The organism is Micromonospora sp. BRA006-A (assembly GCF_033433935.1).
Lineage (GTDB): Bacteria > Actinomycetota > Actinomycetes > Mycobacteriales > Micromonosporaceae > Micromonospora > Micromonospora aurantiaca.
The window spans coordinates 859,444-973,669 of the sequence record NZ_JANCLW010000001.1; the positions used below are offsets into that span (position 1 = coordinate 859,444).

At 72.3% G+C, this 114,226-nt stretch carries 105 protein-coding genes, 1 tRNA gene and 1 pseudogene (1 of these 107 cut by a window edge); 62 read left to right on the plus strand and 45 right to left on the minus strand.

The features are described 5' to 3' along the window. Nucleotides 1–108: 108 nt before the first annotated feature. A complete protein-coding gene (locus NMK34_RS04315; RefSeq protein WP_114919828.1) occupies nucleotides 109–1,521 on the plus strand; it encodes a helix-turn-helix domain-containing protein in 1,413 nt (470 codons plus the stop codon). A gap of 3 nt (nucleotides 1,522–1,524) precedes the next feature. Here NMK34_RS04315 and NMK34_RS04320 read toward each other — a convergent pair whose 3' ends face one another. Next, nucleotides 1,525–2,091 (minus strand): NUDIX hydrolase, encoded by a 567-nt coding sequence (locus NMK34_RS04320; protein WP_318332301.1) that lies wholly within the window; start codon nucleotides 2,089–2,091, stop codon nucleotides 1,525–1,527. Between the two features lie 179 nt (nucleotides 2,092–2,270). Between NMK34_RS04320 and NMK34_RS04325 the strand changes: the two genes are divergently transcribed. Continuing rightward, complete coding sequence (locus NMK34_RS04325; protein ID WP_318332302.1) at nucleotides 2,271–2,579, plus strand: hypothetical protein; 309 nt, start codon at nucleotides 2,271–2,273, stop codon at nucleotides 2,577–2,579. A 162-nt stretch (nucleotides 2,580–2,741) separates the two neighbouring features. Here NMK34_RS04325 and NMK34_RS04330 read toward each other — a convergent pair whose 3' ends face one another. After that, nucleotides 2,742–3,383 carry a phosphotransferase gene (locus NMK34_RS04330; RefSeq protein ID WP_412098848.1) on the minus strand — a complete coding sequence of 214 codons (642 nt, stop codon included), beginning with the start codon at nucleotides 3,381–3,383 and terminating at the stop codon, nucleotides 2,742–2,744. Nucleotides 3,384–3,408: 25 nt separating this feature from the next. On the opposite strand from NMK34_RS04330, the gene NMK34_RS04335 reads away from it, so the two are divergent. From NMK34_RS04335 to NMK34_RS04360, 6 genes are all read left to right on the plus strand, one after another. After that, the gene (locus tag NMK34_RS04335) at nucleotides 3,409–4,317 is read left to right on the plus strand and encodes an IS5 family transposase (RefSeq protein ID WP_318332304.1); all 909 of its coding nucleotides are present in this window, start codon (nucleotides 3,409–3,411) and stop codon (nucleotides 4,315–4,317) included. A 103-nt stretch (nucleotides 4,318–4,420) separates the two neighbouring features. Further along, nucleotides 4,421–5,290 (plus strand): 16S rRNA (adenine(1518)-N(6)/adenine(1519)-N(6))-dimethyltransferase RsmA, encoded by an 870-nt coding sequence (gene rsmA / locus NMK34_RS04340; protein ID WP_318332305.1) that lies wholly within the window; start codon nucleotides 4,421–4,423, stop codon nucleotides 5,288–5,290. A gap of 86 nt (nucleotides 5,291–5,376) precedes the next feature. Beyond that, the gene (locus NMK34_RS04345; protein WP_318332306.1) at nucleotides 5,377–6,330 is read left to right on the plus strand and encodes a 4-(cytidine 5'-diphospho)-2-C-methyl-D-erythritol kinase; all 954 of its coding nucleotides are present in this window, start codon (nucleotides 5,377–5,379) and stop codon (nucleotides 6,328–6,330) included. Nucleotides 6,331–6,394: 64 nt separating this feature from the next. Further along, on the plus strand, nucleotides 6,395–8,194 hold the full coding sequence (locus NMK34_RS04350) for an ABC-F family ATP-binding cassette domain-containing protein (protein ID WP_318332307.1): 1,800 nt from the start codon (nucleotides 6,395–6,397) through the stop codon (nucleotides 8,192–8,194). A gap of 97 nt (nucleotides 8,195–8,291) precedes the next feature. After that, the gene (locus NMK34_RS04355) at nucleotides 8,292–8,747 is read left to right on the plus strand and encodes a DUF4383 domain-containing protein (RefSeq protein WP_318332308.1); all 456 of its coding nucleotides are present in this window, start codon (nucleotides 8,292–8,294) and stop codon (nucleotides 8,745–8,747) included. 116 nt (nucleotides 8,748–8,863) lie between these two features. After that, nucleotides 8,864–9,331, plus strand: a complete 468-nt coding sequence (locus tag NMK34_RS04360; protein ID WP_262012617.1) for a DUF4383 domain-containing protein — start codon at nucleotides 8,864–8,866, stop codon at nucleotides 9,329–9,331. A gap of 29 nt (nucleotides 9,332–9,360) precedes the next feature. Here NMK34_RS04360 and NMK34_RS04365 read toward each other — a convergent pair whose 3' ends face one another. Next, complete coding sequence (locus NMK34_RS04365; protein ID WP_013473950.1) at nucleotides 9,361–10,029, minus strand: TetR/AcrR family transcriptional regulator; 669 nt, start codon at nucleotides 10,027–10,029, stop codon at nucleotides 9,361–9,363. A 72-nt stretch (nucleotides 10,030–10,101) separates the two neighbouring features. Between NMK34_RS04365 and NMK34_RS04370 the strand changes: the two genes are divergently transcribed. The 9 genes and pseudogenes from NMK34_RS04370 (at nucleotide 10,102) to NMK34_RS04410 (ending at nucleotide 18,456) form a co-directional block, all read left to right on the plus strand. Next, nucleotides 10,102–10,842: a resolvase gene (locus NMK34_RS04370; protein WP_318332309.1), complete on the plus strand. Its 741-nt coding sequence runs from the start codon at nucleotides 10,102–10,104 to the stop codon at nucleotides 10,840–10,842. 47 nt (nucleotides 10,843–10,889) lie between these two features. Next, nucleotides 10,890–10,960 (plus strand) — tRNA-Gln (locus NMK34_RS04375). A 73-nt stretch (nucleotides 10,961–11,033) separates the two neighbouring features. After that, a pseudogene (glmU, locus tag NMK34_RS04380) lies at nucleotides 11,034–12,557 on the plus strand (bifunctional UDP-N-acetylglucosamine diphosphorylase/glucosamine-1-phosphate N-acetyltransferase GlmU); the annotation flags it as partial. 56 nt (nucleotides 12,558–12,613) lie between these two features. Further along, nucleotides 12,614–13,594 carry a ribose-phosphate diphosphokinase gene (locus tag NMK34_RS04385; RefSeq protein ID WP_013283956.1) on the plus strand — a complete coding sequence of 327 codons (981 nt, stop codon included), beginning with the start codon at nucleotides 12,614–12,616 and terminating at the stop codon, nucleotides 13,592–13,594. A gap of 284 nt (nucleotides 13,595–13,878) precedes the next feature. Then, nucleotides 13,879–14,574, plus strand: a complete 696-nt coding sequence (locus NMK34_RS04390; RefSeq protein WP_013283957.1) for a 50S ribosomal protein L25/general stress protein Ctc — start codon at nucleotides 13,879–13,881, stop codon at nucleotides 14,572–14,574. Nucleotides 14,575–14,674: 100 nt separating this feature from the next. Beyond that, entirely contained in the window at nucleotides 14,675–15,265 is a 591-nt protein-coding gene (pth, locus tag NMK34_RS04395) for an aminoacyl-tRNA hydrolase (RefSeq protein ID WP_318332311.1), read from the plus strand. Between the two features lie 65 nt (nucleotides 15,266–15,330). After that, nucleotides 15,331–16,164, plus strand: coding sequence for an inositol monophosphatase family protein (locus tag NMK34_RS04400; RefSeq protein ID WP_318332312.1), 834 nt, complete (start codon nucleotides 15,331–15,333; stop codon nucleotides 16,162–16,164). Between the two features lie 79 nt (nucleotides 16,165–16,243). Beyond that, nucleotides 16,244–17,155, plus strand: coding sequence for a sulfate adenylyltransferase subunit CysD (gene cysD, locus NMK34_RS04405; RefSeq protein ID WP_013283960.1), 912 nt, complete (start codon nucleotides 16,244–16,246; stop codon nucleotides 17,153–17,155). Continuing rightward, the gene (locus NMK34_RS04410) at nucleotides 17,155–18,456 is read left to right on the plus strand and encodes a sulfate adenylyltransferase subunit 1 (RefSeq protein WP_318332313.1); all 1,302 of its coding nucleotides are present in this window, start codon (nucleotides 17,155–17,157) and stop codon (nucleotides 18,454–18,456) included. The genes cysD and NMK34_RS04410 overlap by 1 nt, the downstream gene beginning before the upstream one ends. A gap of 99 nt (nucleotides 18,457–18,555) precedes the next feature. Here NMK34_RS04410 and galK read toward each other — a convergent pair whose 3' ends face one another. Together galK and galE are read right to left on the minus strand one after the other, a co-directional pair. Then, nucleotides 18,556–19,710, minus strand: coding sequence for a galactokinase (gene galK / locus NMK34_RS04415; protein ID WP_318332314.1), 1,155 nt, complete (start codon nucleotides 19,708–19,710; stop codon nucleotides 18,556–18,558). 58 nt (nucleotides 19,711–19,768) lie between these two features. Next, nucleotides 19,769–20,755, minus strand: coding sequence for a UDP-glucose 4-epimerase GalE (galE, locus tag NMK34_RS04420; RefSeq protein ID WP_412098849.1), 987 nt, complete (start codon nucleotides 20,753–20,755; stop codon nucleotides 19,769–19,771). 177 nt (nucleotides 20,756–20,932) lie between these two features. Between galE and NMK34_RS04425 the strand changes: the two genes are divergently transcribed. From NMK34_RS04425 to NMK34_RS04450, 6 genes are all read left to right on the plus strand, one after another. Continuing rightward, on the plus strand, nucleotides 20,933–21,949 hold the full coding sequence (locus tag NMK34_RS04425; RefSeq protein WP_318332315.1) for a hemolysin family protein: 1,017 nt from the start codon (nucleotides 20,933–20,935) through the stop codon (nucleotides 21,947–21,949). Nucleotides 21,950–21,982: 33 nt separating this feature from the next. Continuing rightward, nucleotides 21,983–23,008 (plus strand): tryptophan--tRNA ligase, encoded by a 1,026-nt coding sequence (trpS, locus tag NMK34_RS04430; protein WP_318332316.1) that lies wholly within the window; start codon nucleotides 21,983–21,985, stop codon nucleotides 23,006–23,008. 22 nt (nucleotides 23,009–23,030) lie between these two features. Then, a complete protein-coding gene (locus NMK34_RS04435; protein ID WP_412098850.1) occupies nucleotides 23,031–23,618 on the plus strand; it encodes a 2'-5' RNA ligase family protein in 588 nt (195 codons plus the stop codon). Nucleotides 23,619–23,674: 56 nt separating this feature from the next. Continuing rightward, nucleotides 23,675–24,616, plus strand: coding sequence for a YhjD/YihY/BrkB family envelope integrity protein (locus NMK34_RS04440; protein ID WP_318332317.1), 942 nt, complete (start codon nucleotides 23,675–23,677; stop codon nucleotides 24,614–24,616). After that, nucleotides 24,613–24,987, plus strand: coding sequence for a GntR family transcriptional regulator (locus tag NMK34_RS04445; protein ID WP_318332318.1), 375 nt, complete (start codon nucleotides 24,613–24,615; stop codon nucleotides 24,985–24,987). The genes NMK34_RS04440 and NMK34_RS04445 overlap by 4 nt, the downstream gene beginning before the upstream one ends. Nucleotides 24,988–25,060: 73 nt before the next feature. Beyond that, nucleotides 25,061–25,504: a hypothetical protein gene (locus NMK34_RS04450; protein WP_194798657.1), complete on the plus strand. Its 444-nt coding sequence runs from the start codon at nucleotides 25,061–25,063 to the stop codon at nucleotides 25,502–25,504. A gap of 153 nt (nucleotides 25,505–25,657) precedes the next feature. Here the strand turns inward: NMK34_RS04450 and NMK34_RS04455 are convergent, their stop codons facing one another. After that, nucleotides 25,658–27,292, minus strand: coding sequence for a glycoside hydrolase family 13 protein (locus NMK34_RS04455; RefSeq protein ID WP_318332319.1), 1,635 nt, complete (start codon nucleotides 27,290–27,292; stop codon nucleotides 25,658–25,660). Between the two features lie 306 nt (nucleotides 27,293–27,598). After that, a complete protein-coding gene (locus NMK34_RS04460; RefSeq protein WP_318332320.1) occupies nucleotides 27,599–28,666 on the minus strand; it encodes a LacI family DNA-binding transcriptional regulator in 1,068 nt (355 codons plus the stop codon). A 198-nt stretch (nucleotides 28,667–28,864) separates the two neighbouring features. Here NMK34_RS04460 and NMK34_RS04465 point away from each other — a divergent pair, with 198 nt between their 5' ends. From NMK34_RS04465 to NMK34_RS04480, 4 genes are all read left to right on the plus strand, one after another. Then, nucleotides 28,865–30,118, plus strand: coding sequence for a maltose ABC transporter substrate-binding protein (locus NMK34_RS04465; RefSeq protein ID WP_318332321.1), 1,254 nt, complete (start codon nucleotides 28,865–28,867; stop codon nucleotides 30,116–30,118). After that, nucleotides 30,118–31,761, plus strand: a complete 1,644-nt coding sequence (locus NMK34_RS04470) for an ABC transporter permease subunit (RefSeq protein ID WP_318332322.1) — start codon at nucleotides 30,118–30,120, stop codon at nucleotides 31,759–31,761. The genes NMK34_RS04465 and NMK34_RS04470 overlap by 1 nt, the downstream gene beginning before the upstream one ends. Next, nucleotides 31,758–32,657, plus strand: coding sequence for a sugar ABC transporter permease (locus NMK34_RS04475; RefSeq protein WP_318332323.1), 900 nt, complete (start codon nucleotides 31,758–31,760; stop codon nucleotides 32,655–32,657). Before NMK34_RS04470 ends, NMK34_RS04475 begins: the two co-directional genes overlap by 4 nt. A gap of 142 nt (nucleotides 32,658–32,799) precedes the next feature. Next, a complete protein-coding gene (locus NMK34_RS04480) occupies nucleotides 32,800–34,611 on the plus strand; it encodes a glycoside hydrolase family 13 protein (protein WP_318332324.1) in 1,812 nt (603 codons plus the stop codon). A gap of 71 nt (nucleotides 34,612–34,682) precedes the next feature. On the opposite strand, the gene NMK34_RS04485 is transcribed toward NMK34_RS04480, so the two are convergent. The 3 genes from NMK34_RS04485 to NMK34_RS04495 form a co-directional block, all read right to left on the minus strand. Beyond that, entirely contained in the window at nucleotides 34,683–36,068 is a 1,386-nt protein-coding gene (locus NMK34_RS04485) for a VCBS repeat-containing protein (protein WP_318332325.1), read from the minus strand. Nucleotides 36,069–36,130: 62 nt separating this feature from the next. Then, nucleotides 36,131–36,400, minus strand: coding sequence for a hypothetical protein (locus NMK34_RS04490; protein WP_318332326.1), 270 nt, complete (start codon nucleotides 36,398–36,400; stop codon nucleotides 36,131–36,133). Beyond that, a complete protein-coding gene (locus NMK34_RS04495) occupies nucleotides 36,397–36,600 on the minus strand; it encodes a hypothetical protein (RefSeq protein ID WP_318332327.1) in 204 nt (67 codons plus the stop codon). The genes NMK34_RS04490 and NMK34_RS04495 overlap by 4 nt, the downstream gene beginning before the upstream one ends. Before the next feature lie 229 nt (nucleotides 36,601–36,829). Between NMK34_RS04495 and NMK34_RS04500 the strand changes: the two genes are divergently transcribed. From NMK34_RS04500 to NMK34_RS04540, 9 genes are all read left to right on the plus strand, one after another. Further along, complete coding sequence (locus tag NMK34_RS04500; protein ID WP_318332328.1) at nucleotides 36,830–37,801, plus strand: LuxR C-terminal-related transcriptional regulator; 972 nt, start codon at nucleotides 36,830–36,832, stop codon at nucleotides 37,799–37,801. Nucleotides 37,802–37,930: 129 nt separating this feature from the next. Next, nucleotides 37,931–38,272 (plus strand): hypothetical protein, encoded by a 342-nt coding sequence (locus NMK34_RS04505; RefSeq protein ID WP_128136717.1) that lies wholly within the window; start codon nucleotides 37,931–37,933, stop codon nucleotides 38,270–38,272. 276 nt (nucleotides 38,273–38,548) lie between these two features. After that, on the plus strand, nucleotides 38,549–39,619 hold the full coding sequence (locus NMK34_RS04510; protein ID WP_194798958.1) for a BMP family lipoprotein: 1,071 nt from the start codon (nucleotides 38,549–38,551) through the stop codon (nucleotides 39,617–39,619). Between the two features lie 122 nt (nucleotides 39,620–39,741). Continuing rightward, a complete protein-coding gene (locus tag NMK34_RS04515) occupies nucleotides 39,742–41,397 on the plus strand; it encodes an ABC transporter ATP-binding protein (protein WP_318332329.1) in 1,656 nt (551 codons plus the stop codon). Nucleotides 41,398–41,570: 173 nt separating this feature from the next. Beyond that, nucleotides 41,571–42,758, plus strand: coding sequence for an ABC transporter permease (locus tag NMK34_RS04520; RefSeq protein WP_396880391.1), 1,188 nt, complete (start codon nucleotides 41,571–41,573; stop codon nucleotides 42,756–42,758). Between the two features lie 2 nt (nucleotides 42,759–42,760). After that, nucleotides 42,761–44,041 carry an ABC transporter permease gene (locus NMK34_RS04525; RefSeq protein WP_135243268.1) on the plus strand — a complete coding sequence of 427 codons (1,281 nt, stop codon included), beginning with the start codon at nucleotides 42,761–42,763 and terminating at the stop codon, nucleotides 44,039–44,041. A 104-nt stretch (nucleotides 44,042–44,145) separates the two neighbouring features. Next, on the plus strand, nucleotides 44,146–44,847 hold the full coding sequence (locus NMK34_RS04530; protein WP_194798649.1) for a cytidine deaminase: 702 nt from the start codon (nucleotides 44,146–44,148) through the stop codon (nucleotides 44,845–44,847). 144 nt (nucleotides 44,848–44,991) lie between these two features. After that, nucleotides 44,992–46,272, plus strand: a complete 1,281-nt coding sequence (locus NMK34_RS04535) for a thymidine phosphorylase (protein WP_318332331.1) — start codon at nucleotides 44,992–44,994, stop codon at nucleotides 46,270–46,272. A 101-nt stretch (nucleotides 46,273–46,373) separates the two neighbouring features. Next, a complete protein-coding gene (locus tag NMK34_RS04540; protein ID WP_318332332.1) occupies nucleotides 46,374–47,054 on the plus strand; it encodes a DUF4272 domain-containing protein in 681 nt (226 codons plus the stop codon). A gap of 6 nt (nucleotides 47,055–47,060) precedes the next feature. Here the strand turns inward: NMK34_RS04540 and NMK34_RS04545 are convergent, their stop codons facing one another. Both NMK34_RS04545 and NMK34_RS04550 read right to left on the minus strand, forming a co-directional pair. Continuing rightward, complete coding sequence (locus tag NMK34_RS04545; RefSeq protein ID WP_318332333.1) at nucleotides 47,061–47,912, minus strand: putative RNA methyltransferase; 852 nt, start codon at nucleotides 47,910–47,912, stop codon at nucleotides 47,061–47,063. A 3-nt stretch (nucleotides 47,913–47,915) separates the two neighbouring features. Next, nucleotides 47,916–48,401 (minus strand): MarR family winged helix-turn-helix transcriptional regulator, encoded by a 486-nt coding sequence (locus NMK34_RS04550; protein WP_135243273.1) that lies wholly within the window; start codon nucleotides 48,399–48,401, stop codon nucleotides 47,916–47,918. Between the two features lie 57 nt (nucleotides 48,402–48,458). On the opposite strand from NMK34_RS04550, the gene NMK34_RS04555 reads away from it, so the two are divergent. From NMK34_RS04555 to NMK34_RS04570, 4 genes are read left to right on the plus strand one after another with little or no spacing between them, the layout of a single operon-like run. After that, nucleotides 48,459–49,079, plus strand: coding sequence for a hypothetical protein (locus tag NMK34_RS04555; RefSeq protein ID WP_318332334.1), 621 nt, complete (start codon nucleotides 48,459–48,461; stop codon nucleotides 49,077–49,079). Beyond that, a complete protein-coding gene (locus NMK34_RS04560) occupies nucleotides 49,067–49,636 on the plus strand; it encodes an NAD(P)H-dependent oxidoreductase (protein WP_318332335.1) in 570 nt (189 codons plus the stop codon). The genes NMK34_RS04555 and NMK34_RS04560 overlap by 13 nt, the downstream gene beginning before the upstream one ends. Further along, nucleotides 49,633–50,046 carry a PPOX class F420-dependent oxidoreductase gene (locus NMK34_RS04565; protein ID WP_318332336.1) on the plus strand — a complete coding sequence of 138 codons (414 nt, stop codon included), beginning with the start codon at nucleotides 49,633–49,635 and terminating at the stop codon, nucleotides 50,044–50,046. Before NMK34_RS04560 ends, NMK34_RS04565 begins: the two co-directional genes overlap by 4 nt. 51 nt (nucleotides 50,047–50,097) lie before the next feature. Beyond that, nucleotides 50,098–51,174 (plus strand): adenosine deaminase, encoded by a 1,077-nt coding sequence (locus tag NMK34_RS04570; protein WP_013473969.1) that lies wholly within the window; start codon nucleotides 50,098–50,100, stop codon nucleotides 51,172–51,174. On the opposite strand, the gene NMK34_RS04575 is transcribed toward NMK34_RS04570, so the two are convergent. Beyond that, nucleotides 51,175–51,441, minus strand: a complete 267-nt coding sequence (locus tag NMK34_RS04575; RefSeq protein WP_228531240.1) for a hypothetical protein — start codon at nucleotides 51,439–51,441, stop codon at nucleotides 51,175–51,177. Nucleotides 51,442–51,973: 532 nt separating this feature from the next. Between NMK34_RS04575 and NMK34_RS04580 the strand changes: the two genes are divergently transcribed. From NMK34_RS04580 to NMK34_RS04595, 4 genes are all read left to right on the plus strand, one after another. Continuing rightward, the gene (locus tag NMK34_RS04580; protein WP_318332337.1) at nucleotides 51,974–55,603 is read left to right on the plus strand and encodes a nitrate- and nitrite sensing domain-containing protein; all 3,630 of its coding nucleotides are present in this window, start codon (nucleotides 51,974–51,976) and stop codon (nucleotides 55,601–55,603) included. Further along, complete coding sequence (locus tag NMK34_RS04585; protein ID WP_013283992.1) at nucleotides 55,600–56,004, plus strand: roadblock/LC7 domain-containing protein; 405 nt, start codon at nucleotides 55,600–55,602, stop codon at nucleotides 56,002–56,004. The genes NMK34_RS04580 and NMK34_RS04585 overlap by 4 nt, the downstream gene beginning before the upstream one ends. Nucleotides 56,005–56,104: 100 nt before the next feature. Further along, on the plus strand, nucleotides 56,105–56,479 hold the full coding sequence (locus NMK34_RS04590) for a DUF742 domain-containing protein (protein ID WP_073827018.1): 375 nt from the start codon (nucleotides 56,105–56,107) through the stop codon (nucleotides 56,477–56,479). 1 nt (nucleotide 56,480) lies between these two features. Further along, nucleotides 56,481–57,074, plus strand: coding sequence for a GTP-binding protein (locus NMK34_RS04595; RefSeq protein ID WP_030501201.1), 594 nt, complete (start codon nucleotides 56,481–56,483; stop codon nucleotides 57,072–57,074). A 124-nt stretch (nucleotides 57,075–57,198) separates the two neighbouring features. Here NMK34_RS04595 and NMK34_RS04600 read toward each other — a convergent pair whose 3' ends face one another. The 3 genes from NMK34_RS04600 to NMK34_RS04610 all read right to left on the minus strand — a co-directional run bounded on the left by NMK34_RS04600 (nucleotide 57,199) and on the right by NMK34_RS04610 (nucleotide 61,928). Further along, complete coding sequence (locus NMK34_RS04600; protein ID WP_318332338.1) at nucleotides 57,199–58,419, minus strand: ABC transporter substrate-binding protein; 1,221 nt, start codon at nucleotides 58,417–58,419, stop codon at nucleotides 57,199–57,201. Nucleotides 58,420–58,540: 121 nt separating this feature from the next. Next, entirely contained in the window at nucleotides 58,541–60,937 is a 2,397-nt protein-coding gene (locus NMK34_RS04605; RefSeq protein ID WP_318332339.1) for a transposase, read from the minus strand. A gap of 40 nt (nucleotides 60,938–60,977) precedes the next feature. Continuing rightward, the gene (locus tag NMK34_RS04610; RefSeq protein WP_318332340.1) at nucleotides 60,978–61,928 is read right to left on the minus strand and encodes a DNA primase; all 951 of its coding nucleotides are present in this window, start codon (nucleotides 61,926–61,928) and stop codon (nucleotides 60,978–60,980) included. 145 nt (nucleotides 61,929–62,073) lie between these two features. Here NMK34_RS04610 and NMK34_RS04615 point away from each other — a divergent pair, with 145 nt between their 5' ends. After that, nucleotides 62,074–62,415 (plus strand): PadR family transcriptional regulator, encoded by a 342-nt coding sequence (locus tag NMK34_RS04615; protein ID WP_318332341.1) that lies wholly within the window; start codon nucleotides 62,074–62,076, stop codon nucleotides 62,413–62,415. A 23-nt stretch (nucleotides 62,416–62,438) separates the two neighbouring features. On the opposite strand, the gene NMK34_RS04620 is transcribed toward NMK34_RS04615, so the two are convergent. The 10 genes from NMK34_RS04620 to deoC form a co-directional block, all read right to left on the minus strand. Then, entirely contained in the window at nucleotides 62,439–63,119 is a 681-nt protein-coding gene (locus NMK34_RS04620) for a permease prefix domain 1-containing protein (RefSeq protein ID WP_318332342.1), read from the minus strand. Nucleotides 63,120–63,180: 61 nt separating this feature from the next. Then, a complete protein-coding gene (gene cydC / locus NMK34_RS04625; protein WP_412098851.1) occupies nucleotides 63,181–64,920 on the minus strand; it encodes a thiol reductant ABC exporter subunit CydC in 1,740 nt (579 codons plus the stop codon). Further along, a complete protein-coding gene (gene cydD, locus NMK34_RS04630; protein ID WP_318332343.1) occupies nucleotides 64,917–66,596 on the minus strand; it encodes a thiol reductant ABC exporter subunit CydD in 1,680 nt (559 codons plus the stop codon). Before cydD ends, cydC begins: the two co-directional genes overlap by 4 nt. Then, nucleotides 66,593–67,600, minus strand: a complete 1,008-nt coding sequence (locus NMK34_RS04635; protein ID WP_318332344.1) for a cytochrome d ubiquinol oxidase subunit II — start codon at nucleotides 67,598–67,600, stop codon at nucleotides 66,593–66,595. Before NMK34_RS04635 ends, cydD begins: the two co-directional genes overlap by 4 nt. A gap of 11 nt (nucleotides 67,601–67,611) precedes the next feature. Then, nucleotides 67,612–68,859: a cytochrome ubiquinol oxidase subunit I gene (locus NMK34_RS04640; RefSeq protein ID WP_318332345.1), complete on the minus strand. Its 1,248-nt coding sequence runs from the start codon at nucleotides 68,857–68,859 to the stop codon at nucleotides 67,612–67,614. Between the two features lie 105 nt (nucleotides 68,860–68,964). Next, entirely contained in the window at nucleotides 68,965–69,870 is a 906-nt protein-coding gene (locus NMK34_RS04645) for a M56 family metallopeptidase (RefSeq protein WP_318332346.1), read from the minus strand. 10 nt (nucleotides 69,871–69,880) lie between these two features. Then, nucleotides 69,881–70,327: a BlaI/MecI/CopY family transcriptional regulator gene (locus tag NMK34_RS04650; protein ID WP_026268060.1), complete on the minus strand. Its 447-nt coding sequence runs from the start codon at nucleotides 70,325–70,327 to the stop codon at nucleotides 69,881–69,883. Nucleotides 70,328–70,695: 368 nt separating this feature from the next. Beyond that, nucleotides 70,696–71,520 (minus strand): aldehyde dehydrogenase family protein, encoded by an 825-nt coding sequence (locus NMK34_RS04655; protein WP_318332347.1) that lies wholly within the window; start codon nucleotides 71,518–71,520, stop codon nucleotides 70,696–70,698. After that, the gene (locus tag NMK34_RS04660; protein ID WP_318332348.1) at nucleotides 71,513–72,943 is read right to left on the minus strand and encodes an aldehyde dehydrogenase family protein; all 1,431 of its coding nucleotides are present in this window, start codon (nucleotides 72,941–72,943) and stop codon (nucleotides 71,513–71,515) included. Before NMK34_RS04660 ends, NMK34_RS04655 begins: the two co-directional genes overlap by 8 nt. A 5-nt stretch (nucleotides 72,944–72,948) precedes the next feature. After that, nucleotides 72,949–73,908, minus strand: a complete 960-nt coding sequence (deoC, locus tag NMK34_RS04665; RefSeq protein WP_318332349.1) for a deoxyribose-phosphate aldolase — start codon at nucleotides 73,906–73,908, stop codon at nucleotides 72,949–72,951. A gap of 126 nt (nucleotides 73,909–74,034) precedes the next feature. On the opposite strand from deoC, the gene upp reads away from it, so the two are divergent. Both upp and NMK34_RS04675 read left to right on the plus strand, forming a co-directional pair. Continuing rightward, entirely contained in the window at nucleotides 74,035–74,667 is a 633-nt protein-coding gene (gene upp / locus NMK34_RS04670) for a uracil phosphoribosyltransferase (RefSeq protein ID WP_013284009.1), read from the plus strand. A 98-nt stretch (nucleotides 74,668–74,765) separates the two neighbouring features. Beyond that, nucleotides 74,766–75,440: a GOLPH3/VPS74 family protein gene (locus tag NMK34_RS04675; RefSeq protein ID WP_013284010.1), complete on the plus strand. Its 675-nt coding sequence runs from the start codon at nucleotides 74,766–74,768 to the stop codon at nucleotides 75,438–75,440. A gap of 88 nt (nucleotides 75,441–75,528) precedes the next feature. On the opposite strand, the gene NMK34_RS04680 is transcribed toward NMK34_RS04675, so the two are convergent. Both NMK34_RS04680 and NMK34_RS04685 read right to left on the minus strand, forming a co-directional pair. Continuing rightward, the gene (locus tag NMK34_RS04680; protein WP_318332350.1) at nucleotides 75,529–77,193 is read right to left on the minus strand and encodes a phospho-sugar mutase; all 1,665 of its coding nucleotides are present in this window, start codon (nucleotides 77,191–77,193) and stop codon (nucleotides 75,529–75,531) included. Between the two features lie 49 nt (nucleotides 77,194–77,242). Then, the gene (locus NMK34_RS04685) at nucleotides 77,243–79,255 is read right to left on the minus strand and encodes a serine/threonine-protein kinase (RefSeq protein ID WP_318332351.1); all 2,013 of its coding nucleotides are present in this window, start codon (nucleotides 79,253–79,255) and stop codon (nucleotides 77,243–77,245) included. A 203-nt stretch (nucleotides 79,256–79,458) separates the two neighbouring features. Here NMK34_RS04685 and NMK34_RS04690 point away from each other — a divergent pair, with 203 nt between their 5' ends. Further along, nucleotides 79,459–81,042, plus strand: coding sequence for a methylmalonyl-CoA mutase (locus NMK34_RS04690; protein WP_318332352.1), 1,584 nt, complete (start codon nucleotides 79,459–79,461; stop codon nucleotides 81,040–81,042). A 470-nt stretch (nucleotides 81,043–81,512) separates the two neighbouring features. Next, nucleotides 81,513–82,772: an amidohydrolase gene (locus tag NMK34_RS04695; protein ID WP_318332353.1), complete on the plus strand. Its 1,260-nt coding sequence runs from the start codon at nucleotides 81,513–81,515 to the stop codon at nucleotides 82,770–82,772. Here NMK34_RS04695 and NMK34_RS04700 read toward each other — a convergent pair. Continuing rightward, nucleotides 82,729–83,748, minus strand: a complete 1,020-nt coding sequence (locus NMK34_RS04700) for a DUF4349 domain-containing protein (protein WP_318332354.1) — start codon at nucleotides 83,746–83,748, stop codon at nucleotides 82,729–82,731. The genes NMK34_RS04695 and NMK34_RS04700 overlap by 44 nt on opposite strands. 124 nt (nucleotides 83,749–83,872) lie before the next feature. On the opposite strand from NMK34_RS04700, the gene NMK34_RS04705 reads away from it, so the two are divergent. The 4 genes from NMK34_RS04705 to NMK34_RS04720 are packed head-to-tail and all read left to right on the plus strand — an operon-like array spanning nucleotide 83,873 to nucleotide 87,214. Then, nucleotides 83,873–84,502 (plus strand): MBL fold metallo-hydrolase, encoded by a 630-nt coding sequence (locus NMK34_RS04705; protein WP_318332355.1) that lies wholly within the window; start codon nucleotides 83,873–83,875, stop codon nucleotides 84,500–84,502. 2 nt (nucleotides 84,503–84,504) lie between these two features. Continuing rightward, entirely contained in the window at nucleotides 84,505–85,431 is a 927-nt protein-coding gene (locus tag NMK34_RS04710; protein WP_318332356.1) for a hypothetical protein, read from the plus strand. Between the two features lie 37 nt (nucleotides 85,432–85,468). Next, entirely contained in the window at nucleotides 85,469–86,209 is a 741-nt protein-coding gene (locus NMK34_RS04715) for an SCO6745 family protein (protein WP_318332357.1), read from the plus strand. Between the two features lie 42 nt (nucleotides 86,210–86,251). Next, nucleotides 86,252–87,214, plus strand: coding sequence for a GNAT family N-acetyltransferase (locus NMK34_RS04720; RefSeq protein ID WP_318332358.1), 963 nt, complete (start codon nucleotides 86,252–86,254; stop codon nucleotides 87,212–87,214). A 75-nt stretch (nucleotides 87,215–87,289) separates the two neighbouring features. On the opposite strand, the gene NMK34_RS04725 is transcribed toward NMK34_RS04720, so the two are convergent. Continuing rightward, on the minus strand, nucleotides 87,290–87,745 hold the full coding sequence (locus tag NMK34_RS04725; protein ID WP_135243301.1) for a gamma-glutamylcyclotransferase: 456 nt from the start codon (nucleotides 87,743–87,745) through the stop codon (nucleotides 87,290–87,292). A gap of 165 nt (nucleotides 87,746–87,910) precedes the next feature. Between NMK34_RS04725 and NMK34_RS04730 the strand changes: the two genes are divergently transcribed. After that, a complete protein-coding gene (locus NMK34_RS04730; protein WP_013284021.1) occupies nucleotides 87,911–89,314 on the plus strand; it encodes an NAD(P)H-quinone dehydrogenase in 1,404 nt (467 codons plus the stop codon). A gap of 44 nt (nucleotides 89,315–89,358) precedes the next feature. On the opposite strand, the gene NMK34_RS04735 is transcribed toward NMK34_RS04730, so the two are convergent. Continuing rightward, nucleotides 89,359–90,012 carry a DUF998 domain-containing protein gene (locus tag NMK34_RS04735; RefSeq protein WP_318332359.1) on the minus strand — a complete coding sequence of 218 codons (654 nt, stop codon included), beginning with the start codon at nucleotides 90,010–90,012 and terminating at the stop codon, nucleotides 89,359–89,361. A 96-nt stretch (nucleotides 90,013–90,108) separates the two neighbouring features. Then, the gene (locus tag NMK34_RS04740; protein ID WP_318332360.1) at nucleotides 90,109–90,732 is read right to left on the minus strand and encodes a DedA family protein; all 624 of its coding nucleotides are present in this window, start codon (nucleotides 90,730–90,732) and stop codon (nucleotides 90,109–90,111) included. A gap of 502 nt (nucleotides 90,733–91,234) precedes the next feature. Between NMK34_RS04740 and thrS the strand changes: the two genes are divergently transcribed. Then, entirely contained in the window at nucleotides 91,235–92,449 is a 1,215-nt protein-coding gene (gene thrS / locus NMK34_RS04745; RefSeq protein ID WP_318332361.1) for a threonine--tRNA ligase, read from the plus strand. A 70-nt stretch (nucleotides 92,450–92,519) separates the two neighbouring features. Here thrS and NMK34_RS04750 read toward each other — a convergent pair whose 3' ends face one another. From NMK34_RS04750 to NMK34_RS04765, 4 genes are all read right to left on the minus strand, one after another. Next, the gene (locus NMK34_RS04750) at nucleotides 92,520–94,475 is read right to left on the minus strand and encodes an ABC transporter ATP-binding protein (protein WP_412098943.1); all 1,956 of its coding nucleotides are present in this window, start codon (nucleotides 94,473–94,475) and stop codon (nucleotides 92,520–92,522) included. A gap of 110 nt (nucleotides 94,476–94,585) precedes the next feature. Further along, nucleotides 94,586–96,319 (minus strand): ABC transporter ATP-binding protein, encoded by a 1,734-nt coding sequence (locus NMK34_RS04755; RefSeq protein WP_318332362.1) that lies wholly within the window; start codon nucleotides 96,317–96,319, stop codon nucleotides 94,586–94,588. Further along, nucleotides 96,313–96,831 carry a MarR family winged helix-turn-helix transcriptional regulator gene (locus NMK34_RS04760; protein WP_135243310.1) on the minus strand — a complete coding sequence of 173 codons (519 nt, stop codon included), beginning with the start codon at nucleotides 96,829–96,831 and terminating at the stop codon, nucleotides 96,313–96,315. Before NMK34_RS04760 ends, NMK34_RS04755 begins: the two co-directional genes overlap by 7 nt. 61 nt (nucleotides 96,832–96,892) lie before the next feature. After that, on the minus strand, nucleotides 96,893–97,408 hold the full coding sequence (locus tag NMK34_RS04765) for a MarR family winged helix-turn-helix transcriptional regulator (RefSeq protein WP_318332363.1): 516 nt from the start codon (nucleotides 97,406–97,408) through the stop codon (nucleotides 96,893–96,895). 56 nt (nucleotides 97,409–97,464) lie between these two features. Here NMK34_RS04765 and NMK34_RS04770 point away from each other — a divergent pair, with 56 nt between their 5' ends. Beyond that, nucleotides 97,465–99,087, plus strand: coding sequence for a DHA2 family efflux MFS transporter permease subunit (locus tag NMK34_RS04770; protein ID WP_318332364.1), 1,623 nt, complete (start codon nucleotides 97,465–97,467; stop codon nucleotides 99,085–99,087). Between the two features lie 41 nt (nucleotides 99,088–99,128). Here NMK34_RS04770 and NMK34_RS04775 read toward each other — a convergent pair whose 3' ends face one another. Continuing rightward, nucleotides 99,129–99,572, minus strand: a complete 444-nt coding sequence (locus NMK34_RS04775; protein WP_318332365.1) for a DoxX family membrane protein — start codon at nucleotides 99,570–99,572, stop codon at nucleotides 99,129–99,131. Nucleotides 99,573–99,657: 85 nt separating this feature from the next. Here NMK34_RS04775 and NMK34_RS04780 point away from each other — a divergent pair, with 85 nt between their 5' ends. After that, entirely contained in the window at nucleotides 99,658–100,197 is a 540-nt protein-coding gene (locus NMK34_RS04780; protein WP_318332366.1) for a TetR/AcrR family transcriptional regulator, read from the plus strand. Between the two features lie 12 nt (nucleotides 100,198–100,209). Here NMK34_RS04780 and NMK34_RS04785 read toward each other — a convergent pair whose 3' ends face one another. Beyond that, nucleotides 100,210–101,649, minus strand: a complete 1,440-nt coding sequence (locus tag NMK34_RS04785; RefSeq protein ID WP_318332367.1) for a GuaB1 family IMP dehydrogenase-related protein — start codon at nucleotides 101,647–101,649, stop codon at nucleotides 100,210–100,212. 126 nt (nucleotides 101,650–101,775) lie between these two features. Continuing rightward, nucleotides 101,776–103,527, minus strand: a complete 1,752-nt coding sequence (locus tag NMK34_RS04790) for an acetyl/propionyl/methylcrotonyl-CoA carboxylase subunit alpha (protein WP_318332368.1) — start codon at nucleotides 103,525–103,527, stop codon at nucleotides 101,776–101,778. 132 nt (nucleotides 103,528–103,659) lie between these two features. Between NMK34_RS04790 and NMK34_RS04795 the strand changes: the two genes are divergently transcribed. The 4 genes from NMK34_RS04795 (at nucleotide 103,660) to NMK34_RS04810 (ending at nucleotide 107,480) form a co-directional block, all read left to right on the plus strand. Then, the gene (locus NMK34_RS04795) at nucleotides 103,660–104,250 is read left to right on the plus strand and encodes a PadR family transcriptional regulator (RefSeq protein ID WP_318336272.1); all 591 of its coding nucleotides are present in this window, start codon (nucleotides 103,660–103,662) and stop codon (nucleotides 104,248–104,250) included. Nucleotides 104,251–104,377: 127 nt separating this feature from the next. Further along, nucleotides 104,378–105,337, plus strand: a complete 960-nt coding sequence (locus tag NMK34_RS04800; RefSeq protein WP_318332369.1) for an ATP-binding cassette domain-containing protein — start codon at nucleotides 104,378–104,380, stop codon at nucleotides 105,335–105,337. Between the two features lie 17 nt (nucleotides 105,338–105,354). Further along, nucleotides 105,355–106,110 (plus strand): ABC transporter permease, encoded by a 756-nt coding sequence (locus NMK34_RS04805; RefSeq protein WP_013284036.1) that lies wholly within the window; start codon nucleotides 105,355–105,357, stop codon nucleotides 106,108–106,110. Between the two features lie 62 nt (nucleotides 106,111–106,172). Beyond that, complete coding sequence (locus NMK34_RS04810; protein ID WP_318332370.1) at nucleotides 106,173–107,480, plus strand: MFS transporter; 1,308 nt, start codon at nucleotides 106,173–106,175, stop codon at nucleotides 107,478–107,480. Nucleotides 107,481–107,556: 76 nt separating this feature from the next. Here the strand turns inward: NMK34_RS04810 and NMK34_RS04815 are convergent, their stop codons facing one another. The 6 genes from NMK34_RS04815 to NMK34_RS04840 form a co-directional block, all read right to left on the minus strand. Next, nucleotides 107,557–108,210, minus strand: coding sequence for an O-methyltransferase (locus tag NMK34_RS04815; RefSeq protein ID WP_091330207.1), 654 nt, complete (start codon nucleotides 108,208–108,210; stop codon nucleotides 107,557–107,559). Between the two features lie 9 nt (nucleotides 108,211–108,219). Further along, on the minus strand, nucleotides 108,220–108,876 hold the full coding sequence (locus NMK34_RS04820; RefSeq protein ID WP_318332371.1) for a Maf family protein: 657 nt from the start codon (nucleotides 108,874–108,876) through the stop codon (nucleotides 108,220–108,222). A 10-nt stretch (nucleotides 108,877–108,886) separates the two neighbouring features. Beyond that, nucleotides 108,887–109,891 carry a S8 family serine peptidase gene (locus tag NMK34_RS04825; RefSeq protein WP_318332372.1) on the minus strand — a complete coding sequence of 335 codons (1,005 nt, stop codon included), beginning with the start codon at nucleotides 109,889–109,891 and terminating at the stop codon, nucleotides 108,887–108,889. 137 nt (nucleotides 109,892–110,028) lie between these two features. Beyond that, nucleotides 110,029–111,414, minus strand: coding sequence for a hypothetical protein (locus NMK34_RS04830; protein ID WP_318332373.1), 1,386 nt, complete (start codon nucleotides 111,412–111,414; stop codon nucleotides 110,029–110,031). Further along, nucleotides 111,411–111,863, minus strand: coding sequence for a hypothetical protein (locus tag NMK34_RS04835; protein WP_121684324.1), 453 nt, complete (start codon nucleotides 111,861–111,863; stop codon nucleotides 111,411–111,413). Before NMK34_RS04835 ends, NMK34_RS04830 begins: the two co-directional genes overlap by 4 nt. Before the next feature lie 101 nt (nucleotides 111,864–111,964). Then, entirely contained in the window at nucleotides 111,965–112,177 is a 213-nt protein-coding gene (locus tag NMK34_RS04840) for an acyl-CoA carboxylase subunit epsilon (RefSeq protein ID WP_318332374.1), read from the minus strand. A 91-nt stretch (nucleotides 112,178–112,268) separates the two neighbouring features. Between NMK34_RS04840 and NMK34_RS04845 the strand changes: the two genes are divergently transcribed. Continuing rightward, nucleotides 112,269–114,226: the 5' portion of a serine/threonine-protein kinase gene (locus NMK34_RS04845; protein WP_318332375.1), read on the plus strand. 19 nt of this gene lie beyond the right edge of the window; 1,958 of the gene's 1,977 nt are visible here — the first part of the coding sequence; it begins with the start codon at nucleotides 112,269–112,271; its stop codon lies beyond the right edge, outside the window.

Below are 114,226 nucleotides of genomic sequence, written 5' to 3' on the forward strand. Positions count from 1 at the left end.
AGCGGTCATGTCACGGTGACATGGGACGGCTCGACCAGCGGGAACGAGTCGCCATAGGCTGTCGGCCGGAACACCTTGAGTAGTCGGAACGCGACGCTGGGAGCTGCCGTGCTGCTCGATCCGCTGCGGATACCGGAGGATGCGTGGTCGCATGGCGAGGTGCTGACCGTCCTGGCAGCCCGCGACATCGGCAGGCTGTTCCGCTGGATCACCCGTCTCACCGGGGCGAGTCAGAGCCGGATCGGGGCCGCCGTGGGGCTGGAACAGGGCTACGTCAGCCGGATCATGGCCGGACGCAAGGTCACCTCGATCGATGTGCTGGAGCGGATCGCCGACGGCTGCCGGATGCCCGACCAGGCGCGGATCACGATGGGCCTGGCACCCCGGCAGGCCGCGCCGCCGGCCGCTCCTGAACAACGCATCCCCTGCGAGCCGCCGGCCAAGCGGACCTGGCAAGACGACGTACGCAGTGCCGCAGAGCTTTGGCGAGGTGACGTGAACCGTCGAGACGTATTCCGGCAGATGGCTTTCAGCTCCGCCGGCTACACTCTGCCGGCGCTGCGCTGGCTCACCGCCCCCGATCCGGCCCCGGTCACCCAACGCGGACGCAACACCGTGGGTCAACCCGAGATTGACACCATCCGCGCCATGACCGCGACCTACCGCCAGTTGGACAACCAGTACGGCGGCGGGCACGCCCGCGACACCGTCGCCCGCTACCTCCACCAGGAGGTGACCCCGCTGCTCACCGACGGCCGGTACAACCACCCCACCGGTCAACGGCTGCTCAGCGCCGCCGCCGAACTGGCCCAGCTCGCCGGATGGCAGGCATACGACACCGCCGAACACGGCATCGCCCAGCGGTACCTCACCCTCGCCCTGGACTTCGCCCACGCCGCCGGAGACGATGGCCTCGGCGCGGAGATCCTCGCGGCGATGAGCCACCAGGCCACCTACCTCGGCCATACCGCCACCGGCCTCGACCTCGCCCGCGCCGCCGGCCGAACCGCCCGCCGCGCCGGAATCCCCGTCCTGACCGCCGAAGCCCACGTCATGGAAGCCCACGCCCTGGCCAAAGCTAACGACGAACGAGCCTGCGCCACCGCCCTGCATCAGGCCGAACAAGCCCTCGACCGCGCCGACCGCAGCACCGACCCGCAATGGCTCAGCTACTTCGACGAGGCGTACCTGTCAGCCAAGTTCGGACACTGCTTCCACGCCCTCGGCCACACCACCCACGCCGAACGCTTCGCCGCCCGATCCCTGCGCATGGACAACCGCTACGTACGCGGCCGAGCCTTCAACCTCGCCCTACTCGCCAGCGTCCACGCCCACCAGGGACAACCCGACCGGGCCTGCGCCATCGGCGCAGAAGCCCTGACCCTGACCAGCCAGCTACGGTCCGCCAGAGCCGTCCGCTACCTGCGCGACCTGCAATCCCAACTCGCTCCACACCGGCGACTACCCGCCGTCCGGCACTTCAGCGGCCGCATCGACGCCACCCTCGGCCCCCGACGCTGACCCCTACAGCTCCCCGCGGGCCTTGCGCGCGACCAGCTCCAGCACTGCAATCACCGTGCCGGCACCAACGATCTCACCCCGGGACACCAGCCCGTACGCCTCGTCGAGCGGAATCCAGGCGACCTGCTCAGCCTCGTTGACGTCCACGGGTGTGCCGATGTGCTCGGCCTGCCGGGCGAGGAAGAGCAGATTCTCGGTGTCGGCAGTGCCGACCCACGGTTGGAAGGACAGCAACGGCTCCACCGCCTGGGGCCGCCAGCCGGTCTCCTCCTCGACCTCCCGCACCGCGCACTGCGCCGGGTGCTCCTCGTCATCGACATAGCCGCCGGGCAACTCCCACACCCACCGGTCGAACACGAAGCGGTGCCGCCGCATCAACAGCAAGCGCTCCCGGTCGTCCAGTACGGCGACCATGGCCGACCGGGGAGCCCGGATCACGTACTGCTCGAAACGCACCCCGTCCGGCAACTCCACCTCGGCGATACTCAGCCGCGCCCGCCGGGTGTCGTCCACGACCCGCTCGCCGTGGATGGTCCACCGGGTCAACTCCGTCGCCTGCTTCTCCACCACCTCGCCAGTATCCGCGCCGACCCCATCACCTGCGCGACAGGCGGCATCTGCTGGTCGCACCACCCCGGCGTTCGACCCCTCGCTTGTAGTTCCGGGCGCGTCATCCGGCGGCGTCCCGGACCGTCGCCTCGATCGACCGTCCGTGTTACACCGACCCCGGCCGGGTCCATCCAGGCCCGTTGCTGTCACGGCTGCTGTCGACGCCGCCATGCCTCGAACAGCTCGATGGCCGGCCAATGTCCATTAGCTCGGGCGTAGTCCAAGGGCGTGCGGCCTTCCCGATCGACGACGTCGAGCCTCGCACCTCGGATCAGCAGCAGGACAGTCACCTCCACGTGGAGAGGCCCACCTCTCTGGAGGGCACCATCACCCTCTACATCCACGGCATGATGCAGCAGAGTTATGCCGTGCTCGTCCGGGTCCTCGACGTCGGCTCCATCGTCCAGGAGCTGCGCAGCCGGGGCAGGTCTTCCATCTCAACGGCGTGATGAGTCGGGGTCACCCGCAAATCCTAGGCACCCGCGCTGCGCTGGTGCTCAGACGTTGAAGCAGAACATAGACGGGCGCTCGCATGACCGGCGGCGACCCAGTCGGCAGGCTTGTCACGCCACATCTTGGGCTTACGCTGTTAGTGGCTGGTTGCCGACGTTTCACGCTGTCTTGTGCCCCCTGTGTGCCCCCGAAGGCTCTTTGGCCGCCAAGCGGCCGAGCCATCGATGCGCATTCTCCAGGCCCACTTCGTTGTCGGCTGCGCTCGTGATTCCGGTCAGATCGTCGGTAACGACGCGACGGGCGAAGTAGTCAGCCTGCACCGCCCACCGAAACCGGAGCATGGCCAGCAAGCCGTGTTCCACCTCGGCGCGCGTCATCGTCTTGCTCTCTAGGTATGCCTCCACCAGGTAGTCCGCGTTATCGATGCCTCCGACATACATCACTGCCGACGCGAGGTCGTACAGCAGCGGACCGCTCATCGCGATACTCCAGTCGATCAGTCCGCACTCTCCCGTCTTGCGGTCGAGCCGGAATGCCTCTGGAGCCGGATCGGTGTGTAGCAGGCCCCACGACAAAGACCCGACATCAAGCGCCTCGTACCCCGCAAGGGCGGCCGCCACTGAGGGTCGAACCCAAGGACGAACTGCCAAATGTGGTGCCCGCGCATCGACCCAGTCAAACCGATCGGCATCCTTGATCGTCACGCTTCTAAGTGAGCGTTTGAGAAGTGGTGGGGTTGGGCGGCGTGTCGTGTTGGAGGTGAGGGAAGGCCCTCGGTAGGTCCGGTGGTGTCGAGCCAACCGTTTCCGTGCCGAGGGCCTTCTGATGTCGTTGTACCCGATCGTCGATGCGCAGTCCGCTTCGCCCCGCCGTTATCCGCCGCAGCGGGTTCGGCGGGAGCGGGAACGGGCGGCGCGGCGGCGGTATCCCGGTGATCTGACCGATGCGCAATGGGCGTTGATCGCGCCGCTGGTCACGCCGCCGGTAGGGGGTCGTCGGGGCAGGCCACCGGCGCATCCGATGCGGGCGATCGTCGCGGCGATTCTGTATGTGACCTGCACTGGCTGCCCGTGGCGGGCCCTGCCGCGAGAGTTCCCGCCACCAGGCACGGTGTACTGGTGGTTCGCCCGGTGGCGCGATGATCACACGTTGATGCGCCTGCACGACCGGCTGCGGGAGCAGTGCCGCACCGCCGCCGGACGACACCGGCATCCCACCGCCGGCGCGATCGACTCCCAATCGGTGCGCGCCGCGGACACCGTGCCCCGACGCAGCCGCGGGTTCGACGTCGCGAAGAAGGTCAACGGCCGTAAACGCCACATCGTCGTGGACACCATGGGCCTGCTACTGGCCGTCATGGTCACCGGCGCGCACGTCAATGACCGCAGCATCGCCCGGGACCTGCTCTGGCGCACCCGACTGTTCCACCCCGGCCTGCGCCTGATCTGGGCAGACGGCGGCTACATCGGCACCCTGAGCACCTGGGCCCGACACGCCCTCGACCTCACCGTGCACCTGGTCCGCAAACTCCCCGGACAACACACCTTCGTCGTGCTGCCCCGCCGCTGGGTCGTCGAACGCACCTTCGCCTGGATCAGCAAGAAACGCCGCTGCGTCCGCGACTACGAACACCTACCCGCCAGCCACGCCGCCTTCGTCACCTGGGCCATGATCCACGTCATGGTCACCCGCCTGGCCCGCAACACGAAACCGGCCCAGGCAACCAGCACCTGAACCGGCTTCTCAAACGCTCACTAAGAAGGGGCCCTTCCATATCGCGAGGCGTTAACAAGGGGCCCTTCCTTCCCCGCGGGCGGGGGCGCTTACGCTACGTGGCGTGACCGGACTCCTCGGCCCGGCGGAGATCCGGGAACTCGCCGCGCGCCTCGGCGTCACGCCGACCAAGAAGCTCGGCCAGAACTTCGTGCACGACCCCAACACCGTGCGCCGGATCGTCACCACCGCCGGGCTGACCCCCGACGACGTGGCACTGGAGGTCGGCCCCGGCCTCGGCTCGCTCACGCTCGCCCTGCTCCCGGTCGCCGCGCACGTACACGCTGTGGAACTCGACCCGGCGCTCGCCGCCGCGCTGCCGGAGACCGCCGCCCGCTTCGCCGGGTCGGCCGCCGAGCGGCTCACCGTCCACCCGGCCGACGCGCTGCGGGTCACCGCAGCCGACCTGGGCGGCCCGGCGCCGACCGCGCTGGTGGCGAACCTGCCCTACAACGTCGCCGTGCCGGTCGTGCTGCACCTGCTCGCCGAACTGCCCACGCTGCGCCACGGCCTGGTGATGGTGCAGAAGGAGGTCGCCGACCGGCTCGTCGCCGGTCCCGGCTCCAAGGTGTACGGCATCCCGTCGGTCAAACTCGCCTGGTACGCCCGCTCCCGGGCCGCCGGCAAGGTCCCGCCGAACGTGTTCTGGCCGGTGCCGAACGTCGACTCCGGTCTGGTCGCCTTCACCCGGCGCGAGCCGCCCCGGCCGGACGTACCCCGGAAAGCCGTCTTCGCCGTCGTCGACGCCGCGTTCGCGCAGCGCCGCAAGACACTGCGCGCCGCCCTGGCCGGCTGGGCCGGTGGCGCCGACCGAGCAGCCGCGGCGCTCACCGCTGCCGGCGTGGACCCGTCCGCGCGGGGCGAATCGCTCACCGTCGAGCAGTTCGCCGCCATCGCCGCGTCGGCCCCGGACGCCCCCGGCGGCGAGCAGTAGGCTGGCGCCGTTGCCCGACCCCTCGCCGAGGAGCTGACCGTGCCGAAGCCGTTCGACATCCGCCCACGTCCGGTGGAGTCCAGCCGGTGACCGAGGCATGGCGACCGGGGGACGAGGACGGGCAGCGGCGCGGGGCCAACGGCCCGGTCAAGGTGCGGGTGCCCGCCAAGGTCAACCTGCACCTTGGGGTCGGACCGCTGCGGCGTGACGGCTACCACGAGCTGAACACCGTCTACCACGCGATCTCCATCTACGACGAGCTGACCGCCCGTCGCGGCGACACGCTCACCCTCACCATGGAGGGTGAGGGCGCCGGCGAGCTGGCGCTGGACGACACCAATCTGGCGCTGCGCGCCGCGCACGCGCTCGCCGGTTACGCGGGCGTCGCCCCGCACGCCCGGCTGCACCTGCGCAAGCAGATCCCGCTCGCCGGCGGGCTGGCCGGTGGCAGCGCCGACGCCGCCGCCGCACTGGTCGCCTGCGACACGCTCTGGGGCACCGGGCTGTCCCGCGACGAGCTGGCCGGCATCGCCGCCGACCTCGGCTCCGACGTGCCGTTCCTGATCCACGGCGGCACCGCGCTCGGCACCGGCCGGGGCGAGGCGGTCAGCCCGGTGCTGGCCCGCCCGACGTCCTGGCACTGGGTGGTGGCGATCGCCGACGGCGGCCTGTCCACCCCGGCCGCGTACCGGGAACTGGACCGGCTGCGCGACGCCGGAGCCGCCGGCACGCCGCTGGGCAGCACCGACGCGCTGCTCGCCGCGCTGCGTCAGCGCGACCCGCGGGTGCTCGCCGCCACGCTCGGCAACGACCTCCAGGACGCCGCGCTGACCATGCGCCCGTCGCTGGCCGAGACGCTCAAGGCGGGCGAGGCCGCGGGCGCGCTCGCCGGCATCGTCTCCGGCTCCGGGCCCACCTGTGTCTTCCTCGCCACCGGTGAGGCAGACGCGGTCCGGATCGCCGCCGAGATCACCGCCGCCGGGGTGTGCCGGGAGGTCCGTGTCGCGCACGGCCCGGTCGCCGGCGCCCGCGTGGTCTGACGCCCCGTACCCTTGACTCAGGCGTCCCGGGCCCCGGGACGCCTGAGTCATGAAGGGTGGGTCAGTGGCCAACATCGTCAACCTGGACCGGGTGTCCAAGGGGTACGGCGCCGCGGGGCCGCTGCTCACCGATGTCTCGCTCGGCCTCGACGACGCCGACCGGGTCGGTGTGGTCGGTCTCAACGGCGCCGGCAAGTCGACGCTGCTGCGGCTGCTGACCCGTACCGAGGAACCCGACGACGGCCGCGTCACGCACCGCCGCGACCTGCGGGTGGCCTGGCTGCCGCAGCGCCTGGACCTGGCCCCCGAGCTGACCGTGCGGGACGTCGTGCTCGGCACCGCCTGGCTCGGCGAGAGCATGGGCGCCGAGCACGAGTGGGCCGGCGACGCGGGCGTGCGCGCCATCCTCGACGGCCTCGGCATGCCCCACCTCGGCCTGGACACGCCGGTCGGCCCGATGTCCGGCGGGGAACGCCGCCGGGTCGCGCTCGCCGCGCTGCTGGTCCGCGACGCCGACCTGCTCGTCCTCGACGAGCCCACCAACCACCTCGACGTCGGCGGCGTCGACTGGCTGGCCCGGCACCTCGTCACCCGCAAGGGCGCGCTCGTCGTGGTCACCCACGACCGCTGGTTCCTCGACGCCGTCTGCACCACCACCTGGGAGGTCGCCGACCAGACCGTCCGGGCGTACGAGGGCGGCTTCGCCGCGTGGACGCTCGCCCGCGTCGAGCGGCAACGCGTCGCCGCCGCCACCGAGGCCCGCCGGCAGAACCTGCTCCGCAAGGAGATCGCCTGGCTGCGCCGGGGCGCTCCCGCACGCACCTCCAAGCCCAAGTTCCGCATCGACGCCGCGAACGCGCTCATCGCCGACGTGCCGGAACCCCGCGACACAATGTCGCTGCAACGGCTCGCCACCGCCCGGCTCGGCAAGCAGGTGTACGACCTCGAACACGTCCGGCTGCACGCCGGCCCGAAGGAGATCCTGCACGACACCACCTGGCAGGTCGGTCCCGGCGACCGGGTCGCCATCCTCGGCCGCAACGGTGCCGGCAAGACCACGCTGCTGCGGATGCTCGCCGGGGTGACCGGCCCCGACGGTGGGCGCTTCGCCGCCGGGCAGACCGTCCGGCCCGCGTTCCTGTCCCAGGAACTCGCCGAACTCCCCGGCCACCTGCGCGTGCTGGAAGCCGTCGAGGAGGTGGCCCGGCGTGTGCAGTTCGGCGACCGGGAGATCAGCGCCGCCCAGCTCGCCGAGATCTTCGGCTTCGACGACAAGCGGCTCTGGACCCCGGTGGGCGACCTGTCCGGCGGTGAGCGCCGCCGCCTCCAGATGCTGCGGCTGCTCGCCGGGGAACCCAACGTGCTGCTGCTCGACGAGCCCACGAACGACCTGGACACCGACACGCTCGCCGCGCTGGAGGATCTGCTCGACTCGTGGCCCGGCACGATCGTCGTGGCCAGCCACGACCGCTACCTGATCGAGCGGGTCACCGACGTCGCGTACGGCATGTTCGGTGACGGCCGGCTGGTGCACCTGCCCGGCGGCGTCGACGAATACCTCGCGCGCGCCGCCGCGGCCGGCGGCCCGGCGCCCGCCGACCTCACCCCGGCCACGGCGGCGCCGGCGCGCGAGGGCATGTCAGCGGCCGAGGTACGCGTCGCGAAGAAGGAACTGAACCGGCTGGAACGGCAGATCGCCAAGCTCGAACAGAAGGAGGCGGGCCTGCACGAGCAGCTCGCCGCGAACGCCACCGACTACGCCCGGGTCGCCGAGCTGGACGCCCAGCTCAAGGAGGTACGGGCCGAGCGGGACCGCACCGAGGAGACCTGGCTGGCCCTCGCCGAGGAGCTCCCGGGCGGCTGACCTGCCGCCGGGGTGGGGGGTGTGCGGCGTCACTGACCGGCGTACGGGACAATCACCCGTGGAACCCTCGTCCGAACGGTCTTTTGGAGACGCAGAGATGGCCCACACCCCCGTCAACCACCCCGCGCGGCCGATCTACCGGGCGATCGGCGGGCTCGTTGGTCTGTACTTCGTCGTCTTCGGCGGCCTCGGCGTCATCGCCAGCGCCGGCAACGACTTCCTCGCCCAGGACGACACGAAGGTCCTCGGCCAGGGCACCAACATGGCGTTCTCGCTGCTGTCGGTGCTGTTCGGCGTCGTGATCCTGGCCGGCACCGCGATCGGCCGTAACCTCGACGTGGCGATCAACCAGTGGCTGGCCTACACGCTGATGGTGATCGGCCTGGCCGCGCTGGCGTTCCTGCAGACCGACGCCAACATCTTCAACTTCTCGATCATGACCGACGTCGTGGTCCTGACGCTGTCGCTGGTGCTCCTGATGGTCGGCATGTACGGCAAGGTCGGCTCCGACGACGAGCACGAGGCCTGGCAGAAAGCCCGCCTGGTGCTCTGATCCCGTCTCGTACCCGAAGGCCCGGCGCGCTGCGCCGGGCCTTCGGTGTTCTCCGGACGCCGACGGACATTCCAAGCGACAATTGCCCCGAATCAGTCACACGGCTGGAGGGCATCATGGCGCACTTCCCGGTGAACCACCCCGCGCGGCCGCTCTACCGGGTGCTGTCCGGGCTCATCGGCCTCTACATCCTGGTCTTCGGCGTCTTCGGCGTCTTCCAGACCTGGGGCGAAGGGCTGTTCGGCCGGGACAGCGACTGGGCGCTCGGCCTGCGCACCAACCTGGCCTTCTCGCTGGTCTCCGTGGTGTTCGGCGCGGTCCTGCTGGTCGGGGCGTCCCGCCGCGACAACCTCGGCCACTACATGAACCTCACCGCCGGCGTGGTCTTCCTGGTCACCGGCATCCTCATGATGTCGGTGCTGCAGACCTCGGCAAACTTCCTGAACTTCTCCATGTCGACGGTCATCGTGTCGCTGCTGTTCGGGCTGGTCCTGCTCGCCACCGGCCTCTACGACAAGGTCGGCACCGCCGAGCACGCCGAGGAGGAGCGGCAGCGCCGGTACCACCCGATCGGTGAACGCTGAGCCGGCTGCCGTCGTGTGCTGAAGCGGCGTCAGCCCCGGGGGATGGGGCCCGGCTTCGACTCCAGGTGCGACAACCCGTTCCAGGCCAGGTTCACCAGGTGCGCCGCCACCGTCTCCTTGCGCGGCTTGCGCACCTCCAGCCACCAGCGGCCGGTCAGCGCCACCATGCCCACCAGCGCCTGGGAGTACAGCTCCGCCAGCTTCGGGTCGTACCCCCGGATGGAGAACTCGCCCGCCAGGATGTGCTCCACCTGGTGCGCCACGTCGTTCATCACGCTGCTGAAATTGCCCGTCGCCGACATCAGCGGCGACTCACGGACCAGCACCCGGAACCCGCTGGTCTCCTCCTCGATGTAGGTCAGCAGTGTCAGCGCGGCCTGCTCCAGCAGCTCCCGCGGGTTGCCCGCTGTCAACGCCGTGGTGATCCGGTCCAGCAGGGCGCGGACCTCCCGGTCCACCACCACCGCGTAGAGCCCCTCCTTGCCGCCGAAGTGCTCGTAGACCACCGGCTTGGAGACCTTGGCGCGCGCCGCCACCTCCTCGATCGAGGTCGCGTCGAAGCCCTTCTCGGCGAAGATCTGCCGGGCGATCGAGATCAACTGCTCGCGCCGCTGCGTCGCGGACATCCGCACCCGGGAGGGCTTCGCCGCCGGCACGGGCCGCCGCCGGGCGCGGTCGCTGCCGGAAACGTCGGTCACCCGTCCATCCTGCCAGGCGCGACGCTCTTGGTCAGACCGGCCGCTGTCGTACGCCCGTTCTAATCTGCGCTGGTGGCCTTCGGTGATGAATCCGCTACCCGTCCGCCCTCTTACCGGGGGTGGAAGCCGGAGTTGTATGCACGGGCGCTGGCTCTGCGGCGAGCCGGCTCACCGGTGGGGGAGATCGCGAGGGTGCTCGACGTCTCGAAGTCCACGGCATACCTGTGGACTCGGCACATGCCGCTGGATCCGGAGTTGGTGCGCCGACGCCGGCGGGTCGCCCAGCAGGCGCGTGCCGACGCGCAGTGGAGCGCGCACCGGGCGGCGCGGGACGCGGCCCGGGCCGAGGCGGTGGCCGCGTCGGCGGACTGGGTGCGACGCCTCGACCGGCGCGAGTTGTTGCTGATCGGCGCGGCGATCTACTGGTGTGAGGGTGGCAAGGCGAAGCCCTGGCGTCCGAATGACTGCCGGATCAAGTTCGCCAACAGCGATCCGTTGCTGGTGATGCTCTTCCTTCGCTTCCTGGACGCCGTCGAGGTGCCGGTCGAGGACCGGAGGTTCCGGGTGAGCATCCACGAGACGGCGGACGAGACGGCTGCGGTGCGGTGGTGGGCGGCTCGGGTAGGCGTGCCGGCAGAGAGCTTCCAGCCGACCACGATCAAGAGGCACCGGCCGCTGACCAGGCGCAAGAACGTCGGCGCCGACTACCGCGGCTGCCTGACCGTGCACGTCGTGGGTGGAACCCGTCTCTATTGGAGGATCGAAGGGATCATGAAAGGAATGAGCAATGAAGATCCACCTCGTGACCGGTAAGGTGTAGGCAGCCGGCGGGCGCAATACGATTTGCCCGTTTTCGACCATCCCGGGTCGTCTAATGGCAGGACGTCAGGTTTTGGTCCTGATTATAGGGGTTCGAATCCTCTCCCGGGAGCTTCTGCTGTTTGCCCTCCGTCGCGTGGTTAGCATGACCGCGAGACTGTCGCCGTCCCGACGGGAGCCACGTCGTGTCCCAGCCCCACCTCCGCACCGTTGTCGTGCTCGCCGCCGGTGAGGGCAAGCGGATGAAGTCGTCCCTGCCCAAGGTGCTGCACCCGCTGCTCGGCCGCACCCTCCTCGGTCACGTCCTCGCCGCGGCCGGTCCGCTCGGCGCAGACCGCACCGTGGTCGTGGTCGGCCACGGCGCCGACCAGGTCCGGGAACACCTGACCGAGGTCGCCCCGGGTGCCACGCCGGTGCTCCAGGAGCGCCAGCTCGGCACCGGGCACGCGGTCCGCATCGCGCTGGACGCGGTGCCGGACGCGACCGGCACCGTCGTGGTGATCAACGGGGACGTGCCGCTGCTGCGGGCGGAGACGGTCCAGGCGCTCGTCGAGGCGCACGAGGACGCCGCCGCGGCGGCCACCGTGCTGGCCGCCGAGGTGCCGGACCCGACCGGCCTGGGCCGGATCGTGCGGGACGTGCAGGGGCACCTGGAGCAGATCGTCGAGGAGCGCGACGCCACCCCCCAGCAGCGCGCGCTGCGGGAGATCAACGCGGGCATCTACGCGTTCGACGCGACCCGGCTGCGGGAGGCGCTGGGCAAGCTCTCCACCGACAACGACCAGGGCGAGGAGTACCTGACCGACGTCTTCGCGCTGCTGCGCGACGCCGGCGAGCCGGTGGCGGTGCACTGCGCCACCGACCACGTGGAGACGCTCGGCTGCAACGACCGGGTCGAGCTGGCCGCGCTGCGCCGGCTGCTGCGCGACCGGGTCAACGAGGGCTGGATGCGTACCGGGGTCAGCATCCTCGACCCGCACACCACCTGGATCGACGTGACGGTGACCGTCGAGCGGGACGCGGTGATCGACCAGAACACGCAGCTCCAGGGCGCCACGGTGGTCGGCGAGGGTGCGCTCGTCGGCCCGGACACCACGCTCGTGGACACGGTGGTGGGCGCGGGCGCGAGCATCGTGCGCAGCCACGCGCTCGGCGCCGAGGTGGGCCCGCAGGCGAGCGTCGGCCCGTACGCGTACCTGCGGCCGGAGTCGCGGCTGGGCCGCAAGGCGAAGGTCGGCACGTTCGTGGAGACCAAGAAGGCGTCGATCGGTGACGGGTCGAAGGTGCCGCACCTGTCGTACGTGGGCGACGCGACGATCGGCGACCACAGCAACATCGGCGCGGCCACCGTCTTCGTCAACTACGACGGGGTACGCAAGCACCACACCACCATCGGCAGTCACGCCCGTACCGGAGCGGACAACATGTTCGTGGCGCCGGTGCGGGTGGGCGACGGCGCGTACACCGCTGCGGGTTCGGTGATCACCGGGGACGTGCCGCCCGGTGCGATGGCGGTGGCGCGTGGCCAGCAGCGCAACGTGGAGGGCTGGGTGCTGCGCAAGCGGGCCGGTACGGACGCCGCGGAGGCGGCGCGGCGGGCCGGTGAGGGTGCGTCGGACACGGGCGGCGCCGCAAGCGAAGGTGACTGAATCCACGGGGATCGGCGGGCCGTGGGTGGATCGCTGAACCGGGGGCATACTGCAACCGAACAGTCCCCGGCCCCACCGCCGCCGGGTACCACCGACATACGGGAGCAGACGGGCCCATGGGCAGCATCGTCGCCGAAAACCGCAAGAGCCTGATGCTCTTCTCCGGGAGGGGTTTTCCGGAGCTGGCCAAGGAGATCGGTGAGGTGCTCGGCGTCGCGCCGACGCCGGCCGACGCGTACGACTTCGCCAACGGCGAGATCTTCGTACGGTACAAGGATTCGGTACGTGGTTCGGACGCCTTCGTGGTGCAGTCCGTGACGCACGGCGTCAACACCTGGGTCATGGAGACCCTGATCATGGTCGACGCGCTGAAGCGCGGCTCGGCCAAGCGGATCACCGTGGTACTGCCGTTCTACCCGTACTCGCGGCAGGACAAGAAGCACCGTGGCCGGGAGCCGATCTCGGCGCGGCTGATCGCGGATCTGTTGAAGACCGCCGGCGCGAACCGGATCCTGACCGTGGACCTGCACACCGCGCAGATCCAGGGCTTCTTCGACGGCCCGGTGGACCACCTGTTCGCGATGGACGTGCTGGCCGAGTACGTGGAGCACAAGTACGCGGGCCGGCCGATGACCGTGGTGGCGCCGGACTCGGGCCGGGTACGCGTGGCCGAGCGCTGGACCGACCGGCTGGGCGGCTGCCCGCTGGCGTTCATCCACAAGACCCGCGATCCGCTCAAGCCGAACCAGGTGGTGGCGAACCGGGTGGTCGGTGAGGTCGAGGGCCGGGTGTGCCTGATCGTGGACGACATGATCGACACCGGTGGCACGATCACCAAGGCGGCGGACATCCTCAAGGAGCAGGGCGCGGCGGAGATCGTGGTCGCCTCGACCCACGCGCTGCTGTCCGACCCGGCGACGGAGCGGCTGAAGAACAGCCCGATCAGCGAGGTCGTGGTGACGAACACGCTGCCGCTGCCGTCGGAGAAGCAGCTGGACAAGCTGACCGTACTGTCGATCGCCCCGCTGCTGGCGCGGGCGATCCGGGAGGTCTTCGACGACGGCTCGGTGACCACCCTGTTCGGTGGCCTGAGCTGAGCGTGCGGTCCGGTCGCCGGGAGTTCCCGGCGGCCGGGCCGATGCCCTGCGGAACCGGCGGGGCGGTGATATGGGGGACTGCCGGAGAGCCGGGAAATCCCTCGGGTAGACTGGTGCGGTTGCCACGGCGAGGGTGCCCGGCGGGCTGCTGACAAGCACCGCACGGAGGCGCCGTCATCGACGCGGTGCTCCGGGCGGTCGTTCATGACCCTAGCCCCAGCGAGCCCCTCGCCCCAGCACCGCCAGACGACAAGCCGCCGCAGCGAAGCATCAGGAGTTTCCCCGTGTCCGAGGTAAAGATCAGCGCCGAGCCCCGTACCGAGTTCGGCAAGGGTGGTGCCCGTCGTACCCGCCGGGCCGGCAAGGTGCCCGCCGTGCTGTACGGCCACGGCGAGAAGCCCAAGCACATCGCGCTTCCGGCACGCGAGTTCGCCGCCGCGATCCGTAAGGGCGGCGCAAACCAGCTCTTCGCGATCGAGGTCAGCGACGGCACCCAGGTGCTGGCGCTGCCGAAGGCGATCCAGCGTGACCCGATCAAGGACACCTTCGAGCACGTGGACCTGCTGCTGGTCCGCCGCGGCGAGAAGGTCACCGTCGAGGTCCCGGTCCAGCTGACCGGTGAGGCCGCGAAGGACACCCTGATCGTGCACGACCACGACACGCTGTCGGTGACCGCCGACGCGACCAAGGTGCCGGACCACCTGGAGGCGTCGATCGAGGGCGCCGAGCCGGGCACCACGATCACCGCCGCCGACGTCGAGCTGCCGGCCGGCGTCGAGCTGGCCACCGACGAGGAGACCGCTGTCGCCTCGGTGACCGCCGCTCCGACCGCCGAGCAGCTCGAGGCCACCCTCCCCGAGGTCGAGGAGGCCACCGAGGAGGCCGAGGCCGAGGTCGGCGAGGAGACCGCCGAGGGCGCCGAGGGCGCTCCGGCCGCCGAGGGCGAGGAGGCCCCGGCCGAGGCGAAGACCGAGGCCTGACCGGTCCGCAAGGCTGTGCGACAGGCGTCCCCGGTTTCCGGGGGCGCCTGTCGGCGTATCGGGACGGCTGGTCGGGTGAGCGAGCGGGAAGGGGCGTCGGGTGACGGACGAGGCGGGGCCGTGGCTGGTGGTCGGCCTGGGAAACCCCGGCCGGGAGTACGCGGGCAACCGGCACAACGTCGGGTTCATGGTGGCCGACCTACTGGCGGCCCGGGTGGGCGCGAAGTTCGGGCGGCACAAGCGCGCGATGGCCGAGGCCGCGGAGGGGCGGCTGGGGTTCGGCGGCCCGAAGCTGGTGCTGGTGAAGCCGTTGACGTACATGAACCTCTCCGGCGGTCCGGTGGCCGGGCTGGCGCAGTTCCACAAGATCCAGCCGGCGCACGTGATCGCGGTGCACGACGAGCTGGACATCCCGTACGGGCAGGTGCGGGTGAAGTGCGGCGGCGGCGAGGGCGGGCACAACGGTCTGCGCTCGATGTCGAAGTCGCTCGGCACCAAGGACTACGTGCGGGTGCGGTTCGGCATCGGCCGGCCGCCGGGCCGGCAGGATCCGGCTGACTACGTACTCTCGGATTTCTCCCCGTCGGAGCGCAAGGAGCTGGAGTTCCTGGTGGACCGCGCGGCGGACGTGGTGGAGTCGGTGGTCCTGAAGGGCGTGGAGCCGACGCAGAACCTGTACCACGGGGGTTGACCGGCGGGGCGGAGCCCGGCCGGTAGCCTCGGGCGGCGGGAGCGAAGGCGGGTGACGGGAGCATCATGGGCAGTCCTCCGATGATCGACGGCGGGTTCGCCCGGTGGCTGGCGTCCCGGGCCGGTCAGGCGCTGACGGCCCTGCGCGCGGAGATGGGCTTCGGCGACGCGGGCGCGCTCCGGTCGGCCGGTGACAAGGTCTCGCACGATCTGATCCGCACCGAGCTGGCGAAGTGGCGGCCGGCGGACGCGGTGCTGTCGGAGGAGGACGAGGGCTCGCGGCTGGCCTGGACGGCGGAGGTGACGGACGCGGCGTTGTCGCGCCTGACCGCGGACCGGGTCTGGATCATCGATCCGCTGGACGGCACCCGGGAGTACGCGGAGGAGGGGCGCGCGGACTGGGCGGTGCACGTGGCGCTCTGGTCGCGTAACGCGTCGCGCCCGCACGGTCTGGTGGCGGGCGCGGTGGCGCTGCCGGCGCAGCACCGGGTGCTGGGCACGGACCACCCGCCGGCGTACCCGCCGATGACTGTGGAGGCGGCCACCGGGGGCGGCGCGCGGGTCATCCGGTTGGCTGCCAGTCGTAGCCGTCCGCCGGTTTTCCTGACCGACCTGGCAGAGGACGTCGGCGCTCATCTGGTTCCGATGGGCTCGGCGGGCGCGAAGATCGCCGCCGTGGTCACCGGCGAGGTCGACGCGTACATCCACGCGGGCGGTCAGTACGAGTGGGATTCGGCCGCTCCGGTCGCTGTGGCGACGGCCACCGGTCTGCATGCTTCCCGGATCGACGGTTCTGCGCTGAAATACAACGGGGCCGACCCGCGTCTACCGGATCTGCTGGTCTGCCGCAAGGATCTCGCGAGTCGGTTGCTTGCAGCGTTGCAGCGGCATTCCGGGTAACCTGAGCGTTCTTCTTCACGAGTCCGACCTGAAAGGTCTGGAATCCGATGTACGGATCCGTGCGAATCGAGTTCATGTCATGACGTCCCCCGCCGCGTACCAGGTGTCGCACCTCGACGCGCTCGAGGCGGAGAGCATCTTCGTGATGCGCGAGGTCGTCGCCGAGATGGAACGGCCGGTGCTGCTGTTCTCCGGCGGCAAGGACTCGATCGTGATGCTCCGGTTGGCCCAGAAGGCGTTCGCGCCGGCCAACATCCCCTTCCCGGTGATGCACGTGGACACCGGGCACAACTTCCCCGAGGTGCTCGACTACCGCGATCAGCGGGTGGCCGAGCTGGGCCTGCAGCTCATCGTGGCGAGCGTGCCGGAGGCGCTGAACAAGGGCCTGGTCCGCGAGTCGGCCGACGGCATGCGCAACCGGATTCAGACGCCGGTGCTGCTGGAGGCGGTGGAGAAGCACCGCTTCGACGCGCTGTTCGGCGGCGCCCGGCGCGACGAGGAGAAGGCGCGGGCCAAGGAGCGGGTGTTCAGCTTCCGCGACGAGTTCGGCCAGTGGGATCCGAAGAACCAGCGTCCGGAGCTGTGGGCGCTCTACAACGGCCGGCACCACCCGGGCGAGTCGATCCGGGTGTTCCCGCTGTCGAACTGGACCGAGCTGGACGTCTGGCACTACATCGAGCGGGAGCGGATCCCGCTGCCGTCGATCTACTACGCGCACGAGCGCGAGGTGATCGAGCGCGACGGCATGCTCTACGCGGTGAACGAGTTCTTCCGGGCGCGCGCCGGTGAGCAGCCGTTCAAGGCCCAGGTGCGGTACCGGACCGTGGGTGACGCCTCCTGCACCGCGGCGGTCCGCTCGGACGCCGACACGGTGGAGAAGGTGATCGAGGAGGTGGCCGCCACGCGGATCACCGAGCGCGGCGCGACCCGCGGCGACGACCGGGTCAGCGAGGCCGCCATGGAGGACCGCAAGCGAGAGGGCTACTTCTGATGAGCGTCGAGACCCTGGCCCCGGCCGAGAGCGAGACCGCCCGGCCGATGGACCTGCTGCGGTTCGCCACCGCGGGCAGCGTCGACGACGGCAAGTCGACGCTGATCGGCCGTCTGCTCTACGACACCAAGTCGCTGTTCAGCGACCAGCTCGCCGCCGTCGAGGCGGTCAGCGCGGCCCGTGGCGACGAGTACACGAACCTGGCGCTGCTCACCGACGGCCTGCGCGCCGAGCGGGAGCAGGGCATCACCATCGACGTGGCGTACCGCTACTTCGCCACGCCGCGGCGGAAGTTCATCATCGCCGACACCCCGGGGCACATCCAGTACACCCGGAACATGGTCACCGGCGCCTCCACCGCCGACCTGGCGCTGATCCTGGTGGATGCGCGTAAGGGCCTGGTGGAGCAGTCCCGCCGGCACGCGTTCCTCTGCTCGCTGCTGCGGGTGCCGCACCTGGTGCTGTGCGTGAACAAGATGGACCTGGTGGACTGGTCGCAGGAGGTCTACGAGCTGATCGCGGACGAGTTCACCGCGTTCGCCGCGAAGCTCGACGTGCCGGACCTGACCGTGGTGCCGGTCTCCGCGCTGCAGGGCGACAACATCGTCACCCGCTCGGAGAACATGCCCTGGTACGAGGGCCCGTCGCTGCTGCACCACCTGGAGCGGGTGCACATCGCCTCGGACCGCAACCTGGTCGACGTGCGGTTCCCGGTGCAGTACGTGATCCGGCCGCAGTCCACCACCGTCACCGACTACCGGGGCTACGCCGGCCAGGTGGCCTCGGGTGTGCTCAAGCCGGGCGACGAGGTGATGGTGCTGCCGTCGGGCTTCACCAGCCGGATCGCCGCGGTGGAGACCGCCGACGGCCCGGTGGACGAGGCGTTCCCGCCGATGTCGGTGACGGTCCGGCTGACCGACGAGCTGGACATCTCCCGCGGCGACATGATCTGCCGGCCGAACAACGCCCCGATGGCCGTGCAGGACATCGAGGCGATGGTCTGCTGGATGGACGAGACGCGGCCGTTGCAGGTCGGCGGCAAGTACGCGATCAAGCACACGACCCGTTCGGCGCGGGCGATCGTGCGCGGGCTGCACTACCGGCTGGACATCAACTCGCTGCACCGCGACGAGACGGCCGGTGAGCTGAAGCTCAACGAGATCGGCCGGGTCCGGCTGCGCACCACGGTTCCGCTGCTGGCCGACGAGTACCGCCGTAACCGCACCACCGGCGGCTTCGTCATCATCGACGAGTCGACGAACCGTACGGTCGGCGCCGGCATGATCGTCGAGGCCGGCTGACCCCTGGGTGGTAAGGAAGGGCCCCTTGTTAACAGCGCGCTGTTAACAAGGGGCCCTTCCTCTACCGCAGGCGTTAATAAGGGGCCCTTCCTTACACCCTCAGTCCAGGCGGGTGACGCCGCCGGCCGGGAGCACGGTGAGTGTGCCGGGTGCGGTGAAGCCGCGCTCGGCGTACGCCTCCGTGACGGCGGCGGCCACCGCGTCGGCGGCGCCGGCGTCGACCAGTGCGAGCACGCAACCGCCGAAGCCACCGCCGGTCATCCGCGCGCCGTACGCCCCGGCGGCCAGCGCCGCCTCGACCGCGGTGTCGATCTCCGGCACGGTGATCTCGAGGTCGTCGCGCATGGAGGCGTGCGAGGCGGTCAGCAGCGGACCGGTGTCGCGGACCCGCCCGGCGCGCAGCAGCGCGACGGTGTCGAGCACCCGCTGGTTCTCGGTCACCACGTGCCGGACCCGGCGGCGGGTCTCGTCGTCGTCGAGGCGCGCGAGCGCGGCGTCGAGGCCGGCCACGTCGACGTCGCGCAGCGCGGTCACCCCGAGCGTCGCGGCGGCCTGCTCGCAGCTGCGGCGCCGGGCCGCGTACTCGCCGTCCGCGTGCCGGTGCGGCGCCCGGCTGTCGATCACCAGCACGGCCAGCCCGGCGTCGTCCAGGTCGAACGGGATCTGCTCGATCTCCTCGGTGCGGCAGTCGAGGAACAGGGCGTGCCCGGCCCGGCCGCGGATCACCGCGGACTGGTCCATGATCCCGGTGGGTGCGCCGACGTAGTCGTTCTCGGCCCGCTGCGCGAGCCGGGGCCACCGTCCGGCGGGCAGGTCGAGCCCGCCGAGGTCGACAAGGGCGGCCAGCACCGCCGACTCGATCGCCGCCGACGAGGAGAGCCCGGAGCCGATCGGCACGTCGGAGGCGACGGCGAGCCGCGCGCCGGGGACGTCGTGGCCGTCGGCGCGCAGCGCCCACACCACCCCGGCCACGTAGGCGGCCCACCCGTCGACCCGGCCGGGTTCGTCGGCCTCCGCCGCGCCGAACTCGACCGGTTCGTCGTCGAGCTCCGACCAGACGGTCCAGCGTCCGTCGGGGGCGGGCGCGGCGGCGACCACGGTACGCAGCGGCAGCGCGAAGGGCAGCACGAAGCCGTCGTTGTAGTCGGTGTGCTCGCCGATCAGGTTGACCCGGCCGGGAGCCGCCCAGCGGCCCGCCGGCTCGCTGCCGTACCGCTGCCGGAAGCCGGCGGTGGCGCGGTCGGCGACGTTCATGCCGTGCCTTCCTTCGTTCGCGACTGCGGGGCTCGCAACCCCGGCTCACTCCTCGCGCTCACGAGGGCTGTCCCGCGACGTGGGCCCGGTAGAACGCCCAGGCGTCGCCGACCATGTCGTGCAGGGTCGGCTTGGCCGGCGTCCAGCCCAGCTCGTCGCGGGCCAGCGCGGAGGACGCGACCAGCTCGGCCGGGTCGCCCTCGCGGCGGGGGGCCACCTCGACCGGCACCGGCTGCCCGGTGACCTCGCGGACCACGTCGACCATCTGCCGGTTGGTGAAGCCGTTGCCGTTGCCGAGGTTGTAGATCCGGTGCCGGCCCGGGGTGGCCGCGTCCAGCGCGAGCAGGTGGGCGCGGGCCAGGTCCTCGACGTGGATGTAGTCGCGGACGCAGGTGCCGTCGACTGTGGGGTAGTCGTCGCCGAAGAGCTGGAGCTTCTCCCGCCGCCCGGCGGCCACGTCGAGCGCGATCGGGATGAGGTGCGTCTCCGGGTCGTGCCGTTCGCCGATGGCCTGACCGTCGCGCAGGTATGCCCCGGCGACGTTGAAGTAGCGCAGCGAGACGGCGGCCAGGTCGTGCGCGATCGCCTCGGAGGTGAGCGCCATGTCGACGGCCAGCTTGGTGGCGCCGTAGGTGCTGGTGGGCGCCTTGACGGCGGTCTCCGGGATCGGCAGCTCGGTGGGGTTGCCGTAGACGGCGGCGGTGGAGGAGAAGACCATCCGGGGCACCCGGGCGGCGCGTACCGCGTCGATGAGCGCGATCGAGCCGACCGTGTTGGTGTGCCAGTACAGCTCGGGGCGGATCATCGACTCACCGGCGGCGATGAGGGCGGCGAAGTGCAGCACGCCGTCGAACCCGGCGTTGGGGGTGAGCACCTGGGCGGCCTCGTGCACCGGCAGCTCGACGTGGGTGGCGTCGGGGGCGAGGGCTTCCCGGTGACCGGTGCGCAGGTCGTCCAGCACGGTCACCTGGTGGCCGTGGTCGAGCAGCATCCGGGTCACCACGCTGCCGATGTAGCCGGCGCCGCCGGTGACGAGCAGTTTCACGTCGGTCCTCCTGCCTGGGCCGCGTCCCGCGGCGGCCGTCCCGCGATCACCCTACGGCTGAGGGCTGTGTCGCGGCTGTCGAGTTGAGTCCGCCTCCATTCCATCATAATCCTTCATGATTGAACAGATCCGAACATTGGGCCGAGCGTGCGGTGGCCGCTGTCTACCATCCTTCTCATGCGGGAGGGTGGTGGTCCCGGGCCCCGGCGGCGACCGTCGGGGCGGCCCCGACGCGAACCCGGCCCGCTGGCCCGCAGCGTGGCCCGTCTCGTGGTGCGCGGTGCCGACGGCGCCACCCGCCTGGTCACCGCCCTGCTCGGGGCCAGCCCCACCGCCGGGCGGGAACGGATCAGCGAGGCCGAACTGCGGGACCTGGTCGCGGCGAACACGCTGCTCGACCCGGACGAGCGGCGGATCATCGACGAGGTGCTGGTGGCCGGCGCCCGGCTCGTCCGCGAGGTGATGGTGCCCCGCACCGAGGTGGTCTTCCTCAGCGCGGCGCTCCCGCTGACGCAGGCCCAGCGGCTGGTCCGGGCCGACCCGCACACCCGCTACCCGGTGGTCGACGGCACCCACGACGACGTGGTCGGCCTGGTGCACCTGCGGGACGTGCTGCTGCGCCCGGACGCGGACCGGCTGCTGCTGGTCGGCGACCTGATCCGGGAGGTGAAGCGCCTGCCGGACAGCAAACGCGTGCTGGCGGCGCTCACTGAGATGCGCCGGGAGGGCCACCACCTGGCCGTCGTCGTCGACGAGTACGGCGGCACCGCCGGCATCGTCACCTGCGAGGATCTGGTCGAGGAACTGGTCGGGGAGATCCGCGACGACGAGCACGGCCCGCTCGAACCGGAGCCCGCCGGCCTGCCCGCGGTCGTCGACGGCCGGCTCAACCTGACCGACTTCGCCGAGCGCACCGGGGTGTCGCTGCCCGCCGGGCCGTACGAGACGGTGGGCGGGTACGTGATGGCCGCCCTGGGCCGGCTGCCCGTGGCGGGCGACGAGGTGCCGGTGGCTGTCGACCCGGCCGGGGGATCGGTTCCGGCCGATCCGGCGGGCTGGTTGCTGCGGGTGCTCACGCTCGACGGCCGGCGCGTGTCCCGCCTGGCGGTCTCCGCCGCGCGGCTGCCCGAGCCCCGGCGCGAGGTGAACGGTCCGCTTCCGCCCGTACCCGCCCGATCCACCGGCCCGTCATGACGGACGCCGGGGCTTGCTGACAGAATTGCCGCCATGTCCGACGTACCCGCCCGCCCGCGCGTCTTCTCCGGCATCCAGCCGACGGCCGACTCGTTCCACCTCGGCAACTACCTGGGCGCGCTGCGGCACTGGGTGGCGTTGCAGGACAGCCACGACGCCTACTACTGCGTCGTCGACCTGCACGCGATCACCGCCGGGCACGACCCGTCGGTGCTCAAGCGCCGCAGCCGGGTCGCCGCCGCGCAGCTGTTCGCGCTCGGCCTGGACCCGGAGCGCAGCACGCTGTTCGTGCAGTCGCAGGTGCCCGAGCACTCGCAGCTCGCCTGGGTGCTCGGCTGCATCACCGGCTTCGGCGAGGCCGGCCGGATGACCCAGTTCAAGGACAAGTCGCAGAAGCAGGGCAGCGAGCGGGCCAGCGTCGGCCTGTTCACGTACCCGATCCTCCAGGCCGCGGACATCCTGCTCTACCAGGCGAACGCGGTGCCGGTCGGCGAGGACCAGCGGCAGCACCTGGAACTCTCCCGCGACCTGGCGCAGCGGTTCAACTCGCTGTTCGGCAGCACCTTCACCGTGCCCTCCCCGCACATCGTGAAGGACACCGCGAAGATCACCGACCTGCAGGACCCGACGGCCAAGATGTCGAAGTCGTCGTCCTCCCCGGCCGGCATCATCGACCTGCTGGAGGATCCGGCCCGCTCGGCGAAGAAGATCCGCTCGGCGGTCACCGACACCGGCCGCGAGATCGTCTTCGACGCCGAGGGCAAGCCGGGCATCACCAACCTGCTGACGATCTACTCCGCGCTGTCCGGCCGGTCCATCGACGACCTGGTCGCCGCGTACGACGGCAAGGGCTACGGCGACCTGAAGAAGGACCTCGCCGAGGTGGTGCGGGAGTTCGTCACGCCGATCCAGGAACGCACGAACGCCTACCTGAACGACCCGGCCCAGCTCGACAAGCTGCTGGCGCGGGGCGCGGAGAAGGCCCGATCGGTGGCCGCCGGGACGCTGCGGGACGTGTACGAGCGGGTCGGCTTCTTCCCGCCGGTGCGGTTCGAGTAACGGCCCGGACGGGCGGAGACGGGTGACGCAGCCGGTGGCGGGAGGGGTGGCGCGCGACGTGGCGGGCAGTGACACGGCGCCGGGCGGCGCGGACACGATCCAGATCGGGATCGCGGTCGACGTCCCCGAGCCCTGGGGCGGCATGCTCACCCGCCGCCGGGTCGAGGCCGGCGACCCGCTCGCCGTCCCCGCGCACGTCACCCTCCTCGGGCCCACCGAGATTCCGGTACGCGCGCTGCCCGCCGTCGAGGAGCACCTGGACCGGGTCGCCGCCACGCACCTGCCGTTCACGCTGCACCTGCGCGGCACCGGCACGTTCCGCCCGGTGACCCAGGTGGTCTTCGTGGCGGTGGCGGCCGGGATCAGCGAGTGCGAGCTGCTCGCCGCCGCTATCAACTCGGCCCCCGAGCTGCGGCGCGAGCTGCGCTTCCCGTACCACCCGCACGTCACCGTGGCGCAGGACGTGCCGACCGAGGTGCTCGACAGGGCGTACGAGGATCTCGCTGACTTCTCCGCATTGTTCCAGGTGGACGCGTTCACGCTGTTCTCGCACAGCGGGGCGACCCGGTGGCAGCCCCGCCGCGACTTCCGGCTCGGCGGCCGGAGCTGAACATCCGACCGGCTGGGCCACCTCCGTCACGGGCGGAGATCGGCGAGGATGACGGGGTGAACGTCTTCGGCCGGATCGAGGCGGCGGTGGGGCGCCGCATCGACGCGGCCCGGAGCCGCTCGTCGGTCTTCGACCACGTCTGGCGGGCCGGGACGCTCTACGCCGACCTGCTCGCCGGGCGGCTCGCCGCCGCCATCGCGTACTACGGCTTCTTCGCCGTGTTCGCGCTCGCGCTCGTCGCGTACTGGATCTTCGGCGCCGTGCTGCGCGACAACGAGGAGGTCAGCCGCGGCGCGGCCCACTTCCTGGAGGAGAACCTGCCCTTCCTCGATCCGGCGCAGATCGCCGAGAGCAGCGGCACCGTCGGCGTGGTCGGCCTGGTCATCCTGGTCTTCACCGGCATCGGCTGGGTGGAGGCGATCCGCTCCTCGCAGCGGCTGATGTACGGCTTCAACCAGCAGCCCGGCAACCTGGTGGTGCGGCGCCTGGTCGACCTGGGCGTGCTGGTGGCGGTCTTCGTGCTGCTGTTCGTCTCGGTCGCCGCCGTGGACGCGCTGGAGTCGCTGCTGCGCTTCCTGCTGCGCAGCACCGGCTCGGTGGGCCTGACCACGATCAGCGCACTGCTGAGCGTGCTCGTCAACGCCGTGCTCGCCGCCGCGCTGCTGCTCGCAGTGCCCCGGCTGCGGATGAGCCGGCGCCGGCTGCGCCCGGCGATCCTGACCATCGCCGTCGGGATCACCCTGCTGAACACCGTGGGGCGCTACTACGTGGTACGCACCGAGCGGAACCCCGCGTACACGGTGGTCGCCACCGCCGTGGGCCTGCTGCTCTACCTCTACCTGCTCAACCAGCTGGTGCTCTTCGGGGCGGCGCTCGCCGCCACCAGCCGGTACGGCCGGGTGGTGGACCTGGCCGAGGGCGGCGCCCGGGAGGTCGACGTGGAGGCGGACGTGCTCGACGAGGAGACCGAACCGGGGACACCGGGAGGAGCGGGATGAGCGCGCGGATCCGGATCGACGCCGAGTCGGCGGTGCCGCCGTACGAGCAGGTGCGGGCGCAGTTCGCCGCGCGCATCGGGGACGGGCGGCTGCCGGTGGGCACCCGGCTGCCGGCCGTGCGGCAGCTCGCCGCCGACCTGGGGCTGGCGGTGAACACCGTGGCGCGGGCGTACCGGGAACTGGAGGGCGCCGGGCTGGTGGAGACGCGCGGCCGGCACGGCACGGTGGTGGCCCCCGGCCGGGACGACGCCACCGACCGGCTGCAGCGGGCCGCCGCCGAGTACGCCGCCGAGGCGCGTCGCCTGGGTGTCGCGCCGGAGCGGGCAATCGCGCTGGTCCGTGCGGCGCTGGACGCCGGTACGCGTGGCTGAGCGTGGTCCCCGAAGCGGGGAGAGTCCGATGATTGCGTTCCCCGGTCCGGCACGCGGCGACCATGATGGGCCGGTGGGCGCACTCGTGACACTGGACCTGCCGGACGACTCCCCGATCCGGGGTCTGCCGTGGATCATCACGTTCGGCCCGCTCGGCGCCGAGGACGACTGGGAGCCGGTGGTCTGCGGCCCGTACGAGCGACAGCACGCGCTGGCGCTCGCCGAGGCGGTGGTGGCCGACGAGCAGCTGATGGCGGTGGTGGAGCCGCTGTTGCCGGCGCTCACGCCGGAGGAGATCCGCGGCGAGATCGCCGCCGCGCAGATCGCCGCCGAGGACGAGGCGGCCGAGATCGACCAGGCGGACCTCTACGGCGACTTCGAGGACGTCATCGACGAGGAGCTGGAACGCGCCGCCGACCGCGAGCCGGAGCCCGAGCCGGCGAAGGCACCCGACCGGGAGGAGATCCGGGCCGGGTTCGCCCGGATCGCCGCGCTGCTCACCGCCAAGGGCGGCTGAGAGCGCGCTCGCTCCCCGATGGACACCGGCCCCCCGGGAGCGTGCTCCCGAGGGGCCGGGGCCACCTCACCCCCCACCACAAGGGGTCGGCAGCCCAGCCGCCCGTCGGCGCGGGGCACAACGGACGGCCAGGTCGTTGGCGGGTTACCCGGCTCAGCGCCGTTCGAACCACGCAGCCGCGTCCACCGGCAGGACGTGCCCGTCGCCCCGCTCGGTGAGGTCGGCGCTGGCGACGAGCGGGCGGCCGTGGCCGCTCACCGTCACGTCGGCGCCGCTGATGTTCACCACGCACGTCACCTCGGCGTCGCCGGCGGTGCGGCGGAACGCGAGTACGCCGGGCTCGGTCTCCAGCCAGGTGATGCCGTCCAGGCCGGCCAGCGCCGGGTGCTCGTGCCGGACGCGCAGCGCGGTCCGGTACAGCTCCAGCGTCGAGCCGGGCGCACCGGCCTGGGCGGCCACCGACAGCTCCCGCCAGGTCGCCGGCGCCGGCAGCCAGCTCAGCTCGCTGCCGTCCGGCCCGAAGCCGTACGGGGGCAGGTCGCCACCCCACGGGATCGGCACCCGGCAGCCGTCGCGGCTCTCCCCGGTACGCCGGAACGCCGGGTCCTGACGCAGGTCGTCGGGAAGGTCCAGCACCTCCGGCAGGCCCAGTTCCTCGCCCTGGTAGACGTACGCGCAGCCGGGCAGCGCGAACATCAGCAGCGCGGCGGCGCGGGCGCGGCGCAGGCCGACCTCGCCGTCGCCGTACCGGGTGACGTGCCGCTGCCGGTCGTGGTTGGAGAGCACCCAGGTGGTCGGCGCGCCCACGATCGTGGACTCGGCCAGCGCCGTGTCGATCACCTTGCGGAACGAGTCGGCCGACCAGGTGGCGTCGAGGAAGTCGAAGCTGAAGGCCTGGTGCAGCTCGTCCGGGCCGATGTAGCGCGCCAGGCGCTGCGGCGTCTCGGCCCACGCCTCGGCGACAGCCATCCGGCCGCCCGGGTAGCTGTCCAGGATCGGCCGCCAGGCGCGGTAGATGTCGTGCACCTCGTCCTGGTCGAAGTACGGCAGCCGGCCCTTGCCCAGCAGTTCGGACTGACGCTGGCCGGTGGTCATCGAGTTGAAGCCGACGTCCGGCAGGCCCTCGGCCTTGATCATTCCGTGCGCCACGTCGATCCGGAAGCCGTCCACGCCGCGGTCCAGCCAGAAGCGCAGCACGTCCTCGAACTCGGCCCGCACCTCCGGGTGACGCCAGTTCAGGTCGGGCTGGGCCGGGTCGAACAGGTGCAGGTACCACTGGCCGTCGACCACGCGCGTCCACGCCGGGCCGCCGAAGATGCTCTCCCAGTCGTTCGGCGGCAGCTCGCCCTGCTCGCCCTTGCCGTCGGCGAACAGGTAGCGCTCACGCTCCGGCGAACCGGGCCCGGCGGCGAGGGCGGCGGTGAACCACGGGTGCGCGCTGGAGGTGTGGTTCGGCACCATGTCGACGATGATCCGCAGGCCGAGCGCGTGCGCGTCGGTGATCATCTCGTCGAAGTCGGTCAGGTTGCCGAACAGCGGGTCGACGTCCCGGTAGTCGGACACGTCGTAGCCGGCGTCGACCTGCGGTGACGTGTAGAACGGCGTCAGCCAGAGCGCGTCCACGCCGAGGTCGCGCAGGTACGGCAGGCGCTGCCGGATGCCCTGGAGGTCACCCACGCCGTCGGCGTTCGCGTCGGCGAAGCTGCGGACGTACACCTGGTAGACGACAGCGGACCGCCACCAATCGTCGTCGGCGGTGCGAGGGGTGGTGCTGGGGGCGGAGGTCATCGCTGTCGATCCCGTTCTGTGGCGGCTTCTGGTGCGGCGCAGGGTGTCTGAGAAGGATGCCGCCATCAGACTGCAAGAGTCAAGCATTCCTTGCGCAAGAAATGGCAGCCATCACCCGCGCCGGCCCTCGCGCCGCCTCCCGCATCCCGGGACACCCACTCACCCGCACCGCCCGCCCGGCCCCGTCGATCATGAACTTGACGGTCCCCGCTGCCCGATTCGTCCCCGCCAACTTCATGATCAGCCCCGCCTGGGTCCGGGCGCGTTTGGGGGGTGATCAAGGGGTTTGTGTCCGGGGGCGGGGGGTCAGGCGGGGATGGGGAGGGACGGGGCTGGGCGCTGGCGCTTCGGGGGGTCGGCGGGGCGGGTCACCGCGGTCGAGCCGCGTACCACCAGCTCGGGGCGGAACAGGTACTCGGAGTTCGGGGAGGGGTGGCCGTTGATCTCGTCGACCAGGGCCCGCACCGCCGCCACCGCCATGGCGGCCACCGGCTGGCGCACGGTGGTCAGCGGCGGGTCGGTGAACGCCATCAGCGGGGAGTCGTCGTACCCGACCACGGAGATGTCCCCGGGCACCGACAGCCCGCGCTGGCGGGCGGCCCGGATCGCGCCGAGCGCCATCAGGTCCGAGCCGCAGACGAGCCCGGTCGCGCCGCGCTCGATGAGCCGGCCGGCGGCCGCCTCGCCGCCCTCGACGCCGAACAGCGACAGCTCGGTCAGCTCGGTCAGTTCGTCCTCGGTGATGTCGGTCAGGCGCCCCATCGCGGCCTTGTAGCCGGCGACCTTGCGCTGCACCGGCACGAACCGGTCCGGGCCGGTGATCAGGCCGATCCGGCGGTGCCCGAGCGCGACCAGGTGGGCTACGGCGAGTTCGGCGGACTCCCGGTCGTCGCAGGAGACGAACGGCGCGGGGATGCCGGGCGCGTACCCGTTGATCATGACGATCGGCAGCGGCCGGGCCAGCAGCGTGCGGTAGCGGTCGTGGTCGGCGGCGGTGTCGGCGTGCAGGCCGGAGACGAAGACGATGCCGGAGACCTGGCGGTCCAGCAGCATCTCCACGTACTCGTCCTCGCGGACGCCACCCGGCGTCTGCGTGCAGAGCACCGGTGTGTACCCGGTGGGGGCGAGCGCGGACTCGATGATCTGGGCGAACGCCGGGAAGATCGGGTTGTCCAGCTCCGGCACGACCAGGCCGACCAGTCCGGCGCTGCGCTTGCGCAGCCGGGCCGGTCGTTCGTAGCCGAGCACATCGAGGGCGGTGAGGACGGCCTGCCGGGTCTCGGGGGCCACACCGGGGCGGTCGTTGAGCACCCGCGACACCGTGGCCTCGCTGACTTCAGCCTGTTGGGCGATGTCGGACAGTCGAGCGCGCATGTGCGGCACTTTAGCCCAACGGCAAAGTCTTGCGTACACTTCTGCAAGCCCTTCCATTCTCTGCAACCTCTTGCTAACGTCCCCGCAACATGCGAGAGCAGCGGCGCAGCATCTCGGCGCCGGTCAGCAAGAACTTTCAGAGGTTTCCACTGGTGGGCCGCCCTTCCCCCGCGGGCCGCCATGACGACAGGAGTACCGATGCGCATCCGTACCGCGGGTGTGGTCGCCGTCCTCGGCCTGGCGCTCGCCGCCTCCGGCTGTGGTGACAGCGGCAGCGACGACAAGCCGGCCGCCGGCGAGTCCGCCAAGGCGACCGGCGGCAAGCTGGTCATCTGGGCCGACGACAAGCGCACGGCCGCCCTCAAGCCGTTCGCCGAGGAGTTCGGCAAGGAGAACGGCGTGACCGTCGAGGTCCAGGCCGTCTCCAAGGACCTGCAGACCAACTTCGTCACCGCCTCGCAGCAGGGCAGCGGCCCGGACGTCGTGGTCGGCGCGCACGACTGGATCGGCAACCTGGTCCAGAACGGCGCCATCGACCCGGTGCAGCTCGCGGCCGAGCAGAAGTCCGGCTTCAACGAGACCGCGATCAAGGCCGTCACGTTCAACGGCCAGCTCTACGGCGTGCCCTACGCCACCGAGAACGTCGCGCTGATCCGCAACACCGAGCTGGCCCCCGAGGCGCCGAAGACGATCGAGGACCTGGTCGCCACCGGCAAGAAGCTCAAGGCCGAGAAGAAGGCCAGCGAGATCCTCTGTCTGCAGTCCGGGCAGAACGGCGACGCGTACCACATCTACCCGCTCTACACCTCGGGCGGCGGCTACCTGTTCGGCACCGCGGCGAACGGCGACTACGACCCGAAGGACCTGGGCGTGGGCAAGCCGGAGTCGATCGCTGCCTTCCAGAAGATCGCCAAGCTGGGTGAGAAGGGCGAGGGTGCGCTGAAGCGCTCCATCACCGGCGAGAACTCCATCGCCACCTTCACCGGCAAGAAGTGCGCGTTCCTGGTCTCCGGCCCGTGGGCCGTGGCCGACGCCAAGAAGGCCGGCATCTCCTACGACATCTCCCCGGTCCCCGGCTTCGCCGGTGGCAAGGAGGCCCAGCCGTTCGTGGGCGTCCAGGCGTTCTACGTGGCCGCCAAGGGCAAGAACAAGGCCCTGGCCCAGGAGTTCGTCACCAACTACGTGACCAAGCCCGAGCTGGCCGTCGCGCTGTACAAGGCCGAGCCGCGCCCGCCGGCGCTGACCGCCGCCTTCGACCAGGTCAAGGGCGAGGACCCGGACCTGGCCAAGTTCTCCGAGGCCGGTAAGAACGGCCAGGTCCTCCCGGCGATCCCGGCCATGGCCGCGATCTGGGACCCGTTCGGCAAGGCGGAGGCCGCCATCATCGGTGGCGCCGACCCGGCCAAGACGATCACGGCCGCCGGCAAGACCATCCAGGGTCAGATCAAGTAATGAGCGCGCCGCTGTCCGGCCCGGGGTCTGCACCGCAGGCCCCGGGCCGGGAGCCCGTACGCCGTGGGCTCCCGCGCACGTCCCGTACCGCGCGGCAACACGCGCCGATCACCGCGACCGGCCTCGTCGTCAAGGTGGTCCTGCTCGGCCTGGTGGCCGGGATCGCGATCTGGGCGGCCTTCCCGCTCATCGAGGCCGAGCACTGGCTCGCGCTGGGCGTCCTGGCGGTCACCACCGCCGGCCTGTTCTACCTCTACCTGAGCCGCCGCCACATCCCGGCCAAGTATCTGGTCCCCGGCACGCTCTTCCTGATCGCGTTCCAGATCTTCCCGGTGCTCTACACCGCGAGCACCGCGTTCACGAACTTCGGCGACGGCCACCGCGGCAGCAAGGACGACGCGATCGTCGCCGTGCAGACCTCCTCGGTGAAGCAGGTGCCCGGCTCGACCGAGTACAACCTCACCATCGCCACCACCGGCGACCCGGCGACCGGCTCGCTGGTCTTCCTCCTCAGCGACCCGAAGACCAAGGACGTCTTCGCCGGCGACGCGGACGGGCTGCGCAAGCTCGACGCCGCCGACGTCGAGGTGAGCAGCCTCAGCGGAAAGATCACCGCCGCGGACGGCTACACCCTGCTGAACATCGGGCAGGCCAGCAGCCGCAGCGACGCCGTCACCGCGCTCATCGTGCCCACCGACGAGGGCGCCATCCGCTCCAACGGCCTGACCCGGGCGTATGAGGGCAAGGCGGCGCGGGCGTACGACGCCGCGTGCGACTGCGTCAAGGACAGCGAGACCGGCAAGACGTGGACCGCCGACGAGAAGGCCGGCTCCTTCGTCGCCGCCGACGGCGAGCGCCTCGCCCAGGGCTGGAAGGTCGACGTCGGGCTGAAGAACTTCAGCACCGTGCTCACCGATCCGAACATCTCCGGCCCGTTCTTCGGCACGCTGGCCTGGAACTTCGCGTTCGCGATCGGATCCACCGGCCTGACGTTCCTGCTCGGCATGGCGATCGCGCTCGCACTGCACTCGCCCCGGATGCGCGGCACCAACTTCTACCGGGTCCTGCTGATCCTGCCGTACGCCATGCCGTCCTTCGCCATGCTGCTGATCTGGCGGGACATGTTCAACACCGACTTCGGCCTGCTCAACAACCTGTTCGGGCTGGACGTCGACTGGTTCGGCGGCAACTGGTCGGCGCGGATCGCGGTGCTGCTGGTGCAGTTGTGGCTCGGCTACCCGTACATGTTCCTGGTCGCCACCGGCGCGTTGCAGGCCATCCCGCGGGAGCTGACCGAGGCCACCTCGGTCGACGGCGCGTCGCCCTGGCAGTCGTTCAAGGCGGTCACCCTGCCGCTGCTGCTGGTGGCGCTGTCGCCGCTGCTGATCGCGTCGTTCGCGTACAACTTCAACAACGTCAACGCGATCCTGTTCACCACCGAGGGTGGGCCGTTCGCGCCGGACAACCCGCGTAACGGCGCCACCGACCTGCTGATCACCTACACGTACCGGCTCGCGTTCGGCGCACAGGGCGCCGAGTTCGGCCTGGCCGCGACCGTGTCGATCTTCATCTTCGCGATCGTGGCGACGGTGTCGGCGATCAGCTTCCGGCGGACCCGCAAGCAGGAGGAGGTGTACTCGTGACCACCATCGCGGAGACGCCCGCACCCACCCGCCGGCCGGCCCGCAGCTCGCGCGGCCGCTGGTTCACCCAGGTGGGCTGGCGGCACCTGGTCGGACTGGTGGCGGTGGCGTTCAGCCTCTTCCCGATCCTGTTCGTGATCTCGGCGGCGTTCAACCCGCTCGGCACGCTCTCCTCCACCGAGCTGCTGCCGACCGGGGCGTCGCTGGAGAACTTCACGAACCTGTTCGACAACACGGCGTTCGGCCACTGGTTCCTCAACTCGCTGCTGCTGGCGGGCGTGGCCAGCTTCGCGTCGATCTTCCTGTCGTCGCTCGCGGCGTACGCGTTCTCCCGGATGCGTTTCGCCGGGCGCCGGGTCGGCCTGCTCGCGTTGCTGCTGATCCAGATGTTCCCGCAGTTCCTGGCGATCGTGGCGATCTTCCTGATCTTCACCACGCTCACCGACCTCTACCCGGCGATCGGGTTCAACACCCCGTGGGGCCTGTTCCTGCTCTACATGGGTGGCGCGCTCGGCGCGAACACGTGGCTGATGAAGGGCTTCTTCGACACGCTGCCGAAGGAGCTGGACGAGTCGGCGACCATGGACGGCGCCTCGCACGTGCAGGTCTTCTTCCGGATCATGCTGCCGCTGGTGGCGCCGATCCTGGCGGTGACCGGCCTGCTCGCGTTCATCGGGTCGATCAACGAGTTCATCATCGCCAACGTGTTCCTCACCGAACCCGAGTCGAAGACCCTCGCGGTCGGCATGTTCGGCCTGGTCGCGGGCGAGCGCAACAACAACTTCGGGATGTTCGCAGCGGGCACGCTGCTCACCGCGATCCCGACGGTGCTGGTGTTCCAGCTGCTCCAGCGCTACATCGTCTCCGGACTCACCTCCGGAGCGGTAAAGGGCTGAGCCTCCTCGGCTCACGCTGCGGCAAGGGCGTCGTGTCGGCGTACACCGGAGCGGTTCTCGGGCGGACCGCCGCGGTCGGGTGAACCGACCGCGGCGGGTGCCCGCCCCCTCTCCCTGTCGGTACGACGCGAAAGGCAGCACCATGTCCCTTCAGCCGCACCACGACGGCTCCGCCACCTACGTCCCGGAGCAGGAGCCCGTGCTCGGGCAGACCGTGCCGGTCTTCGTCCGGGTACCGGCCGGAACCGGCGTCTCCCAGGTACACGTGCGCACCACCGGCGACGGCGAGCCGCGCTTCGCCGAGGCGCGGATCGACCGCACCGACGGCGACGACGTGTGGTGGCGGGCCGACGTCGAGGTCCGCAACCCGGTCAGCAACTACCGCTTCCTGCTCGACGGCGAACGCGGCACCCGCTGGCTCAACGCGGCCGGGTTGTCCGGCCACGACGTGCCGGACAACGGCGACTTCAAGCTGGTCAGCTACGCGCCGCCGCCGGCCTGGGCCCGCGACGCGGTGATCTACCAGATCTTCCCGGACCGGTTCGCCCGCTCGGCCGCCGCCGACGGCCGGACCGTGCCGGACTGGGCCATCGGATGCGACTGGGACACCCCGGTCATCGGCCGCGGCCCGGAGACGCCCCGCCAGTTCTACGGCGGCGACCTCGACGGCGTCACCGAGCACCTGGACCACCTGGACCGGCTCGGCGTCAACACCGTCTACCTCACGCCGGTCTTCCCGGCGCGCTCCAACCACAGGTACGACGCGTCGAGCTTCGACACCGTCGACCCGCTGCTCGGCGGCGACGCGGCGCTGGCCCGGCTCGCCGACGCGGTGCACGCCCGGGGCTGGCGGCTGCTCGGCGACATCACCAGCAACCACACCGGCGACGCCCACGACTGGTTCACCGCCGCCGTCTCCGACGTCAACGCGCCGGAACGCGAGCTGTACTACTTCGACCTGCCCGGCTCGGACTACGAGTCGTGGAACGGGGTGAAGTCGCTGCCGAAGCTGAACTGGGGCAGCGCCGAACTGCGCCGCCGGTTCGCCACCGCCGACGACTCGCTGCTGCGCCGCTGGCTGCGCCCGCCGTACGGGCTGGACGGCTGGCGGGTCGACGTGGCGAACATGACCGGGCGGCGCGGTGCGGACGCGTACACCCACGAGGTGGCGCGGCTGCTGCGCGAGGTGGTCGCCGACACCCGCCCGGACGGGCTGCTGCTCGCCGAGCACGGCCACGACCACACCGGTGACCTGGACCGCGACGGCTGGCACGGGACGATGAACTACGTCGGCTTCACCGACCCGGTCTGGTCCTGGCTGCGCCACGGCGACGACCCGGTGCCGAACTTCCTCGGCACCCCGGGCGGGGTACGGCGGCGCGACGCGGACGCGGTGCTCGCCACCATGAACACCTACCGGTCGCTGGTGTCGTGGCGCTCGTACACGCACTCGTGGCAGCTGCTCGGCTCGCACGACTCGGCCCGGATCCGCACCGTGGTCGGCGACGCGGCCCGGCAGGAGGTGGCGGCCGGGCTGCTCGCCACCATGCCCGGCACGCCGGTGGTCTTCGCCGGGGACGAGCTGGGCCTGACCGGTACGAACGGGGAGGGCTCGCGTACCCCGATGCCGTGGCACCGGCCGGAGAGCTGGGACCGGCGCACGTTCGAGGCGTACCGGTCGTTGCTGACGCTGCGCCGCGACGAGCCGGCGCTGCGGCACGGCGGCCTGCGGTGGGTGCACGCGGACGCGGACACGCTGGTCTTCCTGCGCGAGGCGCCCACGTCGACGGTGCTGGTGCTGGCAAGGCGAGCCGCAGGCACCCCGGTCCGGCTGCCCGGCGTGGGCGCCGCCGAGAACGTCTACGGAAACGCCCCCGCCCTTCACCCCGACGCCGAGGGCACGGTGACCGTCCCCGCGGACGGCCCCACCTTCCAGGTCTGGCGCCTGCGCTAGCGGCCGTCCGAGTCATGAACACAGGCGGCGCGCCCGGCTGGTTGCCGGGCGCGCCTGCGTGTCACGAGGGACTAGACGATGCGGTTGTAGCCGCCCCAGTTACTGCCGACCTGGCGGACGTCGCCGTACGGCGCCCCGCCGTCCCGGGTGAAGTTGTTGGAGAAGAGCCACATGGTGCCGTCGGCCTTGATGCCGAGCAGGTCGGTGAAGCCGTCGCCGTTGGCGTCGGCGGGGACGACGGTGGTGTAGTTGCCCCAGCTGCTGCCGACCTGGCGGACGTCGCCGTAGGGCATGGCACCGTCGCGGGTGTAGTTGTTGGAGAAGAGCCACATGGTGCCGTCGGCCTTGATGCCGAGCAGGTCGGTGAAGCCGTCGCCGTTGGCGTCGGCGGCGACGATGCGGGTGTAGTTGCCCCAGCCGGTGCCGACCTGGCGGACGTCGCCGTAGGGCATGGCACCGTCGCGGGTGTAGTTGTTGGAGAAGAGCCACATGGTGCCGTCGGCCTTGATGCCGAGCAGGTCGGTGAAGCCGTCGCCGTTGGCGTCGGCGGCGACGATGCGGGTGTAGTTGCCCCAGCCGCTGCCGATCTGCCGGACGTCGCCGTACGGTGCCCCGCCGTCGCGGGCGAAGTTGTTGGAGAAGAGCCACATGGTGCCGTCGGCCTTCACACCGAGCAGATCGGCGAAACCGTCGCCGTTGGCGTCGGCGTTGACGACGCGCTCGTAGTTGCCCCAGCCGGTGCCGACCTGGCGGACGTCGCCGTAGGGCATGGCACCGTCGCGGGTGTAGTTGTTGGAGAACAGCCACATGCTGCCGTCGGACTTGGTGGCGACCAGATCGTGGAAGCCGTCGCCGGTCACGTCGGCGATCCACGGGTCACGGACCGGCGTCTCGCCGCTGCCGATGACGTTGCGGTAGCGGAGTGCGACGTAGCTGCTGGCGGGATGGGAGTCGATGAGACCGTCCGAGCCGCCGGTGAGGGTTTCTGTCGCGATCTTGACCGGCGTCGAACCGAAGGAGTAGTACTCGAAGGTGCCGGTCGACTGGTTGATCCAGCGCTTGAAGAGGATGACGTGCTCGGCCGGCGAGTTCAGGGCGTCGCCGGGAAGCAGGCTGGTCTTGCTGATCTGGGTGGCGACCTTGCCGAGGTTGCCGGTCCAGGCCGAGGCGGAGAGATGCCAGGCCATGGAGACGTAGCCAGAGCAGTCGGTCCGGTAGTCCTTACCGCCCTGGTCGCGGTACCAGCCGCTCTGACTGTAGGGAATGTTGCCGCGGTTGTCGTACCAGTACTGCGCCCGGCTCATGATTTCGTCGCGGCTGATCTGACCACCGACGCTCGACGCGGCGTGTGCCGCCTGCGGAGCGCCGGCGACGGTGGCACCGACGCCGGCCGCCAGGCCGAGCCCGGCAGCGAGGGTGACGCCGAGCGTCAGGGCGGTGATTCGTCGAATCAACATGTTCTTCCACCTTTCACGGGTTCTGATACTCGAAGGATCAATCGGCGAAATGGTGCGGTGCGCTAGACCACCCGCCAGAAGTGAAGCGGCGTAGTGGCGGCAATCGCCTTTTCGACGATCTGTCGAAGAAGTTCATTTGCTTTTTCCGGGTCATTGCCGTCGATGAAAGCGATGATGTCGGCGCCGTGTGGTCCGGCGCGCACTCGGATGTGCTCCACTCCGTTCCCGGGGCCGCACTGGGCGTAGAGCAGGTGCCGGAGTGCCATCGGGTCTACGGTCGCCGCCGCCGTCAGCGGTGCGATCCGGAGGTGGGCCGCGATCAACGTGCTCACGCTCCCTCTTGCGGGGAGAGCGAGACGATCCCGCCGAGCGTCTCGACGCCGCCCGGAGAGACGGGGCCGGGGGTGCCCCACCCGAACCCCTCGGCAAGCGCGCTGAACGATTCCTGGCCGACGAACAGCGCGACGGAAACCGCCAGCGCGAGCGGCAGGACCAGGATGAAGCGTCGAGGTACGGCGATAATTGCGCGCACGGTGATCTGCCTCCCAATGGAGTGGCTCGGTCTTTCGGGATTTGTTGCTCGGCTCTGCGCTCTTTCGCGTCGGCCTGAATTGAGCATCCCGGTCCGGTCGGCCCGTGTCATCAGATCCGGCCTGGCGCGACTCCGCCCGGCGGTATCCCGCCAGCAGTCCTCGCGGGGCACCGCGGAGATCCCCGGCACGGCAGAATGAGGCTTCGCTGGCCGTCCCGGGGGAGGCTCGATGTTCGATCTGTTAGGTCTGTCCGCGCAGCACGAGATGGTCTACCGGGCGATGCTCGACCGGCCGGACCTGAACGTCGCAGGGCTGGCTGCGCACCTGGCCGTATCGCCTGACCAGGTGCGCGAGGCGCTGGACATCCTGGCGGATCTGGCGCTGATCCGGCTGGACCCCGCCGGAGGCGATGCCCGGGTGGTGCGGCCCCAGGCCGGCCTGATGGCCTTGCTGGCCAAGGTGGAGGCCGATGTCGCCGTCCGGCAGCGGCAGGTCGAGGCGACCAGGGCCGCCATCGCCGCCATCGCCACCGCCCACGACCAGCACAACCAGGTACGGGAAGGTCGCGTTCTCGACGGGATCGACGCCGTCCGGGAGCGCCTCGCGGAACTCGCACACAGCGCGCGGGCCGAGTGCCTGTCCTTCACCACCGGCCGGGGCCAGAGCGCGGACACCCTGGAGGCCGAGGGGCCGCTCAACCAGTTCGCGCTCCAGCGGGACGTGCGAATCCGCAACGTCTACCAGGACAGCTTCCGCAACGACCCGACCACTCTCGCTCATGCCCGTCGCATGGCGAGCCTGGGCGCCGAGTCGCGTACCGCGCCGACACTGCCGATGCGTCTGGTCGTCGTCGATCGTGAGACCGCGTTCGTGCCCATCGATCCGGACGACGCGCGGCGCGGGGCGCTGGAGTTGCGCAGCCCCGGTGTCGTGGCCGGGCTCGTCGCGCTGTTCGAGCAGATCTGGCGGACGGCCACCCCTTTCGCCGAACAGACGGCACCCGACGATCAGGGCCTCACCCCGCACGAACGGGAGTTGATCAGGCTGCTGGCGGCCGGCCACACGGACGAGTCGGCTGCCCGCAAACTCGCGATGTCGGTGCGGAGCGTCCAACGCACGATGACGTCCCTCACCGAACGGTTGAAGGCGGCGAGCCGGTTTCAGGCCGGGGTCCACGCCAGCCAACGCGGCTGGGTGTGAGCCTGGCACCTCCGGCAGTCGATCGAGCGCCTGCCGCGGTCACCAGGCCCTGCATCTCGAGGTCACGGTATGACGCCAGGTCGGCGGGGTGACTACTACGTTGCGTCGTTGGTGGGGGAGGATGGGCGCGTGGAAGCTCTTCGACTGATTCTTCTCTACGTCCATCTGATCGGTTTCGCGCTGCTGCTCGGCGGTGGGATCGCCCAGTACGTCACCGGCCGGCTGCGGATCAACGCCGCCATGCTGTGGGGTGCGATCATCCAGGTGCTCACCGGCATCGGGCTGTCCGCTCCGCTGCGCGACGGGGACGAGCCGGCCCCGGCGAAACTTGTTACCAAGTTGGTGCTCGCGCTGCTCATCTTCGTCATGGTCTTCTTCTCCCGTAAGCGGGAGACCGTCAACCGTGGCCATTTCCTCGCGATCGTCGGGTTGACACTGGTCAACGCGGCCGTCGCGGTGTTCTGGCGTTAGTTCGCCGGCAGTCGGGGAACCTCGGGAAACGGACGTTCGCGACACCCACCGCGCACGCCCACCGGCCGGATAAGTGACGTGCCCCACCCAAGGGTTACGCCGGGGTAACGGACGCTCAACAGTCGTGCACGATTGTCGGCCGGTGGGTGGGCGCGGGCGTACGCTCCCGTCCGTAACGTGGGACGCCGGCGGCACACCGCAGGCCGGCGAAGGGCTGCACACCGTGCACGACGCGGTGTGCAAGGGGAAGGAGACGTCTTGCGCTCTGTGCGTGGGATGCGGATCGCCTCCGCCATCGTGGCGGGTGGACTCGTGCTGGGCGCTGCCGCGTGTGGTGAGGCTCCGGACGACGACAACAACGCCGGCGGCGACGGTGGTAAGAAGTTCAGCGCCTGCATGGTGACCGACGTCGGCGGCATCGACGACAAGTCCTTCAACGCCTCGGCCTGGAAGGGCCTCCAGGAGGCGCAGAAGGAGAACGACAAGATCGAGATCAAGAACGTCCAGTCGAAGGCCGAGGCGGACTACGAGGTCAACCTGACCGGGTTCGTCAACCAGAAGTGCGACTTCATCCTGGCCGTCGGTGGCCTGATGTCGGACGCCACCAAGGCCGCGGCTGAGAAGAACCCGAACCAGCAGTTCGGCATCGTCGACGCCAACCCGGGTGTCTCGAACGTCTACCCGATGCAGTTCGACACCGCGCAGGCCGCGTTCCAGGCCGGCTACCTGGCCGCCGGGATGAGCAAGACCGGCAAGGTCGGCGCCTACGGCGGCCTGCCGATCCCGCCGGTCACCATCTTCATGGACGGCTTCGCCGACGGCGTGGCGTACTACAACAAGACCAAGAGCAAGAACGTCCAGGTTCTCGGCTGGGACAAGGCCGCCCAGAAGGGCTCCTTCGCCAACTCGTTCGAGAAGCAGGACGAGGGCAAGAAGGTCTCCGACGCGCTCGTCGCGCAGGGCGCCGACGTCGTGATGCCGGTCGCCGGTGGCGCCGGTCTCGGCACCACCTCCGCGGCCAAGGCGTCGGGCGGCAAGTACTCGGTCGTCTGGGTCGACATCGACGGCTGCGAGAGCACCCCGGACTGCTCGGCGATCCTGACCACTGTCGTCAAGAACATCCCCGAGGCCGTCAAGGAGGCCGTGCTGAAGGCCGCCGGTGGCGAGAAGCTGCAGTCCACCCCCGGCTTCGTGGGCACGCTGGCGAACACCGGCGTCTCGATCGCCCCGTACCACGACTTCGAGAGCAAGGTCCCGGCGGACCTGAAGGCCGAGGTCGACAAGATCAAGGCGGACATCGCCGCGGGCACCATCACCGTCACCTCGAAGGCCCAGCCGACCAAGTGACCGTTCCGCCGGCCGCCGCGGTGCGATCATCGGCAGCGGGGGCCGGCGGACACCAGGTTTGACGATCCGGCCGTCCCGGCGCAACGGGGAAGGTACCCCCAGCGCCGGGGCGGCCGATCAGCTTGACTCCCCCCGACATCCCCACCCGGCGTGGTGGCGGCGCGGCAGGTCGCTACGCTGCACCATCGCTCGCACTCCAGGAGGTTGCGCTGAGACTCGAACTGCGCGGCATCACCAAACGGTTCGGTGATCTGGTCGCCAACGACCACATCGACCTGACGGTGGAGCCTGGAGAGATCCACGCCCTGCTCGGCGAGAACGGCGCCGGCAAGTCGACTCTGATGAACGTGCTCTACGGCCTCTACCAGCCGGACGAGGGCGAGATCCTGGTCGACGGCAAGCCGTTGAAGCTGAAGGGCCCGTCCGACGCGATCGCCGCCGGGATCGGGATGGTGCACCAGCACTTCATGCTGGTGCCGGTCTTCACCGTGGCCGAGAACGTGATGCTCGGCGCCGAGCAGGTCAAGTGGCCCTTCGCCGGGATCCTCGACCGGCGGCGGGCCCGGCGCGAGGTCGCCGAGGTCTCCGAGCGGTACAACCTGCGGGTCGACCCGGACGCGGTGATCGAGGACCTGCCGGTCGGCATCCAGCAGCGGGTGGAGATCGTCAAGGCCCTCACCCGCGACGTCGACCTGCTGATCCTCGACGAGCCCACGGCCGTGCTCACGCCGCAGGAGACCGAGGAACTGCTCACGGTCATGCGGTCGCTCAAGGCCGCCGGCAAGTCGATCGTGTTCATCACCCACAAGCTGGGCGAGGTGAAGGCCATCGCCGACCGGATCACAGTGATCCGGCGCGGCAAGACCGTGGGCACCGCCGAGCCGAGCGCCAGCCGGGACGAGCTGGCGGCGCTGATGGTGGGACGCAGCGTCCGGCTGACCGTGGACAAGAAGCCGGCCACCCCGGGCAAGCCGATCCTGGAGGTCGCCGGCCTGGTCGTGGACGACGACCGGCAGGTACGCGCGGTCGACGGCGTCGACCTGACAGTGCACGCCGGCGAGGTGCTCGGCGTCGCGGGCGTGCAGGGCAACGGCCAGACCGAGCTGATCGAGGCGATCATGGGCCTGCGCCCGGTGCTCGCCGGCACGATCAGCCTCGACGGCGAGCCGACCCACGGCTGGTCGACCAAGAAGGTGCTCCGCGCCGGCGTCGGCTACGTGCCGGAGGACCGCAGCGTCGACGGCCTGGTCAAGGAGTTCTCCGTGGCGGAGAACCTGGTGCTGGACATCTACGACCGGCCGCCGTTCGGCAGGGGCCTGTCGCTCAAGCCCGACGCCATCGCGAAGTCGGCCCGGGAGCGGATCGAGCAGTTCGACGTCCGTACCTCCTCGGCCGACGCGGCGGTCGGCACGCTCTCCGGCGGCAACCAGCAGAAGGTGATCGTGGCCCGGGAGCTGTCCCGGCCGCTGAAGCTCTTCATCGCCGCGCAGCCCACCCGGGGCGTGGACGTCGGCTCGATCGAGTTCATCCACAGCCGGGTCATCCGCGAGCGGGACATCGGCACCGCGGTCATGGTGGTCTCCAGCGAACTGGACGAGGTGATCGGCCTGGCCGACCGGATCGCGGTCATGTACCGCGGGCGGATCATCGGCATCGTCGGCCCGGACACCCCGCGCGAGGAGATCGGCCTGCTGATGGCCGGCATCACCCCGGACGCCGCCACCCCGGACGCCGCCACCGCGACCGAGGACGGCCCTGGCAACGAGGACGAGGCATGACCAACCCGAACCCCGTCTCGGGCTCGCCGGACAAGGAGCCGGCGACCGAGGCGCAGGAGTCGCTGAGCGAGGCCCGGGCGACGCCGACGCAGCCGGTGGGTGACACCGAGCAGACGGTGCCCGCCACCGCGACCGCGAAGAAGCCGGAACCGGCCGGGGAGTCCCGTCCCGGCATGGGCCGGATGTTCCTGGACAACCTCTGGGCCGCGAACACGTTCACCGTGACGGTGCTCGCGGTGCTGCTGGCCATGGTGGTCGGCGCGGTGCTGATCATCGTGTCCGACCCGGAGGTGCTCGCCACCTACAGCTACATCACGGCCCGTCCCACCGACGCGCTGAACGCCAGCTGGACTGTGGTCAGCGAGGCGTACGCGAACCTGTTCAAGGGCGCGATCTTCGACCCGGACGCGGTCGGCTTCACCGCCGCCATGAGCCCGATCTCGGAGACGCTCACCTACGCCGCGCCGCTCGTCTTCACCGGCCTGTCGGTGGCGCTGGCCTTCCGCGGCGGCCTGTTCAACATCGGCGCCCAGGGCCAGGCCACGATCGCCGTCATCCTGGCCGCCGTGGCCGGCTTCGCGCTGCCGCTGCCGCCCGTCGTGCACCTGCTGGTGGCTCTGATCGCCGGCGCGCTCGGCGGCGCGCTCTGGGGCTTCATCCCCGGCATCCTCAAGGCACGGGCGGGCGCGCACGAGGTGATCAACACGATCATGCTCAACTACGTGGCGGTCTACTTCCTGTCCTGGATCATCGTCCAGAACGGGGTGCAGAACCCGAACCGGGCGGACGCGATCAGCAAGCCGGTCGAGTCCTCCGCGCAGCTGCCCCGCCTGCTCGGCGACGACCTGCGGGTGCACGCCGGCATCCTGCTCGCGGTGGCGGCCACCTGGTTCATCGCCTGGCTGCTCAACCGCTCCACGCTCGGCTTCGAGCTGCGGGCCGTGGGTGCGAACCCGGACGCGGCCCGGACCGCCGGCATCAGCGTCACCAAGACGTACGTGCTGGTGATGGTGTTCGCGGGCATGCTGGCCGGTCTCGGCGGCTCGACCATGGTGCTCGGCACCACCGCCACCGCGCTGACCCCGCTGGTGATCGCGCAGATCGGCTTCGACGGCATCCTGGTCGCGCTGCTCGGCCGCGTGAAGCCGTGGGGCGTGCTGCTGGCCGCGCTGCTGTTCGGCGCGCTCCAGGCCGGCGGCAACCGGATGCAGTCGTACTCCGGCATCTCGCTGGAACTGGTCACCGTGCTCCAGGCGCTCATCGTCATCTTCATCGCCGCGCCTGCCCTGGTGAAGACGATCTTCCAGCTCCGGGCGGCCCGCGCCGCCCGGTTGCAGACGAGCCTCGCGAAGGGCTGGTGAGCATGTCCACCACCGCTGTCCCCGAGGTCGCCGTTACCGCGGTCGACGAGGGTTTCTGGACCCGTAACCGGAAGATCGGCGCGGTCCTGCTGGCGCTCGGTGTGCTCGCGGCGGTGCTGTTCGGCGCGCTCGCGACCGACCAGCACGCGCGGTTCACGCTCAGCGAGACCGAGGGCGGGGCCGCCCTGGAGATCAACGGTACGGTCGGCGCGATCCTGTTCGGGCTGATCACCGCCGCGGCCGGAGGCGCGCTGCTGGCCGGTGTGCCGAAGCGCTGGTTCACGCTGCTGCTCGGCGCCGGGCTGGTCGCCTTCGTGCTGAGCTTCCTGTGCTGGCAGGTCTCGGCCGCGCCCGAGGGCCGCAACTTCATGCCGCTGGTGAACGTCGTCCGCGGCACGTTCATCCTGGCCCTGCCGCTGATCTTCGGCGCGCTCGCCGGTGTGCTCTGCGAGCGTTCCGGCGTGGTGAACGTGGCGATCGAGGGCCAGCTCCTGATGGGCGCCTTCTCCGGCGCGCTGTTCGGCAGCATGTCCGGCAGCGTCTGGGTGGGCCTGGTGGCCGCCGCCATCGGTGGCGCGTTCATCTCGTTCCTGCTGGCCGTGTTCTCCATCCGCTACCTGGTCGACCAGGTGGTCATGGGCATCGTGCTCAACCTGCTGGCGGTCGGCATCACCGGCTTCCTGTACGAGCGGCTGATGCAGACCGACGCGGCGAAGTACAACAGCGCCCCCCGGTTCGGCAACTGGGAGATCCCGCTGCTGTCCGACATCCCGCTGATCGGCCCGGCGTTGTTCCGGGGCAACATCTTCCTCTACGTCGGCCTGCTGCTGGTGCTCGTCATCCACCTGGCGTTGTTCCGTACCCGGTGGGGCCTGCGGACCCGCTCGGTCGGCGAGCACCCGACCGCCGCGGACACGCTGGGCGTGAAGGTGCTGCGGCTGCGCTACCGCAACGTGATCCTGGCCGGTCTGGTGGCAGGTGTCGGCGGCGCGTCGTACACGCTGGCGCTCTACTCGTTCACCAAGAACATGATCGGCGGTAAGGGCTTCATCGCCCTGGCCGCGCTGATCTTCGGCCGGTGGAGCCCGACCGGCGCGCTGCTGGCGGCGCTGTTCTTCGGCTTCGCCGACCAGCTCGCCACCTACCTGGGCGCGATCGGCAGCAGCATCCCGAGCCAGTTCCTGGCGATGCTGCCGTACCTGGCGACGATCCTGGCCGTGGCCGGGCTGGTCGGCAAGGTCCGGGCGCCGGCCGCCGACGGCAAGCCGTACATCAAGGGCTGACCGCCCGCCGCGACACCGTGCCCGGCGGGGCGACCCGCCGGGCATCGTCGTCTCCGGCCGCACCCGCGACCGATCGGCGTTGATTGGGCAGAATGGGGGTTGTGATGGAGATCGACTGGGAGCGGCTGCGTACCGCCGCCACCGAGGTCATGCGGCACGCCTACGTGCCGTACTCGAAGTTCCCGGTGGGTGCCGCCGCGCTCGTCGACGACGGCCGGGTCGTGGTCGGCTGCAACGTGGAGAACGCCGGCTACGGCGTAACGCTCTGCGCCGAGTGCGGCGTGGTCTCGCAACTGCACGCGACCGGCGGGGGCCGGATCGTGGCGCTGTCCTGCGTCGACGCCACCGGTGAGCCGCTGATGCCGTGCGGCAGGTGCCGGCAGCTGCTCTGGGAGCAGGGCGGGCCGGAGTGTCTGGTCGAGGCGAAGGGCGGACCGCTGCGGATGGCGGAACTGCTGCCGCACGCCTTCGACGTGGCCGACATCGAGGCGGTGACCGGCGAGCACCCGGTGCCCGTGGTGCCGGACCGGCTGGCCGCCTGGCGGGGCCGGGGCACCGTGTTCGTGCACCCCGACCTGTCGGCCGGGCAGCAGGTCTGGACGACGTACTGGGAGCGGTCGTCGGGGGAGACCACTGACGCCGAGACCGGCGTGCTGGAGGAGGGCTCGACCTGGGACGACCCGGCCGAGGCGATCGAGTGGGGTCTGGCGCGGACGCCGCGCGTGGTCGTGGTGGACGCTTCGGGGACGATCTTCTGGGCTGGTGAGGGTGAGCCTCCCACGGAGATTCCGGTCCGCTGGGGCTGAGGTTGGGGCCTGGGCCGACCGTGCCCGGCTCCGGGCGGTCAGGCTTGATCCCTCCGCCGGGCACGGTCGGCCCCGGGCGGACCTGGTCACCGTTCGCGGGGGCGTGGCCGTGGCGATTGTTGATCTATTGATGGGAACTCAAAGGTGAGTGCTTTCACGGCGGTTGACGTCATCCGGGCTAAGCGGGACGGGGGTGTGCTGAGCGACGGGCAGATCGACTGGGTGGTCGACGCGTACACCAAGGGTCTGGTCGCCGACGAGCAGATGTCGGCGCTGGCCATGGCGATCCTGCTGCGCGGCATGACCGCGCCGGAGATCGCCCGGTGGACCGCCGCCATGATCGCCAGCGGCGAGCGGCTCGACCTGTCGCCGGTGTCCCGGCCGACTGTGGACAAGCACTCCACCGGCGGCGTCGGTGACAAGATCACCCTGCCGCTGACCCCGCTGGTGGCCGCGTGCGGCGCGGCGGTGCCGCAGCTGTCCGGCCGGGGCCTGGGCCACACCGGCGGCACGCTGGACAAGCTGGAGTCGATCCCGGGCTGGCGGGCGGCGCTCACAAACGACGAGTTCATCGCCCAGCTCCGCGACGTGGGCGCGGTGATCTGCGCGGCCGGCGACGGGCTCGCCCCGGCCGACCGCAAGCTGTACGCGCTGCGCGACGTCACCGGCACCGTCGAGGCGATCCCGCTGATCGCCAGCTCGATCATGAGCAAGAAGATCGCCGAGGGGACCGGCGCGCTGGTGCTCGACGTGAAGGTCGGCTCCGGCGCGTTCATGAAGAACGTCGACGACGCCCGCGAGCTGGCCCGCACCATGGTCGAGCTGGGCGGCGCGCACGGCGTCCGGACGGTCGCCCTGCTCACCGACATGTCCACCCCGCTCGGCCTGGCCGTCGGCAACGCGGTCGAGGTGACCGAGTCGGTGGAGGTGCTCGCCGGCGGCGGTCCGGCCGACGTGGTGGAGCTGACGCTGGCGCTGGCCCGGGAGATGCTCGACGCGGCCGGCCTGCCGGACGCCGACCCGGAGGCGGCACTGCGAGACGGCCGGGCGATGGACTCCTGGCGCACGATGATCCGGGCGCAGGGCGGTGACCCGGACGCCCCGATGCCCACCGCGAACGAGGTCGAGCTGGTCACCGCGACTGAGGACGGCTGGGTCGCCGAGATCGACGCGTACGCGATCGGGGTGGCCGCATGGCGGCTCGGCGCGGGCCGGGCCCGCAAGGAGGACCCGGTGAGCATCCCGGCCGGCGTGGTGCTGCACAAGCGACGCGGTGACCGGGTACGTGTCGGCGACCCGCTGTTCGAGCTGCGGGCCGAGCACGCCGAGCGGATGCCCGCCGCGCTGGACGAGGCGCGCCGCGCGGTGCGGGTGGCGCCGGACGCGCCGGATGCCACGCCGCTGGTCGTCGAGCGGATCGGCTGATCGGGGACGGCCATGGTGCCGGCCCGGCGGGAGCCGCTATCCTCCCAGGCCAGGGGGGATCGGCCGGCGACGAGCCGAGGTGAGCAGACAGGGGCTTGACCGTGCGCGTACCCGCTCCCGATCCCCGGGCCGTCCGGGAGGCGAGCCTGGACGAGTTGTCCCGGCTGAGCCTTCCGTTGCCGCCGCCGCAGTTCCCGCTGGTGTGGGAGCCGGGCGACGAGATCGAGCTGCGTCCGACCCCGGAGATCGAGGCCCGGATCGCGGTGCTGCACGTGATCCTGGCCCGCTGCTTCGGGATGCCCGCGCAGGCGGCGATGGGCTGGCTGCTGGAGTCGCACCTGGTCGACTCGGTGACGCCGCCGGAGTGGCAGTTCGTGATGGGCGGCCGGGGCGACCACAGGTCGTTCGTGCTGCACCACGACGCGCTGTTCTCGCTGGCCTGGGTGCTCGGGCTGGCAAAGGAGCTGGACCCGACGGTGCCGGTGGACGAGCGGCTGGTCGAGCGGATGCCGAACCTGGTGGCGGGGGAGACGTTCGGCCAGTGGCGGGCCCGGATCCTGGCCGCGCCGCAGCATCCCGGTGACGCCGCGGCGCTGCTGGACCTGCACTACTGCCTCGACTGGGCGTACCTGGAGACGGAGAAGGCCGGGCGCGCGCTGCCGGGCCTGGTGGACGCCAACGCGATCGGGCAGCGCCGGTGGGCGCTGGAGTGGGCGGTGGTGCTGCGCGGGCCGTACCACGACGAACCGCCGGGCTGGGAAGAGGTCGACCTCTCCACCTGAGCCGCGTCAGCGCGGGCGGTGCACGCCGAGCCGGACGGAGAGCGTGACCGGCACGGGCTCGGGCAGCGCGGCGATGCGCGCGGCGAGCCGTCGCGGGTCGGCGTGCCAGGCGCTCGGTCCCATCCCGACGAGCGTGGTGACCTCGGCGCGGCTCAGCGCGAGCCGGGCCCGGTGCCCGGTCGCGGACTCCTCGGCGAAGTGGGCGCCGAGGCTGCCGGAGACCCGGTCGGCCTTGTCCGGGTCCACCCGCAGCAGGTCCAGCGCGTCGACGAGTTCGGTCAGGTGGTCGGCGGCCGGGGTGACCACCAGCAGCGCGCCGCCCGGGTCGAGCACCCGGTGGAACTCCGGGCCGTTGCGCGGCGCGAACACGTTCAGCAGCACGGCGGTGGACCGGTCGGCCAGGGGCAGCCGCTGCCAGGTGTCGGCCAGCGCGGCGGCGGCCCGCGGGTGCGCACGGGCCGCGCGGCGCAGCGCCGGCTTGGAGACGTCCAGGGCCAGGCCGGCGGCGTCCGGCAGCGCCGCCAGCACCGCCGCGAGGTAATGCCCGGTCCCGGCACCGGCATCGACCACCAGGGGGTACGGGTCGACGTCCGCGACGGGTACCGCTGTGGTGGCCAGCGCGGCGGCGACGGCGTCGTAGTGACCGGCGGCGAGGAAGCCGGCGCGGGCGGCGACCATCTCGGCGCTGTCCCCGGAGTGCGGGGCGCGGCCGGCGAGCAGGTTCACGTATCCCTGCCGGGCGATGTCGAAGCTGTGCCCGCGCGGGCAGCGCAGCGCGCGTGCGGTGCCGGCGGTGGTCTCGGTGAGCGGCTCGGCGCAGACCGGGCAGCGCAGCCGGGCGAGGACGAGGTCGTCCACGGCTCAGTCCTCCGTCTCCGGTCGGCCGGGGAGGCGGCCGGTGAGGTGGCCGATCACCCGCTGGCTGAGCGTGCCGAGTGCGGCCACCTCGGCCGGGGTGAGCCGGTCGATCAGGTGCCGGCGGACGGCCGCGACGTGCCCGGGTGCGGCGGCCTCGACGGCCCGGCGCCCGGCCGGGGTGAGCACGACGACCGAGCCGCGGCCGTCGGTGGCGCACTCCTCCCGGGTGACCAGGCCGCGCTGCTGCATGCGGGAGATGTGGTGGGACAGGCGGCTGCGGGACCAGAGCATCCGATCGGCCAGTTCGCTGAGCCGTAGCCGCTGCTCCGGGGTCTCGGAGAGGTCGCTCAGAACGTCGTAGTCGGGCTCGGAGAGGCCGGCGTCCTGCATCAGTTCCCGGGCCAGTTCCAGGTCGAGCAGGCGGCGCATGCGGCGGTAGCCGCGCCAGGCGCGGTCCTCCTGCTCGTCCAGCCAGCGCGGTTCGTCCACGGACCGATCCTACTGGTGTTGTTGACATGTCACCAAGTTGCGGCCTAGGTTGATGACATGTCAACCAAACTGCCGTCCCGGCTGGTACGGCTGTTCGCCGGCCTGGCCCTGTTCGGCGTCAGCGTCGCGCTGATGGTCCGCGCCGACCTCGGGCTCGCGTCCTGGGACGTGCTGCACCAGGGCCTCGCCGACCGCACCGGCCTGCCGATGGGCCTGCTGGTCAACGGCGTGGCGCTGCTGGTGCTGTTGCTGTGGATCCCGCTGCGGCAGCGCCCGGGCGTCGGCACCGTCGCGAACGTCGCGCTCGTCGGCCTGGCCCTCGACGCGACGCTGGCCCTGCTGCCGCCGGTCGCCCCGCTCGCCGGCCGGATCGGCCTGCTGGTCGCGGGCGTCCTGCTCAACGGCCTCGCCACAGCGCTCTACCTCGGTGCCCGCCTCGGCCCCGGCCCGCGGGACGGGCTGATGACCGGCCTCGCCGCCCGCGGCCTGCCGCTCGGCCCGGCCCGCACCGGGATCGAGGTGACGGTGCTGGCGGTCGGCTGGCTGCTCGGCGGCGCCGTCGGCCCCGGCACCCTGCTCTACGCGATCGGCATCGGGCCGATCGTCGCCTGGTTCGTGCCCCGGCTCACCGCCCCGGCCGCCGTCCCGACAGGAGTGACCTCACCATGCCCCGCCTGACCGTCGTCGTCGCCAGCACCCGCCCCGGCCGGGTCGGCCGTCGCATCGGTGACTGGTTCACCGCCGCCGCCGTCCGCCACGCCGGCTTTGACGAGGTACGCCTCCTCGACCTGGCCGAGGTCGGACTGCCCTTCCACGACGAGCCGCACCATCCGTCCGAGCGGGTCTACCTGCACGAGCACACCCGCGCCTGGAGCGCCGAGATCGGCGCCGCGGACGCCTTCGTCCTGGTGATGCCGGAGTACAACTACGGCTTCAGCGCGCCGCTGAAGAACGCGATCGACTACCTCTACCACGAGTGGCAGCACAAGCCGGTGGGCTTCGTCAGCTACGGCATGACCTCCGGGGGCCTGCGCGCGGTGCAGATGATCAAGCAGGTGGTGACCACGCTGAACATGACCCCGGTCAACGACCAGGTGGTCGTCTTCCTGCGGCAGGCGCTGGACGAGGCGGGCGAGCTGCGACCCGACCCCGGCCGCGAGGAGGCCGCCGCGCTCATGCTCGACCAGCTCGCCCGGCTGGCCGCCGTGCTCGCGCCGCTACGGGTCGCCGCATGAGCGCGCGGCTGTGGGAGCTGTTCGGCGAGCGCGGGCGCGGGGTGCTCGCCACGCTGCGCCGGGACGGTCGGCCCCAGCTGTCCAACCTCGACTACCTGGCCGAGCCGGGCCTGATCCGCTGCTCCACCACCGGCGACCGAGCCAAGGTGCGCAACCTGCGCCGCGATCCCCGGGCGAGCTTCCACGTGACCACCGCCGACGGCGGGGCGTACGCGGTCGCCGAGGGCACCGTGACGCTCACTTCGCCCGCCGCGACCACCGACGACGCGACGGTCGACGAACTGGTCGAGGTCTACCGGCGGATCCGCGGCGAGCACCCGGACTGGGCCGACTACCGGGCCGCCATGGTCGCCGACGGGCGGGTGGTCCTGCGGCTCGCGGTGGAGCGGGTGTACGGCTGGCGACCCTGAACCGGTCCGGTCCACCGCCGCGCCCGTACCGGGGGTGACTAGGGTCTGAGCATGGTCGCAATCTCGTACGAGGACATCGTCAAGGTCCCGAAGGCGCTACTGCACGATCACCTCGACGGCGGCCTGCGGCCCGCGACGATCGTCGAACTGGCCGCCGAGGTCGGCCACGAACTGCCCACCACCGACCCGGCGGCGCTCGGCGTCTGGTTCACCGAGGCGGCGAACTCCGGCTCGCTGGAGCGCTACCTGGAGACGTTCGCGCACACGGTGGCGGTCATGCAGACTCCTGCCGCGCTGCGCCGGGTGGCTCGCGAGTGCGCGCTGGACCTGGCCGCCGACGGCGTGGTCTACGCCGAGGTGCGCTTCGCGCCGGAGCAGCACCTGGAGCAGAACCTGACCCTGGACGAGGTGGTCGACGCGGTGGTCACCGGGTTCCGGGAGGGCAGCGCGCTGGCCGCCGAGGCGGGCACCCCGATCCGGATCGGCACGCTGCTCACCGCGATGCGGCACGCGGCCCGCTCGCAGGAGATCGCCGAGCTGGCCGTGCGGCACCGCGACACCGGTGTGGTCGGCTTCGACATCGCCGGCGCCGAGGCGGGGTTCCCGCCCACCCGGCACCTGGACGCGTTCGAGTACCTCCAGCGGGAGAACTTCCACTTCACCATCCACGCCGGTGAGGCGTTCGGCCTGCCGTCGATCTGGCAGGCGATCCAGTGGTGCGGCGCCGACCGGCTCGGACACGGCGTCCGCATCGTCGACGACATCACCCCGGGCAACCCGCCGGTGCTGGGCCGGCTGGCCGCGTACGTGCGGGACAAGCGCATCCCGCTGGAACTCTGCCCGTCGTCGAACGTGCAGACCGGCGCGGCGGCCTCGATCGCCGACCACCCGATCGGGCTGCTGCGCGACCTGCGGTTCCGGGTGACGGTGAACACCGACAACCGGCTGATGAGCGGCACCTCGATGTCGCGGGAGATGGCGCTGCTGGTGGAGGCCTTCGGCTACGGCTGGAAGGAACTCCAGTGGTTCACCATCAACGCGATGAAGAGCGCCTTCATCCCGTTCGACGAGCGGCTGCGGATCATCGACGAGGTGATCAAGCCGGCGTACGCCGAGCTGATCGGCTGATCACGACTGGCGGGGGTGGCCGGAGAGCAGTGCGGCCACCCCGCGCAGCACCTGCCCGGCACGGGCCGCCTCGGCGCCCAGCCCGGTCTGCCGGCGCAGCACGGCCGGCTCGGCGCGCAGCAGCGCGACCCCGCGCCGGAGCAGCACCCGGGGCGCCTTGCGCTGCTCGGCGAGATCCCGGGCGAGGCGGCGCAGGAACGTCGCGCCGCGCGGGCGGCGCAGCGCGTACGCCCCGGCGAGCAGCCCCAGCCGGCGGCACTCGGCCACGATCTCGGCCGCGAAGATCCCCTCGGCGACGAAGATTGGCGATCCGTCGACATCGAATGGCCGGGTGGCTACCCGACGGTCTGCGCCGATCGCATAAACCGGCACTTCGGCCTTGCCCTCACGAGCCAGTCGGGCGATTGTTTGCACCGCCGTGTCCGAATCCCAGGACAAGGGGGACTCCCAATCCACCTGTCCGTTTCGACGCGGACACGTAGGGTCATCGCCGTCCTTGTAGAAGTCGTCCAGGCAGAGCACCGGAAGTCCGGTTCGTTGGGCTATGTATGACTTTCCCGACCCGGAGGGGCCGGCGAGCAGGACGACGCGATGCGGGTGTTCCATTACCTTCAGTGACTCCGGCCAGACGGATTGCTATCAAATTGCATCAACATCTCATCACACCTCCGGTGAGGGACAACCTGGTCTTTCTCTTTGCGGAGCGGCGTGATGGAATCTCGGAGGTCCGACCCGCCGGGTCGGTCGCTCGGCGTTGCCCTCAGGGTGGCGCGGGGCGCGGTAATGCGAGGGCGGTGACGTGAGCAAACGGCCAACGACGGCGGGCTCCTTCCTGTCGCGGCTGCGCCGGCCGATGAGTCGGCTGCGCGACATGCCGATCTGGTCCAAGCTCGGTCTGATCATGATCGTGCCGACCATCGCCACGGTCGTGGTGGGCACCAGTGGTCTGGTCGACCACCTGGAGACGCTCAACAATGCCAACCGGGCGGGGGATCTGGCCAACCTGATCGGCTACTCGGGTGACCTGGTCGACACCGTGCAGGACGAGCGGGTCGGCGCCGTGCTCTTCCTCGGCGCGAAGGAGTTCCAGACCCGGGCGCAGTACCAGGAGGGTTACAACCGCGCCAACCAGCGGGTGGACCAGGCGAAGTCGCCGTACCTGCGGCAGCGTGGCGAGATCGACGACCTGCCCCGCAACTTCGTCGGGCTGCTCGACACGATCGACACCCAGCTGAAGGATCTTCCGGCGACCCGCAGCCAGGTGCTGAACGGCAAGCTGAAGATCAATGACGCCGACCAGGCGTACCGGCAGCTGATCGAGGACCTGCTGGCCATCCGCGACTCGGCCACCCAGCTCGCCGGCGACAACGACCTGAGCGACCGGATGCGCGCGGCGGCCGCCGTCGCCCGGCAGAAGGAATACCTGACTCAGCGCCGGGTCGTCGTCCACCAGGCGCTGACCCAGAACCAGTACACCGCCGCGCTGCGCGAGCAGTTCATCGCCAGCGGCACCGGCCAGTCGCAGTCGCTGGCGACCTTCCAGTCGGTCGCCACCGAGCCCGACAAGCTGTTCTACGAGCAGACCGTCTCCGGGCCCGACCTGCGCAAGGCCGACCGCTTCACGAGTTTCGTCTCGGGCAACAACAACGGCTCGATGGAGAACGCCCCGTTCGGGGCGGACCAGTGGGACCAGACCATGGTCGCCAACGCCAAGCTGATCCGGACCGTGGAGTCCCGGCTCGACGGCAACGTGGTCCGGCAGGCCGACGCGCTGCGTTCGGACACCCAGCGCCAGGTGTTCCTGGAGACCGGCCTGCTGCTCACCATGCTGCTGCTGGCCATCCTGTTCGCGTACCTGGTGGCCCGCTCGATGGCCCGGTCGCTGCGCGACCTGCGCCAGGGCGCCCTGGCGGTGGCCCAGTACGGGCTGCCGCAGGCGGTCGCCCGGCTGCGTGACCCGCAGGTCACCGGCCAGCTCTCCCCGGTGCAACTCGCCAACCAGATCGCCGAGCCGCTGCCGGTACGCAGCAAGGACGAGTTCGGCCAGGTGACCGAGGCGTTCAACGCCGTCCACCTGGAGGCCGTCCGGACCGCCGCCGAGCAGGCCGCCCTGCGGGCCTCGGTCGCGACCATGTTCGTCAACCTGGCCCGCCGCTCGCAGATCCTGGTCGACCGGCTGATCGGCCACCTCGACCGCCTGGAGCGCGGCGAGGAGGACCCGGACCGGCTGGCCGAGCTGTTCCAGCTCGACCACCTGGCCACCCGGATGCGCCGCAACGACGAGAACCTGCTGGTCCTCGCCGGTGCGGACTCCACCCGTGTGCAGCGCGAGCCCGCCGCACTGATCGACGTGCTCCGCGCCGCCCAGTCCGAGGTCGAGCACTACACCCGGATCGAGTTCGGCGTGATCGACCGGGACATCGAGGTCGCCGCCCACGCGGTCAACGACCTGGTGCACCTGGTCGCCGAGCTGTTCGACAACGCCACCGCCTTCTCCCCGCCGGACTCGCAGGTCATGGTGGAGGCCCGGCGGGTCGGCGACCGCGCCTCCCTCTACGTGGAGGACCGCGGCATCGGCATCAGCCAGGAGCAGCTCCGCGACCTCAACGAGCGGCTGGCCACGCCGCCGCAGGTGGACGTCGCGGTCTCCCGGATGATGGGCCTGGTCGTGGTCGCGCGGCTGGCCGCCCGGCACGGCGTCCGGGTCGAGCTGCGGCCGGGCGCCGACCGGGGCACCGTCGCCGACGTGACGCTGCCGACGTCGGTCCTGGTGCCGCGCGCCCTGGCCGGCCGTGGCCTGCCCGGACCGGCCCTGCCCGCAGCGGGCCCGCAGCAGAACGGCCCGGCACCGGCCTTCGGCGCCCTGGCCGCCTTCGGCAACAACAACCCGCCGAGCCTGCCGCCGGCGCCCCACCCGGGCTCCTCGGGCAACCAGGTCACGCTCGGCGGACGCGCGTTCGACCCGGCGCCGCGCAACGGCTCGGGCACCCCGGCGAACGCCGGTGGCGGCCGTGCCATGCCGGCCTGGTCCGACCTGACCGGCGCCGGCCCGTCCGGCGGCGACGGCGGATTCGGCGGCCGGCCCAACGGCCAGTCGACGGACCCGCTGCCGCAGCGGCGCAACCCGGCCGACGGCGACCCGGGCAGCACCGGGCAGCAGCCGGCGATCCCGCGCCAGCTTCCGAGCAGCCCGGAGGCGCGGCCCTACAGCCCGCCGCCGGTCTCCGCGCCGCCGGTCCCGCCGGTGTCGGCCCCGCCGCTGCCCCCGGTCTCCGGCGCACCGGTCTCCGGTAACCCGCTGCCGTACCGCCCGGTCTCGGCCGCGCCGGTGTCCGGTGACCCGTTCTCGGGCCGCCCGGTCTCCGCGGTGCCGGTCTCCGGTGACCCGTTCTCGGGCCGCCCGGTCTCGGCCGCGCCCGTCTCCGGGCACCCCGCGCCGGTGTCCGGGCAGCCCGCCTCCGCGCCGCCGGCGAACCAGCCGCAGGCGCGTCCGATGCCCGCACCGGGTGTCAGCGCCCCGCCGGTCTGGCCGCCGGTCACGCCGACCCCGGCTCCGGCGGCGCCGGAACGCGCCACCAGTGGCATGGACATGACCACCGAGCTGCCCCGGGTGCCGCGCACGGAGATTCCGGCCACCCCGCAGCAGGCGGCCGGCCAGCCGTCCGCCGCTCCGGCCGCGAGCCGGCCGGCCGAGGCCCCGGCGGCGAGCCGCCCGGCGGCACCGGTGGCACGCCCGGCCGCGCCGCAGCAGCCGGGCAACCGTCAGCGGTACGCGGACGAGACGATGGAGCTGCCGATCTTCCGGGAGCTGGAGTCGGCGTGGTTCCGCACCCGCCGGCCCGGGCCCAACGAGGAGCCGGCGGCACCGGCCGCGACGACGAACGGCGGCGCCGCCACCCAGCAGTTCGCCAAGGTGGACACGGCCGGCCGGCCCGTGCCGCAAAAGACACCCGCAACGACAGGTAACACGCCGATGGCACACACTCCGACGGCCGGCGGAGCACCGCGTGACAACGGCGCGGCGAACGGGAACACCCGTCCCGCGTACACCGGCGGGTTGCCCACCCGGCAGCCGACTGCGTCGCCGCAGTCCTCCTCCCCGTGGCAGACGGCGGCCGACGACGGCTGGCGTGCCGCCTCGGCGGCCACCGAGGTCCCGGTTGCGGAGACCACCCAGAAGGGCCTGCCGAAGCGGACGCCGATGGCGCAGCTCGTGCCCGGCAGCATCGAGAAGCCTTCCGCGTCGGTGCAGCGGCGTACTCCGGAGGGTGTTCGGGGCCTGCTCTCGGCCTACCATCGGGGCGTGCAGCGCGGGCGTAACACCGACAGCAACACGACCGGCCCGGAGGGCACTCCGGGCGGGCAGCAGTCCTCGCAGTCTGACTCAGGCCCGGTGGCCGGGAGCGGGCAGAAGGAGCAACAAGGATGACTACTACGCAGGATCTCGGATGGCTGCTCGCCAACTTCGCCGACCGGGTGCCCGGTGTGGCGCACGCGGTCGCGGTCTCGGCCGACGGCCTGCTTCTGGCCTCGTCCCGTGACCTTCCGCGGGACCGCGCCGACCAGCTCGCCGCGATCGCGTCCGGTCTGGTCAGCCTGACCCAGGGCGCGGCCCGCTGCTTCGAGGGCGGGGCGGTGTTGCAGACAGTCGTCGAGATGGACAACGGTTTCCTGTTCCTGATGTCCATCTCCGACGGCTCGTCGTTCGCGGTGCTGGCGGCGCGGAGCTGCGACGTGGGTCAGGTCGGGTACGAGATGGCCCTGCTCGTGGACCGGGTGGGCGATGCCCTGACGCCGCAGCCGCGCACGGCTGTGGGGATGATGGGCTGAATGACGCGCTGGCCGGTGGGTCAGGTGCGGGAACAACAACGACAGCGACGGATGTCACCGGGGCGAGCCGGTGCCGGGTACGAGGGAGGTGAGCGGCGACATGGATCGTGACGAGCCGACCGGCGCGTTGGTCCGGCCGTACGCCGTCACCCGCGGTCGTACCCGTCCCCGGCTCGACATCGCCCTGGAGGCACTCGTCGAGACGACGGTGCGCGGCCGAGCGGTTGCCACTGGCAATGGTGGCCACGGTCGTGAACACCAGTACATCGCCGCGTTGTGTGACGGACGTGTGCAGTCGCTCGCCGAGATCGCGGCGCGGATGCAGCTTCCGCTCGGCGTGGCCCGGGTGCTCATCGCCGACATGGCGACGGACGGCCTGGTCGCGGTCCACGAGCCGACCATTTTGGACGACTCCGACGACGCGGTGGGCACTGAACTGCTGGAGAGGGTGCTGAGTGGACTTCGCAGGCTCTGACATGTCGCACCGGCCGCCGGCCCCGAGCGGCCGAGTGACGTCGGCGAAGATCGTTATCGCCGGTGGGTTCGGCGTCGGCAAGACGACGCTGGTCGGCTCGGTCTCCGAGATCACGCCGCTGACCACCGAGGCGATCATGACCTCCGCCGGTGTCGGCGTCGACGACACCCGGCAGGTGCCGGGCAAGACGACGACCACGGTGGCGATGGACTTCGGTCGTATCTCGATCGACCGGGATCTGATCCTGTACCTGTTCGGTACGCCGGGTCAGACGCGGTTCTGGTTCATGTGGGACGAGTTGGTCCGGGGTGCGATCGGCGCGGTGGTGCTGGTCGACACCCGGCGGCTCGCCGACTGCTTCGCCGCCATCGACTTCTTCGAGCACCGGCGGCTGCCGTACCTGGTGGCCATCAACTGCTTCGACGGCATGCAGTACCACGATCCGCAGGACGTCCGGGACGCGCTGGCGATCTCCCGCGACGTGCCGGTGGTGCCGTGCGACGCCCGTAACCGGGAGTCCACGAAGCACGTACTGATCTCGCTGGTCGAGTACGTGCTCACCATGCGGCGCTCGCGGGCCGTCGCGCCCGCCTGACCGACGCGCGGAAGCGCCCGGCGGCCCCAGGGCCACCGGGCGCTTCCTGCCGTCCGGGGTCGGACACGGTACGCGACCCCCCGGTGACCCTCCACGCGGGGCGGTCACCGGGCGGTGAGCGGGGTCAGGCGTACCGGGTCCAGGTACCGCGGAACACCTGGTACACGGCGAGCGAGTCGGGCTCCATGCCGCCGTGCCGGTCGGCACTGAACGCGTACCCGCCGGCGATGCCCTCGACGGTCTGCGCCTGGAGGAGGGCCCGCAGCCGGCCCCGGTCCAGGCTCGTCGCCATCCGCGCCGACGTGGCCAGGAGCTGGAGCGCGTCCGAGGCGTACGGGGCGAAGTCCGGGCTGACGCCGTGCCGCTGCGTGTAGCGGTTGACGAAGTCCCTGCGGGCAAGCTGGGCCGTCGTGGTGGCGGTGGCGGCCGAGACGTCCAGGCAGGCCGGGTGCACCGCGTACGCGCCCTCCACGGCGGCGGCGTTCGCCCCCTGGACGGTGTCGTCGGCGACCGCGCCGGCGTCGAAGAAGATCGGGCCGCGGTGACCGGCGGCGCGCAGTTCCCGCGCGGCGACTCCGGAGTCCGGCGCGGTACCCCAGACCACCACGCCGTCCCGCTGGCCGCCGGCCACGCGCTCGGCGGCGGCACTGAAGCGCCGGCCGGTCGCGGGCAGGCGTACCGTGCGGGCCAGGTCGACGGTGCTGTCGGCGAGCGCCTCCCGCATCGCCCGGGCACCCGAGTCGCCGTGCATCCCCTCGGCGGCGAGCACCGACACCCGCCGGATCTTCTTGGACTCGAACAGCTCCACGAGGCGACGCGCCATGTCGACGGCGTCCGGGGTGAGCTTGTAGGTGAACGTGCGCTCGTCCAGCGGCAGCACGATGCGGTCACCGTAACCGAGCGACAGGAACGGCGTCTTGACCCGCTGGGCGGCCGCCGCCAGGGCCGCCGAGGTCTCGCCTAGTACACCGCCGATCAGCGCCTGCGCACCGATCCGGGTGAGGTCGGCGGCGTGCCGGGCGGCGACCTCGGGATTGCTGCCGTTGTCCAGGATCTGGAGCCGGACCGACCTGACCAGGTTCCCCACCGGCAGGCCGGTGCGGTTGAGCGAGTCGGCGGTGAGCTGCAGGGCCTGCCGCTGGGCGACGCCGAGCAGCGACCCCGCGCCGGTCAGTTCCAGGCTCGCGCCGACGATCAGATCCTGGTCGCTCGGCGCGCTGCTGGACGGGCCGTCCTCCGGCCGCTGGCCCTGCGGAGCGCAGCCGGCGAGCAGCAGGCTCCCGGCAGCGGCGGCGAGGACGCCCCGCCGGGTGAGCACAGTGGAGTCGAACGCCGGTGTCGCCAATGGAATCGCCTTCCCACCCCGGCGAACAGGCGCCGCCGCTGGTCCGCCGGGTATGTTCCCGGCCGGTCCAGCCCAGCGTCAAATCGCCCCGGTGTGGGATGAAACACCCCGGCGAGCCCGGTCAGGAGCGGTAGCCCGCCGAGCGGTACTCGTACTCCCGGTCGTCGTCGCGGTCGCCGGTGTCGCGGGTGAAGTCCCAGCCGCCGGCTGCCTCGCGGCCCGGACGGCCGCCCACGGCGAAACCGCCGATCTCCTGGCCGCGCCGCCAGCCCCGGAAGTATCCGGTGGTGTTCTCGGCGAGGCTCGCCGCGTTCCGGACGATCCGCAGAGGACGCTCCTCGCGCAGCGGGGAGCCCGGCACCAGGTTGGCCTGCGGCACGCGCTTCGGCAGCCCGGCCTTGGTCTCGGCGCCGACGGCCGGACGGGCCGCCTGCTCGGCCGCCTGCCAGCCGGTGTCGGCGGTGGTCGACCACTCCAGGTCGGCCTCGTCGCCGTGCCCGACGAACCAGGCGGACTTGGCCTGCGCGAAGATCAGCAGGTCGCCGTCACCCTCGTCGGAGACCGGCGGCGGCCGGTGCTCCTTCGGGGCGGGACGCCGCTCAGGCGCGGCGGGCAGCGGGACGCGGCCCGGGTCGCCCTGGTCGACGAGACGCAGCGGCGGCGTCTCCAGGCCGGGGTCGGCCGAGCGGCTCATCTCGTCGCGCAGCGCCCGGTCCGCCAGCGGCGGCGGCTCCACCAGCCGCAGCATCGGCGGCTCCTGCGGCAGGTCGTCGGCGAGCCACGGCGGCGTGACCCGGCCCGGGTCGCTCGGCGCGTCCACGCTCCGCCCGTACGGGTAGGTGGCGCCCTCCCGCTCCCGGGCGGTGTCGTCCTCGTTGTTCACCAGCGGCCAGTTCGCCCGGGAGCCCGGCGGCGCCTCCGGCGCGGGCGGACGCGGGGCCGGCACCGGAATGCTCAGGTCGGTGGCGCTGAAGCCACCGGTCGGCGGTTCCTGGTGCTGGTTGGTCTTCGGCCGGGGCGGGATGACGGTGCGCTGCCGCTCGGCCCGCGCCTTGTTGATCGCCGCGGTGGTGAGCGTCGGGCGGAACGGCTCGCCGGCCTCGGCCGGCGGTACGGCGCCGCGCGGGGACGGAGCGATCGGGGTGATTCCGGGGGGCGGCGGTGGCGGCGCGGAGATCGGTCGGTTGGTGGGGCCGTCCACCCGCGACGGCAGCGGCGCGCCGGTCGGCTCGGGCCGCGCCGGGGGAGCCGACGACGGCCGGCCCAGTGCGGCTGCCGGAGCGACGGGCGTGACCGGAGTCGGGGCGACGGGCGGCGGCGTGACGGGCGCGGGCGCGACGGGCGGCGGGCCGAGCGGCCGGGGCGTCGTGGTGGCGGCCGGACCGGACACCGGCTCCGGACGGCTGCGCCGCCCGCCGGGGAGCGGCTCGGGACGGCCGCGACGGCCGGCCGGTTCGGGTGCGCCGGCCGGTTCGGGACGACCGAGGTGGGGCTCGGCGATCGGCTCCGGCGGGATCGAGCGCACCGGACGCAGGTCGGCCGCGGGCGCCGGGGCCAGCTCGTCGACCTGCTCGCCCCGTCGTGCGGCGGCCCGGCGGCCGGTCGCGGGGGAGGGAGCGGTGCGTTCGGCGAGCGCGCCGACGAGCGCGTCGCAGCCGGCGTCACAGGTGCGGACGGAGGCGACGGCCTGCCGTACGGTCTCGGCGACGGCAGCGGTGAGCGTGCGGTTGACGGTGGCACGCCGGGGCGTCTCGGAGATGGCGACGCGTAGCGCGGTCACCGCGTCGGAGACGGCGTCGGCGTCTGCCACACCCTCGCCGGCCAGATGCGCGACGACCGCGTCGGCGGTCGGCGCGCCTCCACGGCCCGCGGGGCCGAGGAGCATGCCCGGCTCGGGCAGCGCGTCGAGCACCGCCAGGGCGACCCGGTCGGCCGGATCCGGGTAGGCCCGCAGCGCGGCCGGGTAGAGCTCGCGGAGCACCTCGCGCAGCGTCACCGCGGCGGAGTGCCGGCCACTCGCCAGCGCCGCGTGCGCGGCCAGGACCTGCGTGTATCCGGCCAGCTCACGCGGTGCCGGGAGGGTCACCGCGGAGAGCGCGCCGGCCTGGAGCGCGCGGGCCAGCCCGACCGCGCGGCGCTCGGCGGGCGGGGACTGCATCTCCTCCAGGGAGTCGTCGTCGGCGAAGCGCTCGGCGAAGTCGTCGGCCGAGTCGTCGTCGGCGATCGCCAGCGGCCGGCCGGCGGCGCTCAGCAGCGAGGTGACGATGTGGTCGTCGCTGTCGGCGGCGATGGCCGCGCCGCTCGGACCGCCGGACCGCTCCACCAGCAGCGCGACCAGCCGGGCGTAACCGGCGGGATCGTCACCGATCTCGCAGACGTGCAGCAGACGGCCTGCGTCGTCGACCACAGCGGACGTCAGCGTCGTTCCGGCCGAAGCCGTTCGGTCGGCCGGATCTGCCGAGGCCAGACCGCAGTACACGCGCACGAGCGCCACGGCGTCGTCCTCCTCCCGGGACACAGGTCTTGCTCTGCCAGAGACTGATGCTCCCCGCTCCGGGTCAGTCGCGCCAGTCCACAACCGCAGAGATCTTGCCGACAATGGTGCGCCAACCCAGACTTGCGGTTTGTGCCCCGATTTTCTTCAGCCGGCGCCGGCCCAGGAAACCGCCGACGCCACCGTTGACGGAAGCACGCAGAGCCTCGTCCAGGTCGTCCAGGCTGGAGCCGGCTGAGAGCATGTCCAGCACGGCGGGTAGCCGCAGGGCGTACGCCAGGTCACGGGCGATCTCACCGGCTTCGATGAGCAGCTCGTGGTCCCACGCGTCGTGGCCGCCGCGCAGGTTCTCGACCACCAGGTCGAGCTCGTACGTGTCCTCGTCCAGCGGGGCGATGTCGGCCGGTTCCAGCCGTTCGGACAGTTCATTCCAACTGTCCAGCTGGGACAGATCGTTCGGCGCACCGGAACGGATGAAAGTGACCAATGACTCCGGGGTCTTGAACAGCAGGAGCCGGCCCTTGTGGGTGAGGAAGAGCGGCACCTCCTCGTCGCCCGCCTCGTCCTCGTCCTCGTCGTCCTCGGAGTCGTCCTCGTCGGCCTCGGCCTTCTCGTCGCCCGAGGCGTCGGCCTTGCCCTTGCGGCGGGACTTGGCGTCCTTCTCCTCGTCCTCGTCGTCCTCCTCGGCGGAGAGGGCGGCGAACTCCTCGTCGAGGATCACCACCTCCTCGTCCTCCTCGGTCTCGACGACCTGGCGGCGGGCCAGGAACGGGTCGTCCTGGTCGCGCTCGGCGACGTCGGTCGGGGTCAGCTCGCGCGCCGGCCGGTACGCCCGCAGCGTGAAGCCGGTGCCGGCGGGCAGGGCGATCTCCACCGGGTCGATCCGCACCTCTTCCCAGAGCGCGCGGTCCGCCGGCGGGCGGTCCTCCTCGACCTCGTCGGCCGCGGCGGCGGCGTCGGTGTCGTCGAGCTCGGGCTCGTCGGCGTCGGGCCGTTGGGGCGACTGGCGGGCCACGCTGACCTCCGTGTGCGTTCGGGTTGCCCACCCGGCGGCGTCGCGCCGCCGAGTGACTCTGCGCACATACCCTAGTGGGCGACGGTTCCGACCGGGAGTCGCACCCCTTGGCGTCGCGGCGGCACGACAAGTAGCGTTGCTACGCATGAAGGCGCAGGCGCTGCACGGACACCTGGACGCGCTCCTGCTCGCCGTGCTGGAACGGGGCGCGCTGCACGGCTACGCGATCATCGAGGCGTTGCGGGCCCGCAGCGGCGGCACGCTGGATCTGCCCACCGGCACCATCTATCCGGCGCTGCGCCGGCTGGAGCGGGCCGGGCTGGTGGCGAGCACGTGGAGCACCGTCAACGGCCGGGAGCGCCGCACGTACGAGCTGACCGAGGCGGGCGGCCGCGCGCTCGCCGGGGAGCGGGCCGGCTGGCGCGAGTTCAGCGCCACCGTCGGGCGGTTCCTCGGCGCGGACGAGCCGCCCACCGCGCCGGCCTGACGGGCGCGTCGCGGGGCAGCCGCTCAGCCGGCCGACCGGCGGTCGGCGAGCACCCAGCAGCGGGCCGCCCGGGCCAGCGCGAACCAGGCCGCCGAGACCACCACCATCCCGATGACCAGGGGAGGCCAGGTGAGCGCGGCGTCCCACAGCCCGATCGACCAGCCGAACAGCGCGCCCCCGGCGACCGCGCCGAGCAGCAGGCTGCCGGTCAGACCGAACCCGATCAGCCGCGCCGGTCGGACGAGCCGCGGTGAGCCCCACCGGGCGACCAGCGGACCGACCAGCAGCGCGACAAGCGCCAGCGCGGCGACCACGCCCCAGATGCCGTTCAGCGCGGCGGAGAGCAGCAGGTAGGCCTGCGGCGGCGGACCGTCGCTCCAGCTCGACCCCTGCCAGGTCAGGTCACCGGCGGCGATGAGCACCACCGCCACCACGAGCGTGCGCAGCGCCAGCCCGCGCAGCGCGCCGACGGCCAGCTCGGCCTGGAAACCCGGCACGAGCTGGGCGTCGCTGCCGAACTCGGCGACCGCCCGCCGCTGCGCCTCCGCGCGCGGCAGGCCCCCTTCCCGGTACGCCTCGACGGCGTCCTCCAGCGCGTGCCGCGCCTCGGTCAGCAGGTCGGTCTTGAGCCGGTTCGGCCCGTGCAACCGCGTGGACAACTCGTGCAGCCGGCGGTCGACCACTGCCTCCTCATGCACCCGCATGGGGTAAGCCTGCCACCGCCGGGCGACACCCGCGTCAGGGAAGACCCCGATCGGCCGGACGTCAGGGCGTGATCGCCAGGTAGCCCCGTTCGGCCGCCTCCTGGCGCAGCCACTGCTCCCGGTACCAGCCGGGGCGTGCCACCAGCTCGTCGTGCCGGCCACGCTGCACCACCCGGCCGCCTTCGAGCACCACGATCTCGTCGAACCCGGCGAGGCCGCTGAGCCGGTGGCTGATCAGCAGCACCGAGTGCCCGGCCGGGGTGGCGGCGAGCGTCGAGTCCAGCACCGCGTCGGCGGCCGCCGGGTCGAGCCCCTCGGTCGGCTCGTCGAGCACCAGCACCGGCGGGGCGGCCAGCAGCGCGCGGGCCAGCGCGAGGCGCTGCCGCTGCCCGCCGGAGAGCTGCCCGCCCTGCTCGCCGACCACCGTGTCCCAGCCGTCTGGTTGTTCGCGTACCCAGTCGAGCAGGCCGGCCGCCCGGGTCGCGGCGACCAGGTCCGCCTCGGTGGCGTCCGGGCGGCCGAGGAGCAGGTTCTCCCGGACCGTGGCGTGGAAGACGTACGCCTCGGCGAGCAGGCCGCCGACCACGCGGGGCAGGTGCTCGGCCGGGATCTCGGACACCGGCACGCCGCCGGCGGTGACGCGGCCGGTGTCGGGGCGTACCGCGCCGGTGAGCACGGCGGCGAGCGTGCTCTTGCCGGCGCCACTCGGCCCGACCACCGCCACCCGCCGGCCGGCCGGCAGGTCGAGGTCGAACCCGGCCAGGGCGGGGGCGGCGCCGGCCCGGTAGCGGACCGTCACGTCGGCGAACCGCACGTCGTGGCCGTCGACAGTGGGCTCCGGCGCGTCCGGTGGTCTCGCCGGGCCGGGCTCGGTGAGCAGGTCGGCGACCCGGGCCAGCCCGGCCCGCAGCTGGGTGCGCTGGCGGGCCGCCGCGACGAGCGCGAGCGCCACCTCCACGGCGGCGAGCGAGCCGACCGCGAGGACGCCGACCAGCACGCCGCCGACCTCGGCGCGCAGCGCCACGACCACCACGGCGGCGGCGGTGAGGCCACCGACGAGGACGCCGAGCGCGTCCACCGCGAAGCCGGTCGCGGCGAGCCGGCGTTCCAGCCGGGCCAGTCGTCCGGCCCGCTCGTCGGCGGCGGCGAGCGCGGCGCCGGTGGCCCCGAACGCGGCCAGGTCGGCGGCGCCGTGGGTGAGGTCGACCGCGTCGACGGCGAGCGCGCCCCGCAGCGGGGCCACCTCGTCGGCGGCGCGGCGGGTGATCCGGGCGGCGAGCGCGGGCAGCGCCACGCCCGCCACGAGCAGGCCGACCGCGAGCACACCGGCGGCGGGCGGCGAGATCAGCGCGGCGACGCCGACCGCGAGCACGCTGACCAGTGCCGCCGCCGCTCCCGGCACGAGGACACGCAGCAGCAGGTCCTGGGCCGCCTCCACGTCGGAGACCAGCCGGCTCAGCGCGTCCCCGGTACGGCGGCCGGTCTCGCGCCGGGCGGCGAGCGTGGCGAAGACGCGGGCCCGCACGTCGGTGATCATGCGGAGGACGGCGTCGTGCCCGGCGAGCCGTTCGGTGTACCGGAACACGCCCCGGCTGACCGCCAGTGCCCGGACCGCGACGATCGCCACCGTCAGCCGGTCCAGCGGCGGCCGGCCGGCGGCGCTCATCAGCAGCCAGGTGGCGGTGGCCATCAGCGCCAGGCCGGCGAACTCGGTGGCGGCGGCCAGCAGCCCGGCGCCGAGCAGCCGGCTCAGGTAGGGCCGGGCCAGGCGCAGCACCGCCCGTTCCGCCCCGGGGCTCATCGGACCACTCCCGGGCCGGTGGCGGTCGGGTGCAGCTCGGTGACCCGGCCGTCCTCGACGCGCAGGATCCGGTCGGCGTCGGCGAGCAGCGCGGGCCGGTGTGCGACGAGCAGTGCGGTACGTCCGGTGACCAGCCGCCGGGTCGCGTCCAGCACCACCGCCTCGCTGGCGCTGTCCAGCCGAGCGGTCGGCTCGTCGAGCAGCACGATCGGCGCGTCCCGCAGGAACGCGCGAGCCAGCGCGAGCCGCTGCCGCTGACCGCTGGACAGGCCGTGGCCGCGCTCGCCCAGGCGGGTGTCCAGCCCGTCGGGCAGGGCGCCTACCACCTCGTCCAGCGCGGCGCCGGTGACCGCCGCGGCGAGCGCGGCATCGGAGGTGTCCGGTGCGCCGAGGCGGATGTTGTCGGCCAGCGACCCGGCGAACAGGTGCGCCCGCTGCGGCACCCAGGCCAGTTCGCGCCGCCAGTCGTCGAGGTCGACGCCGGCCAGGTCCACCCCGTCGACGGTGATCCGGCCCGAGGTCGGTGCGACGAAACCGAGCAGCAGGTTGAGCAGCGTGCTCTTGCCCGCGCCGCTGGGCCCGATGACGGCGATCCGGTCGCCGGGCCGGACGGTCAGCGTGACGTCGCGCAGCGCCGTGGTGCGGTCGTACGCGACCGTCACGCCCTCGAAGCGGATCTCACCACGGCCGCGCGGCGCCGGACGGCGCGGTTCGGCGGTGGCGGGCGCGTCGGTGGCGGAGAGCGTGAGCGCCTCGTCCAGCGCGGTGAGTCCTTCCATGCTGGCGTGGAACCGGCTGCCCGCGGCGCGCAGCGGCAGGTACGCCTCCGGGGTGAGCAGCAGCACCAGCAGCGCGGTGGAGAGCGTGAGACCGCCGCCGAGCAGCCGGATGCCGACCGGCACCGCGACCAGCGCGACGGACAGCGTGGCGACCAGTTCCAGCACCAGCGCGGACAGGAACGCGATGCGCAGCGTCTTCATGGTGGCCTGGCGGTGGCCGTCGGCCATCCGGCGGACCACGTCGACCTGCCCCTTGGACCGGCCGAACGCGCGCAGCGTGGGCAGCCCGGCGACCATGTCGAGGAAGTGCCCGCCGAGCAGCGACAACCGGCGCCACTGGCGTTCGGTGGCGGCCTGCGCCTGCCAGCCGAGCAGCGCGCCGAAGATCGGGATGAGCGGGATGGTGAGCGCGATGATCAGCGCCGAGCTCCAGTCGGCGAACACGATCCGGGCCAGCACCGCCACCGGCACCGTGACGCTCAGCACGAGCTGCGGCAGGTAGCCGGTGAAGTACGGGTCCAGCGCGTCCAGGCCGCGCCCGGCCAGCGTGGCGAGCTGTCCGGCCCGCTGCCCCGCGACCCAGGTGGGGCCGTGCCGGCCGACCGCGCCGAGCAGGTCGGCGCGCAGCGCCGCCTTCACCGTGGCCGCGGCCCGCGCCGCGACTGTGCCCTGCGCCCAGCTCACCAGCGCCCGCCCGGCCACAGCGGCCACGAGACCGGCCAGCGCCGGCCGGTGCAGCCGCCCGTCGAACGCCGTCGCCAGCAGCGTCGCCAGCGCGGTGGCCTGAGCGATCACCAGGAGCGCGGTGAGCCCACCCAGCACCGCGAGCACGGCGAGGTCGCGCCGGGCCGCGGGGACCCGACGCAGCAGACGCGGGTCGAACGGGCGGCGGTTCACCAGTACACCGGTGCCCTGCCGTCGATCCGTCCCCGGAACACCCACCAGCACATCGCCTGAAAGCCTAGTAGGGCCGGCAGGAGCGGTAGCGCGAGCCATCCCAACAGCGCCAGCGTCGGGCGGCTGGCGGCCGCCTCGGCCACCGTCAGCGACGCCGCCGGGTCGGCGGTGGAGACCAGGATCCGGGGCCAGAGCGCGGCTCCGATCAGCGGCGCGGGCAGCGCCAGCGCCGTCGCGGTCGCGGCGAAGGCCACCAGGGCCCGGCCCCGCCGCAGCGCCGCGCGGGCCGCCAGCAGCGCCGCCACGAGCGCCAACGGCAGGAGTACGGCCACAGCCGGGCGCGCCACCGCGGCGCGTACCCGATCGGAGAGCACGCCCAGGACGGTGGCCGCGCCGACCGCGACGAGTGCGGCGGGCACCAGGCCGGCGGCCAGCCGGGCGAGGGCCGGGGCCTCGGCGGCGGGCAGCCGGAGCGTGAGGAACGTCGCACCGTGCACCGCCACCAGCGCGAGCAGGGCCAGCCCGGCGGCGGCGACGAACGGGGTGGCGAGATGACCGACACCGACCACATGGCCGTCGGCGCTCAGTGGCACGCCCTGGAGCAGGCCGGCGAGCACCGCGCCCCAGCCCAGCGCGGCCAGTACACAGCCGACCACCACCACCCGGTCCCAGCGGGCGCGGGCGGCGGCGGAGGCCGGGCGGCTGCGCAGCTGCACCCCGGCGGTCACCAGCACCACACCGGCCAGCGCGGCGAGCACCGCCGGGTAGAAGCCGGAGAGCAGTTCGCCCTCCAGCCGGGGGAACGCGCCGAACAGGATGCCGACGGCGGCGACCAGCCAGACCTCGTTGCCGAGGAAGAACGGCCCGAGCGCGGTGAGCGTGGCCCGGCTTCCCGGTGCCGGGCCGCGCCGGGCCAGCAGCAGGCCGACGCCGTAGTCGTAGCCGCCGAGCACGAGGTAGGTGGCGAAGAAGAGGCCGAGCAGGGCGTACCAGGCGAGTTCCACGGCGGGCTCCCTCAGATGAACACGGGCTGGTGGTGGGCGTCGCTGTCGGGAGCGGGCGGGCGGCCGAGCGCGGGGTCGTGCGCGCCACGGGCGGCGTGCCGGGCCATCAGCGTCCAGTTGGTCACCGCGAGCGCGCCGAGCAGCAGACTGAACCCGATCAGCGAGGTGAGCATCAGCCCCGGTGAGACCGGCGAGACGGCCTGCGCGGTGGGCAGCAGCCCGTACGCGGCCCAGGGCTGGCGGCCGACCTCGCGGGCGATCCAGCCGAGCAGCATCGCCACGAAGGGCAGCGGCAGGCCGAGCAGGATCAGCCAGAGTGGCGCCTTCAACCGGATGATCCAATCGCGCCAGAGCAGCGGCAGCAGGAGCCAGAGCGCGCCGAGCGTGAAGCCGATCAGGATCATGAAGCCGAGGCCGACGTCGGAGAGCACCGGCGGTTCCCAGTCGCCCGGGCCGAAGCGGGCGGTCCAGTCGGCGACGAGTGCGTCCCGGTCGGGGCCGCCGCCGAACTTGGTCGGCTGGAGCTGCCCGACCGGCCCGAACTGGGCGAAGCCGAAACCCTGGAGCATGCTGACCGCTAGCGCCGCGGTGACCAGGCCGAGCCGCAGCGAGGTGCGGAACAGCGCGTAGTCGGGGGTACGCCGCAGCAGGTGCCAGGCGCTCACCGCGGCCATCAGCAGGCCGCCGGTGACCAGGCTCGCCGAGATCACGTGGCCGAACGCCATGCCGAACGTGGGGTTGGTGAGCAGCGCACCGAAGTCGGTGAGGTGGGCGACGCCGTCGCGGACCTCGTACCCGACCGGGTTCTGCAGCCAGGCGTTCGCCACCATGATCCAGAAGGCCGAGGCGTACGCGGTGATCGCCACGCCCCAGAGCAGCGCCAGGTGCACGCCGCGCCGCAGCCGGTGCCACCCGAAGATCCACATGCCGAGGAACGTGGACTCCAGGAAGAACGCCACCAGCGTCTCGATGGCCAGCGGCGCGCCGAACACGTTTCCGACGTAGCGCGACAGCCCGCTCCAGTTCAGACCGAACTGGAACTCCATCACGATGCCGGTGGCGATACCGAGCACGTAGTTGATCACGTAGAGCTGGCCCCAGAACCGGGTCAGCCGCTCGTACACCGGCTTGCCGGTCAGGTAGCCGGCCGTCTGCAGGCCGACCAGGAGCGTGACCAGGCCGAGCGTGACCGCCACGAACAGGAAGTGGATCGAGGTGGTGGTGGCGAACTGGAGGCGGGCGAGGAGCAGCGGGTCCACTGTCGTCCTCCCATGGGTTGGCTCGCTTGTCGTAGCCAACCTACACGTAGACTCTCTACCTATAGAGGTGCGCGAACCCGGAGATGTCCCGTAGGGGGCGGCGGATCAGCTCAGGAACAGGGCGAACGGCAGCGAGACGAGCGTGCCCGCGACCGCCAGCGCCATCGCGCCGAGCACCCGCGGCGGGCGGTCCGCGACGAGCAGCCGCTGCACGCGTACGTCGAGGTTGCGGTCGCCGAGTCCGAGCGTGCCGGCCGGCTGCACCCGGTGCTCGGCGGCGGCGAACCGGCGCAGCGCACCGGCCAGCGGCGCGTCCGCGTGCAACTCCCGGGCCTTGTCGTCGGCGCGCATCTCGACCAGCAGCGCCACCCGCGCGTGCGCGTCCCGCACCCACCGGAACCAGGGCAGCGCCCGGCACAGCGCGGTGAACGGCAGCAGCACCAGGTCGTGCCGCTCCTGGGCGTGCGCCCGCTCGTGGGTGAGCACCGCCGCCAGTTCGGCCGGCTCGAGCAGGTCCAGCGTGCCCGCGCTCACCACCACCCGGGGACGCACCCCGGGCAGGCAGTACGCCGCCGCGCTCGGGTGGTCGAGCACCAGCGCGCCGGGCACCGTCGGGTCACGCCGGGCCACCAGGTGCAGCAGCTCCCGGTGCCGGCGCTGAGCCCGGACCGCGCCGTGCAGGCTGCGTACCGTCGTGGTGAGCAGCACCGCGCCGATGCCGAGACCGACGCCGACCAGGCTGAGGTGCACCGCGCCCACACCGGTCGGCAGCGTGCCGTGGGTCAGGTCGTCGGCCAGGGCCAGCAGCGCGTGCCCGGTCGCCCGGTCGTACGCGTCGAGCCCCAGCGCCATCGGCAGCCCCATGGCCGACAGGCCGAGCGCCAGCCCGACCGCCTGCCAGCAGATGATCGCCACGCGCGGCGCCCGCCAGGTCCAGCGCGCGGCGGCGAGGACCTGCGCGGTCAGCCAGCAGGCCAGGATGATCGCGGCGAAGTGCAGGGCGTACGCCACGGCAGCCGCCCTACCGGTCCGTCGCCTCGTCGAGCGCCGGCCGGCCCGGCCGGGGGTTCTCGACCCGGCCGGCCGGTCCGTCCTCGACAGTCGCCCCGGCCTCGGCGCCGAGCGCGGCGCGGAGCACGTCCGCCTCCGTGCCGGTCACCGAGCGGGCGAAGCGTACGAGTGCGGCGTCCCGGCTGCCGCCGAGGTCGAGGGCTTCGAGCATGAGCTGGGCGATGTGCGCCTCACGGGTGGCGGCCGGACGGTACCGCCAGGCGCGGCCCTCCCGCTCACGCTGCACCATGCCCTTGCCGGCGAGCCGGTCGAGCACGGTCATCACAGTGGTGTAGGCGAGTTCCCGGCCGTCCAGGGCGTCGGCGACCTCGCGTACGGTCACCCCGCCCGACGAGGCGGGCGCCGCGTCCCACAGCACGTCCATCACCGCACGCTCAAGGTCCCCCAGCCGAGTCACCCGTCAATCCTACCCCCGGTAGTAGATCCCTTCCGCCGCCCCGGTCCCCGGTTCCGTTCGCCGTCCCTCCCTCCCGAAGATCAACACCAGCTCGGGGAGGTGGTGTGGTCCGAGGCGGCTCGATGCAGCCACCTCGCCGTGCTGGTGTCGATCACGCTGTCCTCGGGCGGTCCAGTGGTGCAGGCCCGGACGCCAGTTCGGGGAGGTGGTGCAGTCCCGGACTGGTTGATGTGGCCACTCCGGGGAAGTGGTGCCGATCTTGCCCGGCGCGGGTGCGATCGACAACAGTCGCGGGAAGTGCGGGAACGGGAAGTGGCGGCAACTCGGGTGGGTGTGCCGCCACTTCGGGCCGGACTGGGCTGCGTCGGTCAGACGCCCTTCGGGTGCCAGACCGTCTTGGTCTCCAGCAGCGCGGTCATCCGGGTGATGCCGGGGTCGGCGTACCAGTCGTGGTCGGCCGGGGCCGGCCGCAGCACCCGCTTGAGATTCTCCGCGGCCTTGACCTCCAGGTCGGCGGCCAGGTCGGCGTCGGCCACGCCGGTCAGGTCGATCGCGTTGACGTCCATGTGCGCGGCGAGCGCCGGCACCGTCTCGGTCAGCCGGCCGGTGAGGATGTTCACCACCCCGCCGGGCAGGTCGGAGGTGGCGAGCACCTCGGCCAGCGTCACCGCCGCCAGCGGCGCCGCCGGGGAGGCGGCCACCACCACCGTGTTGCCGGTGACGATCGCCGGGGCGATCACGCTCACCAGGCCGAACAGCGCGGGCTCCTCGGGAGCCACCACGGCCACCACGCCGGTGGGCTCCGGCGCGGACAGGTTGAAGTACGGGCCGGCCACCGGGTTCGCGCCGCCGTACACCTGGGACAACTTGTCGGACCACCCGGCGTACCAGACCCAGCGGTCGATCGCCGCGTCCACCTCGTCGGCCGGGACGCCCAAGGCGACGAACTGCTCGCGCCGGCCCTCCAGCATCTCGGCGACCCGGTAGAGGATCTGACCCCTGTTGTACGCGGTCGCCCCGGCCCAGCCCTTCACCGCGGCGCGGGCGGCCACGACCGCGTCCCGCGCGTCCTTCCGGGAGGCAAGAGACACGTTCGCGGATTGCACGAGATACGACCGTCCCGACTCGCTGCGCGGGAACTTCCCGCCGATGAAGAGCTTGTACGTCTTGCGTACCGCGACCCGCTCAGACATTGAGGTACCCCTCCAGCCCGTGCCGGCCGCCCTCGCGACCGTAGCCCGACTCCTTGTAGCCGCCGAACGGCGACGTCGGGTCGAACTTGTTGAACGTGTTCGCCCACACCACGCCAGCGCGCAGCCGGTCGGCCAGCCACAGGATCCGGGAACCCTTGTCGGTCCAGATCCCGGCCGACAGCCCGTACGGCGTGTTGTTGGCCTTCTCGACGGCCTCCGCCGGGGTGCGGAACGTCAGCACGGACAGCACCGGGCCGAAGATCTCCTCGCGGGCGATCCGGTGCGCCTGGGTGACGCCGGTGAAGATGGTCGGCGCGAACCAGAAGCCGCGCTCGGGCAGCTCGCACGGCGGCGACCAGCGCTCCGCGCCCTCGGCGGACCCGGCGTCGGACAGCTCCCGGATGCGGGCGAGCTGCTCGGCCGAGTTGATCGCGCCGATGTCGGTGTTCTTGTCCAGCGGGTCGCCGACGCGCAGCTGGGCCATCCGGCGCTTGAGCGACTCCAGCACCCGGTCGGCCACCGACTCCTGCACCAGCAGGCGGGAGCCGGCGCAGCAGACGTGCCCCTGGTTGAAGAAGATGCCGTTGACGATGCCCTCGACGGCCTGGTCGATCGGGGCGTCGTCGAAGACGATGTTGGCGGCCTTGCCGCCCAGCTCCAGTGTCAGCTTCTTGCGGGTGCCCGCCACCGAGCGGGCGATCGCGCGGCCGACCTCGGTGGAGCCGGTGAACGCCACCTTGTCCACGCCCGGGTGCTCGACCAGCGCCCGGCCGGTGTCCCCGGCGCCGGTGACGATGTTCACCACGCCGGCCGGCAGGTCGGCCTGCTGGCAGATCTCGGCGAACAGCAGCGCGGTCAGCGGGGTGGTCTCGGCCGGCTTGAGCACCACCGTGTTGCCGGCGGCCAGCGCCGGGGCGATCTTCCACGCCAGCATGAGCAGCGGGAAGTTCCACGGGATGACCTGCGCGGCCACGCCAAGAGGCTGCGGGTCGGGGCCGAAGCCCGCGTGGGGGAGCTTGTCCGCCCAGCCCGCGTAGTAGAAGAAGTGCGCGGCGACCAGCGGCAGGTCGACGTCGCGGGACTCCCTGATCGGCTTGCCGTTGTCCAGCGACTCCAGCACCGCCAGCTCACGCGAGCGCTCCTGGACGATCCGGGCGATCCGGAACAGGTACTTGGCCCGGTCCCGGCCCGGCATCGGACCCCAGACCTTCTCGTACGCGCTCCGGGCGGCGCGGACCGCGCGGTCCACGTCGTCGGCGCCCGCCTCGGCGATCTCGGCCAGCACCTCCTCGGAGGCCGGGTTCACCGACTTGAAGCTGCCACCGGAGGCCGGGTCGACGAACGAGCCGTCGACGAAGAGCCCGTACGAGGGCTTGATGTCCACCACCGAGCGGGACTCGGGGGCGGGTGCGTATTCGAACATCGCGTTCAGTCCAGGGTGAAGTAGTCGGGGCCGGCGTAGACGCCGGTCGTCAGCTTGGTGCGCTGCATGAGCAGGTCGTTGAGCAGGCTCGACGCGCCGAACCGGAACCAGTCCGGGCTCAGCCAGTCGGCGCCGACCGTCTCGTTGACCATGACCAGGTACTTGATCGCGTCCTTGGTGGTCTTGATGCCACCGGCCGGCTTGACGCCGACCTGACGCCCGGTGGCGGCGCGGAAGTCGCGGACCGCCTCCAGCATGACCAGCGTCACCGGCAGGGTGGCCGCGACCGGAACCTTGCCGGTGGAGGTCTTGATGAAGTCGCCGCCCGCGAGCATGGCGAGCCAGGACGCCCGCCGCACGTTGTCATACGTGGCCAGCTCACCGGTCTCGAGAATGACCTTGAGGTGCGCGTCCCCGCAGGCTTCCTTGGTGGCCACGATCTCGTCGTAGACCTCGGCGTAGCGCCCGGCCAGGAACGCGCCCCGGTTGATCACCATGTCGATCTCGTCCGCGCCGGCCTCGACCGCCGCGCGCACGTCGGCGAGCTTGATCTCCAGCGGGGCCTGACCGGACGGGAACGCGGTCGCCACGCTGGCCAGGTGCACGCCACTGCCGCGGAGCACCTCCGCCACGTGCGGGACCATCGACGGGTAGACGCAGACGGCGCCGACGTGCGGGCAGCTCGGGTCGGCCGGGTCGGGGCGCAGCGCCTTGGCCGCCAGCGCCCGCACCTTGCCCGGGGTGTCCGCCCCTTCCAGGGTGGTCAGGTCGACCATCCGGATCGCCAGGTCGATCGCCTCGGCCTTGGCGGTGGTCTTGATGGAGCGGGTGCCGAGTTGTGCCGCCCGCTGCTCCGCGCCGACCTGGTCCACGCCGGGCAGGCCGTGCAGGAAGGTCCGCAGAGCGGTCTCGGATCGTCCCAGCTCGGTGAGGTCCGACCGGGCCGACGTCGTTGTCGCCGTCATGCCCCGAATAGTACGCACCCGCGAGTCGAGTGATCTTGCTCACTTGTGAGTGCCGCACGTGAGCGGTGTCGCTGGTCGTACCGCACCCGCCCTGCGCCGCTCTGCCAAACGGTAGGTTGAGCGATCGTGGACGTACACGTCATTGACCATCCGCTCGCCCAGACGCGGCTGACCGCCATGCGGGACGCCCGGACCGACTCGTCGTCGTTCCGGGCGGCGCTGCGCGAACTCACCACCATGCTGGTGTACGAGGCCGCGCGCTCCTTCCCGGTCGAGAAGTACTCGATCCAGACCCCGGTCACCGCCACCGAGGGCAGCCGGCTGGCGAACCCGCCGCTGCTGGTGCCGGTGCTGCGGGCCGGTCTCGGCATGGCCGACGCCGCGCTCGGCCTGCTGCCCGAGTCGTCGATGGGCTTCGTCGGCCTGGCCCGCGACGAGGAGACGTACGAGCCCCGCGCGTACATGGAGTCGCTGCCGCGCGACCTCAGCGGCCTGCCGGTGCTGGTGCTCGACCCGATGCTCGCCACCGGCGGCTCGCTGGAACACTGCTGCCGGCTGCTCGCCGACCGTGGCTGCACCGACATCACCGTGCTGTGCGTGCTGGCCGCGCCGGTCGGCATCGAGCGGCTGGAGCGCTCCGGCCTGCCGCTGCGCCTGGTCACCGCCTCGATCGACGAAGGGCTGAACGACTCGAAGTTCATCGTCCCCGGCCTGGGTGACGCCGGCGACCGTCAGTTCGGCGGCATGCCCCGCTTCTGAGACCGGTCCGGTGCGGAGGGATGCCCTCCGCACCGTGGACCGGCCCCACCCGGCGAGTCGATGCGCGGGGGTGCGGGGAGGCGCTAGCGATCCGGGCCATGACTGGTGTTGCGCTCGCCGAGGAGCTGCTGCTCCTCGCGTATGACGACGAAACCGGCAAGGCCACCATGCCGCGGATCAGCCTGGACCTGGGCATGGCCGCCGCGGTGCTGGTCGAGCTGGCCCTGGCCGGACGGGTCGCGTACGCGGACGGGAACCTGGCGGTGGTCGACCCGGCCCCGACCGGCGAGCCGATCGCGGACGCCGTACTCGCCAAGATCGCCGCGGATACCCCGCACACGCCGTCGTCGTGGGTGCAGCGACTGCGGCACGGGCTGCGCGACCGGATCCTCTCCGACCTCTGCGGCCGGGGCGTGGTCCGCGACGTCGACGAGACCGAGCTGGGCTTCATCCACGTGCACCGCTACCCGGTGGCCGACGCCTCGGTCGAGGCGGACATCCGGCAGCGGCTGGCCGACGCGCTGACCAGCGGGCAGCTCCCGGACGAGCGGACCGCCGCGCTCGCCACGCTGGTCGCGGTGCTGCGGATGGAGCCCGCGCTGGGGTTGACCGGTCCGGCTGCCGAGGACGCCGGCCGGCGCCTGGAGGAGATCGCGGCGGGCGCCGGGTTCTCCGGCACGGTGAGCCTGGACGACAGCGTGGTACGCCCGTCGATCAGCCTGGTCATCGCCGCGCTGGGCCAGGCAGTCGACGCCGCCCTGGGCAAGCGGTAAGGAAGGGCCCCCTCTTAACGCCTCCGGTAGAGGAAGGGCCCCTTGTTAACGCCAGGCGTTAACAAGGGGCCCTTCCTTGCATCAGGGGTCAGAGGCCCAGGGCGGCGGCGATCTCGTTGCGCAGCTCGGCCACCGCGGCACGCGCGCGCTGCCGGGCCGCGGGCACGTCGCCGCCGCTCACCGGCTCCACCACCTCCAGGTACGCCTTGAGCTTCGGCTCGGTGCCGGACGGCCGGATCACCACCCGGGCCGCGCCGGTGCGCAGGATCACCACGTCCGCGTCCGGGAGCAGGTCGGACGCCTCGGTCACCGGCTGCCCGAGCAGCGCGGTAGGCGTGGCCGCCCGGATCCGGGCCATCGAGTCCGCGATCACCCGCAGGTCCTCCACCCGGACCGAGAGCTGCTCGGTGTGGTGCACACCGAACTCGGCGGCGAGCTCGTCGAGCCGGTCGAGGAGCGTACGGCCCTCGGCCTTGAGACCGGCGGCCAGCTCGGCGACCGTCAGCGCGGCGGTGATGCCGTCCTTGTCCCGGACGTGTTCCGGCGCGACGCAGTAGCCGAGCGCCTCCTCGTAGCCGTACACGAGCGGCTCCCGGCCGCCGCCGGCCCGCACGATCCACTTGAACCCGGTGAGCGTCTCGTCGTAGGGCAGGCCCCGGGCCGCCGCCATCGCCCGCAGCAGCGCCGACGACACGATCGTGGTGGCGTACAGGCCGGTCACGCCGCGCCGCATCAGGTGGTCGGCCAGCAGCGCGCCCACCTCGTCGCCGCGCAGCATCCGCCAGGACCCCGCGTCGCGCACGGCCACCGCGCAGCGGTCCGCGTCCGGGTCGTTGGCGACGGCCAGGTCCGCGCCGGTGCGGTCGGCGAGCGCGACCAGCAGGTCCACCGCGCCCGGCTCCTCCGGGTTGGGGAAGCTCACGGTCGGGAACGCCGGGTCCGGCTCGGCCTGCTCGGGCACCACGCCCGGCACGCCGAATCCGGCGCGCGCGAACGCGGCGGTCAGCACCGCGCCGCCCACCCCGTGCAGCGGCGTGTACGCCACCTTCAGGTCGCGCGGTCCGGCCGGGTCCACCACGGCGGCGGCCCGCTCCACGTACGCGGCCACCAGGTCGTCGCCGAGCACCTGACCGGCCGGGCCGAGCGGCACCGCCGCGAGCGGGCCGACCGCGCGGATGGCCGCCTCGATCCCGGCGTCGGCGGGCGGCACGATCTGCGCGCCGGCGCCCAGCTCACCGCCGAGCTGCGCGCCCAGGTAGACCTTGTAGCCGTTGTCCTGCGGCGGGTTGTGGCTGGCGGTGACCATCACGCCGGCGACCGCGCCGAGCTGCCGGACCGCGAACGCCAGCACGGGCGTGGGCAGCGGCCGGGGCAGCAGCAGCGCCTGACGACCGGCACCGGTGGCCACCTGTGCGGTGCGCTCGGCGAAGGCCAGCGAGCCGCGCCGGGCGTCGTACCCGATCACCAGCGGGCCCTCGCCACCCTGGGCGGCGAGCCAGCCGACGAGCCCGGCGGCGGCCTGGGTGACAACGGCGAGGTTCATGCCGTTGGGCCCGGCCCGCAGCGGGCCGCGCAGCCCGGCGGTGCCGAAGGTCAGCGGACCGGCGAACCGGTCGGCCAGGTCGGCCGCCGTGCCGGGCAGCCCGTCGAGGACCGCGCGCAGCTCGTCGCGGCCGGCCGGGTCCGGGTCGTCGGCGAGCCAGCGCTCGGCGCGTACGCGAAGGTCGTCAAGGTCAGTGGTTTCCGCCGCCATTGCCTCATGAAAGCACGGCGGCGGATCACCACCGGCCGTCGGCCTCGACTCAGTTCGCCGCCGTGAGCTGGAACGAGCCGGCCATCGCGTCGAAGATCGGCTTGCTCTCGGCGAATGTGGCGTCGCTGGAGGAGAGGTAGAACGAGTAGACCTTGCCGCCCTGGACCACGCCCCGCCACACGCCGTGCCGCTTCTCGTCGCCCTCGCCGCAGGTGTACTCGAACTCGGCAGCCGGCTTACCGGCCAGCGTCGTCTCGGTCATCGCGAGCTGTTCGTAGGGCTTGGCGCACGACTTGCTCTTGTCGCGGAGGTTGCGAGAGGCGAACTCGGCCCAGCTGACCGACGTGCCGCCCCAGTTCTCGGCCAGCAGCCGCACCTTGCGGCTCTCGTCCTGCGGGTCGACGTAGTCGACGAAGACGCCACCGGTCTTGCGGTCCCAGCCCTTCGGCACCTGGACGGTGATGCCCTTGACGGTCTGCTCCTGCATCTCCACCGGCGAGGCGGCGGCCGAGTTCGACGGCAGCGCGCCCACGATCGGCGGGGGAGCGTCGTCGCCGCCGCTGGTCAGCGCGATCACGCTCACCAGCAGCACCACGGCGAGGCCACCGGCGGCGGCGAGCTGGACCTTGCGCGGCCACGCCTTCACCCGGCCGAGCAGGCCCTTGGCCGCGCCGAGCGGGCCGCCACCACCGGCGGCGGCCGGTGCGGTGGCCGGGGTGGTCCACGCCTGGCCGGTGCCGGGCACCGACCACTGATTGCCGCCGCCGTACACCGGCTGGGTGGCGTCGACGGTGCGGCCGTAGGCGGTGGGCACCGCCTGGGTCGCGTCCGCCGCGGTGCCCTGGCCGAGCCGGACCGTGGCGTCCGGCGAGATGCGCTGGGTGGCCTCCGGCGTGCCCGGCCCGGACATCGCGCCGGTCGGGGTGTGCAGGGGGCCGGCCAGCGCGTCGGCGCTGGTCTCGTCGAGCGCGGCCGCACCCGCCGCCGGCTTCTCCGCGCCGGGGCGCTCGCCGCGGCGCAGTGCCGCGAGCCGGTCGGTGAGCGACTCGTCCGGGCCGATCATCGCCCGGCCGCCGATCTGCCCGCTCGGCTTCGGCTCCGCGGCGATCGCCGGCGGCGTGGTCGGGCGCGGCACCGGCACCACCGCGTACGGGTCGGTGACCGAGTTGACGGCGGTGGCGGTGCTGGTCAGCGGCCCGGCGAGCAGCTCGCGCAGGTTTGCCCGGGCACGGTGCACGTCCATCCGGCGGGCCGGATCCTTCTCCAGCAGCCCCATCAGCACGCCGGTGAGCGGGCCGCTGCGCTGCGGCGTGGCGGGCGGGTCCTCGACCACGGCGTGCATGGTCTCGATCGGGTCGCCCTTGTCGAACGGGGGCCGGCCCTCGACCGCGGTGTAGAGCGTCACACCGAGCGAGAACAGGTCGCTCGGCGGCCCGAACTCCTGGCCCATCGCCCGCTCGGGCGAGATGAAGTGCGGCGAGCCGAGCACCATTCCGGGCGTGGTGAGCTGCACGTCGGTGGGCATCCGGGCGACGCCGAAGTCGGTGAGCACGCAGCGGCCGTCGGTGCAGATCAGCACGTTCGCCGGCTTCACGTCACGGTGCAGCACGCCGATCGCGTGCGCCACCTCCAGCGCGCCGAGCAGGGCGATCCCGATCTTGGCGACGGCGCGCGGCGCGACCGGTCCGTCCTCGATCACCATGTCGGCCAGGCTGCGGGCGTCCAGCAGCTCCATCACGATCCACGGGCGGCCACCCTCGGTGACCACGTCGTAGACCTGCACCACTGCCGGGTGCTGGATCGCGGCGGCGGCGCGGGCCTCCCGCAGCGTCCGTTCGTAGAGCGCGTCGCGGTCGCTCGGGGCGAGCCCCGGCGGGAGGACGACCTCCTTGACCGCCACATCACGGCGCAGCAACGTGTCTGTGGCCCGCCAGACCGTGCCCATGCCTCCGTTGCCCACCGGGGAGCGCAGCGAGTAGCGACCACCGATGGTGGTGCCGGGCGCCGCGCGTCCAGTGGGGGGACTGGCCGGTCCGCCGCTCCACGTCGGAATCTGAGTCACAGAAAAGCCACCGGGGGATATCGAGGGGGCTGGGACACAACCCCTCTATCTTGCTGGTTCCGACGCCCGATGCGAAACCCGACGCGGCGGGCGTTTGCCTACTCGACGGTATGTGGTCGGTTGCTCACCTCCGGTGGGTGGCCGTCGCGAGGTGTGCGGTATCCCTCACCCACCAGGCGGTCAGTGCGTCCTACCATCCGGTAATGAGCGATGCGCGGTCAAGCGAGTCGGGTTTCCCGATCCAGGGCGTCTACACGGCTGCAGACCTTCCGGCGGACCTGGACGCCCGGCTGGGCGAGCCGGGCGAGTTCCCGTACACCCGCGGGGTCTACCCGACGATGTACACGTCCCGGCCCTGGACCATGCGACAGTACGCCGGGTTCGGCACCGCGACCGAGAGCAACGCGCGCTACCACCAGCTGCTGCGCGCCGGCACCATGGGCCTGTCGGTCGCGTTCGACCTGCCCACCCAGATGGGGTACGACTCGGACGACCCGATCGCGCACGGCGAGGTGGGCAAGGTCGGCGTCGCCATCGACTCCATCGAGGACATGCGCACGCTGTTCGGCGGCATCCCGCTGGACAAGGTCTCCACCTCGATGACCATCAACGCGCCCGGCTCGGTGCTGCTGCTGCTCTACCAGCTCGTGGCCGAGGAGAACGGCGTGCCGGGGGAGGCGCTCAACGGCACGATCCAGAACGACATCCTCAAGGAGTACATCGCCCGGGGGACGTACATCTTCCCGCCGAAGCCCTCGCTGCGGCTGGTCGCCGACACCTTCGCCTACTGCCGGGCCGAGGTGCCGAAGTGGAACACCATCTCCATCTCCGGCTACCACATGGCCGAGGCAGGCGCGTCGCCCGCGCAGGAGGTCGCGTTCACGCTGGCGAACGGCGTGGAGTACGTCCGCGCGGCGCTCGCCGCCGGGCTGGCCGTGGACGACTTCGCGCCCCGCCTGTCGTTCTTCTTCGTGGCCCGCACCACGCTGCTGGAGGAGGTCGCGAAGTTCCGCGCGGCCCGGCGGATCTGGGCCCGCCTGATGCGCGACGAGTTCGGCGCGAAGAACCCGAAGTCGATGATGCTGCGGTTCCACACCCAGACCGCCGGTGTGCAGCTCACCGCGCAGCAGCCGGAGGTGAACCTGGTCCGGGTGGCGGTGCAGGGCCTCGGCGCGGTGCTCGGCGGCACCCAGTCGCTGCACACGAACAGCTTCGACGAGGCCATCGCGCTGCCCACCGAGAAGGCGGCCCGGCTGGCGCTGCGGACCCAGCAGGTGCTGGCGTACGAGACGGACCTGACCGCCACCGTCGACCCGTTCGCCGGGTCGTACGTGGTGGAGGCGATGACCGCCGAGGTGGAGGCGGCCGCCACCGAGCTGATGGACCGGGTGTTCGACCACGGTTCGGCGGTGGACGCGATCGAGGCCGGGTTCCAGAAGCGGGAGATCGAGCAGTCCGCGTACCGGATCGCCCAGGAGATCGACTCGGGTGAGCGGGTGGTGGTCGGGCTCAACCGGTTCCGGATCGACGAGGAGGAGCCGTACGAGCCGCTGCGGGTCGACCCGTCGATCGAGGCGGCGCAGGGGGAGCGGCTGGCCCGGCTGCGCGCCGAGCGGGACTCCGGCGCGGTGGAGCGGGCCCTGGCCGAGCTGCGTGCCGCCGCCGAGGGGGACGCCAATGTGCTCTACCCGATGAAGGAGGCGTTGCGCGCCCGCGCCACGGTCGGCGAGGTGTGCGGGACGCTGCGCGAGGTGTGGGGGACCTACCGGCCCAGCGACCGGTTCTGAGTCGTCCGGCGGCGGCCTCGCCGCGCACCCTGAGTGCGCGGCGGGGCCGCTTTCGCGTGTGCGATTCGGTGATTCGGGTAACCGGATCGGGTGAACGGGACGGACAGCCTGTGCGGTCGGCGGTCGGACGCTCGTGTCACCGTCGGGAGTCTTCCGGCAGCCGACAGTTGTCGTGCAATTGTCGGAGCGGCAGTTAATTGCCACGACTAATGCGACAATTCGGAACGACGGGTCGTTATTTCTGACCTATGAAACGGTTACGCGTTGTAGGAGGTGGGAGGCGGATGACGGCGTTCGACCGCGATCTACCTGCTGTCCCGCAGATATTCGAGCCCTCCCACCAGGGCATTCGTGACGCTGCGCGGTCCGACCGCTACGCGAAAGATGTTGCGCAGCGTCACCGCCGGAGGTCTAGGCTGTCTGCTGTCCGACCCGAAGATCCATCCACTTCTAGTGATCGAGAATTCGACGTGACGAGTGCGTTGACGCTGCCTTCCGGCGGCCCGCTGGCGTCGTCCCGGCCCGAGACGCCGACCGGTTACCAGCCCCTGCCCTTCGAGCTCGACCATCTGCTCGCTCTGCGCGTACCGGGCCTCATCGAGACGCGCCGTCACATCCACTCCCACCCGGAGTTGTCCGGCGAGGAGTTCGAGACGGCCGCGCTGGTGCACCGGGAGCTCTCCCTCGCCGGGCTGAAGCCGCGTCTGCTGCCGAAGGGCAACGGCGTCATCTGCGACATCGACGGCCGCCCCGACGGCCCGGTGATCGCGCTCCGCGCCGACATCGACGCGCTGCCGCTGAGCGACCCGAAGGACGTGCCGTACCGCTCGACGGTGGAGGGCGTCTGCCACGCCTGCGGCCACGACGTGCACACGTCGGTGATGCTCGGCGTCGGCATGCTGCTGGCCCAGCTCGCCGACACCGGCCGGCTCGACGGCCGGGTCCGGCTGATCTTCCAGCCGGCCGAGGAGATCCTGCCCTGCGGCTCGCTGGAGGTCATCGAGGCCGGCGGCCTGGACGACGTGGTGCAGATCTTCGCGCTGCACTGTGACCCGAACCTGCCGGTGGGCAAGGTCGGCCTGCGGGTCGGCCCGATCACCGCCGCCGCCGACAACGTCACCGTCCGGCTGACCGGGCCGGGCGGGCACACCGCCCGCCCGCACCTGACCGTCGACCTGGTGGACGCGCTCGGCCGCCTGGTCACCGAGGTGCCGACGCTGATCAGCCGCCGGGTGCCGGCCAACAGCGGGCTGCTGCTGGTGTTCGGCCACGCCTCGGCCGGCACCCGTTACAACGTCATCCCGTCCGAGGCGTGCGCGGCCGGCACGCTCCGGGTGATGGACCGCGACACCTGGGACCAGGCGCCCAAGATCGTGGCTCAGGTGGTGCGGGACGTGCTCGCGCCGACCGGCGCCACCGTCGACCTGGAATACCTGCGCGGCCGGCCCCCGGTGACAAACGACGCCCGGGCCATCGGTGTGCTCACCGCGGCCACCGCCGCCGCGCTCGGCCCCGACGGCATCGCCGAGACGCCGCAGAGCATGGGCGGCGAGGACTTCTCCTGGTACCTGGAGCACGTGCCGGGCGCGCTCGCCCGTCTCGGCGTCGGCCGCAGCGGGCCCAACGTGGACCTGCACCGGGCCTCGTTCGACGTGGACGAGCGCGCCATCGAGGTCGGCGTACGCCTCATGGTCCAGACCGCGCTGCGGGCACTGGCGGCGGTGCGCTGACCGGACCGTCGGCCGGCCCGGCCGGGCCCGGCGGCATCGGGCCCAGGCCGGGCGGCAGCATCGCGCCCGGGCTGGGCGGCGGCGTCCGCCGGGCCCGCACCCGGCGTCGCCACAGGAGCAGCAACCACAGCGGTACGCCGATCACGACCGCGAACGGCAGCACCGCGCCGAGCACTGTGAGCAGAACCCGGGCCGAGGCCAGGAACGCCGTCCAGCCGCCCCCCAGTCCGGCCAGGAAGCCCAGGTCGGCCTCCTCCTCGGCGGTGCTGGCGTCCTGACCGAGGAACGTCACGGTGATGGTGGACAGCGAGGTCAGGTCCGCGAGCCGGCGCTTGCGGGCCTCCAGCGCGGCCAGGTCCGCCTGCCGGGTGCCCACCTCGTTCTCCAGCCGGACCAGCTCGTCCACCGACGTGGCCCGGGCCAGCAGCTTGCGGGAACTCTCCACCCGCGCCCGCTGGGTGGCGATCCGGGCGTCCAGATCGACCACCTGCTCGGTGACGTCCTCGGTGCGGATCTCCCGGCGCTCCTGCCGGCCGAGACCGGCGAGCCGGTCGATCACCGCGCTGAACCGGTCCGCGGGCACGCGCAGCGTCAGCGCCGCCCGCGCCTCGGCGGCCTGGCTCGACCGCCGGTCCGCGCCGACGAATCCGCCGGCCGCCGTCACCGCGGTGGTCGCCTCCCGCGCGGCGGCCTCCACATCGTCCACCCGGACCTGCATGGTCCCGGTGTAGATGATGGACCGCTGGTCGACCCGCAGGTCCGCGCCACCGGTGCCGCCCGGGGCGGCCTGGTCGCGATCCGCGCCACCGCTGTCCGCACCGCCCTCGGCGGCCTGCTCGCGCCCCGCGCCTCCATCGGCCGCCGGCGCGGCCGAGTCGCTGCCGGAGTCCCCGCCCGCGCCGCAGGCGCCCACACCCAGTGCCGCTATCAGACCCACAGCCACCAGGGCCACGCCCCGGAGTCGTCGTCCGCCCATACCCCGTACTCCGATCGTCGGCGGCCCCGACTGCCGGGACCGATACCTCGGACGTGACGCGTGGTCGCGCCGGTTCCGGCAGACTGCGCTGAGGACATCACGATTCGATAATCGAGGAGTCACGATGCAGGTGACCAAATACGCCCACTCCTGTCTCCGGCTGGAGCACGACGGTGCGGTGCTCGTCGTCGACCCGGGTGTCTTCAGCGATCCGGCGGCGCTGGACGGGGCGGACGCGGTGCTGATCACCCACGAGCACCCGGACCATGTGGACGTCGCCGCGCTGACCCGGGCGCTGGAGCGGCGGCCGGTGCCGGTGCACGGTCCCGCCTCGCTCGCCGGGGTGCTCGGCGACGCCGCCGAGGCGCTGGTGACGGTCGAGCCCGGACAGTCGCTCACCGTCGCCGGGACGCCGGTGCGGACGTACGGCGGGCAGCACGCGGTCATCCACCCGGACATCCCGGTGATCCAGAACATCGGCTACCTCTTCGCCGACGTGGTATACCACCCGGGCGACGCGTTGTTCGTCCCCGACGACGTGCAGGTGGACACGCTGTTCGCCCCGATCCACGCGCCCTGGTCGAAGTTCTCCGAGGTGGTCGACTTCATCCGCGCGGTCGCGCCGCGCCGGGCGTACGCGCTGCACGACGGGCTGCTCAACGACAACGGCTTCGGCGTGCTGGACCGGCAGTACACGGCGATGTCCGACACCGACTACCGCCGTCTGGAGCCGGGCACCCGGATCGACGCCTGACCATGGCCGAGGTGCCCGCGGAGGTGGTCCGGCGGCTCTACGCCACGCCGCCGGACCGGTTCGTGGCGGCCCGGGACGAGGCCGTCGCGCAGGCGCGGCAGTCGGGTGACCCGCGTACCGCCCGGGAGATCGGCAAGCTGCGCCGGCCCACGGTGGCGGCCTGGCTGGTCAACCTGCTGGCGATCCGCCGGCCCGAGCTGGTCGCCGACCTCACCCAGCTCGCCGAGTCGCTGCGCGCCGCGCAACGCGACCTGCGCGGCGGCACGCTGCGGGAACTCTCCGCGCAGCGGCGCGCCGTCGTGGGCGCGCTGGTGGCGGAGGTACGCCGGCTCGCCGCCGCCGAACCCGCCGCGCCCCCGGCCGGGAAGCTGCCGCTGGGCGAGGTGGAGGCGACACTCAACGCCGCGCTGTCGGACACCGAGGTCGCCGAACAGGTACGCGCCGGACGCCTGCTGCGGGCCAGCCACTACGCCGGGTTCGGCGAGGTACCCCGCCCCCAGCTCCGGCTCGTGACAGGGGGCGAGGAGGCGCCTGTCGTACCGGATCGGGCGGCCGAGCGGGCCGACGCGCGCCGGGCCCGCGACGAGCGGGCGGCGCGTGCCGAACGGGCCGGGCGGCGGCGGACCGCGACCCGGGAGCTGACCCGGGCCCGCGCGGACCTGGACCGGGCCGAGAAGGAGCTGGCGACGGCCGACGCGGCCGAGCGGGACGGCGCCGCGACGCTGGACCGGATCGAGACCGAACTGGCCGAGCTGGAACGTCGCCGGGCCGTGGCCGAGCAGGAGCTGAGCCGGGCCCGGCTGGCCCGCCGGGGCGCGGAACGGGCGGTCACCGCGGCCCGACGCCGGGCCGGTGAGGTGGAGGCCGTGTTGGAGGCGCTCGACGCCGAAGAGGGGGATGCCGACACCGGTGACGACCGGGCAGACTGAGCGTGATGAATGGCTACGGTGGAGTGACGGGCGGCCGATGACTCCGGAACAGCTCGCCGCCGCCTGCAAACCGCTGGTGCTCGAACTCGGGGAGGCGTTCGCGCGCTGCCCGTCCACGCTGCGCCGGGCGCGGCTGCTCGGCATCTCCGGGTGGGCCTTCTACATCACCGGCCGGGCCGGTGCGCTCGGTGACGTCCGCGCCGAGACGGTCGCCGCGGCGCTCGGCTTCATCGCCCCCGAGGCGGTCACCGACGGCTGGGACGCCGCCGCGCGCACCGTCCCGCCGCTGGAGGTGGCCGCCGCCAACCTGGCCGAGTGCTGTCGGTGGGGCACCGCCCGGCTGGGCGACGGTGCCGAGTCGTCCCGGCTCGCCGCGCTGCTGGACCGGGCGGTCCACGCGGCGGACGGCAGTGGCATGCCGCTGTTCGCCGCCTGGCGGGCCATGCCGGTGCCCGACCCGTCGCCCGGCGCGCGGGCGGCTGTCGGGATGCTGCTGCTGCGTGAGCACTTCGCCGGGGCGTACCTGCTGGCGGTGCGCGCGGCCGGGCTGACACCGCAGGAGGCGGTGCTGGCCGGGCCGGAGGGCGAGGCCGGTGCCGCCGCGTGCGGCTGGGCGCCCCCGTACCCGCCGGTCGGGCCGCTGGTGCGGCGCCGGCTGTGGGCCGAGGCGGTGACCGACCGGCTGGCGTCGGCGGCGTTCCGCGCGCTGGACGCCGCCGAGGGCGCTGAACTGCTGGTTCTGCTCGGCGCCGCGCGGCAGCGTGCCCGCGGCGGATAAATGGGAGGCGATCCGGCCGGTGCGGCTGCCAGGATCTGGCCCGTGACGCTTCCCGCCGGCTGGTCGGCCCGCCGCCCGACCCTCGACGACGTGCCCGCGATCCTGGCGGTGGTGCACGCCGCCGACACGTTCGCCGTCGGCCACCCCGACTTCGACGACGAGGACGTACGGTCCGCGCTGACCGCGCCGTTCGTCGACCCGGCCCGCGACTCGTGGCTGGTCACCGACCCGGACGGTACGGCTGTGGCCTGGTCGATCCTCGCCAACCCGAGCGGCGTGGGCCGGGAGTGGGTGGACGTGCTCGTCGACCCCGACCGCGGCGCCGACCTGCGCGCGCCGCTGCTGGCCCGGCTGCTGGAACGCGTCGCCGAACGGGCCGCCGAGCGCGGCCTGCCCGCGCTGACCGCCCGCGCCGGGGTGTACGCGCCGGAGACCCGCTGGGCCGGTGAGCTGGCCGAGGCCGGGTTCACCCGGATCAAGCGCTACATCCGGATGAGCCGCTCGCTCGCCGACCTGCCCGCCGAGCCGGCGCCCCCGCCCGGGGTGACGGTCCGGCCGCTGCGCGCCGACGACGAGGACGACCTGCGGCTGTTCCACCGGATCTACGACACCGCGTTCCGGGACACCCCGGACCACGACCCCCTCGACTTCGCGCAGTGGCGGGATCTGCTGCCGTCGTACGGCAAGGTCTGGGACGAGTGGTTCCTGGCCGAGGTCGACGGCGAGCCGGCCGGTGCGCTCCAGTCCTCCGATCAGGCACTCGACCAGGACCGGGGGTGGGTGCGGACGCTGTCGGTGCTGCCCGCGTACCGGCGCCGGGGAGTGGGCGCGGCGCTGCTGCGCCGGGCGTTCGCGGTCTACGCGGCCAAGGGCCGCACCGGCGCCGGGCTCGGCGTCGACCTGGCCAACCCGACCGCGCCGGTCACGCTCTACCGTTCCGTCGGGCTGGTGGAGGAGCACTGGGCCGACATGTACGAGCGCAGCGTGCCCGCCTCGCGGGTGTGACCCGGCACCCCTCGTACCGGGGTCGCCGAGCGCGGGTACGGCCGCCCGGCGCACACTGTGGGTGTGGGAGACGCGCTACGCCGACGCGGTGCCGGTGGGGCGGGACCGCAGCTCGGTGACGTAGTCGTCCGGCGCGCCCGCCTTCTCCGCGGCGTTCGCGAGCTCCGAGAGGTACCACGCCGTGGGCAGCCCGCCCTCGTACCCGTCGAACACGTAGACCCACGCGGTCACGTCGCCGTCGAGCGTCGAGACGCGCACTGTCAGCCTGCGGTACGTCTCGGAGGTCACGCCCTCGATCTCGTCGAGCTGCGCGGCGTCGTACGGGTGGATGTCGTAGAGCGCCACGAACACCCGGTCACCGGGGGACTCGACGACGGTGCTGACCGAGCCCTCCCACCCGATGACGTCCTCGCCGGCGAAGGTGAGCCGCCACCCCTCAAGCCAGCCGGTGCCCACCATCGGCGAATGCGGGCAGTAGGCGCGCATGCGAGCGGGGTCCAGGTTTGAGCCGTAAGCAGCGTAGAGACGCACGGCGACGACGATAGCCCGGCTGGCGGGTGGGGGAGAATACGACAGTGCGTGTCGGACGGGACGGGGAGAAGAAAGTCACTGTGAGCACAGACGAGGGGCGACTGCTGTGAGCGCGAGGAGTGCAGCGGAGCGGAGCCCCGCAGTCGCGAACGAAAGGATGGCTCTGTGAGCCAGATCGTGATCATCGGCGGCGGGCCGGCCGGGTACGAGGCGGCTCTGGTCGCCGCGCAGTTGGACGCCGATGTCACGGTGGTCGAGGCGGAGGGCGCCGGCGGCGCCTGCGTGCTCTCCGACTGCGTGCCCTCCAAGACGTTCATCGCCAGCTCCGAGGTGGTCACCGGCTACCGGGACACCGAGGAGTTCGGGGTGCACTCCGACGGCCTGGAGGCGGTCACCGTCGACGCGCGCGCGGTGCACGAGCGGGTCAAGCGGCTCGCGCTGGCCCAGTCCGCCGACATCCACACCAAGCTCGTCAAGGCCGGCGTCGAGTTCGTCGCCGGCACCGCCCGGCTCGGCGAGGACACGCTCGGCCACACCCACCGGGTGATCGTCACCCCGGCCGACGGCGGCGCCGAATACTCCATCGCCGCGTCGACGGTGCTCGTCGCGACCGGCGCGACCCCCCGCCAGTTGCCCACCGCCGTACCGGACGGCGAGCGCATCCTGACCTGGCGCCAGGTGTACGACCTGCCCGAGCTGCCCGAGCACCTGATCGTGGTCGGCTCCGGCGTGACCGGCGCCGAGTTCGCCAGCGCGTACCTCGCCATGGGCGTCAAGGTCACGCTCGTGTCCAGCCGGGACCGGGTCATGCCGCACGAGGACGCCGACGCCGCGTCGGCGATCGAGCGGGTGTTCCGCAACCGGGGCATGAGCATCCTGAACAACTCCCGCGCCGAGGCGGTCCGCCGCGTCGGTGACGGGGTCGAGGTGGTGCTCTCCGACGGCCGGCAGGTCACCGGCTCGCACGCGCTGATCGCTGTCGGCTCGATCCCGAACACCGCCGACCTGGGCCTGGCCGAGTACGGCGTGGAGCTGGCCCGGGGCGGTTACGTGACGGTGGACCGGGTCTCCCGTACCAATGTGCCGGGCATCTACGCGGCGGGTGACTGCACCGGCGTGTTGCCGCTCGCGAGCGTCGCGGCCATGCAGGGCCGCATCGCCATGTGGCACGCGCTGGGCGAGGCGGTGCGGCCGCTGCGGCTGCGTACCGTCGCGGCGAACGTCTTCACCGACCCGGAGCTGGCCACCGTCGGCGTCTCCCAGGACGAGGTGGACGCCGGCAAGACCCCGGCCCGCCAGGTGATGCTGCCGCTGTCCGGCAACGCCCGGGCGAAGATGGACGACCTGGCCGACGGCTTCGTCAAGCTGTTCTGCCGGCCGGCGAGCGGCCAGGTGATCGGCGGCGTGGTGGTGGCGCCGAAGGCCAGCGAGCTGATCCTGCCGATCACGATGGCGGTGGAGAACAACCTGACCGTCAACGAGCTGGCGCACACCATCACCATCTACCCGAGCCTGTCCGGCTCGATCACCGAGGCCGCCCGCCAGCTCATGCTCCACGAACTGGAGTAACCCGCACCGCCCTCTCCTGCCTGCCCGTCGACCGTTCCCGTCGATCATGGAGTTGTGGCCCCCGATCTGACCGGTATGCCCGGTCTGTGTGGGGTCACAACTGCATGATCGACGACTTTGGTCAGGGTGAGGTGCAGGGCCAGGGTGGTGATGACGGCCGTCTCCGTCAGGATGAGTGCGCGCTCGATCAGGCCGAGCAGGGCGCGGTCGCCGGGGTAGGCGGACCAGATCATCGTGCCCGCCAGCACCAGGCTGGCCACTGTCAGCCCGCGTAGCCAGGTGGCGGCGCCGGCGACCGGGTGACGGGCCAGCAGCCAGCCGGCCACCGGCAGGGCCAGGAACGACAGCACCGAGGCGTACCGGTGCGCGTACGCGGCGGTGTCCATCGGTGTGCCCGGCTCGTTCGTGGGCACCACGGCGGCGGCCAGCAACCCGGCCGACCAGGCGGTCAGCAGCGCGAGCGGCACCCGGCCCGCTTTGGCTCGGCGCAGCGCCGGCAGTAGGACCAGGCTGGCCGCCGCGAGCACCGCCATCGCGGTGTCGATGACGCCGCCCCGATCGGAGACGGCGAAGTCGCTGACGGTCAGCGACCAGGGATCCAGGTCGTCGCTCACCTCGAGATGACCGACCATCGCGAGTACCGCCGCCAGGACGATCCCGCCGAGGGCCAACAGGCCGCTGCTCCGCGTTCCAGGCATACGGCCAGCCTGTCGCCGTAACCGCCCCAGACGGATCCGGGACCACCACCCACTTCGCTACCCGGGTCGTCCCCTACCGGACCCCGGATGACCGCGTCAGGTGCCGGCGGAGTCGGCGGTGGCCTCGGCGCGGGTCTGCCGGGCGCTGCTGATCCAGGTCATCGCCCACCCCGCCAGCGCGAACCCCGCCGCGGCCACCCCGCCGATCAGCAGCAGCCGCCACGCCGAGTGGGTCAGCGCCGTACCGCCCAGGTGGCCGACGAGCGCCCCGTAGCTGGACCAGGCGAGAGCCGCCGCCGCCTCGTAGGGCAGGAACAGCCGGTACGGGTAGCGGCTGCGCCCGGCCGAGAAGCAGGCCGCCATGCGGCCACCTGGTACGAAACGGCAGAGCAGGATCACCATCGGCCCCGGTTCGCGCAGCCCACGGGTGACCCGGGTGACGGCCCGGCGTGCCCGTCCAGGTGTCGTGGCGCGCGCCGCGCGCCGGGTCGGCGTACTGCGGCCGATCAGGTAGCAGGCCAGGTCACCGATGAACACACCGGCCGCGCCGACCGCGATGGTGAGCGGCAGGCTGAGCCCGCCGTACACGGTCAGCGCCCCGCTGGTGATCATGACGAGCTGGGTCGGCACCACCGGGACGAAGGCGTCGGCGATCAGCAGGATCAGCAACAGCGCGTACGCCCACATGGGCGACGCGACATCAGAGATGAGCTCGGCCACGACCGCCACCTCGCCGGAGTTCTCCGTTCGACCGGATCGAGCCTGACGCCGTGTGCGGCGTCACCACCACCGGCCCCGCCGCACGGTGACAGCCGACACCGGCAGGCCGTAGGTGTGAAACGAGGCGGCCCGCCCGCGAGTGACGGGCCACCGGCGCATACACCACGGGGCGGGGCGGCGCATCGTCGATTCCCGGCGTACCGTTGGTCGGACGCGGCACCGGAGCCGTCGGGTCCCCCGTTCCCGATGCCCGAGCCGCCGCGGGTCGCCGGCAGGTCCCGTGCCGGCGACCCGCACCCACTCTCCGAAACTCAGGTGCGCCGTCGATGTCCGCACGCCTATCGTCCGGGCATGCGCAGCGCGGTAGTGACCACGACGCCGGGTGTTCCCGGCGCGCCGCACTGACGTTTCCGTCGACGAGGCCCCGGGGCGATCCGCTCCGGGGCCTCGCGGCGTACCGGGCCTGCTCGCCTCCGGGTCGTACCCGATCAAGGAGAGCGACATGATCGACCACCGCAGGCTCGGCCGGGACCTGGAGCTGTTCGTCTCCGACCCGCTCGCGGGCGCCGGGCTGCCGATCTGGCTGCCGGCCGGCGCCGCCGCCCGGCACGCCGTCGAGGAGTACGTCCGGGAGTTGGAGCGGCGGGCCGGCTACCGGCACGTCTACTCGCCGCCGCTCGGTAAGCGGGAGCTGTTCGAGCTGTCCGGGCACCTGGGCTACTTCGCCGACGACATGTTCCCGCCGATGCGGCTGAGCGCCGACGACGAGTTCGTGCTGCGCCCGGCGCTGTGCCCGCACCACGCGCTGGTGTTCCGCGCCCGCGGCCGCTCCTACCGGGAGCTGCCGCTGCGGATCGCCGAGCTGGGCGGCATGTACCGGGCGGAGCGCTCCGGGGTGCTCGGCGGGCTGTCCCGGGTACGTGCCATCTCGCTCAACGACGCGCACAACTTCTGCGCCCTGGAGCAGGTCGGTGACGAGGTCCGCGAGATCCTGCGGCTGATCGGCGAGGCGCACGCCGCGCTCGGCGTCCGTCCCGCCGGGTTCCGCTTGTCGCTGCGCGGGCCGGACCAGCGGTACGTGGGCGACGACGCCGGCTGGGCACGCGCCGAGGAACTGCTCCGCGCCGCGCTCGACGGGGTGGACGTCGTCGAGGCGCCCGGCGAGGCCGCGTTCTACGGCCCGAAGATCGACATTCAGATCGTGGACGCGGCCGGCCGGGAGTCGACCATCTCCACCGTCCAGCTCGACTTCGACAAGCCGGAGCGGTTCGACCTGTCGTACACCGACTCGGACGGCCGCCGGAAACGGCCGGTGATGGTGCACCGCAGCCTCGTCGGGAGCATGGAGCGGCTGTTCGCGTACCTGATCGAGGTGCACGAGGGCGCGTTCCCGGCCTGGTACGCCCCGGTGCAGTTGCTGCTGCTCCCGGTCGACGCGGCGCAGGCCGACGCGGCCGCCGGGCTGGCCCGCCGGGCCGAGGCGGCCGGGCTGCGGGTCGAGGTGGACCACGCCGGTTCGCTCGGTGCCCGGATCCGGGACGCGTCCCGCCGCCGCGTCCCGTACGTCGGGGTGGTCGGCCCCCGGGAGGCGGCCGACGGTTCGGTCTCGCTGCGCCTGCGCGACGGCCGGGTGCTCGCCCCGATGCCCGCCGACGATGCGCTGGGCCTGGTCGGCGCGGTGGTCGCGAGCCGGTCGGCGGCGCTGCTCCCGGCCTGACCCCGGCCCGTCCGGGTGCCGGTGAGGCACCCGGACGGGGACCGGTGTCGGACCTGTGGCCGGGTCCACGTCAGTTCCCGACCGGCGTGCCGGCGCCGGCCCGCATCCCCGGCGGGCCGGCCGGGGCGGGCGCCGGCACCTCGTCTTCGATGACCGCGCCGCTGAACTGCGCCCGGTAGAGCCGGGCGTACGCGCCACCGGCGGCGACGAGCTGGTCGTGGGTGCCCTGCTCGACGATCCGGCCCTGCTCCATCATCAGGATCAGGTCGGCGTCGCGGATCGTGGAGAGCCGGTGCGCGATGACGAAGCTCGTCCGGTCCGAGCGCAGCGCCGCCATGGCGCGCTGGAGCAGCACCTCGGTCCGGGTGTCCACCGAGCTGGTCGCCTCGTCCAGGATCAGCAGTGACGGCTCGGCCAGGAACGCCCGCGCGATGGTGATGAGCTGCTTCTCCCCGGCGCTGACGTTGCTGCCCTCCTCGTCGATCACCGTGTCGTAGCCGTCCGGCAGGCTGCGGACGAACCGGTCCACGAACGTCGCCCGGGCGGCGGCGAGGATCTCCTCCTCGGTGGCGTCCGGCCGGCCGTAGGCGATGTTGTCCCGGATGGTCCCGCCGAACAGCCAGGTGTCCTGGAGCACCATGCCGATCCGGCCGCGCAGGTCGTCGCGGCGCATCGTGGCGATGTCCACCCCGTCCAGCGTGATCCGCCCGGCGTCCAGCTCGTAGAACCGCATGACCAGGTTGACCAGCGTGGTCTTACCGGCACCGGTGGGACCGACGATGGCGACAGTGTGACCCGGCTCGGCGACCAGCGACAGGTCGTCGATGAGCGGCTTCTCCGGGTCGTACCGGAAGGAGACGTGCTCGAACTCGACCCGCCCGTGCGGGTCGGCGATCCGGGCCGGCTCGGCCGGGTCGCGGCTCTGCTCGTCGGCGTCGAGCACCGCGAAGACCCGCTCGGCCGAGGCCACGCCGGACTGCAGCAGGTTGGCCATCGACGCGACCTGGGTGAGCGGCTGGGTGAACTGCCGCGAGTACTGGATGAACGCCTGCACGTCACCGAGACTCATCGAGCCCGACGCCACCCGCAGGCCGCCGACCACGGCGATCGCGACGTAGCTGAGGTTCCCGATGAAGAACATCGCCGGCATGATCAGCCCGGAGACGAACTGCGCGCCGAAGCCGGCCCGGAACAGCTCCTCGTTCTTGGCGTGGAAGGCGGCCTCGACCTCCTTCTGCCGGCCGAAGACCTTCACCAGCTCGTGCCCGGTGTACGCCTCCTCGATCTGCCCGTTCAGCTCGCCGGTGTGCTTCCACTGGGCGATGAACTTGCCCTGCGACCGCTTGGCGATCTGACCGGTGACCACCACCGACAGCGGCACCGCGACGAGCGCGACGACAGCCAGCAGCGGCGAGATCCAGAACATCATCGCGAGTACGCCGACGACGGTGAGCAGCGACGTGAGCAACTGGCTCAGCGTCTGCTGGAGCGTCTGCGACACGTTGTCGATGTCGTTCGTGACCCGGCTGAGCAGCTCACCGCGGGGCTGCTTGTCGAAGTAGGGCAGCGGCAGCCGGTTGAGCTTGTCCTCCACGTCGGCGCGCAGCGTCAGCACCGTGCGCTGCACCACGCCGTTGAGGACCCAGCCCTGCGCCCACTGGAGCATGCTCGCGCCGACGTAGAGCACCACGGCGAACGCCAGCACCCGGCCCAGCGCGTCGAAGTCGATGCCGGCGCCGGGGATCACGTCCATCCGGGCCAGCATGTCGGCGAAGTTGCCGTTGCCCTCGGCGCGGGCCGCCTCCGCCGCCGCCTCGGTGGTGGTGCCGGGCGGAAGCTGCCGCCCGATCACCCCGCTGAAGATGATGTCGGTGGCGTGGCCGAGCACCTTCGGCCCGATGACGCCGAGCCCGACGCTGGCCAGGGCCAGCGCGAGCACGCCGGTGAGCTGGAGCCGGTACGGCCGCAGCCGCGCCAGCAGCCGCCGCGCCGAGGGCCCGAAGTCCATCGCCTTCTCGGCCGGCATGCCCATGCTCATGTGCGGCGGGCCGCCGCCCGGCCGCCGCCCGGCCGGTGGCAGCCGCGTCGGCTCGTTCTTCTGCTGCGGAACGGGCGGCGTCCCGCCGTTGCCCCCACTCACGCGGCCACCTCCGCCGTCTGCTGCGACGCGACGATCTCGGCGTACGTGGGGCAGCTCTCCAGCAGTTCCTCATGTCGTCCCATCCCGACGACACCCCCGTCCTCGAGCACGATGATCTGGTCGGCGTCGACGATCGTGGAGACCCGCTGGGCCACGATCACCACCGCCGCGTCCGCGGTGACCGGCTTGAGGGCGGCCCGCAGCCGGGCGTCCGTGCCGAGGTCGAGCGCGGAGAAGGAGTCGTCGAAGAGGTAGATCTCCGGTTTGCGGACGAGCGCGCGGGCGATGGCCAGGCGTTGCCGCTGGCCACCGGAGACGTTCGTGCCGCCCTGCGCGATCGGCGCCTCCAGCCCGCCCGGCATCTCGGCGACGAAGTCGCGCGCCTGGGCGATCTCCAGCGCGGCCCACAGGTCCGCGTCGGTGGCGTCCGGGTTGCCGTAGCGCAGGTTGCTGGCGACGGTGCCGGTGAACAGGTACGGCCGCTGGGGCACCAGCCCGATCCGCCGCCACAGCTCGTCCGGGGCCAGGTTCCGTACGTCCACGCCGTCGACCAGGACCGCGCCGGCGGTCGGGTCGACCAGCCGGGGGATGAGCGTCAGCAGCGTGGTCTTGCCGGCGCCGGTGGAACCGATGATCGCGGTGGTGCGGCCAGGCTCGGCGCGGAACGAGATGTCGTGCAGCACCGGGGCGCTCGCGCCCGGGTACTGGAAGCCGGCGCCGCGTAGTTCCAGCTCGCCGCGGCCGGTGACCTCGGTGACCGGGTCGGCGGCCGGCACCACCGACGAGTCGGTGTCCAGCACCTCCTCGATGCGTTCGGCGCAGACGGCGGCCCGGGGCACCATCATCAGCATGAAGGTGGCCATCATGACCGCCATCAGGATCTGCATCAGGTACTGCAGGAACGCGGTGAGCGCGCCGACCTGGATCTGACCGGAGTCGACCCGTGCCGCGCCGAACCAGAGCACCGCGACGCTGGAGACGTTCAGCACCAGCATCACGATCGGGAAGATCAGCGCCTGGAGCCGCCCGATCCGCAGTGCGGTGGTGGTCAGGTCGGTGTTGGCGACCCGGAACCGGTCGGTCTCGTACGGCTCACGGACGAACGCCCGGACCACCCGGATGCCGGTGATCTGCTCGCGCAGCACCCGGTTGACGGTGTCGATCCGGGTCTGCATGAGCCGGAAGCCCGGCACCATCCGGCGGATGATCAGGCCCAGCGCGACTGCGAGCACCGGTACGCAGACCAGCATCAGCCAGGAGAGCCCGACGTCCTCGCGCAGCGCCATCACCACGCCGCCGACGCTCATGATCGGCGCGGCGACCAGCATGGTGCAGCTCAGCAGCACCAGCATCTGCACCTGCTGGACGTCGTTGGTGTTGCGGGTGATCAGCGACGGCGCCCCGAACCGGGCGACCTCGCGGGCGGAGAAGCTGTTGACGCGCCGGAAGATCGAGCCGCGTACGTCGCGGCCGAACGCCATCGCGGTCTTCGCGCCGAAGTAGACGGCGGCGATCGAGCAGGCGATCTGGAGCAGGCTGACGAGCAGCATCCACCCGCCCGTACGCAGGATCTGGTCGGTGTCGCCGACGGCGACGCCGCGGTCGATGATGTCGGCGTTCAGGCTGGGCAGGTAGAGCGAGGCGATCGTGCCGACGAACTGGAACGCCACCACGGCGGCCAGCCATCGTCGGTACGGGCGCAGATGTGTGCGGAGCAGGCGGATCAACACAGATGGCTCCCCGTTGGCGGCTCGGTGTCGGACTCGCTGTCCCGGTTCAACCGACGGAGGTCCCCGTCGGACATGCCGGTGATGATTTCGATCAGGAACTGGCGGATCACCGCCCGGTTGGCCGGGTCGGCGTCGACCGACGTCAGCGGCCGGTCGCTGTGGATCATGTCGCTGATGGCGCGGGCGTGTTCGCCGCCCTTGTCGGTCAGCGTGAGCCGGACCGTGCGGCGGTCCTCCGGGTCGCGGCGGCGGCTGACGAAGCCGTCGCGCTCGAGGGTGTCGACGATGCCGGTGAGCGTGGCGGGCCGGACGAAGCACAGCTCGGCCATTTCCCGGTGGCTCACGTCGCCGGCCCGGAGGAGGATCATCAGGACCCGCATGCCGGCGGACGTGAGCCCGTGTTCGGCGAGGTACCGCCCCCAGTGCTGTTCGACCACGTGACCGGCGATCGAGATCAGCCGGCCGAGTGGCGCGTGGTGCAACGCGTCGGGGAAGCGGACGAGCGGGCCCATGTTCACGAGCGTCAGATTAGCTCCCGAACCATCAGGGCCCAAACTAATTCTGAGAATCTCCTCAGCCGCGGTCGGCGCGGGCGCGTGGCGGCTCGGCCGGGGCGGTGGCGACGTACTCCCGCATCACCTCGCTGACCTCGCGCAGGAACGCCGTGGTGGCCTCGGCCTGCTCGGGGGTGAGCCGGGCGACCGCCCGGTCGACGCCGACGAGCATCGGGCGCAGCGCCTCCAGCACCTCGCCGACGGCGCTCTCTGTGACCTGGAGGCTGAGCCGGCGCCTGTCGTGCGGGTGCGGGGTCCGGGCGACGTGACCGGCCTGCACGAGCCGGTCGACAAGCGTGGTCGCCGAGGCGGACCGGATGCCGAGCCGGTTGCCCAGCTCGACCGGGCCCAGCGGCTCCGGGCTGGAGACGAGGTGGTCGATCGCCGCCGCGTCGGTCGCGTTCAGGCCCAGGCGGCGGGCCAGCGCGGCCCGGGTGTCACCGGCCAGTCGCAGCACGTCGCGCAGCGCGCGGGACGCCTCGCTGCTCGGCGGCGCGACCCGCGCGGGCTCTCCGGTTGACGGCACCCCCTCCACGGGTTAAAGCTAGCATCTCAGGTAGCTAGAGAATCTAGCTAAAGGGGGAGGGCGCCATGCGCGGCGACGGGCGCGGACGCTGGTTCGGGCTGCTGGCCATCAGCCTCGGCGTAGCGATGATCATCGTGGACGCCACGATCGTGAACGTCGCGGTGCCGCAGATCATCCGGGATCTCGACATCACGTCCACCGACGCGCAGTGGGTCCAGGAGGCGTACACCCTGGTCTTCGCCGCGTTGCTGCTGGTCGCCGGCCGCTTCGCCGACCGGTCCGGGCGGCGGCGGATGTTCCTCGTCGGCGTCACCGTGTTCGTGGTCGCCAGCGTGCTCGCGGCGCTCGCCGGCTCCGGCGAGACGCTGATCGCCTCCCGCGTGCTCCAGGGCGTCGGCGGGGCGATGATGCTGCCCACCTCGCTCTCCCTGCTCAACGCCAACTTCACCGGCCGGGAGAAGGGCATCGCGTTCGCCGTCTGGGGCTCCACCATCGGTGGCGCGGCGGCGCTCGGGCCGCTGCTCGGCGGCTGGCTCACCACCACGTACTCCTGGCGGTGGGCCTTCGGCATCAACGTCCCGGTCGGCCTGGCCGTGATCGTGGCGACGCTCGTCCTCGTGTCGGAGTCCCGCGACGAGCGGGCCGAACGCGGCCTGGACCTGCTCGGTGCGCTGCTCTCGGTGATCGGCATGACCGGCGTGGTCTTCGCGCTGATCGAGGGCCGCACCTACGGCTGGTGGGAGCGGGAGCGGCCGTTCAGCCTGTTCGGGCTGGACTGGACCGCCTCGATCTCGCCGGTGCCGGTGGCCGCGCTGGTCGGCCTCGTCGCACTCGGGATCTTCCTGGCCCAGCAGGTACGCCGCAACCGGGCGGGCCGTCCCGCACTGCTCGACCTGTCGCTGTTCGGCATCGGCTCGTTCCGCAACGGCATCCTGGCCGCCGCGATCGTCAGCCTCGGTGAGTTCGGCCTGCTGTTCGCACTGCCGCTGTGGTTCCAGAACGTGCTCGGCTACAGCGCCTTCCGCACCGGCCTGGCGCTGCTGCCGCTGGCCGTCGGCAGCTTCCTGGCCAGCGGCATCGGCGCGCCGCTGACCCAGCGCTGGGGCGCGGCCCGGGTGGTTCAGCTCGGCGTCGCCGCCGAGCTGGTCGGCGTGGCCGGGCTCGGCTTCGTGGTCGCGCCGGACACCAGCTGGTGGGCGCCGCTGGGCTTCCTGTTCGTGTACGGCGTCGGCGTCGGCCTGGCCACCGCCCAGCTCACCGGCGTCTCCCTGTCGCAGGTGCCGGTACGCCGCAGCGGTCAGGGCTCGGGCCTGCAGAGCACCGCCCGGCAGGTCGGCTCCGCGCTCGGCATCGCGGTGCTCGGCACCGTCCTCTTCGCCGGCCTCGGCGGGATCCTCGGCGACCGCCTGGCCGACCAGCCCGGACTCACCCCGGCCCAGCGGGACCAGGTGGTGAGCGCGGTCAAGGAGAGCGCCGGCGCGGCGATCGGCGGGCTGGAGGCGGACCCGCGTACCGCGCCGATCGCCGAGGAGGCGAAGGCGGCGTTCTCCGAGGCCACCCGGTACGCGGCCTTCGCGGGCGCCGGATTCCTGCTGATCGGCCTGGTCGCCTGCCTGCGCCTGCCGGCGGTGCGCCCCGAGGAGACCGGGGACAGCCCGCCCGCCGAGGCGGAGCCGGCCCGGGCCTGAGCCGCACCGGGGCGGCCCCGGCCGGCTGCGGCCCGCCGGGCTCATCCGCCGAGGGCCACCGCCAGCGCGGCGGCCACGAAGACGACCTGGAGCACGGTACGGACGCCGAGCGGCGTCACCGGGCGCCCGGCGAGCGTGAGCCGTCGCCGTGCGGCCGACACGTTGGCCGGGAACATGGCGAGCATCAGCAGTGCCAGCCCGGCGGCCGCCGGACGCGCGGTGGCCGGGAACAGCAGGGCGAGCGCCCCGGCGAGTTCCAGTACGCCGGTGACGGTGACCAGCAGGCCCGGCCGGGGCAGCGCCGGCGGGACCATCGCGATGAGGTCGGCGCGGCGGGACGCGAAGTGGGCCACGCCGGTCAGCACGAACATCAGCGCCAGCCCCACCCGCAGCGCGGGATGCCACCCGTCCAGGGCGTCCACGCCGAGCAGGCCGGCGATCCGGGCCAGCGCGGTGCCGGCGAGGAGTGCGATCAGGGGTGCCATTGTCGATCCTTCCGACGAATATCTTGTCGCTGACAAGATTGCGTCGGCAGGTGCCATCTTGTCAATGACAAGTTAGGGTGACGGCATGGCCTCGTACCACCACGGCGACCTCCGCCGCGTCCTGCTGAGCACCGCCGCCGAGGCGATCGCCGAGTCCGGACCGGCCGCGCTGAGCCTGCGTGAGCTGGCCCGGCGCGCCGGGGTCTCGCACGCCGCGCCGGCGCACCACTTCGGCGACAAGGCCGGACTGCTCACCGCGTTCGCCACCCAGGGCTTCGACCTGCTCGCCGACGCGTTGCGGCAGGCCGGGGACGACCTGCTCGACACCGGCGTGGCCTACGTCGGGTTCGCGGTGCGGCACCGGGCGCACTTCGACGTCATGTTCCGGCCCGAGCTGTACCGGGCCGACGACCCGGAACTGGTCGCCGCACGCGCCCGCTCCGGCGACGTGCTGCGCGAGGGCGTGGCCCGGCGCACCGGGCGGGAGCCGGACGCCGACGCGCTCGCCGCCTGGTCGATCGTGCACGGCTTCGCCACGCTCTGGCTCGCCGGCGCGCTGCCGTCACGGGTGGGCGACGACCCGGAGGCCGCCGCCCGTACCGTGATCAGGCGGTTGTTCGACTGAGCCGGCCGGACGTCACCAGCTCGTCGGCAGCGGCATCCCCTCGGTGTACCCGGCGGCGCTCTGCACACCGACGAGCGCCCGCTCGTGGAACTCCTCCAGGCTGCGCGCGCCCGCGTACGTGAACGCGCTGCGTACGCCCGAGATGATCTCGTCGATCAGGTCCTCGACGCCGGGCCGGTTCGGGTCCAGATACATCCGGGCCGAGGAGATGCCCTCCTCGAAGATCGCCTTGCGGGCTCTGTCGAACGCGCTGTCCTCGGCCGTCCGGGCGCTCACCGCACGCGACGACGCCATCCCGAAGCTCTCCTTGTAGCGCCGCCCGTCGGCGTCGGTGTAGAGGTCGCCGGGGGACTCGTAGGTGCCGGCGAACCAGGAGCCGATCATCACATTCGAGGCCCCGGCCGCGAGCGCCAGCGCCACGTCCCGCGGATGGCGGACGCCGCCGTCGGCCCAGACGTGCCGCCCCAGCGAGCGGGCCGCCGCCGCACAGTCGAGCACTGCGGAGAACTGCGGGCGCCCCACGCCGGTCATCATCCGGGTGGTGCACATCGCGCCCGGCCCGACGCCGACCTTCACGATGTCCGCGCCCGCGTCGACAAGGTCGCGTACGCCGTCCGCAGTCACCACGTTCCCGGCCGCCACCGGCACCGGCGGGTCCAGCCGGCGGACCGCCCGCAGCGCCTGGAGCATCCGCTCCTGGTGCCCGTGCGCGGTGTCCACGACGAGCGTGTCCACCCCGGCCTCCAGCAGCGCGGCGGCCTTGCCGGTGACGTCACCGTTGATGCCCACGGCGGCGGCGACGCGCAGCCGCCCCCGGTCGTCGGTGGCCGGCTTGTACAGCGTGGCACGCAGCGCGCCCTGCCGGGTCAGCACCCCGACCAGGCGGCCGTCGTCGTCCACCACAGGCGCGAGCCGCCGCCGGCCCGCCGACAGCCTGTCGAATCCGGTACGCGGGTCCGCGTCCGCCCCGACGGTGTGCAGCTCGGTCGACATCACGTGCCGGAGCTGGGCGAAGCGGTCCACGCCGACGGTGTCCGCCTCGGTCACCACGCCCATCGGCCGGCCGTCCGCGTCGACCACGATCACCGCGCCGTGCGAGCGCTTCGGCAGCAGGTGGATGGCGTCGCCGACCGTGTCGGTCGGGCCGAGCGTGATCGCCGTGTCGTGCACCAGGTGCCGCTGCTTGACCCAGCCGACCACGTTGGCGACGACCTCGATCGGGATGTCCTGCGGGATCACCGCCACCGCGCCGCGCCGGGCCACTGTCTCGGCCATCCGCCGGCCGGCGACGGCCGTCATGTTCGCCACCACGAGCGGGATCGTGGTGCCGGTCCCGTCGGTCGTGGCCAGGTCGACGTCGAGCCGGGAGCCCACCTCGGACCGGTTGGGCGCCATGAAGACGTCGTTGTAGGTCAGGTCGTGCGCGGGGACCGCGCCGTGAAGGAACCGCACCCGGCCATCATTCCCGCCCGGCGGCGCTCCCGCCCCCTGTGGTGGCTCAGACCACCCGTGCCCCGCGCTGTTAAGAAGGGGCCCCTTCTCTACCTCAGGCGTTAAGAAGGGGCCCTTCCTTACACCTCAGGCGATGGTGCAGATCGCGGCGCCGGACGTGATCACCGCGCCGACCTCGGCGGCGAGCCCGCTCACCGTGCCGCCCTTGTGCGCGTGCAGCGGCTGCTCCATCTTCATCGCCTCCAGCACCACGACCAGGTCGCCCTCGGCCACCTCGTCGCCGTCCGCCACGGCGATCTTCACGATCGTGCCCTGCATCGGGGAGGTGAGCGTGTCCCCGCTGACCGCGGCGCCCGCCTTGCCCCCGCCACCCCGGCGGGCCGGCTTCTTCGCGGTGGGCGCGGCTGCCGCCGTACCCGCGCCGAGCCCGGCGGGGAGGACGACCTCCAGCCGCTTGCCACCCACCTCGACCACGACGGTCTCGCGCTCGGCGGGCTCGTCGGCGGCGCCGGCGGTGGCGGTGAAGGCCGGTACGGTGTTGTCCCACTCGGTCTCGATCCACCGGGTGTGCACGGTGAACGGATCGGAGCTGAAGGCCTCGTCGCGGATCACCAGGCGGTGGAAGGGCAGCGCTGTCGCCATGCCCTCGACCACCATCTCGTCGAGCGCCCGGCGGGCCCGCTCCAGCGCCTCGGTACGCGTCTCGCCGACGATGATCACCTTGGCGAGCAGCGAGTCGAAGTTGCCGCCGATCACGTCGCCGGCCGAGATGCCGGTGTCCACCCGCACGCCCGGCCCCGACGGCAGGCGCAGCGCGGTGACGGTGCCCGGGGCGGGCAGGAAGTTGCGGCCCGGGTCCTCGCCGTTGATCCGGAACTCGATGGCGTGCCCGCGCGGCGTCGGGTCCTCGGTGAAGCGCAGCTTCTCGCCGTCGGCGATGCGGAACTGCTCGCGGACCAGGTCGATGCCGGCGGTCTCCTCGGTGACCGGGTGCTCGACCTGGAGCCGGGTGTTGACCTCCAGGAAGGAGATCGTGCCGTCCGCGCCGACCAGGTATTCCACGGTGCCGGCGCCGTGGTAGCCGGCCTCCCGGCAGATGGCCTTGGCGCTGTCGTGGATCTGGGCCCGCTGGGCGTCGGTGAGGAACGGCGCGGGGGCCTCCTCGACCAGCTTCTGGTGCCGGCGCTGCAACGAGCAGTCCCGGGTGCCCACCACGATCACGTTGCCGTGCTGGTCGGCCAGCACCTGCGCCTCGACGTGGCGCGGCTTGTCCAGGTAGCGCTCGACGAAGCACTCGCCCCGGCCGAACGCGGCGACCGCCTCGCGGGTGGCCGACTCGAACAGGTGCGGGATCTCCTCCATGGTGCGGGCGACCTTGAGGCCGCGCCCGCCACCGCCGAAGGCGGCCTTGATGGCGACCGGCAGGCCGTGGTCGACGGCGAACGCCATCACCTCGTCGGCGTTCGCGACCGGGTCCGGGGTGCCGGGCACCAGCGGCGCGCCCGCGCGCTGCGCGATGTGCCGGGCGGTCACCTTGTCGCCGAGGTCGCGGATCGCCTGCGGGGTGGGGCCGATCCAGGTCAGCCCGGCGTCGATGACGGCTTGGGCGAAGTCGGCGTTCTCGGAGAGGAAGCCGTAGCCGGGGTGCACCGCGTCGGCGCCGGAGCGGGCCGCCACGTCGATCAGCTTGTCGATGCGCAGGTAGCTGTCGGCTGCGGTGTCACCGCCGAGTGCGTACGCCTCGTCGGCGAGCGTGGCGTGCAGGGCGTCCCGGTCGGAGTCCGCGTAGACGGCGACGCTGGCCAGCCCGGCGTCGCGGCAGGCGCGGATGACGCGGACGGCGATCTCGCCGCGGTTGGCGATGAGAACCTTGCGCACCTTGTGGCTCCTCCCGGGAGGTCGTTGCCGGGAGTTTAGCGGCCGAGCTGCGGGGCCTAACGATCGCTCAGTGTGGGATGCGGCACTGTAGTCAAACTTGGTTATTACGCTTGTCCCGTGTCGGCGACGCGGATGATGATTCTCGGCCTGGTCAGGTGGATGCAGCCGGTGCACGGCTACGACGTGCGCCGCGAGCTGCTGAGCTGGAGTGCGGACAAGTGGGCGAACGTGCAACCGGGTTCGATCTACCACGCGCTGCGCAAGCTCACCGACGAAGGGCTGCTGCGGACCGTCTCGGTCGAGCAGGTGGGCGCCCGTCCGGCGCGCACCACGTACGAGGTGACGCCGAAGGGAGAGGACGAGTTCGAGACGCTGCTGCGGGCGCAGTGGTGGCAGGTCCAGGAGACACCCGATCCGTTCGTCGCGGCGTTCTCCTTCCTGCCGGCGATGCCCCGCGACGAGGCCGCGGCGGCGCTGCGCAACCGGGCGAACCTGCTCCGGGCCGGGGTGGAGTCGATGCGGGCCTCGCTCGACTCGGACTGGGTACGCACCCGCAAGCCGGTGCACGTCGGGTGGATGTTCGAGCTGTGGCTGGCCCGCGCCGAGGCGGAGACGGCCTGGTGCGAGCGGATCGCGGAGCGGATCGAGTCGGGAGTCTCGTACCTGCCCGATGGGATGGAACGGGCCGAGGGCTGGTCGGGCTGGTCCGACGGGTCTCGATGACACGACATAATCAACGTTGACCAAAAGAGCTATATCGCGTTAGCCTCGGCGGGAATCGCGGGGGATTCGTGCGTCCTCGCGGACGAACGGCGGCCGGTCAGGTCCGCCCGGACGACCAGGAGCAGAAATGATCGAGACCAGGGGGTTGCGGAAGTCGTACCGCTCCCGCGCGGGTCGCGAGACGAAGACAGTGGACGCGGTCCGCGGCGTCGACCTCGACGTCGCAGCGGGGGAGATCTTCGGCTTCCTCGGGCCCAACGGCGCGGGAAAGACCACCACGCTGCGGATGCTCGCCACGCTCATCGAGCCGGACGGCGGCGACGCCACAGTGGCCGGGGCCGACCTGCGCAAGGATCCGGCCGAGGTGCGCCGCCGGATCGGGTACGTGGCCCAGGGCGGCAGCACCTGGGACGAGTCGAGCGCCCGCGAGGAGCTGGTGCTCCAGGCCCGCCTCTACGGCATCGGCAAGGCCGAGGCGCACCGTCGCGCCGAGCGCGCGCTCGAAGCCTTCCAGCTCACCGAGTACGCCGACCGCAAGTGCAAGACCTACTCCGGCGGCCAGCGCCGGCGCGTCGAGATCGCGCTCGGCATCATCCACGAGCCGAAGATCGTCTTCCTGGACGAGCCGACCACCGGCCTCGACCCGCAGAGCCGCGCACACATGTGGGACGAGATCCGGCGGCTGCGTACCGAGGGGATGACCGTCTTCATCACCACGCACTACCTGGACGAGGCGGACGCGCTCTGCGACCGCATCGCGATCATGGACCACGGCGAGGTGGTCGCCGAGGGCACACCGGCCGAGCTGAAGCGGGAGATCTCCGGCGAGGTGGTGATCGTCGGCCTGGACGCCCCGAGCACCCCGCGCGCCGCCGAGCTTCTCGACACCGAGGCGTACGTGAGCAAGCTGGAGACCGTCGACGAGGGCGGCCTGCGCCTCTACGTCGACGAGGGCGCCACCGCCATCCCGCAGGTGCTGCGCCGGCTCGACCACGCCGGGCTGGACCTGCGCTCGATCGAGCTGCACCGCCCCAGCCTCGACGACGTCTTCCTCACCAAGACCGGCCGCTCGCTGCGCGAGTCCTGACCACCGGAGAAGCTGTCATGAAACTCGCCCGCGACACCTGGCTGATCTTCCAGCGCCAGACGCAACTGCTGCTGCGCAACCCGGTATGGATCTTCGTCGGCGTCTTCCAGCCGGTGATGTACCTGCTCCTGTTCGCCCCGCTGCTCAAGCCCGCGCTGAACGCACCCACCCAGGCCGCCGCGTACAAGATCTTCGTACCCGGCCTGCTCGTGCTTCTGGCCATCTTCGGCGGCCTGTTCCAGGGCTTCGGCCTGATCGCCGAGCTGCGCGCCGGCGTGATCGAGCGCTCCCGGGTGACCCCGGTCAGCCGGCTCGCCCTGCTGCTCGGCCGCTCGCTGCGCGACGTCGTCTCGCTGATCGCGCAGGCGATCATCATCACGCTGCTGGCGCTCGCATTCGACCTGCGCGTGTTCATCGGCAACCTGCTCCTGGCGTACCTGATGCTCGCCCTCATCGCGCTGATGACCTCGGCCGTCTCCTACGGCATCGCGCTCAAGGTCAAGAGCGAGGACGCGCTCGCCCCGCTGATGAACACCGTCGCGCAGCCGGTGCTGCTGCTCTCCGGCATCCTGCTGCCGCTCACCTTCGCCCCCGGCTGGCTCCAAGGCGTGGCCAAGTGGAACCCGTTCTCCTGGGCGGTCGAGGGCACCCGCGCGCTGTTCAACGGCGACCTCGGCAACGACCGGGTCTGGCAGGGCCTCGGCATCATCGCGGTGCTCGCCGCCGCAGGCGTGTTCTGGGCCGCCCGCCAGTTCGCCCGCAGCGTCCGCTGAGCAGGGGAGACCTACCTCTCAGCAGGGGCGGGGCACCGGCCGGGCGCGCGTAGCGTGGGCCGGTGCCCCGCCTCACCCGTGACCGGATCACCTGGCTGACCTACGCCCAGCTCGGTCTGTGGGGCTTCTTCCTCTACGGGTTCGGCCCGGTCGTACCCCTGCTCCGCGACGAACAGGGCACCAGCGCCGCCGTCGCCGGCCTGCACAGCACCGGCATCGCGGTGGGCGCGCTCGCCGGCGGCGCGCTGTTCGCCCCGGTCGCCCGCCGCCTCGGCCGTGGCCCGGCCATCTGGCTCGGCCTCGCCGGCGTCGCCGCCGGCGTGACCGCGCTCGGCCTGCTCCGCCCGCTGCCGGCCACGCTCGCCGCCGTCGCGGTCATCGCCACCTTCGGCATGATGGTGGTCAGCGGCGTGAGCGTGGTGCTCACCGCCCGGCACGGCCCCACCGCCCCGGCCGCGCTCACCGAGGCCAACGCGGCCTGCGCCGGCATGGGCATCCTGGCGCCGCTGACCATCGGCGCCACCGTCGACGCCGGCCTCGGCTGGCGACCGCTGATGGCCGTCGAGGTCGGGCTGATCGCGATTGTCGCGCTGGCCGCCCTGACCTTCCGGGTACGCGGGCCGAAACGCGCCACCGCTGACGCGGCTGCCGGCACACCCGTCCCCGTGGCCGCCGCCACCCGGGTGCCCGCCGTCCCCGCTTCCGGGGTGCCCGAAGCCGTCGTGCCCGCTCCGGTCGTGCCCGCTTCGGCCGTTCCCGCCTCCGGGGAGCCTGTCTCCTCCGGCTCCGGTGCGGCGGGGCGGTTGCCGCGTGCGTACTGGATCGCCTGGGTCCTGATGTCCGTCACCGGGTCGATCGAGGTGTGCCTGTCGCTGTGGACCGCCGACGTGCTGCGGACCCACGCCGGGCTGAGCGCGGGCGGGGCGTCGGCGGCGGTCGCCGCGATCGTCTGCGGCATGTTCGCCGGCCGGATCGCCGGTGGCCGGGCCGCGTTGCGCTGGGCGCCGGTACCGCTGCTGCTCGGCGCGCTCACTGTCTCGACGGCCGGGTTCGCGCTGTTCTGGGGCAGTACGGTCGGCTGGCTCGCGGTCATCGGGCTGGTCGTGCTCGGGCTCGGCAACGCGCTGCACTACCCGTTGGCCATCTCGATCGCGCTCGCAGTCGCCGGTCCGGCCGCCGACAAGGCGGCGGGCTGGTCCGCGTACTCGATGGGTGTGGGTTTCGGGATCGCGCCCGTGGCACTCGGGTGGGTGGCCGACGGCGTCGGCCCGCACCCGGCGTTCCTGCTGCTGCCCGCGTTCATCGCGGTGGCGGTGCTGCTGACGGTGCGGCTGGGACGTGCCCTGCCCGCGCCGGTCCGCACGGCTTGATCGACTCGATGTCGGCGAGGTGGCGGTATCCGGTGCTCAGGGATCCCGCCACTTCGGGGAGGTTGTGTTCGGCCGGCTAGAGCACCCGGGCGAGCGTGACGCCGTCGGCGATCGGCAGCATGACCGCCTCGACGCGGACGTCCGCGATGACCGCGTCGTTGAACGCGGCGATGGCCCGGTCGTCGGCGTTGCGCGGGGCGAGCACCCGGCCGTCGCGCAGCGTGTTGTCGACGGCGATCACCGCGCCGGGCCGCATGCGGGGCACCAGCTCGTCCCAGTAGATCGGGTAGCCGACCTTGTCCGCGTCGATGAACGCGAAGTCCAGGTAACGCTCGCGGGGCAGTTCGCGCAGCGTCTCGGCGGCCGGGCCGATGCGCAGCTCGATGCGGTCTTGCACACCGGCGCGCTGCCAGTAGCGCCGGGCCACGCCCGTGTACTCCTCGGAGATGTCGAAGCAGGTCAGCCGGCCGCCCTCGGCCAGCCCTCGCGCGATCGCCAGCGAGGAGAGGCCGGTGAACGTGCCGACCTCGACCGCCTGCCGTACGCCGAGCAGCCGGGTCAGGAACGTCAGGAACGCGGCCTGTTCGGGCGCGACCTGCATGACCGCCTCGGCGGGCAGGGCCGCCCGGGTCTCCTCGGCCAGCTCCTGGACGATCTCGTCCGGGGCGGACCCGTGGGCCACCAGGTAGGCGTGCAGTTCCGGGGTGAGCGGCAGCGGCTTCGTGGTCATGTCCGGACGTTAGCCGAGATGCTCGATCTCCTGGCCCCCGGGCGCGACCTTCGTCCACAGGTCGACGATGCTCAGCTCCACCTCGGCGAGCAGCCGGCGCAGCAACGGCAGGGACAACCCCACCACCGTGCCCGGATCACCCTCGATCCCGGTCAGGAACGCCCCGCCCAGCCCGTCGATGGTGAACGCCCCCGCCACGGCCAGCGGCTCGCCCGTCGCCACGTACGCGGCGATCTCGTCGTCGCTGATGTCCGCGAAGTGCACAGTGGTCGAGGCGACGGCCTCTGCGCGGGACTCATGGGTCACGTCGATCAGGCAGTGCCCGGTGTGCAGGACGCCGCTGCGCCCACGCATCCGCTGCCACCGCCGGGTGGCGTCCGCCGCGTCATCGGGCTTGCCGAGGATCTCACCGTCGAAGGCGAGCACCGAGTCACAGCCGAGCACCAGCGTGCGCTCGTCCGGCGAGGGCCGCAGCCGATCGCGTACCGCCTGCGTCTTCAGCCGGGCCAGCTCCAGGCACAGCTCCTCGGCCCGATCGCTCACCACCTGCGACTCGTCCACGCCGCTGACCAGCACGTCCGGCTCGATCCCGGCGGCCTGGAGCAACTTGCGTCGGGCGGGGGACTGCGAGGCGAGCACGAGGCGCACCGGTACGGAGGTCGACACCCCGCCGACGCTACCGGCTGACCCTCGGCGGCGGGTCGTCGGCACGACGGCGGCGCCGCCAGAACAGGTAGCCGCCGCCCGCCGCCACCAGCACACCGAGGGTGGCGAGCCCGCGTACGGTCGCGCTGCCGTCGTCGCCCTTGTCGGGTGCTGCCTCCGCCGACGCGGGTGGCGTTACGTTGGAGGACTCGAAGCCGAGCGGCGGTACGTCGGCGGTGAGCGCGGCGACCAGGTCGATGACGCCGTAGCCGTACTGATCGTCGCGACCGGGTGGTCCCTTGTCGACGGCGGTGGCGGTCAGGCGGTGGGCGACTTCCTGGGCGGGCAGGTTGGGGTACTTGGAGCGGATGAGAGCAGCAGCCCCGGCAACGATCGCAGTCGCATCGGATGTGCCGGTGCCGACTCGATAGCCCTTGTTGAGCCCGGTGCTGTAGATGTCGACGGCCGGCGCTACGACATCAATTTCCGGCCCGGTGACTGAAATGTCAGCATGGTTCCCCTGTCGATCAATTCCGCCGACGGCGATCACGCCTGGCTCGCGAGCCGGATACTCCACTATTGATGAACTTGTGGTATTTCCTGCCGACGCTACGACCACGATATCCGCTTGTTGTGCAAGCTTGATTGCCTTCTGGACTTGAGTGTCTGCCGGGGCTGCGGCTGAGATGCTTATAACGTCTGCGCCTGCTGAAATCGCAAATTCAATCCCGCTGACCAAGTCGGCTACGTCGCCCTCTGAGTTCCTGATCTTCGCCCGTATGGGCAGAACCTTAGCCTCTGGGGCGATGCCGGCAACGCCTCCACCGGTTGGCCCGCCATTGGCAACGATGAGGCCGGCCATCGCTGTGCCGTGGCCATCTGAATCTCTTTGGCCGTTGGGTGAATGGCTCGTCGTCAGATCTACTCCGTCAAGAAGGTTTCGTTGGAGGTCGGGGTGGGGTGCGACCCCTGTATCCACGACGGCAATCACCGCCCCAGAGCCTTTGGAGAGTGAGTTCGCCTCTGCCGTCCGCATATAAGATAGGTGCCATTGCGGCTTCGGCAGGCCGGCTGCAGCGGGAGGGAAATGCATTGTCGCTTCGACTGGGGCGGATGTAGGTAATGCGACGCCGACAAGCGCCGAATATGCCAATAATCGGCTTAGTGTGTGCTTCACCTGCCGAGTCCGATGGCGGGTCCGGGATCAATCGGCCCTTCATCCTCTGGCGGAATAACGATAGGCGGTACTCCCTTCTTCGTGACCCATGGGTGGTCTGGGTTCCATGAAGGTTCGTGATCGTCGTTCTGGTGCGTTCCGGATGTACGAGGGCTGCCGCCAGTGCGAGTAGGACCAAAACCAGGGGCGCCGCCAAGGGGAGGGGCGCCGTGAAACCCCTCCGGGTTGGAGAGCCTTCCCGAGCCCGGGCGCGATCCAGCGGCGCCAGTCGGTGCTGTTCCGGCTCCGCCGCCGCCGATGACACCGCCGACCGGGTTAATCCGACGCTGTGGCATCGATGAGGCAGACTGGCCCGTGCCCGGAACTCCGCCGATCAGCCCGCCTGGGTAGTTCGTGGGTGGTGACATCGTCCGGTGGATGCCCTCTCGGTTATTCGCGACCGTCTTCCCCGAGGGCGAGGACTCCCTGACTTGAGGAGGCTGAGGTGTACGGGGCGTTGAGCCCAGCGATCCTGGGATCAGAGGTGGGCCGCCCAGCCCGGGATGGGGTGGGGTAGTACCGGGCGTGAGGGCCGGAGCCAGAGCAGAACCCTGCGGAGTCGGCGCGATGCCAGTATGTGCTCCCCCGAGCACTGGGCCGATCACCGAGGACGCTGGCGTGGTGGGGTTGAGTTTGTACGCATCCGGTCGTGGCGCTGCGTCGCTTCTGACTGACGTCACAAGCGGAGTAGGGATTACGGGCGGTATGGAGGGAATTGATGGTGCCTCGTTAGACAGGGTTGCCCCATCATCGCGGCCAGGCCATTTTTTCGGTGCTGGTGGGCGCTGGAGCATGACCTGGGCGTGCTGGAGTTCGCCGCTCAATCCCGTCATCAACCCGCGCGCCCGTACGTTCAACTGCTCCAGGTCGTCGTCCGTCACCGGGGGCCGCTCCGGCAACCGGCTGCCCGCCACCGCCTTCGGGTCGGCGATCGTTGCCTCGTACGCCTGCTTCTGCCGCAGCTTCTTCGCGTACTCCTCGTGCAGTGGTTGCAGCTCGGCCCGCGCGCTGCCGATGGCGCGGGCGGCGGCCGCCAGCGCGTCGTAGTTCGCGGCGGCGGCGTCGTGGGTGCGCTGCACGCGCTCGATGAGCTGGTCGAGTTCGGCGATGTACGACCGCGCGGCGGCGTTGGTCTCCGGCGGCCACGCCTCGGCCAGCCCGCGCCGGTATTCCCGCAGGCGGCTCAGGTGGGCCAGCGCGAGGTCGCAGACCTTGCGCCAACCGGCGACCTGCTTCCACTGGCCGGCGGTGTCCTGGTCCTGCACGCACGCCCACATGCTGAGGACGTCCATCAGCCGCCAGTCGGTCAGCCCGGAGGTGCGTCCGCTGCCCCGTTCGATCACGGCAGGATCACCCGGCTCTGTTCGGGGGCGGTGGGGTCGGCCAGTGGCGGCATCGGGCGGGCGACGGTGGCGGAAGGGCCCGCGAGCGCCCGCTCCACGTCGGCCACTCGGGCGGAGGAGAACGCGTCGGCGTCGCCGTAGCGGGCGGCGATCCGCCCGGCGGCGTCGGCGAGCCGGCCGGTCGCCGGTGCGAGATCCCACACGGCACTCACCGCTGCGGTCTGGGTGTCGTGGTGGGCCTGGAGGAACTGGACCAGCTCGATGAAGGCGTCCGCCGGATTGGGCACCGGGGCCTTCATGTCGTCGGCGATGTAGGACAGGTGCGGCGAGTAGTTGCGCGTCACCTCGTCCTGGAGGCGGTCGGCGAACTCCCGCATCTGTCGGATGTCGGCCTCGATGCCGCCGTAGCCGCGCAGCCAGCCGGCTGGCTGGTTGTCCTCCGGGATCATCGGAGCCTCCTGCCCGTCACCACACGGTTTCCCTGAGTGAGGTTAATGGCTCGACGCTGATCCCGGCAGCCCCGCCCCGCCGCCGCGAGTGGGAGGTGAGGTCAGCGGGGGAGGCCGGAGGCCCGCCAGGCGCCGGGGCCCGCGACGGGCCCGGCCAGGGCGGGGCGTGCGCTGCGCGCCCACTGCGACACGGGGGCCGGCGCGGTGGCCTGGGCCGGGCGGGTGCGCACCACGATCGCGCCGACCAGAGCGGCCAGCTCCTCGGCGGTGGGCACGCCACGGACGATCCGGAACAGCGGCTCCTCGGCAGACATGACCCAAGGGTACGCGTCGCGAATTCGACCTTCGCCGTACAGTGGCGTGCCGACGGTGTGGGCGTCGCAGCGGCCGGGTACGGTTTCTGCGATGTCGAACGCGCTCCCCCAACTCGTCGCCGACCGGTACCGGCTTCTCACGCCGCTCGGTCAAGGCGGCATGGGCCGCGTCTGGAAGGCGCGGGACGAGGTACTGCACCGGGACGTGGCCATCAAGGAACTGGTCCCGCCCCCCGGTCTCACCCCGGAGGAGCGCCGCGAGATGCGCGAGCGCTCACTGCGTGAGGCGCGGGCGATCGCCCGCCTCAACAACATCAACGTGGTCCGCATCTTCGACGTGCTGCGCACCGACGGCGACCCGTGGATCGTCATGGAGTACGTGGCGTCGAAGTCGTTGCAGGACACCATCGCCGAGGACGGCCCGGTCACCCCGGCCAAGGCGGTCGAGATCGGTCTCGGCGTGCTGAACGCGCTGAAGGCCGCGCACAAGGCCGGCATCATGCACCGCGACGTCAAGCCGGGCAACGTGCTGCTCGGCGAGGACGGCCGCGTGGTGCTCACCGACTTCGGCCTGGCCACCATCCCCGGCGACCCGAACGTGACGCGCACCGGCATGGTGCTGGGCTCGCCCGCGTACATCTCTCCGGAGCGCGCCCGCGACGGCACCGCAGGCCCCGAGGCGGACCTCTGGTCGCTCGGCGCCACGCTCTACGCGGCGGTCGAGGGTAAGTCGCCGTACGCGCGCCCGTCGGCGATCGCCACGCTCGCGGCGCTCGCCACCGAGCCGATGCCGCCGCCGCGCAACGCCGGGCCGCTCAAGCCGGTGCTCCAGGGCCTGCTGCGCAAGGATCCGGACGAGCGGATCACCGCCGAGGTCGCGGAGCGCATGCTGCGCAAGGCCGCCGGCCGGCGGGCCAAGAGCATCTCGCTGCTGGACGGCGTACGTCGGCCTGGGCCGAACGGCCCGCGCGTGCCGCGCCCGCCGCTGGTGCCGGCGCCGCGCCCCGCCGACCAGGCCGAACGCGCCGCGTCCGGGGTCGCCGCAACCGGGGGTACGGCGGCAGCCGCCGACCCGACGGCGAAGGTGCCGGCGCCCACCTCGGACGCCGGGCCCACCGCGAAGGTGACCCCGCCGCCCGCCGACCCGACGGCGAAGCTCGACCCGGCGCCCTCGGCCGACGAGACCCGTGTGGACGACGAGGCGCGGGTGGACGGCGTCGACCCGGCGCTGGACGAGACGCGGCTCGACGGTGAGCCGGTCGCCGACACCCCGGCGCCGGTGAGCCCGGCCGTGACCGGCTCCGCGCCGGTCAGCCCGGCTCCCGTGCAGGAGGCGTCGTCCGGCCGCGCGACGGTGCTGCCGGTCGAGAAGTCCGCCCCCAACCGGCGCAACCTGCTGATCGGCGCACTGGTTCTGCTGCTGCTCGTCGGCCTGGTGGTGGCCGTGCCGCTGCTGAACAACGGTGACGACGGCGACGGCGGTGAGCCGACGGCCGGCACCTCGGCGTCGGCGGCGGCGCCGCCCGCGCCGAGCGAGAGCGCGTCGCCGAGCGCCCCGGCGACCAGTGCGTCGGCCAGCCCCACGCCGTCGGCCAGCCCGTCGGCCTCGGGGTTCACGCTGCCGGCCGGATGGCGTCTCTACACCGGCCCGAACGGCTTCAAGGTGCCGATCCCGAACGGTTTCGAGGCGCGGGTCCGCAGCGACAACGTCGTGCTCTACGAGGTCGGCGGCGCTCGGCGGGTGCTGTTCATCCAGTGGACGTCGTCGCCGAAGAAGGACGCGTACGCCGACTGGAAGGCGCAGGAGTCGAGCCGGCGCAACTACGTCCGGGGCTACGAGTACGTCAGCATCACCAAGTGCGACCCCTACTTCCGCACCTGCGCCGACTGGGACTGGCTGGAGACGCGCGACGACGGCACCCGCTTCCACGTGCGCAACCGTGGTGTGGCGACCGCCGGCAACCGGGGCTTCGCGCTGCGCTGGGAGGTCCCGGCGAAGGACTGGGACGCCAACCTGGCCAACTGGGAGATCATCACCAAGGGCTTCGT

Bases quoted from the DNA above. Each gene is read 5' to 3' on its own strand.
- NMK34_RS04500 (WP_318332328.1), top strand. From the start codon at position 36,830: ATGTTCGATCTGTTAGGTCTGTCCGCGCAGCACGAGATGGTCTACCGG.
- NMK34_RS04465 (WP_318332321.1), top strand. From the start codon at position 28,865: ATGCGCATCCGTACCGCGGGTGTGGTCGCCGTCCTCGGCCTGGCGCTC.
- NMK34_RS04660 (WP_318332348.1), bottom strand. From the start codon at position 72,943: ATGTTCGAATACGCACCCGCCCCCGAGTCCCGCTCGGTGGTGGACATC.
- NMK34_RS04735 (WP_318332359.1), bottom strand. From the start codon at position 90,012: ATGCCTGGAACGCGGAGCAGCGGCCTGTTGGCCCTCGGCGGGATCGTC.
- NMK34_RS04485 (WP_318332325.1), bottom strand. From the start codon at position 36,068: ATGTTGATTCGACGAATCACCGCCCTGACGCTCGGCGTCACCCTCGCT.
- NMK34_RS04355 (WP_318332308.1), top strand. From the start codon at position 8,292: ATGGCCCACACCCCCGTCAACCACCCCGCGCGGCCGATCTACCGGGCG.
- cysD (WP_013283960.1), top strand. From the start codon at position 16,244: ATGACGTCCCCCGCCGCGTACCAGGTGTCGCACCTCGACGCGCTCGAG.
- NMK34_RS04715 (WP_318332357.1), top strand. From the start codon at position 85,469: ATGACTCCGGAACAGCTCGCCGCCGCCTGCAAACCGCTGGTGCTCGAA.
- NMK34_RS04750 (WP_412098943.1), bottom strand. From the start codon at position 94,475: ATGCCGGCCGAGAAGGCGATGGACTTCGGGCCCTCGGCGCGGCGGCTG.
- NMK34_RS04470 (WP_318332322.1), top strand. From the start codon at position 30,118: ATGAGCGCGCCGCTGTCCGGCCCGGGGTCTGCACCGCAGGCCCCGGGC.
- NMK34_RS04590 (WP_073827018.1), top strand. From the start codon at position 56,105: ATGGATCGTGACGAGCCGACCGGCGCGTTGGTCCGGCCGTACGCCGTC.
- NMK34_RS04795 (WP_318336272.1), top strand. From the start codon at position 103,660: ATGATGATTCTCGGCCTGGTCAGGTGGATGCAGCCGGTGCACGGCTAC.
- NMK34_RS04410 (WP_318332313.1), top strand. From the start codon at position 17,155: ATGAGCGTCGAGACCCTGGCCCCGGCCGAGAGCGAGACCGCCCGGCCG.
- NMK34_RS04700 (WP_318332354.1), bottom strand. From the start codon at position 83,748: ATGGGCGGACGACGACTCCGGGGCGTGGCCCTGGTGGCTGTGGGTCTG.
- cydC (WP_412098851.1), bottom strand. From the start codon at position 64,920: ATGAGCCCCGGGGCGGAACGGGCGGTGCTGCGCCTGGCCCGGCCCTAC.
- NMK34_RS04680 (WP_318332350.1), bottom strand. From the start codon at position 77,193: ATGGCGGCGGAAACCACTGACCTTGACGACCTTCGCGTACGCGCCGAG.
- NMK34_RS04705 (WP_318332355.1), top strand. From the start codon at position 83,873: ATGCAGGTGACCAAATACGCCCACTCCTGTCTCCGGCTGGAGCACGAC.
- NMK34_RS04805 (WP_013284036.1), top strand. From the start codon at position 105,355: ATGAAACTCGCCCGCGACACCTGGCTGATCTTCCAGCGCCAGACGCAA.
- NMK34_RS04840 (WP_318332374.1), bottom strand. From the start codon at position 112,177: ATGTCTGCCGAGGAGCCGCTGTTCCGGATCGTCCGTGGCGTGCCCACC.
- NMK34_RS04525 (WP_135243268.1), top strand. From the start codon at position 42,761: ATGTCCACCACCGCTGTCCCCGAGGTCGCCGTTACCGCGGTCGACGAG.
- NMK34_RS04835 (WP_121684324.1), bottom strand. From the start codon at position 111,863: ATGATCCCGGAGGACAACCAGCCAGCCGGCTGGCTGCGCGGCTACGGC.
- NMK34_RS04675 (WP_013284010.1), top strand. From the start codon at position 74,766: ATGACTGGTGTTGCGCTCGCCGAGGAGCTGCTGCTCCTCGCGTATGAC.
- deoC (WP_318332349.1), bottom strand. From the start codon at position 73,908: ATGACGGCGACAACGACGTCGGCCCGGTCGGACCTCACCGAGCTGGGA.
- NMK34_RS04690 (WP_318332352.1), top strand. From the start codon at position 79,459: ATGAGCGATGCGCGGTCAAGCGAGTCGGGTTTCCCGATCCAGGGCGTC.
- NMK34_RS04360 (WP_262012617.1), top strand. From the start codon at position 8,864: ATGGCGCACTTCCCGGTGAACCACCCCGCGCGGCCGCTCTACCGGGTG.
- NMK34_RS04615 (WP_318332341.1), top strand. From the start codon at position 62,074: ATGAAGGCGCAGGCGCTGCACGGACACCTGGACGCGCTCCTGCTCGCC.
- NMK34_RS04710 (WP_318332356.1), top strand. From the start codon at position 84,505: ATGGCCGAGGTGCCCGCGGAGGTGGTCCGGCGGCTCTACGCCACGCCG.
- NMK34_RS04480 (WP_318332324.1), top strand. From the start codon at position 32,800: ATGTCCCTTCAGCCGCACCACGACGGCTCCGCCACCTACGTCCCGGAG.
- NMK34_RS04455 (WP_318332319.1), bottom strand. From the start codon at position 27,292: ATGACCTCCGCCCCCAGCACCACCCCTCGCACCGCCGACGACGATTGG.
- NMK34_RS04460 (WP_318332320.1), bottom strand. From the start codon at position 28,666: ATGCGCGCTCGACTGTCCGACATCGCCCAACAGGCTGAAGTCAGCGAG.
- NMK34_RS04520 (WP_396880391.1), top strand. From the start codon at position 41,571: ATGGGCCGGATGTTCCTGGACAACCTCTGGGCCGCGAACACGTTCACC.
- NMK34_RS04655 (WP_318332347.1), bottom strand. From the start codon at position 71,520: ATGTCTGAGCGGGTCGCGGTACGCAAGACGTACAAGCTCTTCATCGGC.
- NMK34_RS04425 (WP_318332315.1), top strand. From the start codon at position 20,933: ATGCGGGAGGGTGGTGGTCCCGGGCCCCGGCGGCGACCGTCGGGGCGG.
- NMK34_RS04815 (WP_091330207.1), bottom strand. From the start codon at position 108,210: ATGACCACGAAGCCGCTGCCGCTCACCCCGGAACTGCACGCCTACCTG.
- NMK34_RS04445 (WP_318332318.1), top strand. From the start codon at position 24,613: ATGAGCGCGCGGATCCGGATCGACGCCGAGTCGGCGGTGCCGCCGTAC.
- NMK34_RS04800 (WP_318332369.1), top strand. From the start codon at position 104,378: ATGATCGAGACCAGGGGGTTGCGGAAGTCGTACCGCTCCCGCGCGGGT.
- NMK34_RS04585 (WP_013283992.1), top strand. From the start codon at position 55,600: ATGACTACTACGCAGGATCTCGGATGGCTGCTCGCCAACTTCGCCGAC.
- NMK34_RS04565 (WP_318332336.1), top strand. From the start codon at position 49,633: ATGAGCGCGCGGCTGTGGGAGCTGTTCGGCGAGCGCGGGCGCGGGGTG.
- NMK34_RS04780 (WP_318332366.1), top strand. From the start codon at position 99,658: ATGGCCTCGTACCACCACGGCGACCTCCGCCGCGTCCTGCTGAGCACC.
- thrS (WP_318332361.1), top strand. From the start codon at position 91,235: ATGATCGACCACCGCAGGCTCGGCCGGGACCTGGAGCTGTTCGTCTCC.
- NMK34_RS04385 (WP_013283956.1), top strand. From the start codon at position 12,614: ATGGGCAGCATCGTCGCCGAAAACCGCAAGAGCCTGATGCTCTTCTCC.
- NMK34_RS04775 (WP_318332365.1), bottom strand. From the start codon at position 99,572: ATGGCACCCCTGATCGCACTCCTCGCCGGCACCGCGCTGGCCCGGATC.
- NMK34_RS04400 (WP_318332312.1), top strand. From the start codon at position 15,331: ATGGGCAGTCCTCCGATGATCGACGGCGGGTTCGCCCGGTGGCTGGCG.
- NMK34_RS04620 (WP_318332342.1), bottom strand. From the start codon at position 63,119: ATGCGGGTGCATGAGGAGGCAGTGGTCGACCGCCGGCTGCACGAGTTG.
- NMK34_RS04595 (WP_030501201.1), top strand. From the start codon at position 56,481: ATGTCGCACCGGCCGCCGGCCCCGAGCGGCCGAGTGACGTCGGCGAAG.
- NMK34_RS04510 (WP_194798958.1), top strand. From the start codon at position 38,549: ATGCGGATCGCCTCCGCCATCGTGGCGGGTGGACTCGTGCTGGGCGCT.
- NMK34_RS04770 (WP_318332364.1), top strand. From the start codon at position 97,465: ATGCGCGGCGACGGGCGCGGACGCTGGTTCGGGCTGCTGGCCATCAGC.
- trpS (WP_318332316.1), top strand. From the start codon at position 21,983: ATGTCCGACGTACCCGCCCGCCCGCGCGTCTTCTCCGGCATCCAGCCG.
- NMK34_RS04335 (WP_318332304.1), top strand. From the start codon at position 3,409: ATGTCGTTGTACCCGATCGTCGATGCGCAGTCCGCTTCGCCCCGCCGT.
- NMK34_RS04570 (WP_013473969.1), top strand. From the start codon at position 50,098: ATGGTCGCAATCTCGTACGAGGACATCGTCAAGGTCCCGAAGGCGCTA.
- galK (WP_318332314.1), bottom strand. From the start codon at position 19,710: ATGAACGTCGCCGACCGCGCCACCGCCGGCTTCCGGCAGCGGTACGGC.
- NMK34_RS04760 (WP_135243310.1), bottom strand. From the start codon at position 96,831: ATGGGCCCGCTCGTCCGCTTCCCCGACGCGTTGCACCACGCGCCACTC.
- NMK34_RS04555 (WP_318332334.1), top strand. From the start codon at position 48,459: ATGTCAACCAAACTGCCGTCCCGGCTGGTACGGCTGTTCGCCGGCCTG.
- NMK34_RS04825 (WP_318332372.1), bottom strand. From the start codon at position 109,891: ATGCGGACGGCAGAGGCGAACTCACTCTCCAAAGGCTCTGGGGCGGTG.
- NMK34_RS04560 (WP_318332335.1), top strand. From the start codon at position 49,067: ATGCCCCGCCTGACCGTCGTCGTCGCCAGCACCCGCCCCGGCCGGGTC.
- NMK34_RS04530 (WP_194798649.1), top strand. From the start codon at position 44,146: ATGGAGATCGACTGGGAGCGGCTGCGTACCGCCGCCACCGAGGTCATG.